This window comes from Sodalis sp. C49, assembly GCF_046352915.1.
Taxonomy (GTDB): Bacteria; Pseudomonadota; Gammaproteobacteria; order Enterobacterales; family Enterobacteriaceae; genus Acerihabitans.
In genome coordinates this window covers 2,651,697-2,767,039 of the sequence record NZ_CP163303.1, presented here as the reverse complement: position 1 = coordinate 2,767,039, position 115,343 = coordinate 2,651,697, and the positions used below count along the sequence as shown (strand labels likewise).

Here is a 115,343-nt window from a genome sequence, read left to right as displayed (position 1 = left end):
AGCCTCGCAGGAAGTGATCGATGAGCTGGAAACAAACTTCCGCTTCAACGACGCCGTTATTCGCAGCATGATCATGCGCGTTAAACATCCGGTTTCCGAAGCCTCCCCGATGGTCAAAGCAAAAGATGAACGCCGCGATCGCCGTGAAGATTTCGCCACCGAAGCCAACGATGACAATGATGCTGGGGATTCTGAAGAGTAATCGATGATGACGGCGAACCGTCTGATGCTGTCCGGCACCGTGTGCAAGGCACCCATTCGAAAGGTCAGTCCGTCGGGTATTCCTCACTGCCAGTTTGTGCTTGAGCACCGCTCGCAGCAACAGGAAGCCGGTTTTTCACGGCAAGCATGGTGCCGTATGCCCGTGGTGGTCAGTGGAAAACAATCGCAAGAGATTACTCGCAGTATAACGGTCGGTACGCAGCTCACCATCCACGGTTTCATTTGCAGCCATCAAGGCCGCAATGGGCTGAATAAAATGGTCCTGCATGCCGAGCAGATTGAATTGATAGATTCTGGAGACTAGCCAAATGGCACGTTATTTCCGTCGTCGCAAATTCTGCCGTTTCACCGCGGAAGGCGTTATTGAGATTGACTATAAAGACATCGCTACGCTGAAAAACTACATCACCGAAAGCGGTAAAATTGTCCCGAGCCGTATCACCGGTACTCGTGCCAAATACCAACGCCAGTTGGCCCGTGCGATCAAACGCGCGCGCTACCTGTCTCTGTTGCCGTACACTGATCGTCATCAGTAATCGGTCACTGTCCACTAAGACTTTGAGAGGATAAGGTAATGCAAGTTATTCTGCTTGATAAAGTTGCCAACCTGGGTAGCTTAGGCGAACAAGTTAACGTTAAAGCGGGTTATGCCCGTAACTACTTGGTACCGCAAGGTAAAGCCGTTCCGGCCACCAAGAAAAACGTTGAGTATTTTGAAGAGCGTCGTGCTGAGCTGGAAGCCAAGCTGTCTGAAGTTCAGGCCGCGGCCCAGGCTCGCGCCGATAAAATCACTGAACTGGGAAGTGTTACCGTTGCGTCTAAAGCAGGCGACGAAGGTAAACTGTTCGGTTCTATCGGTACGCGCGACATCGCCGACGCCATCACCGCTGCCGGCGTCAACGTCGCCAAAAGTGAAGTGCGCCTGCCTAACGGTGTGCTGCGCACCATCGGCGACCATGATGTCAGCATCCAGGTTCACAGCGAAGTTTTCGCTACCCTGAATGTTATCGTGGTGGCTGAAGCCTAATCGAAAGATTAAGCGATTGATAAAACGCCGGCTTATGCCGGCGTTTTGCTGTCTGGCGCCCGGAGAACGCGCCATGGGCGGTCAACTGCCGGGGGCGAATTTCTGCGCGTTCATGGGGAAGGGTAGCCTGGCCGGGGTTCAGGCCCGCGTTTAATGACGCAGGTAACTGCCGTCGGCCTGCCTGACAAAACGTATGCGGCTGTTGGCGCCGGTTTCAATCGTCAGCGTCTGCACGACACCCTGGGCATTCTGCTGGATTTCCACCTGCTGACCCGCCTGCAAGCTGCTAAGCGGTTTGTCGTCGCCTTCCGCCTGCGCCATCGCGAATACATCCCCTACCGGCAGGTTATGCTCGCGAAACAATTGCGCCAGCGTCTGGCCCTCGACGATGCGATAGCGATGCAACTGGCCGTCGCCGGCGGCGGGCGCCGGGGCCGGGGCGGCGGACCGGTTATTGTCCACCAGCTCCGCCTGGATAACCGTTCCCTGGCCATTGGCCGCGGTTTTCGCACCGGGGGCAGGCGTGGTATCCGTCGAGGGCGAATAGGGCCAAAGTATCGCCGCCGCGATAATCAACGCGGCAATCAGCACCAGACGGCGATGCAGCGGCGGTAACGGACCCATCCACTGGAAACCGTCGGGTAAGTGCCATACTCTTTTCAGCAGGGTCAGCATTGGCCGGCCTGATGCGTTGGAATCATCATCGGGCAGCAGACGCAGAGGCCACTTCCATTTGAATCCGCCGTAACCCAACGGGGAAAAACGTGGGGTTTTGTTTTTCCCGGGCGAAATTCTGCCCATGATAACCTCTCTTGCAATGGTTTACCTGTTGTAACCCTCGCGAGTATAAAGCGGCGCACAGGGAACCTCCATAGCTTAATTGACCGGTAAGCAAGAAGCCTGCCTGCCCGATGCAGGACTCATATTCATCATAGAGGATTTTACCCCAAACGCCTGCGCTGTTATGCTGCGCCTTTCGCTTTTTACCATTTCAAGGAAAAAACATGAGCGTACCTTCTTTAGACAGCGTGGAAGCCCAGGCCAGTTACGGCATTGGTTTACAAGTGGGCCAGCAGTTGCAGGAGTCGGGACTGGAAGGCTTGCTGCCCGAGGCCCTGCTGGCCGGGCTGAGCGATGCGCTGGCCGGCAATTCCCCGGCGGTGCCGGTTGACGCCATCCACCGCGCCCTGCGCATTATCCATGAACGCGCGGATGCGGTTCGTCTCGATCGCCAGCAGCATCTGGCGGTGGCGGGACAGCAATTCCTGGACGCCAATGCCAAGGAAGAGGGCGTGCGCCAGACGGAGTCCGGTTTGCAGTTTAAGGTCCTGGCGCAGGGCGACGGCGCCATACCGAGCCGCCAGGACCGCGTGAGCGTCCATTATACCGGGCGTTTGCTGGACGGCACGGTATTTGACAGTTCGGTACAGCGCGGCCAGCCGGCGGAGTTTCCGGTTAACGGGGTTATTCCCGGCTGGATAGAAGCCCTGACGCTGATGCCGGTCGGCTCGAAGTGGGAATTGTACATTCCGCACAACCTGGCCTACGGCGAGCGCGGCGCCGGCGCGTCCATACCGCCGTTCAGCGCGCTGATCTTCGAAGTCGAGCTGCTGGAAATCCTCTGATCCCCGCGGGGCGCGTTTGGCGCGCCCCGCTGCCGACACCCGCCGCTAGATTATTCCGATGGCTATTTTGTGAAAAAAAGCTAGTCTGGTGAATATGATGTAATGATCCAGAGGTGAGACATGATTGAACAGATTAGCCGGCTCTCGCGTGAGGCGGGCGCTGCGATTATGCGGGTCTACGATGGCGGTGCGCCCGTCGAGCTGACCCATAAAACCGACGATTCACCGCTCACCGCCGCCGATCTGGCGGCGCATCGGGTTATTGTCGCCGGACTGAAGGCGCTGGCGCCCGATATTCCCATTCTGTCCGAAGAGGACCCGCCGGCGTGGGACGTGCGCCGCGGCTGGACCCGCTTCTGGCTGGTGGACCCGTTGGACGGCACCAAGGAGTTTTTGCGGCGCAACGGCGAGTTCACGGTGAATATTGCCTTGATCGAAGACGGCCAGCCGGTAATGGGCGTGGTGTATGCCCCGGCCACCGATATCCTTTACGCCGCCGACGCCGGCAATGCCTGGAAGATAACGCCTGACGGCGAACGGCTGGCCATCCACTGCAAGGAGGCCCGGCCCCCGCTGGTGGTCATCAGCCGTTCGCACAGCGACGATAGCGAATTACAGGATTATCTGGCCCAACTGGGCGAGCATCAAACGGTGACCATCGGCTCCTCGCTGAAGTTTTGCCTGGTGGCGGAAGGCAGCGCGCAGCTTTATCCCCGCTTCGGACCGACCAGCGTCTGGGATACCGCCGCCGGCCATGCGGTGGCCGCCGCCGCCGGCGCGCTGGTCAACGACTGGACCGGACGCACGTTGGATTACCATCCCCGCGAATCCTTTCTGAATCCGGGTTTCAGGGTGTCGTTGTTCTGAACCGGCCTTAATGCGCGCCGCCTGGCAACAGGCGGCGCAGCAGCGTGGTGACCTGCTGTATCTCGGCAAACGACAGCGCGCCCTCCTTGGCATACCGTACCCGCCCCTGGGCATCCAATACCATGACCGCCGAGCTTTTCGGCTGCAGATGCCACGCCTGCAGTACATTGCCATGGGCATCCAGAATAAACTGGGAACCGGGATAAATGGTCTTGTGATTTTCCACCCAGTTGCGGGCGAACGAGGGCCCGCTGCCGAAGACGGCGTCGTTTTCGTTGATGATTGTCGTCGTTTGGTAATATTTAGCCGGTAAGTTGGTTTTCTTGAGCGCTTCAATCATCGCGGCGTTCATCTCGCTGGCGGAGGATTGGGCGGCAATATGTTGCACCAGTCTGATTTTTCCCGCGAGCTGCGAGCTATCCCAGAATTTATAGCTAAACTTCTCTTTCTGGAGCAGCAATTCGCCTTGTTCGGCGACCGCCACCTTAGGTAGGGTCTTGCCGATAACCAGGCTATGGGCAAGGGCGCCGCAGGATAGCGGCCATGCCAGGAGTAATACGATTAACGGGCAGCGCATGATGCGGCTCCTTTAAGCGAAGGGAGGCCCGGATCGGCGCCGGGCGAGGGGGTTACCACCCCGATCGCCGTATTGCGCCGGATGACCAAGCTAATGCGTTTTCAGCATATTAGTACTGCTGTAATAGATAGGGCTTTTATAGCATTCTGTCAAATTGTGTAAAAGCAGCTCAGTGTTCTGTTGTTGCGTGAACTTAAGCACATATGAAGACTCTTATAAAGTGCTAGTGTGAGTTCCCTTGCCGGGTTTAACAACGCAACGGCAGGACGAGAAAAATAACGGGAGTTGAGTAAAAAAATGAGAATCTTCCATCGCTATAACGCTATCAAGGTAGCAACCTACGTTAAGACTTTATTCCGCGGTCGTATTTATATCAAAGGCTTCGGCGCCTTCGAATTTGATAAAGGCAAGATTTTGCTGCCGAAGGTGCGCGACAAGCAGCATTTCCACGTCATGTCGGAAGTCAACCGGCAGGTCATGCGGCTCCAGTCCGACATGGGCTGACCGGCCCTTTTCCTGATTACCTTGTCCGCAATACGATAATGACCTGCCCCCCGGCGACTGCGCGCCCGGGGGCAGGATAAATCGCGCCTAACGGCGGGACGTGGACCGGACTTTCGCCTCAGGCAACGTGCGAGGTGTCCGTCGTCTTGGCCAGCACCAGCGTGGATTTTTCCTCAATACGGGTCACCAGCAGCTGATCGATTTTATAGCTGTCGATGTCCACCACTTCGAATTTATAGCCGCCATAGCGCACAAAATCAGTACGTTTAGGTATCTTGCGCAGCATGAACATCATAAACCCGCCGATGGTTTCATAATTTCCCGCCTGCGGGAACTCATCGATATGCAGCACCCGCATCACGTCGTCGATGGGCGTGCCGCCCTCGATAAGCCACGAATTCTCGTCACGGGTAACGATCTGCTCTTCCAGCCCCTGTCCCACCAGGTCGCCCATCAGGGTGGTCATCACGTCGTTAAGGGTAATGATGCCCACCACCAGCGCGTATTCGTTAAGGATCACCGCAAAGTCCTCGCCCGCGGTCTTGAAGCTTTCCAGCGCTTCCGACAGGGTCAGGGTATCCGGTACGATCAGCGCCGAGCGGATCTGGACGCCGCTGTTCAACGCCAGGCTTTGGTTGCCCAGCACGCGGTTAAGCAAATCTTTCGAATCCACATAACCGACAATATGGTCAATGTTGGCGTCGCAGACCAAAAACTTTGAGTGAGGATGCGTTGAGATTTTTTCTTTTATACTGTCCTCGGTCTCGCGCAAATCGAAATAGATAATGCTTTCGCGCGACGTCATGGACGAGGGCACCGTGCGGGACTCCAGCTCAAACACATTCTCGATGAGCTCATGCTCTTGCTTGCGCAGCACGCCCGCCAGTGCGCCGGCCTCCACCACCGCGTAGATATCATCGGAGGTAATATCGTCCTTGCGCACCATCGGCAGCTTCAGCATGCGGAAAATGACGTTGGCCAAACCGTTAAACAGCCAGACCAGCGGGCGGAAAACCAGCAGGCAGAAGCGCATCGGGTTGATAATCCGGATGGCGCAAGCCTCCGGTGAAATCATACCGATGCGTTTCGGGGTTAAATCGGCGAACAGGATAAACAGGCTGGTGACCAGCGTAAATGAACAGATAAAACTGATTTGATCGGCCATCTCCGGCGACATAAAACGAATAAGAATGGAGGCGAAGGAAGGTGAGAACGCCGCATCGCCCACGATACCGCCGAGGATAGCCACCGCGTTCAGGCCGATTTGGATAACGGTAAAGAAGATGCCGGGCGTCTCCTGGAGCTTAAGCACGCGTTTGGCGTTGATATTTCCTTCATCCGCCATCAGCTTGAGTTTAATTTTGCGCGAAGCGGCGAGGGAGATTTCCGATACGGAAAAAAATGCGCTCACCGCGATTAATAGCAGGATAAGCAGGATACTGTTTAGCATAATTCGACCACTTCGGGCTGACAGTTATGCCAGCGCGCCTTTGAAGGGCAACGTGTTGGTTAAAGATAACATATTTCAGTCTGTTACGGGGAGCCGAAACGTCATTTACGGCTGCGGGCAGCCTGCAGCGACAATGGTCAGCCCGTTGCGGATACGCGACGTCATCAACTGCCCGACCGACAGTGGGCACAGTATAACAGCAGCCCCCTGGGGGCTGCTAAGATTAATAACGTGATGGTTTCCGGCGTCTTGGCCAGAGCCGGTTTATCAACAGGCCCCGCTGGCGAGATTACGCCTGCGGCGGCATGCATACCCCGATGCCGCCGAGATTACAGTACCCCTGCGGATTTTTGTGCAGATATTGCTGGTGCTCGTCCTCGGCATAGTAGAACGGCGTGGCCGGTTCGATGGCGGTGGTGATGGCGCGCCGATCGCCGGCCTGCTCCATCGCCTGCTGGAAACGCTGTTTGCTGGCCTGCGCCTCGCGTTCCTGCTCCGGGGTCAGCACAAAAATCGCGGAGCGATATTGCGAACCGATATCGCCGCCCTGGCGCATACCCTGCGCCGGATCGTGATTTTCCCAGAAATACTGCAACAGCTCGCGATAGCTGATGATTGCCGGGTCAAACACCACCCGCACCGCTTCCGCATGGCCGGTCTGGCCGGTACAGACTTCGCGATAGGTTGGGTTCGGCGTATAGCCGCCGGCAAACCCCGCCGCCGTGCTGTAAACCCCCGGGATCTGCCAGAACAAACGCTCCACGCCCCAATAACATCCCATGGCGAACAGCGCCACCTCCATATGATCGGGAACGTGAGTCATGGAATGGCCGTTAACCACATGGGTGGTCGCCACCGGCATCGGCGTCAGGCGGCCCGGCAGGGCTTCGCTTTGTGATACAAGCTGGGTTTTATCAAAATTCTGCGCCACGATAGACTCCTGTTGAGACGATTATCGAAATAATGGGCTATTGCCTGTTGTCTTGTACACTTTCTTTACAGACAATAAACGCCAATATTACGTTAAGCTGTAAGCTTATGACTGTATTTTAGGGTAAAAGGACTAAAAACAACCCCAGGGTCGTTTAATAATAAATATGACGGCGATTGTGCGCGTAAGGAATCCACCCGCGGGAAAGTAAGAAAATTCAGGAGCCAGCGTGCCAAATAATCGCCTTCTTTGCCTGTTTTGCATTCTACTGGCTACGCCATGGTCCTACGCCGCCAACGTGCGATTGCAGGTGGAAGGACTGGAGGGAGAATTGCAGCGTAATGTCCGCGCGCGCCTGTCCACCATCGGCGCGGATGAAATCACGGCCGATGCGCGATTCCAGGCGCGCGTCGACGGCGTGGTGCGGGAAGGGCTGCGCGCCCTGGGCTACTACTCGCCGCAAATCGATTTTGAGTTCCGCCCGGCGGTCAACGGCGGACGGCCCGTGCTGCTGGCCAAGGTCGCGCCCGGCCAGCCGGTGAAAATCGCCGGCGTGAACATCAGCCTGCGCGGCGACGCGCGCACCGATAGGGATTACCTGGGCCTGGTGCGGCGCAGCCGGCCGGCCATCGGCAGCGTGCTCAATCATGGCGATTACACCAATTTTATCAGCGGCATGACCGGCCTGGCGGTACGCAACGGCTATTTTGACGCGGATTTCCCCAAGCGGCAGCTTGGCGTATCGCCGGAACGCCACGAAGCGTTCTGGGATGTGATCTTTGACAGCGGCCAGCGTTACCGCTTCGGCAAGGTGCGTTTTCACGGCGCGCAAATCCGCGAGGACTACCTGCAGAATATTCCCGCTATCCGCGAGGGCGACGAGTACAGCGCCGTCTCGCTGGCGGAGCTTAACCGCCAGCTTGCCGCCACCAACTGGTTTAACTCGGTGGTGGTCTCGCCCGATTTCAGCGCCGGGAAAACCAATAAGGTCCTGCCGCTGGACGCGGTGGTAACGCCGCGCAGCCGCAATATTATCGAAACCGGGGTCGGATTTGCCTCCGACGTCGGGCCCCGGGTCAGAACCACCTGGAACCGGCCCTGGCTCAACGACCGGGGCCATAGCCTGCAGACCACGCTGAGCGTATCCGCTCCCGAGCAGGCGCTGGATTTCAGTTATAAAATCCCGCTGCAAAAAAGCCCGCTGGAGCAATATTATGTGGTGCAAAGCGGGTTTAAGCGCGAAGACCTTAACGATACCAAATCCGATGCCACCACGGTCAACGTGGCGCGCTTCTGGGATTCTTCTTCCGGCTGGCAGCGCTCGGTCAACCTGCGCTGGAGCCTGGACCATTTTACCCAGGCCAATGTCACCGATACCACCATGCTGCTCTATCCCGGCTTCACGGTTAACCGTACCCGGCAGCGCGGCGGGCTGATGCCCACCTGGGGCGACTCCCAGCGTTATTCCATCGACGTGTCCGATACCACCTGGGGCTCGGATGTGGATTTTTTCATTCTGCAGGCGCAAAACGTCTGGGTACGCACCCTGGCGGATAAACACCGTTTCGTGGCGCGCTATAACCTGGGCTGGATCGAAACCAATAATTTTGATCGCGTGCCGCCGTCCCTGCGTTTTTTCGCCGGCGGCGATCGCAGCATCCGCGGCTACCGGTTCCGGGCCATATCTCCCCGCGACGAGGATGGCAAGCTAACCGGCGCCTCGAAGCTGGCCACCGGTTCCCTGGAGTATCAATACAATGTGACCGGCAGGTGGTGGGGAGCCACCTTTATCGATACCGGCCAGGCGGTGAATGATTTCCGGCAGACCAGCCTGAAAACCGGCGCCGGCGTCGGGGTAAGATGGCAGTCGCCGGTAGGCCCGATCAAACTGGACGTGGCCGCGCCCGTAGGCGATCCCGAGGAACATGGATTGCAGTTCTACATAGGATTAGGGACAGAACTATGAGTCTTGCAAAAAAAATCGGCCTCGGCATCCTGACCGTTATCGTACTGCTGCTCGGCGCGCTGGCGTATCTGATCGGCACCACCAGCGGCCTGCATCTGCTGCTGAACGGCGCCGCGCGCTGGGTGCCGGGACTGGACATCGTCAGCGTCAGCGGCGGCTGGCGCGATCTGACGCTGAAGGGGGTGCGCTATCAGCAGCCGGGCATGACGGTAAACGCGAACGAGCTGCATCTCGCGCTTGATTTCTCCTGCTTTCGGCACAGTGCGCTGTGCGTCAACGATCTTGCCTTGAGCGGGGTGGATGTGGCGATTGACACCGCCGCGCTGGCGCCGGGCCAGCCGGACGCCCCGGCCGCGGCGCAGGACACCACGGCGATAAGTACCCCCTATCCGCTGATCCTGCGTAATCTCAGCGTCAACGGGGTGCGGGTGCAAATCGACCATACGGTCATCGCCCTGGACAGGTTCCACAGCGGCATGGATTTTCGCGGCAATACGCTTATCGTCACGCCCACGGAGATTAATGGCCTGCTGGTGGCCCTGCCGAAAGCGGCGGCGGTGCTGGCCGACCAGGCAATCGACGCCGTGGCCCAGACCGATGAGCAACGACGCGCCGCCGCCCGCCTGGCGGCCGAAAAGGCGGCGGCACAGGCGCCGCCCTTGGCGGAAACCTTAAAGGCGCTATTCGCCGTCCCCGTGTTGCCCGGATTGCCGGATATCCAGGTGCCGCTCAATATCCAACTGCAGGAACTGCGCGGTACGGACCTGCGGCTTACCGGCGATACCGATATCCAGGTAACAAGCTTCCTGATGCAGGGGCGGACGCTGGATCGGGAGATCACCCTGGAACGCCTGCGCATCGACGCCGTGCAGGGTTTGCTGAGCGCCAGCGGCAAGGCGCGCCTGGAGGGACAATGGCCGCTGGAATTAACCGTTAACACCCAACTGAATATCGATCCGGTCAAGGGCGAGAGGATCAGGCTGACGGTCGGCGGCAGTTTACGCGATCGCCTGGATACCGCCCTGAATTTTTCGGGGCCGGTCAAGGCGCAAATCAATGCCGGCCTGCGCCTGGCCGACAGCGGCCTGCCGCTGGAGGTGACGTTCGCCAGTCCTGGCGCGCAGTGGCCGTTGACCGGCGAACCGCAATATCGCCTGCGCGATCTGGCGCTGAAGGTTGATGGCAAGGCGGTGGATTATACGCTTGCCATGCAGGGCGCCGTCAGCGGCGAGGGCCTGCCGCCGGCGGATCTGTCCCTTGAGGGGAAAGGCAATCCCACGCAGTTTACCTTGACGCGCCTGCGCGTGGCGGCTCTGGAGGGAACGACCGATCTGACGGCGGTGATTGACTGGAGCGACGCGGTGAGCTGGCGGAGCGAACTGACGCTCAGCGGCATCAATACCGCCCGGCAATGGCCCGATTGGCCGGCCCGGCTCGCGGGCAAGATTTCCACCCGGGGCAGCATCCACGGCGGCAGCTGGCAGCTGCGTATCCCCGAACTGACGCTTAACGGCAATATCAAACAAAACCCGGTGACCGCCCGCGGTTCCCTGAGCGGCAACGCCGCCGGGCAGTGGCATATTCCCGATCTCCGGCTGGCGCTGGGGCGCAACAGCCTGGATATCAAGGGTGATTTAAACCAGCAACTGGCTCTCGACGCCGTGCTCGATGCGCCGAACCTGAACGGCGTCCTGCCCGGCCTGGCCGGCACCGCCCGCGGCCGGTTCACGGTACGGGGCGAGCGGCAGACGCCGCAGGTCAACATGGATCTGAACGCCGTCGGGCTGCGCTGGCAGTCCCTGACCGTGCGTCGCATCGCCCTGGCCGGCAATCTCCGCGTTAGCGATATCGTGCGCGGCGACCTGAACCTGCGCCTGGATCAACTCCAGCAGGATAACCTGCTGGTGCGCCAGCTTACCCTGGCGGTAACCGGCGACGAGCGCCGCCACCAGCTGCGCCTGAATTTGCAGGGCGATCCGATTGCCGGCGAGTTATCGCTTAACGGCGGCTATGATCGGCAGCGGCAGCGCTGGCAAGGCGCCCTGACCCAGACGCGTATCGGCACGCCGGTGGGCGACTGGCGGTTAACCCGCGCCATGACGCTGGATTATCAGCATAGCTCGCAGCGCGTCGTTATCGGCCCCCACTGCTGGCAGAATCCCAACGCCCGGCTTTGTGTTCCCGCCGCCATCGACGCCGGCGCCGGCGGCCGGGCCGCGGTGGTGCTCGAGCGTTTCGATCTGGCGATGATCCGTCCCTTCCTGCCGGCGGACACCGCGCTGAGCGGCCTGTTTACCGGCCGGGCGGAGGTGAGCTGGCAACCGGGCGGCGGATTGCCCCAGGCGCGAATCGCCCTGGTGGGCAGGGGGGTAAAGGTGGTACAAAATGTCCAGGGCAATGCGTTGCCGGTAGCCTTCGAGACGTTAAATCTCAACGCCGGCCTGGATCACGACCGCGCGCGTCTGGACTGGCAGGTGGGCATTGCCGGCAATGGCCAGTTTACCGGCCAGGTGGCGGTGGCCGATCCCCAGGGGCGACGCACGCTTTCCGGCGACGTTACTATCAGCCGGCTGTCGCTGTCTGTCCTTAACCCCATTTTGTCGCGGGGAGAAAGCGCCGCCGGCATCCTGGACGCCCGTCTGCGCGTCGGCGGCAGCGTCGCCCGGCCGCAGCTGTATGGGCAATTGGGCCTGGACCGGCTGCTGATGCGCGGCAACTGGATGCCGTTTGCCATGAATGAGAGCCGTCTGGCGATGGTGTTCAACGGCACCAGTTCGACACTGCAAGGGGTTATCCATACCACCCATGGACAGCTTAACCTTGGCGGCAGCGCCGACTGGAGCAATATCAGCGCCTGGCGCGCGCGGATCGCCGCCCAGGGCTCCGGGATAAGAATTACCGTGCCGCCCATGGTGCGCATGGATGTCTCACCTGATATTGTGTTGGAGGCCGCGCCGCAGGTCTTTACCCTTAACGGCCGGGTCGATATACCCTGGGCGCGGATCGAGGTGAAGGAATTGCCGCCGAGCGCGGTGGGCGTGTCGCCCGACGAAGTGATCCTCGATAAGCAGCTGCGCCCGGTGGAACAGGCAAAGGTCAACACGGTTATCAACAGCAACCTGGTTATCCATGTCGGCCGCGATGTGCGGCTGGATGCCTTCGGACTGAAGGCGCGGCTGGAGGGCGATCTGAAAATGATCCAGGATAAGCAGGGCCTGGGCCTGAACGGCCAGATCAATATCCCGTACGGCCGTTTCCGGGCCTATGGGCAGGATTTGAGCGTCCGGCGCGGGCAATTGATGTTCGCCGGTCCGCCGGATCAGCCGCTGCTGAACGTTGAGGCCATTCGTAACCCGGATAACACGGCGGACGGTGTGATCGCCGGCGTCAGGGTGACCGGCATGGCGGATCAGCCACGGCTTGAGGTGTTCACCGAACCGGTGAAATCGCAGCAGGAGGCGCTGTCTTACCTGCTGCGGGGCCAGGGGCTTAATACGCCCGGCGCCGACAGCAGCGCGATGACGTCGATGTTAATCGGGATGGGGGTTGCGCAAAGTGGGCAACTTGTGGGTAAAATCGGCGCAGCGTTCGGGGTAAGTAATTTAACCCTGGATACGCAAGGTGTCGGCGACGAGTCCCAGGTCGTGGTCAGTGGTTATGTTGCACCCGGCTTGCAAGTTAAATATGGGGTCGGTATTTTTGATTCATTGGCAACGTTAACGTTACGTTACCGTTTAATGCCGAGACTTTATCTGGAAGCCGTGTCTGGTCTCGATCAGGCATTGGACTTGCTCTATCAGTTTGAGTTTTAACAATGCGAATAATTGTCTACGGTAGTCTGCGACGCAATCAAGGCAACAGTCATTGGATGACGAACGGCCAGTGGTTAGGCGATCACGTGATCTCCGGCTTTGAATTATACGATCTCGGTCATTATCCGGCGGTCGTCCCCGGCACGGGAACGGTATATTGTGAGGTATATCGCATTGATTCCTCGACGTTGGCCGAGTTGGATGCCCTGCGCACCAAAAGCGGCGAGTATAAACGGGCCCTGATCGCGACGCCTTACGGCGGCGCCTGGATGTATGTCTACCAGCGGCCGGTGGAGGGATTGCGGCGGTTGTTGAGTGGGGACTGGGTAAAACGCGCCGAAGAATCCTGAACCCTGAGTGATGGCAAGGAAATGCGCAAACCAGGCTTTGCGCATTTCCGGGACAGGGACAGGCGTAACTTATTTCTTAGCGCGTTCGAAGGAGGCGATAATTTCCGCTTTTGCGGCTTCGGCGTTTTCCCAGCCCGACACTTTCACCCATTTGCCTGCTTCCAGATCTTTATAATGTTCGAAGAAATGGGTGATTTGCGCCCGCAGCAGCGGAGACAAGTCTTCCACGTCTTTCACATTGTCGTACTCTTTGGTCATTTTGGTGTGCGGCACCGCCACCAGCTTGGCGTCTTCGCCGGCTTCGTCGGTCATCTTGAGCACGCCTACCGGGCGGCAGCGAATAACGGAACCGGGTTGCAGCGGGTACGGCGTCGGCACCAATACATCGACCGGATCCCCGTCGAGCGAGAGGGTATGGTTGATGTAACCGTAGTTGCAAGGGTAAAACATCGCGGTGGACATGAAACGATCGACAAACAGCGCACCGGTTGCTTTATCAACTTCGTATTTGATCGGGGAAGCGTTGGCCGGGATTTCAATCACGACGTAAATATCCTCGGGAAGATCTTTTCCTGCCGGTACCAGATTCAAGCTCATGTCAGTTTCCTTAACCTTTCCAATAATAATGGCCTAGCGCCTATTATAACCAAAAAATGCGGTAGTTCACCGCCGAATACTTGCCTGCGGCGAATTAACCGACCCAATCCGGCCTGTGAGGTGACTCACATAACGGATATATAACGGATTGATCCCCGCTGAATCGATAAAGTCTTCGCCGGTGCCACCGATAACCGATGCAGGGCGGAGTGTACAGCCTCTGCCGGGTGATTTGTATTCATCAACATCTGAAAATGCAGGGGCGGAGCTATGTTGAAAACCATGAGCGTCAAGGTTGGATTACTGACCTGGCTGATCGTGATGACCATTATTTTATTTATTGTCGGTGGTATCGGCATTCGTACCATTCAGCAAAGTTCACGTTCCCTGCAAGCCATTAACCAGGTTCAGGGCGAGGAACTGGGCCTGTTATCCCGCAGCTATAACGCTTCGCTCAGGGCGCGCACAGAGGCGTCACTGGCGGTAAGGCAGTATGAGACCGGCCTTATCAACGAAGCCCAGGCATCGACGGCCAATGTCAAGGCGTTGGCCAAGCTGGCCGACCAAGATATGGCGGCGTTTCTGGCGACCGGTTCGGTGACCGCCGAGGGCGCCAGGCGCGCCCAGCAGCTGAACCTGGTGTATCAGCGTTATAATGAACAGGGCGTTAAGCCCGTCATGGTCGCCCTGAATAATGCGAATCCGGACGGGTATTATCAGGTGCTGGAGACGCAGCTTACTCCGCTCAGCCTGGAGATGGATAAGGCGCTGGACACTTTTCAGCACTATGCGCTGCAGACCGGGCAGCAGATCCAGCGTGACGCCGCCGATGCCGCCCGTATCCAGTTGATGCTGACGATTGTCGCCTGTGTGCTGGCCCTGGTGTTGTCGGTGATAGCCTGGCTGGCGGTGCGCAGATTTATCCTGCGTCCGCTGGATGGCGCCATTGTCCATCTGGAACATATTGCCGCCGGCTCGCTGTATTATCCGGTGAGCGCCAGTAAAGCCACCGAGCTGGCGCGTCTGAACAATGCGCTGTCGTTGATGCAGGATGCGCTGGCCGGCACCGTGAGCGAGGTGCGTGTGGCGGGCGGCCAAATCGATACCGGCACGCGGGAATTGGCCCAGGGCAATACCCATCTTTCCCAGCGGACAGAAGCCTCCGCCGCGGCGCTTGAACAGACGGCGGCGAGTATGGAGCAGCTGACCCAGACGGTGAAACTGAATGCCGAGCATGCCCGTCAGGCCCATGAGCTGGCCAGGGCGGTGTCCGATACCGCCGACAAGGGGAGCGAGGTGGTCTGTTACGTGATTGAAAAGATGCAGGCGATTACCGCGAGTTCGCGTCGTATCGCCGATATCCTGGGCGTGATTGACGGTATTGCGTTCCAGACCAATATCCTGGCGCTGAACGCGGCGGTGGAAGCGGCGCGCGCCGGCGAGCAGGGCAGGGGATTTGCGGTGGTGGCCGGGGAGGTGCGTAACCTGGCCCATCGCAGCGCGGAGGCGGCGAAGGAGATCAAGGGGTTGATCCAAGAGTCGCAGGGGCGGGTTAACGAGGGGTCGGAGATGGCCCATACCGCCGGCGAGACCATGGATGAAATTTCCGAGGAAGTGATGCGGGTGACCAAGCTGATGCGTGAGATTTCCAATGCCACCGATGAGCAGAGCCGCGGCATTGAACAGATTAGCCTGGCGGTGTCGCAGATGGACGCGGTGGCGCAGCAGAACGCCTCGTTGGTGGAGGAATCAAGCGCGGCGACGCGTTCGCTGCAGGCGCAGTCGCAGCAGTTGGCGAAGAGTATGGCGGTGTTTCAGCTTGAGGAGGTGGCGGCAGTGGCGGAAGAAGTGAGTGACGTGGAGGCGGCGGCCTGAAGGTGTAGTACCGCTGATCTGGCGTTGGCGCGTGCTCCCTTGGACATATCTGTGTTGAGTTCGGCGTTGGCGGGCAGATATGGTCCGGCCATCATATTGGGCACCCGTGAATATGGATGTCGCCACGGCGGGGGGGTGTAGCTTGCGGCGAGGGTTATGTCGTTGCGGTAAGGTTTATGATGCCGCGGTGCAGGTTTCGCTTGCCGTGCGTTCGGTGGTTATATGCAGTGCCGGGTGCTGGCAAGCGACAAAGAGGCCGTACCGCGACGGCCTCCTTGACCTCCGCGCGGCCGGCAGATCGTGCGCCGCTGCGCGGTTCCCGGCAGCGCTGCATCCCGGCTTTTTGGACCGCCCGATATGCGCTCCCAGCGCAATCCGGGCTTTCGCCGCTCCCGGCGGCTCATCCAGCCGCGATGCGCGCCGCCGGCGCACTCTATGCCGGCATCACGTCAACACCATCGCCTGTGAGCAAATCGGCGTTTTGGGGTTCTTAGCGGTATGCGCTTACCGGGAAAACTACCAGTATTCATTTTTTTAGTGGCTGATGGCTGAAAGCGTATTTTTTACTGCTAAAACTTAACGCTGAATGATGAATGTTTTACTGTTCGACTGCATAACGATAACGGGTAAGGGCATGTCTGAATAACCGGTTTTTCGCTGCGCCAACTGTATTCCCTACTCGTTGCATCCCATATTAGTTAATCCTATGCCGACGCCTGACCTTATCCTAAGCAACAGCGCCGCTATCGCTTCATAACATGCAGTACGAACAGCGACATGTGGACCGGCATAAAGCGCGCTGACGGCGCCTGTGCCCCCGGCATGAGCCGCCGGGAGCGGCGAAAGGCCCGGTAGCGCCGGGAGCGCTAACCGGGCCGGTGCATAACGGGGGCATGGGCGGCGGAAGGCATCGCGCAGCGACGCGCGACCTGCCGGGCGCGCGGAGGTCAAGGAGGCCGTCGCGGTACGGCCTCTTTGTCGCTTGCCGGCACCGGGCACGCCATATAACCACCGAACGCACGGCAAGCGAAACCCGCACTGCGGCAACATAAGCCCCCCGCAAGCGCCAGCGAAATCCCAGCCAAAGCTGGCCGCTTTCCATTTAAATGCAGGCAAATGCAGGCGAAAAGGTTCGTCTATCTCTGTTACGGCGTGCTGTATACGTAGCAGCCCTAATGGGCGCGCTCTCCCTTGAACACGTCTGCTTTGAGATGAGTGTTGGCGGGCCTAGCGCGCCATGGGGCGCTCGGTCGGGCGGGAAAAGCACGCCCGATTCGACCCCATTGGCACGCTCTCCCTTGAACACGTCTGCTTTAAGTTCGGCGTTGGCGGGCCTAGCGCACCATGGGGCGCTCGGTCGGGAGGGAACACCACGCCCGATTCGACCCCATTGGCACGGACTCCCTTGAACACGTCTGCTTTGAGATGAGTGTTGGCGGGCCTACCGCGCCATGGGGCCTCGGTCGGGCGGGAACACCACGCCCGATTCGACCCCATCGGCACGGTCTCCCTTGAACACGTCTGCTTTGAGATGAGCGTTGGCGGGCCTACCGCGCCATGGGGCCTCGGTCGGGCGGGAACACCACGCCCGATTCGACCCCATCGGCACGCTCTCCCTTTAACACGTCTGCGTTGAGTTCAGCGTTAGCGGACCTGCCGTGCCGCGAGGCGTGGTTATTATTCGTCGGGGAAATCGCGCATAAAGCGCTCAGCGTCGTTGACCATGGATTCGGTGCCGACAAAGAACGGCGAACGCTGGTGGAGCTGTTGCGGCACGATATCCAGGATGCGGTTTTTGCCGTCGCTGGCCTTGCCGCCGGCCTGTTCGGCCAGGAACGCGACCGGGTTGCATTCATACAGCAGGCGCAGTTTGCCCTGCGGATGCGTGGCGGTGCTGGGATAAAGGTAGATGCCGCCCTTGAGCAAATTGCGGTGGAAGTCGGATACCAGCGAGCCGATGTAGCGGGAAGTGTAGGGGCGGTGAGTGGCCTCGTCCATCTCCTGGCAGTATTTGATGTATTTTTTAACGCCGTTGGGGAACTTGATGTAGTTGCCTTCGTTAATGGAATACATATTGCCGGTGGCCGGGAAGCGTACGCTTTCGTGGGAGAGGCAAAATACGCCGATGGAAGGATCGTAGGTAAAAGCGTGGACCCCGCAGCCGGTGGTATAAACCAGCATGGTGGACGAGCCGTATACTACGTAACCCGCTGCGACCTGCTTGCTGCCGGGCTGGAGGAAATCCTCGAGCGTCACCGGCGTGCCCACCGGCGTGACCCGGCGGTAGATGGAAAATATCGTGCCTACCGAGACGTTGACATCGATATTGGATGAGCCGTCCAGCGGGTCCATCAGCACGACATATTTGCCGCTGGTGGAGCGCTCGCCGTCAAAAATAACGATTTCGTCTTCTTCTTCGGAAGCAATGCCCGCTACCTGTCCGCGCGCCTTCAGCGCCGCTTTTAATTTTTCATTGGCAAACAGGTCGAGTTTCATCTGCACTTCGCCCTGGATATTGGATACGCCGCTGGTGCCGAGGATATCCACCAAACCCGCTGTATTAATATCGCGGTGAATGATCTTCGCCCCTAATTTTATCGCGGAGAGTAACGCGGTAAGTTCACCGGTGGCATGTGGAAATTCGTGCTGTTTCTCTACGATAAATTCGCCTAACGTTTTCATATCACTTTCCCTGGATCCAAAGAATGACCATGTTGCTAAGGATGAAAAGCGGTACAATCGATTTTCACTGACCAATTTCACTGACCGATTTCACTGACCGAGTAACAGTCCGGTTAACCTGACAGAGCTAACACTCATCGATTTGCCGCTTACGTATGTAATGCAGTTTAGCTTAAACGAATGCGAGTACATCATCAAATCCGTTTATATCAGTCGGCCGCAGCGGTAGAATGAGCCGCAGTTCGTGTTAAAAAATGGAAAAATTATGCGCATACACATTCTCGGGATCTGCGGCACATTTATGGGTGGGCTGGCGATGCTGGCGCGCGCGTTGGGGCATGAAGTGACCGGGTCCGATGATAACGTCTATCCCCCGATGAGCACGCTGCTGCAGGATCAGGGCATTGTGCTGATCAAGGGTTACGATCCGGCGCAGCTGACGCCCGAGCCGGAACTGGTCATTATCGGTAATGCGATGAGCCGCGGCAATCCCTGTGTGGAAGCGGTACTGGAGCGGGGTATTCCTTACATGTCCGGCCCGCAGTGGCTGCACGATCGCGTGCTGCAGCAGCGTTGGGTGATAGCGGTGGCCGGCACCCATGGCAAAACCACCACCGCCGGCATGGTAACCTGGATCCTGGAGGAGTGCGGCTATCAGCCGGGGTTCGTGATAGGCGGCGTGCCGGGGAATTTTACCGTTTCCGCACGTTTAGGAGACGGCGCGTTTTTTGTGGTGGAAGCGGATGAATACGATTGTGCGTTTTTTGATAAGCGTTCCAAATTTGTCCATTATTGCCCGCGCACCCTGATTCTTAATAACCTTGAGTTCGATCATGCGGATATTTTTGACGATCTGAAAGCCATCCAAAAACAGTTCCACCATCTGGTCAGGCTGGTGCCCGGCAAAGGGAAAATCATCCTGCCCGATAACGACCCGCATCTGAAGCAGGTGATGGCGATGGGCTGCTGGAGCGAGCAGGAATATGTCGGTGAGGAAGGCAGCTGGCGGGCGAAAAAAAGCGCGGCGGACGCCAGCCGGTTCCAGGTCTTCCTGCAAGGCGAGCTGATGGGCGACGTGCAGTGGGATCTGGTGGGCGAGCACAATATGCATAATGGCCTGATGGCGATTGCCGCCGCCCGTCACGTGGGGGTGCAGCCGGCCGATGCCTGCCGGGCGTTGGGATCCTTTATCAATGCCCGCCGTCGTCTTGAGCTTAAAGGGACTGCCAACGGCGTGAAACTCTATGATGATTTCGCTCACCATCCCACTGCAATCCTGGCGACCCTAGCCGCGTTGCGCAGTAAAGTTGGCGGTACCGCGCGTATTCTGGCGGTGCTGGAACCGCGCTCCAACACCATGAAAATGGGCTTGAATAAAAATGAGCTGGCGCCTTCGCTGGGCCGCGCCGACGAGGTATTTTTATTCCAGCCCCAGCATATTCCCTGGCAGGTGAGCGAGGTGGCGGAGGCGTGCGTACAGCCGGCGCATTGGAGCGCCGATGTCGATACGCTGGTGGAAATGATTGTCAAGACGTCGCAACCGGGCGATTACATTCTGGTGATGAGCAACGGCGGCTTCGGCGGCATTCATGAAAAACTGCTGGCGCAGTTAAACCTGAAAGCCGGCCTGGCGGTGTAGGCGCCGTGCGCAAGCCAAAAAAACCCCCGCAAGCGGGGGAAAAGGTTCGCCGGATAGGACGACGAGAGGGAATCGGCTGTCCGCGTCTTGGGTTATTACTGGACACAGGAATAACTGAGGGCGACGACGGCATAACCGCTTTGACTTCTGGAGTAAACTCTTTCTGCACTGCGTTATTGATTATTGTTTCAAGCCTTGACGAACCCGCCGGCTTTCAGCAATTCAGCCCAGGGCGCGGCGGCAAGTCGCTGCCGGTGCCCTCCATCCATGTGCTTATTTATACAACTCGGCCGTGGCGTGCCAGGTATCATTTTCACGGGCTTCCGTGATGTGGTATGCCGTTGCGCCTTTGGCTTCAGCAGCTTGATTCAGCGCCTGATGGATGTCGGAAGGCGCACCCGCGATCCCGCCTACGCTTACGGTGCCGAACGAATGCAAGCCGCTGGCCTGATCCTGCGAGATTGATTCTGCGGCGAAGGCGCCGAAAGATAAGGCTGACATTACGGTCATCAGTGATACTGCGGTTTTAATTTTCATGTTTTATACCTCTACTATTCTTTTGACTGACGTTCTTCATGCTGTTCTTTATTGCTGACAACAGGATGTAAAACGTGATGTTCATCACGAAACAAAGTATACACTAGTAACGGCAGGTATTAGTAGTTTGCTCATAATTTATTATGAAACTTTATTTCTGTACTTTCGCATGATATAAGAAAAAGCTATTAAAAGTGGTTGAATAATATACAATTCATGTTAAATAATTGTAATTTCAATCAGATAGCGAGTTTTAGCCAAACGTGCTGTCTGGCCGGCCACCGGCGGTGGAAACCGCCGCGGTGAAACCATAGAGAGAATATTAGCGGGGCTTAGGACCACAAAGGCAGCATCATTTGTGGCGTGATGACGCTTTTGCAGCGGCATAAAAGAGATGAAAAGCACGAATGTTAGGCGCTGGCGTTATAAAGCGCCCGATCGTCGGCTTAGAGTTCCTGTTCAAACAGAATAAGGATGGCTTCGTAAAGCTGCTTTACGCTAAAACCCTTGGCGGGGGTGGTAAAGATCGTATCGTCCCCGGCTATGGTGCCCAGGATGCCTTCGGATTTACCCAGGGAATCCAGCAGCCGCGCGATAAGCTGGGCGGCGCCGGGACTGGTATGGATAACGATAACCGCGTCGTTGTGATCGACATCCAGCACCAGGTTTTTCAGCGGACTGCTGGTGGTGGGCACGCCCAGTTCCGCCGGCAGGCAATAGACCATTTCCATCTTCGCGTTGCGGGTCCTTACCGCGCCGAATTTAGTCAGCATCCTTGATACCTTGGACTGGTTAATATTTTCAAATCCCTGTTCTTGCAATGCAAAAACGATTTCACCTTGGGAGCTGAATTTCTCTTCCTTAAGCAAGGCCTTAAAAGCTTTCACCAGTTCTTCTTGTTTAAAGTGGTTGCGCATATTTTCCCAAACCAGTAGCCAGTATTGTCCGACGAATTATGCATAAATTTGCATTTTTATGCAATAACAATGCGCAGCCACCGCCAGGATGGCCAAATTAAGTCGGCAAAACAATCAGCTTAGCAATATCTATTCAAACCGACCATGACCGGGCTCCCATATTTCATGGCCGTTAAAAGTAAAGAGAATGTTATTAATTTGATGTTGTTTTAACCATTGCTGTCGGTGTAGTGTGGACGCTAACCACGGGTATTGAACGGCGGCGACAGGCATTATCCGGTGAGGTCATCCGGCATGGGAATTCGGGCGGCTAATAGGGATAAAAAAGGGAAGTTAATGCGTCAATTCTCAAATTTGCGATCGCTGATTTGTTTTTACCCGTTTATGTCTCTATGATCATAACCAGATGATTTGACGGCATTTAATTTTTCCTATAATAATAAGGAGATTAGAATGAAAGTCGCAGTTCTCGGCGCAGCGGGTGGCATAGGCCAGGCCCTTGCCCTGTTGCTCAAAACCCAGCTCCCTCCAGGTTCAGAACTCTCTCTTTATGACATCGCCCCCGTAACGCCCGGCGTGGCGGTCGATCTCAGCCATATTCCCACCGCGGTCAAGATTAAGGGCTTTAGCGGCGAGGACGCAACCCCCGCCTTGGCAGGGGCGGACATCGTTCTTATTTCCGCCGGCGTGGCGCGTAAGCCCGGCATGGATCGCGCCGATCTGTTTAACGTCAATGCGGGCATTGTACGCAACCTGATCAACCAGGTGGCGAAAGCCTGTCCCACGGCGTTAATCGGCATTATCACCAATCCCGTCAATACCACCGTGGCGATTGCCGCTGAAGCGCTGAAGAAAGCCGGGGTGTATGACAAACGCAAGCTTTTCGGCGTCACTACCCTGGATATCATCCGTTCCAATACTTTTGTCGCCGAGCTGAAAGGCTTGCGGCCCGAGGACGTGGAAGTGCGTGTGATTGGCGGCCATTCCGGCGTCACTATCCTGCCTTTATTGTCACAGGTGAAAGGCGTGAGCTTCAGCGAGCAGGAAATCGCCGATCTCACCCGCCGTATCCAGAATGCCGGCACCGAGGTCGTGGAAGCGAAAGCCGGCGGCGGTTCGGCCACGTTATCAATGGGCCAGGCGGCGGCGCGGTTCGGCTTGTCGTTGGCGCGCGCCATGCAGGGTGAAGCCGGCGTGGTGGAATGCGCGTACGTTGAAGGGGACGGCGAATTTACCCGTTTCTTTGCCCAACCGCTGTTGTTGGGCAGACAAGGGCTGGAAGAACGTCAATCCATCGGTACCTTGAGCGCGTTCGAACAGCAGGCGCTGGAACAGATGAAGGATGTGCTGAAGAAAGATATCGAACTGGGCGAAAAATTCATCAATCAGTAGCCTGTACGCCGCGACCCGGAACCCTGGGCCGCGGCTGTTAGCGATCGCCATCGCACGTGCCGGCGGTGGGACGCGCCGGTCATCTGCCGGCCTCCGACCCTTTCCCCTTCATTTGGTCCCTTCCTCATCAGGTTAAACGTATTTTACCCCAGCTTATGTGGACATGTTTTTCATCATTTACCAGCATGTCTTATCGGCGATTTCTGCAATTAAAAACGCGTTTTACCTGCCGCTAGGTTAATTGCCTTACTTAATTATTCTATTGATAAATAGTGTTTATTTTCAGTTTATGGGATAAAAACCAACCACGATCTCATTTTTACATCCGTTGTAGCGCTTACTGCTTTTTTTGTGTTGTAATTGACGTAACGGCAAGCCGTAATGGCTAAACTGCAAAAGCGAACCTATAACGGAACCGTGCCTGGGTAAGACCGCTGCGTTAAAAGGGTTTTACAGGTATTGCGGAATGGAGATAACGAGAGTTATTACCAGACAAGGAGGGAAACGATGGCACTAAAAAAGGAATGGATAGCCACGCATGAACTGATAGGCGTCGGTGGGTTGCCTAAAACGCGCCAAGGGCTGAACCGGCGGGCGCGCGAAGAAGGCTGGCATAAAAGGCGACGCGAAGGGGCACGCGGCAAGGCTGTGGAATATGCATGGCAAAGCCTGCCCGACACGGTAAAAAAAACGCTGTCGCTCCGTTCCGGTACTGCTGAATATAAGGTCTCGCAGCAGGAACCTTCTTCCACCTGGCTGGAAATTCACCGACAGCTCTCCTGCGCGGAACGCGACTTCGTGGTGTCGTTTATTTTAAGGGAGGGCGTTTTAAACCTGTTAAAACGCCTGGATTATCCCGATGAATCCCTGGCGGGACTCGATCGGGAGTAGGAGGGTAAGACCGGCGCGCCCGGGGGCGTATTCCGGCCTGGTTTACTGTCAGCGGGAGCGTATCAGGCTTTTTCTGTCAACCAACTGATTCGTCTTTGGATCAATGTAACGGCTGGGCCAGATTTCCAGTGGGTGTATGCCCAAGGCATTCCCTATAAGCCATTCGCCTTTCGGCCATGGGCGGGTCATGGCGTTCGCCAGGGTTGACGAACTCAAGCCTGCATCCCGAGAGACGGCCGCAAGCGTGGTGCCGCGTTTACGTAACGCTGCAATGATATCGGCGGAGTGCCAATCTTTTATCCTTTCACACATATTCAATCCCTTGCTGCTCACTGAGGGTAGGTAAATGCACTAATTAGCATAAGTAAGTAACCCGTAGTTGATTTCACTATGCCACCGGAAAATTTATAGCACATTTTTTCCTAAAGTTTTTCCACCATTTTCTCAATGATGTCAAATTTTGCTATGGACGTCCCTTTTTGGAATGCAAAAGATATGAAAAAAGCCTGGTTTAAGACCTGTGAACTCATTGGTGTAGCCAAGCTTCCGGGTACCCGGCAAGGCATTACCGCGCGGGCACGGCGGGAAAACTGGATCCGCCGTCCGGTCGTGGGCGTGCAGGGAAAAGGCCTGGAATTCGCCATTGAGAGTTTACCAGCCGAAGTGCAACAAGAGCTCACCAGCCGGCAAATGCAGGAAACGCCCGTTGCCGAATACCTGATCAATCCCGCGCGCAAGGCGCCGGAAAAAGACCCTCTCGGGGCCTGGATGGCTATATATCAGCAATTTCAACCGGAGGAACGGGATGAGGTCATCAGCCTGGTGTTGCGCGAGGGGATTACGGGGTTTCTGACGCGCCTGGGCATGACGCCCAAGCGCTGATAATCACCGGGAACGGATTTGCCGGCGGGTTTCCCGCTATCGGCCGCCGGTTTCCTAAAATTGCCGTTGCACCGCCAGGTGCGCCAGGCTTTCCAGCGCCTGGCGAAAAGGGGTCGGCTCCAGGCAGGCGAGGCAGGTGATGGCGTTATCCGCTTCCGCTTCCGCACGCTGCCGGGTGTACTCGAGGGAACCGCACTGATGCATGGTTTCCAGCACCGCGTCGAGCAGGTGGCGGCCGTTGCCCTGGATAATGGCCTCGCGGATCATCGCCGCCTGCCGCGCGTCCCCGTGGCGCATGGCATGCAGCAGCGGCAGGGTGGGCTTGCCTTCATTCAGGTCGTCGCCGGTGTTTTTGCCCAGGGTCTTGCCGTCGGCGCCGTAATCCAGCAGATCATCGATTAGCTGGAAGGCGGTGCCCAGGTAACGGCCGTAATCCCGCAGGGCGTTTTCCTGCTCGGGGGTGGCGCCGGCCAAAATGGCGGAAGATTGCGCCGCCGCCTCGAACAGGCGGGCCGTCTTGCTGTAAATCACCCGCATGTAGCTCTCGATGCTAATATCGGGATCGTTGCAGTTCATTAACTGTAATACTTCGCCTTCGGCAATGACGTTAACCGCCTCCGACATCAGCGCCAGGACCCGCAGCGATTCCAGGCCGGTCATCATCTGGAAGGCGCGCGTGTAGATAAAATCCCCCACCAGGACGCTGGCGGCATTGCCGAACGCCGCGTTGGCCGTGGCCTTGCCCCGGCGCATATCGGATTCGTCAACCACGTCGTCATGCAATAAGGTGGCGGTATGGATAAATTCAATCAGCGCCGCCACGGTCACATGCTTTTTGCCGTCGTAATGCAAGGCCCTGGCCGCCAGCACGGCTATCATCGGGCGGATGCGCTTGCCCCCGCCGCTGATGATGTAGTGGCCAAGCTGATTGATAAGCGCGACTTCGGAGTTCAACTGCTCGAGGATAATCGCGTTGACGTCCGCCATATCATGTGCGGTAAGTTCTGTAATTTGATCAAGGTTCATTATTGTCTTTAGGCTTTATTTTAACCGTTAGATAGTAACGCTGCTCATGGGGCCAGATGGTAGAAACTGTGTTACTGATTGTACTTGAAAAATGCCAGAGATAAATGCCGGTGAAGAAACTGCGCTTTTTTCGTCTCCTGTATGTATTCTGCACTTGTCATAGGGCGCTTTTTTGCGTAGAATTCGCGCCCTATTGTGAATATTTATAGCGCACTGTGGACGAATCTAAGTTGAGTGCGCGGAAAGCGGAGTTTTTTATGTACGCGGTTTTCCAAAGTGGTGGTAAACAACACCGGGTCAGCGAAGGTCAGACTGTTCGCCTTGAAAAGCTGGACATCGCAACGGGTGAAACCGTTGAATTCGACCAGGTGATGATGATTGCCAACGGTGATGACATTCAGATCGGCGTTCCTTTCGTCAATGGCGGAAAGATTCAAGCTGAAGTAGTTGCCCATGGTCGTGGCGATAAAGTGACGATTGTTAAATTTCGTCGCCGTAAGCACTATCGTAAGCAACAAGGCCATCGTCAGTGGTTCACTGACGTGAAAATTACCGGTATCGGCGCCTAACAGGGGAGCACACTCATGGCACACAAAAAGGCTGGCGGCTCGACTCGTAACGGTCGCGACTCAGAAAGTAAACGCCTGGGCGTCAAACGCTTCGGCGGCGAAGCTGTTTTAGCAGGCAGCATCATCGTTCGCCAGCGTGGAACTAAATTCCACCCCGGCACCAACGTTGGTTGCGGTAAAGACCACACTCTGTTTGCTTTGGCTACTGGTAAAATCCAGTTCGAAGTTAAAGGACCGAAAAACCGCAAGTTTGTCAGCATCGTAGCAGCTGAATAAATTTTCCGTTTTTTGCTGGCCGCGGCTCCGATAGCCCGGCCCAGGCAACACGTCCCGATAACAGAGCAAAGCCCCGCAATTCTTGCGGGGCTTTTTACTTTTCTTTCCGGCCACGTTTCGCGTTAAACACTCATGAAGACAAATCAGCAGGCGGGACAGCAGGCAGGGGTGGGCATCATGCTGGCGCTCACCACCGCAATGTGCTGGGGGGCGTTGCCCATCGCCATGAAACAGGTGCTCACCGACATGGAGCCGTATACCGTGGTCTGGTACCGTTTCATCATGGCGGGTATCGGTCTGGCCGTCATCCTGGCGCCGCGTCGCCAACTGCCGTCATTAACGCTGTTTTTGCGCTGGCGCTGGCTGATGATGCTGGTTATCGCCACCGCGGGCTTGCTGGGCAACTTTATTTTCTTCAGTTCGTCGCTGCAATACCTTAGCCCGACCGCGTCGCAGGTCATCGGCCAGCTTTCGCCGGTGGGCATGATGTTCGCCAGCGTGCTGATCCTTAAGGAACGCATGCGCGGCACCCAGATTATCGGGGCGTTGATGCTGATAAGCGGCCTGGTGATGTTTTTTAATACCAGCCTGCTGGAGATCTTTACCCGGCTGACCGACTACACCCTGGGGGTGATCCTGGGGGTTTGCGCGGCGACGGTCTGGGTCTGTTACGGCGTGGCGCAAAAGGTTCTGCTGCGCCGGCTGGCCTCGCAACAGATCCTGTTTTTACTGTATGTTTTGTGTACAATAGCCTTATCCGTCGTGGCCAAGCCCGCGGCGGTGATGCACCTAAGCTTGTGGCAGGTTGCCTGCCTGGTATTTTGCGGTGCCAATACATTGGTTGGTTACGGCGCGCTGGCGGAAGCCATGGCGCGCTGGCAGGCGGCGCAGGTCAGCGCTATCGTCACGCTGACGCCCCTGTTCACCTTACTTTTTTCGGATTTGCTGTCACTGGCCTGGCCGGATTATTTCGCTGCTCCGGCGCTGAATATTGTCGGTTATCTGGGCGCGTTTGTCGTGGTGGCGGGTGCGATGTTTTCTGCGGCGGGCCATCGGCTCCTGCCCGTGCGGGCCAAAACAGGACCGGTGCTGCCCATTAAGCCGCCCGGCAAATGAATTACGGAGAGTTTCCATGAAGTTTGTAGATGAGGCCGCCATCGTGGTGGTCGCGGGCGACGGCGGCAACGGTTGCGTCAGTTTCCGGCGGGAAAAATATATTCCTAACGGCGGTCCTGACGGCGGCGACGGCGGGGACGGCGGCGATGTCTATCTGCTGGCGGACCGGAACCTGAACACCCTGATCGATTATCGCTTCGAAAAATCCTTCCGCGCTGAACGCGGTCAAAACGGCCAAAGCCGGGACTGCACCGGCAAACGCGGCAAGGACATTACCATCAAAGTCCCGGTGGGCACCCGTATCCTCGACCAGGGCACCGGTGAAACCATGGCCGACATGACCCGCCATGAGCAACGCGTCATGGTGGCGAAAGGCGGTTTCCACGGCTTGGGCAACGCGCGCTTTAAATCTTCCATTAACCGCGCCCCGCGCCAGAAAACCGACGGCACCAAGGGCGAAAACCGCGAACTGCAGCTCGAACTGCTGCTGCTGGCCGATGTCGGCATGCTCGGGCTGCCCAATGCCGGCAAATCAACATTTATCCGCGCGGTGTCCGCCGCCAAACCCAAGGTGGCCGACTATCCCTTCACCACCCTGGTGCCGAGCCTTGGCGTGGTGCGCATGGATAATGAGCAGAGCTTTGTGGTCGCCGATATCCCCGGCCTGATTGAAGGCGCGTCCGAAGGCGCCGGCCTGGGCATTCGTTTCCTGAAACACCTTGAGCGCTGCCGGGTGCTGCTGCACCTGATCGATCTCGCCCCCATCGATGAATCGGATCCCATCGAAAACGCCCGGATCATCGTCAAGGAGCTTGAGCGCTACAGTGAAAAGCTGGCCGCCAAGCCGCGCTGGCTGGTATTTAATAAGATCGACCTGCTCGACCCCGAAGAAGCGGATCGCCGGGCCAAGGCCATAGCCGCGGCGCTCGGCTGGCAGGAACAGTTTTATATTATTTCCGCCGCCAGCCAGCAGGGCGTTAAAGCGCTGTGCTGGGACGTGATGGCCTTCATTAACAGCCATCCCCACGATCTGCCGGCTGAAGAGGCCGCCGCCCCGGTCAAGGTTGAGTTTATGTGGGATGACTATCACCGCGAACAGCTGGAAAAAACCGAGATCGTCGCTGAAGAGGACGATCTGGACGATGACGATTGGGACGAAGATGATGAAGAAGGCGTGGAATTTATCTATCACCGCTGACGGTTCTGGATTTGCCGCGATCCTGCACGGGTTGCATTAATACGCGCCCGGGCGGCCTCACCGCCGCTACAACGCCCCTACCGCTGTTTGCGGGGGGGCGTTTTTTTATGGACGAGGGGGGCGCCAATCAGTTGTTTTGATAGATATCTTTATATAACCGGCTTTCGAAACGTACCAGGGGAATGCGCCTGGCCTTTTGATCCTCGGGCGGCACCGCGTATCCCGAGAGATACTGCACAAAAGCCATGCGCTGGCCGCTGACGGTGGTGATAAAGCCCGCCAGGTTATAAACCCCCTGCAACGAGCCGGTTTTGGCCGAGACTTTACCGTCCACGCCCGCCTCGTGCAGCCCGGCGCGATACATCAGCGTGCCGTCATATCCCGCCAGCGGCAGCATGGAGATGAAATCCAGGGTTTGGTCATGCTGGCCGATATATTGCAGCACCTGCATCATGGTGGCCGGTGAAATCAGATCGTGGCGCGATAAGCCGGAACCGTCGACGATAATGGTATTGCCCAGATCGATGCCGGCCTGCTGGCGCAGGATTTGCCGTACCGCGTCCGAACCGGCGCGCCAGGTGCCGGGCACCTTGAAACGCTCGCGGCCGATGGTGCGAAATACCGTATCGGCAATCATGTTATCGGATTTCTTCAGCATCACCCGTAGCAAATCATGCAGGGGCGCGGAATACGTCTGCGCCAGTATCTTGCCCGGCGCGCCGGGAACGGTTTGACGCAGCAGGGTGCCCCCCACCTCGATACCCGCCTCTTTCAGCTCGCTTTTCAGGATGGCTCCCGCATAGCTTGCGCCATCCTGGATGGCAAACGCCAGCGGCAGGGGTTCGGCACGCTGGGGCAGGCAGCCGGTCAGGGTAAAGCGGTTCAGCTCGCCCGGCACCACGTCCAGCTCGCAATATTGTGCCTCGGGGGACCCTTTCGCCAGGGTGCGTACCTGGCTGTACATCTGCACCGGGTAATACGAGGCCACGCGGATAAACGCATTATCGCCGGCCTTGGGCGCGCTGTAGAGCGAAACGGAGAAGCAGTTGCGATCGACGATGGCCGCGCCCGGCGGCGCGCTGAAGCATTGGGTCAAGTCATTCCACGGCCATCCCGGGGCTTTGTCGTGGCTGGCGAAGGCGGAGGTGTCGATGAGCAGATTGCCCGAAACCTGGCGGATGCCCTGCTTGCGCAGTTCGGCGACCATATTGCGCAACTGCTGGCGCCCCAGGGTCGGATCGCCGCTAAAACGGGCGATCAGGTTGCCGCGCAGCACGCCGTTGCCGACCGTGCCGTCGCTTTCCAGGGTGGTGCTGAAACGATAGGCCGGCCCCAGTTGCAACAATGCCGCCAGCGCGGTGATCACTTTCTGGGTACTGGCCGGCAGGGCCATCTGCTGGCTGTGATAATCAATGGCCGGCGTGGGGGCGCCGATTTTTTGTGCAATCAATGCCAAGTTGGCGCCGTCGGGTAACAGTTCCGTATAATTTTCCACCGGCGCGCCGTGCGCGGACAGCATAATAACGCCGGTCAATCCTGTGAGTATTCCTACAAAACGCATAATATTGTGCAACGGCAAAGTAACGTGGTGCCATACTACGGTGCAAACAGGGTTAAAGTAAACGATGACCCATCGGGAACTCTGGGTTAAAATACGTATCAAAATGCAAACCAAGACTGACCAGGCTCGTTGCGCCAGGTGCGGTTTTTTTTGCTTTTCGCTTAGGTGGTAGCGCAAACGGCTACGCCGTGACAACATTCAGTACCGTCAGGACGGCGACTATTTTAGCAGGATGTATTCATTTAGAGGTATTGCCATGACACCAATTCCGATGACTTTGCGTGGTGCCGATAAGCTGCGGGAAGAGCTCGAGTTTTTGAAAAGCGTCCGCCGCCCGGAAATTATCAAGGCCATCGCCGAGGCTCGCGCGCACGGCGATCTGAAGGAAAACGCGGAATACCATGCCGCGCGCGATCAGCAAGGGTTCTGCGAAGGCCGTATCCAGGAAATCGAAGCGAAGCTGTCCAACGCGCAGATTATCGATGTCACCAAGATGTCGGCCGGCGGCCGGGTGATTTTTGGCGCTACGGTCACTATCCAGAACCTGGAAAACGAAGACGAGCAGACCTATCGCATCGTTGGCGACGACGAGGCCGATTTTAAACAAAATCTTATTTCCATCAATTCCCCCATGGCGCGGGGTCTGGTCGGCAAGGAAGTCGGCGATATCGCCCTGATCCGGACACCCGGCGGCGATGTGGAATATGAGATTTTGCAGATAGAATATCTTTAATACGCTGAAAAAGCGGAATGAGATGATTTGTAAAGAAAGGAAAAAGGCCGTAAGCGGCCTTTTCCTCTATCGGGGAACATGGCACCTTTTCAGCAGAAAAGGTGTATTCAGCGCGGTAAAGTGATTTTATGGTCTTTACCCGGCCGGTACAGAACCAGGACGCCGCCGATGGCCTGCACGTTAACGGCGCCGGTTTCACGCACGATGGCATCCGCGATAAGCGTTTTGGTCTCGCGTTCTTCCGCGGCAATTTTCACTTTGATGAGCTCATGATGTTCAAGAGCCTGTTCAATTTCTGCCAGCACGCCTTCGGTCAGGCCGTTATTGCCCAGCATGACGACCGGTTTTAGCGGATGAGCCAGGCTTTTCAGGTGCTGTTTTTGCTTATTATTAAGATTCATTTGTCTTTTTTGCTTACGTTGGGATTGAAAACGGTACATTCTACCGCCATCTCATGGTTATCACCAAATCGGTCGTGATTGTATCTGGCGCACGAGTGCCCGCATCCCATCACAAATGCACTCTTTCAGGATAGTTGGAAAACACGATGACCACCAAAAAGCGTTCTGGAAGCTCCAGTCGATGGCTACAGGAACACTTTAGCGATAAATATGTTCTCGAGGCACAAAAAAAAGGACTGCGTTCGCGTGCCTGGTTTAAACTTGAAGAAATACAGCAGGGCGACAAACTGTTCAAACCGGATATGGCTGTCGTGGATCTCGGCGCCGCGCCCGGCGGCTGGTCGCAGTATGTCGCCACGCAAATTGGCAAGAAAGGGCGTATCATCGCCTGTGATATTCTCCCCATGGATCCCATCGTGGGCGTCGATTTCCTGCAAGGCGACTTTCGCGACCCGCTGGTGCTGCAGGCCTTGCTTGAAAGGGTAGGCGAAAGCAAAGTACAGGTGGTCATGAGCGATATGGCCCCTAATATGAGTGGCACGCCGGCCGTTGATATTCCCAAGGCCATGTATTTAGTCGAATTGGCCTTGGAGATGTGCCGGGATGTACTGGCACCTGGCGGCAGTTTTCTGGTTAAAGTCTTTCAGGGAGAAGGTTTTGATGAATACCTGCGGGAAATTCGCTCCCTATTTACGAAGGTAAAGATTCGTAAGCCAGACGCTTCGCGCGCACGATCGCGGGAAGTGTACATTGTGGCGACAGGGCGCAAATTATAGTACCCTACGCTAATTGTTAACACCGTTGTAATATGAGGTTAATCCCTTGAGTGACATGGCGAAAAACCTGATTCTCTGGTTGGTCATCGCAGTAGTGCTGATGTCTGTATTTCAGAGCTTCGGGCCCAGCGAGTCCAATAGCCGTAAGGTGGATTACTCTACCTTTATGTCTGAATTAAATCAGGATCAGATTCGGGAAGCGCGTATTAACGGACGTGAAATTAACGTTACCAAGAAAGACAGTAACCGCTATACCACGTTTATCCCGGTCAATGATCCCAAGTTGTTGGATATCCTGCTGACCCGGAACGTTAAAGTCGTCGGTGAGCCGCCGGAAGAACCAAGCCTGCTGGCCTCGATCTTTATTTCCTGGTTCCCGATGCTGTTGCTGATAGGCGTCTGGATCTTTTTTATGCGTCAAATGCAGGGCGGCGGCGGCAAGGGGGCGATGTCCTTCGGCAAGAGCAAGGCCCGGATGCTGACTGAAGATCAGATCAAAACCACCTTTGCCGACGTTGCGGGCTGCGACGAAGCAAAAGAAGAAGTCAGCGAACTGGTCGATTACCTGCGTGAACCGAGCCGCTTTCAGAAGCTGGGCGGGAAAATCCCTAAAGGCGTGCTGATGGTCGGGCCGCCCGGGACCGGTAAAACCCTGCTGGCCAAGGCCATTGCCGGTGAAGCCAAAGTCCCGTTCTTCACCATTTCCGGCTCGGATTTCGTGGAAATGTTTGTCGGCGTCGGCGCGTCGCGTGTGCGCGACATGTTTGAACAGGCAAAGAAAGCCGCGCCATGCATCATCTTTATCGATGAAATCGATGCGGTGGGGCGCCAGCGCGGCGCGGGCCTGGGCGGCGGTCATGACGAACGCGAACAGACCCTGAACCAAATGCTGGTGGAAATGGATGGCTTCGAAGGCAATGAAGGCATCATCGTTATCGCGGCGACCAACCGTCCCGACGTGCTGGACCCGGCGTTGCTGCGTCCCGGCCGTTTTGACCGCCAGGTGGTCGTCGGCCTGCCGGATGTGCGCGGCCGTGAGCAGATCCTGAAAGTCCATATGCGCCGGGTACCGTTGTCCACTGATATGGACCCGTCGGTTATTGCCCGCGGCACCCCCGGTTTCTCGGGCGCCGATTTGGCCAACCTGGTCAATGAGGCCGCGTTGTTTGCCGCCCGCGGCAGCAAACGCGTGGTCTCGATGGTGGAATTTGAAAAGGCCAAGGATAAAATCATGATGGGCGCCGAACGCCGCTCCATGGTGATGACCGAAGCGCAAAAGGAATCCACCGCCTACCACGAGGCGGGCCACGCCATTATCGGTCGCCTGGTGCCCGAGCATGATCCGGTGCATAAGGTGACGATTATTCCGCGCGGCCGCGCGCTGGGCGTGACGTTCTTCCTGCCGGAAGGCGACGCCATCAGCGCCAGCCGCCAGAAGCTGGAAAGCCAGATCTCCACGCTGTACGGCGGCCGTCTTGCCGAGGAAATCATTTACGGCGTGCAGAAGGTTTCCACCGGCGCGTCCAACGATATCAAGGTGGCAACGTCCATTGCGCGCAATATGGTGACCCAGTGGGGCTTTTCCGAAAAGCTGGGGCCGCTGCTTTACGCCGAGGAAGAAGGCGAAGTGTTCCTGGGCCGCTCGGTGGCTAAGGCCAAGCATATGTCCGATGAGACGGCGCGTATTATCGACCAGGAGGTGAAATCCCTCATTGAACGCAACTATGCCCGGGCGCGCACTCTGCTGATGGAAAATATGGATATCCTGCATTCGATGAAGGATGCCCTGATGAAATATGAAACCATCGACGCCCCGCAAATCGACGATTTAATGGGCCGTAAAGCAGTGCGTCCGCCCGCGGGCTGGGATGATTCGCCGAGCAATCACTCCTCCGACAACGGCGGCACGCCTAAAGCGCCGACGCCGGTGGATGAACCCAACACCCCGACCGGCAACACCATGTCGGAGCAGTTCGGCAACAACTAAGCGCCTAAACAAAGCGTGGTGCCCGTACTCTCCTCCAACAGCCCCGGCTCAGCAGCCGGGGCTTTTTTATGCCTGGCCGGCCGGCGCGCGTCCCTGGTCGCGTTGTGCTCCTGCCGGTGTCCTATTGCGCATCGCAATGCTAAGATATGCCCGCGGCCGTATTCCGGCCTCTTCCCATTACGTTTTTAACGACGATGACGCCAGGACGCCGATTCGCACCACGTATTGCTCAAAGGAGAAAATCGTATGCAACTTCAGCTTGGCCAGCGCGTACTCGATCTGGGTTCCCCGCAGGTGATGGGGATCCTGAACGTCACGCCGGACTCCTTTTCCGACGGCGGCAAGTATCGCCGGCTTGACGCGGCGCTGTCCCATGCGCAGGCCATGGTTGCGGCCGGCGCGACGCTGATTGATATCGGCGGGGAATCCACCCGGCCCGGCGCTGCCCCGGTAAGCGACCAGGAAGAGGCTGACCGCGTGCTGCCGGTCGTCAGCGCGCTGGCGCAGCGGCTGGATGTGGCAATCTCGGTGGATACCTCGCGCGCGCTGGTGATGCGCGAGAGCGCGGCGGCGGGCGCCCATTTGATAAACGATATCCGCGCCCTGCGCGATCCCGGCGCCCTGGAGGCGGCCCGCGACAGCGGACTGCCGGTTTGCCTGATGCACATGCAGGGTGAACCGCGATCCATGCAGCAGGCGCCGCATTATGACGATGTCCTGGCGGAGGTAGATCGCTTTTTCGCCGGGCGTATCGCCGACTGCGTGGCGGCGGGAATCCCGAAAAACAAGCTATTGCTCGATCCGGGTTTCGGTTTCGGCAAGGATTTGGCGCATAATTACCGCCTTCTGGCCCGGGTGGGGGATTACCATCATTTCGGCCTGCCGCTCCTGGTGGGGATGTCGCGCAAATCCATGATAGGCCAACTTACCCAGGCGCCCGCGGAACAACGCGTTATCGGCAGCGTGGCCTGCGCGGTGATTGCCGCCATGCAGGGCGCGCAGATAATTCGCGTCCACGATGTCAAGGCAACCGTCGAGGCGATGCAAATCGTCACCGCGACTCTTTTAGCGAAGGAATCACTATTTGTATGAGTAACCATAAATACTTTGGCACCGACGGTATTCGCGGCAAGGTCGGCGAAAGCCCCATTACCCCTGATTTTGTGCTGAAGCTGGGATGGGCGGCGGGCAAGGTACTGGCGCGACATGGTTCGCGTAAAATCATTATCGGCAAGGACACGCGCATTTCGGGATATATGCTGGAGTCGGCGCTGGAGGCGGGACTGGCCGCGGCGGGATTGTCCGCCGCCTTTACCGGGCCGATGCCCACCCCGGCCATTGCCTACCTGACCCGTACCTTCCGGGCGGAAGCGGGCATTGTCATTTCCGCCTCCCATAATCCCTATTACGACAACGGCATCAAATTTTTCTCCATCGACGGCACCAAGCTGCCGGATGCGGTGGAAGAGGCCATCGAAGCCGAGCTGGAAAAAAACCTGACCTGTGTGGAAAGCGCCGAGCTGGGCAAGGCAAGCCGCATTGTCGACGCGGCGGGCCGCTATATCGAGTTCTGCAAAGGCACGTTTCCCAGCAACAGCAGCCTGAAGGGATTAAAAATCGTGGTGGATTGCGCCAACGGCGCCACTTACCACATCGCCCCCAGCGTGCTGCGCGAACTGGGGGCGCAGGTGGTGGCCATAGGCTGCCAGCCGGACGGCATGAATATCAACCAGGAGTGCGGCGCCACCGACGTGCGCCTGTTGCAGCGGCGCGTGCTGGAAGACAAGGCCGATCTTGGCATTGCTTATGACGGCGACGGCGATCGGGTGATTATGATCGACCACCTGGGCAACAAGGTGGACGGGGATCAGATCCTCTATATCATCGCCCGGGAAAAACTGCGCCAGGGCCAGCTCAGCGGCGGCGTGGTGGGTACGCTGATGAGCAATATGGGGCTGGAACTGGCGCTTAGGCAGTTGGGTATCCCGTTTGTGCGCGCCAAGGTAGGCGACCGTTACGTGCTGGAGAAAATGCAGGAGAAGGGCTGGCGCATCGGCGCGGAAAATTCCGGCCACGTGATCCTGCTGGATAAGACCACCACCGGCGACGGCATTATCGCCGGATTGCAGGTTCTCTCCGCCATGGTGGGCAATCATATGACCCTGCACGATCTGTGCAGCGGCATGCGTCTGCTGCCGCAAATCCTGGTGAATGTGCGCTTTGCCGGCATCGGCGATCCGCTGGAATCGGCGGCGGTAAAACAGGCGCAGGCGGACGTCGAGATAGCCCTGGCGGGGCGCGGCCGGGTGCTGCTGCGTAAATCCGGTACCGAACCCCTGATCCGGGTTATGGTGGAGGGGGAGGATGCGGAACAGGTTAACCGCCTGGCGCATCTTATTGCCGATGCGGTAAAAGCGGCGGATTAAGCGGCATGGCGCGCGGGCAAGCGCGCTTCCCGCTGCGCGGATGACGTTTTTTTCCGCAATCAGCGCGTTAGCCGCAATTTGCCCTTGCACGACTTAACGGCTTTAGTTAGTATTCACACCCGCTCCAGTCGGAGATTGTGACAACCGGATTGGGGCCATAGCCTAACGCGCGGTTTAACCCGCAAGGATACTGAAAAGATTATGTACGAAGCTCTGTTAGTCATATTCCTGTTGATAGCTGTCGGGCTGGTTGCGCTGATTATGCTGCAACAAGGTAAAGGTGCTGATATGGGGGCCTCTTTCGGCGCAGGCGCTTCCGCGACCCTGTTCGGTTCGAGCGGTTCCGGTAACTTCATGACCCGTGTGACGGCCGTGCTGGCAACGCTGTTTTTTATCCTCAGTCTGGTGTTGGGCAACCTTAGCGGCAGCCACAGCCAGAAAGGCAGCGAGTGGGATAATTTGAACCAGGCTCCGCAAGCGCAAAAGGCACCGTCCGAAGCGCCGGCGAAACCGAATAACGATATCCCGCAGTAATAGGTACCGTTTTATCTGAAGCGACGGGCGAAAAGAAACACGCCGGAGTGAGCAAATGCTGGTATGCCCAAGTGCGGGTGTCCAGGGATGTCGGTGTGCAGAAATGCCGGTATCTCACAATAGCGTCACGGCGTTAAGTAATACCTGAAAATAACCGGTAACCAGCCGGATAAAAAGATAACTGGTTGCGCAATGCAGCGGATGTGAAAAAATCAGTGCCGAGGTGGTGGAATTGGTAGACACGCTACCTTGAGGTGGTAGTGCCCGATTGGGCTTACGGGTTCAAGTCCCGTCCTCGGTACCAAGTTTAAATAGAAGACGTCGCTGGACGTCTTTTTGCTTTTTAAGCACCGTCAAACCGGCGGGCAAACAGGCTTACCCTTCTTCAATTCGATGTTACCCTAATCTTCCCCCTTGAATGACACCCCTCTTTCCCGTGCCGGCATTCCTTTGACCATAAGCGATTTATACAATTATACGCCCATGCGATATGAGAAATTAGCAGCGAAATAATTTTACATGGCCGGCTTTGGGCCGGGATGGCGGATCGCGCCAAGAGTATTGTCGCCAAAATGCATCCGAGCATTTAATGAAAAAGTGGGGGAGTAAAATGACAACAGTATCCTTTACGCCAGGGCAACAGCCCCCGGAATACAGGGGTTGGCAAGAGCGGTTAACGCGCACTGAGCAAGATAAAATCGACGCCGCCGCCGCCGGGCGGGCGCTAAAAAACATGGGTTCCGCGTTTGTCGGTAAACTCTCCGGGGCAAAGAATTCACTGCTGACGCTGCGCTCCGGTATTAAACAAACATCCTGGGCGGTTGGACATGGCATGGCGCGTCTGTTGGATAAACTCGCCATCGCCGGCAAGAGGATAGCCGCCGCCGCGCGCCGCTCTTCCCATGCAAGCGTTAGGGATATGCTCACCAAGCCGGTCTATAGGACCGTGCGGCCTGACCATGTTATCGGCCCCTTGCTGAATGACGGCGATTCACTGGCAGTCAATGGTAAAGAAATCAGGGACTATTTAATCAATAACCCCGGCAGTCCCCTTTTTGCCTCCGGCAATATCAAGATTACCGGACACACCATTAGCTTCATGCAGCCGGAGACTATCCCGGGTACCGCGATGACCATTACCGGGCTGACCCTGGATAGCCGGGATAGCCACAGCGGCGAGGTACTCGGCGCGCTAAGGGAGGTTTTGCAGGATCCCAAAGCAATCTTCGGCAGCCTGGCTGAGTTATGCGCAATAATGACCGTGAACGACAAGCTCAACGTCGTGAAGATGCGCACCGCGCAGCTTATCGCTGACCAGTTGAACCAACCGTCGGTGAGGAAGGCATTGGTAACGCCGAAGTACGAATCGGCGATCAATAGCCTGGTGGCATATGACCCCAGAACGGATACCTATAAGCCCTGGTTTACCCCTACGGCGCTTCACCGGAACGTCACGCCGCCCGGCGAACCGGCTTTTGCGGCGCGCGCGCCTGAAAAGCCGGTGGTCCCGCCGCGTCCGCCATGGCTTAGCAACGCCAGGTCAGTGGCGGTTCCAGACCGGACGGCGGGTACTGAGTCCACCATTGCCGGGGGCGTTAATAACGGCGCCGTTAATGCGCCGGTTGGGCGCGCGGGACCAACGGTCCACGATGCCGGCAAGAGCGTGGCAGAGCTGCGCAAGCTATTTGATAAGCCATGACTCTCGCGGTATTGCCTGTGATGGTTGGCCGGGAAAAGCATAGCCGCGCGCGCTGTGCTTTTCGCCCGCGGGTCGACGCTCTCTTCCCATCACCGGATGTCGGCGCGCGCTGAAAGAAGGCTTGCCCGACCGCCGGTGTTATGAAATACTCTGCCTCCCCAATCGCTAACGTCAGCCGCGTGCGGTTTCTACCAGGCGTTGCAGTATCGGTGGTTTGCCGGCGTCATTTTCCGCTAGGAAAAAAACGCTATGGCCCTTAAAAGGCCGTAAATACATGAGATTGGCGGGATCTTTTGCTCAACGTTACCGTTTGTTATGTAATGATAACTTGCTTTTTTATGGTTATCGGCGTAATATTTGCAACGTTTTCAGACGCGGGGTGGAGCAGCCTGGTAGCTCGTCGGGCTCATAACCCGAAGGTCGTCGGTTCAAATCCGGCCCCCGCAACCACTTTCCCTTAGAGTTCTTTTTCAAATATACTGCCCAGTACGTTATACTGTTTGATATCGCAGCGGCGTTTGAAAAAAGATTCTATGGAATGTTGTAAAGCCGCTTTGCGGCTTACAGGGTCCCAGTCGCAAAAAGCCCCGAATTTTCGGGGTTTTTTGTTATTAAACTACAGAAATACTGGGCTTTTTAGCCCTTTTTTTATGTCTTGGGGGTGGGCTTGTCCACATTAGAACAAAAATTGACTGAGATGATCGCCGCACCGGTGGAAGCCTTGGGCTATGAGCTGGTAGGCATAGAATTCATCCGGGGCCGGCAGTCAACGTTACGCATCTATATTGATAGTGACAAGGGTATCACCGTCGATGATTGTGCTGATGTCAGCCGCCAGGTCAGCGCGGTGCTCGACGTCGAGGATCCGATCCAAGTGGCCTACAGCCTCGAGGTGTCTTCTCCGGGCCTCGATCGTCCGTTATTCGCCGCCGCGCATTATACGCAGTTCATCGGTGAAGAAGTCAGCGTGGTTTTGCGCATTGCGGTGCAAAACCGTCGCAAATGGCAGGGAATCATTAAAACGGTTGACGGCGAAATGATCACGGTGACGGTGGAAGGAAAAGATGAAGTGTTCGCTTTAAGCAACATCCAGAAAGCGAACCTGGTACCCCACTTTTAACGTTTTAATGAGGCAACTAGGATGAATAAAGAAATTCTGGCTGTTGTTGAAGCAGTTTCCAATGAGAAAGCGGTTCCGCGCGAAAAAATTTTTGAAGCGCTGGAAACTGCACTGGCTACGGCAACAAAGAAAAAATACGAGCAAGAGATTGAGGTTCGTGTCAATATCGATCGGAAAACCGGCGATTTCGAAACCTTTCGCCGTTGGGTCATCGTGAATGAAGTCACGCAGCCGACGCGCGAAATCACCTTTGACGCGGCGCAGTTTGAAGATCCGGCGGCCGTATTAGGCGGTTACGTCGAGGACGAAATTGAATCCGTGGTATTTGACCGCATCACGACCCAAACCGCTAAACAGGTTATCGTCCAGAAAGTGCGTGAAGCCGAACGCGCCATGGTCGTGGATCAGTTCCGCCAGCATGAAGGCGAAATCGTCACCGGCGTAGTGAAAAAAGTCAATCGCGACAATATCAGCCTCGATTTGGGCAGCAACGCCGAAGCGGTGATTGGCCGTGAAGACATGCTGCCGCGCGAGAACTTCCGCCCCGGCGATCGTATCCGCGGTGTTCTTTATTCAGTACGTCCGGAAGCACGCGGCGCCCAGCTGTTTGTGAGCCGTTCCCGCCCAGAAATGCTGATAGAATTATTCCGTATCGAAGTACCGGAAATCGGCGAAGAGGTCATTGAGATCAAGGCCGCCGCCCGCGATCCGGGTTCACGGGCTAAAATCGCCGTGAAAACCAACGACAAGCGTATCGATCCGGTCGGCGCCTGTGTCGGTATGCGCGGCGCGCGCGTACAGGCGGTGTCCAGCGAATTGGGCGGCGAACGTATCGATATCATCCTCTGGGATGATAATCCGGCGCAGTTTGTCATCAACGCCATGGCCCCGGCCGACGTGGCCTCCATCGTGGTCGATGAAGACAAGCACCAGATGGATATCGCGGTGGAATCCGGCAACCTGGCCCAGGCCATCGGCCGTAACGGGCAGAACGTCCGCCTGGCCTCGCAGCTAAGCGGCTGGGAGCTGAACGTGATGACCGTCGAGGATCTGCAGGAGAAACATCAGGCCGAAGCCCATGCCGCCATCGATATCTTCACCAAGTATCTGGACATTGATGAAGAATTCGCCACGGTACTGGTTGAAGAAGGCTTTTCCTCATTGGAAGAACTCGCGTATGTCCCAATGAAGGAACTGCTGGAAATCGAAGGGCTTGATGAAGAAATGGTAGAAGCGTTGCGTGAGCGGGCGAAAAACGCCCTGACCACGCTCGCCCTGGCGCAGGAAGAGAATCGCGGCGGGGGCAAGCCGGCTGAAGACCTGTTAAGTCTACCGGAGCTTGAGCGCGAAATGGCGTTCAAGCTGGCGGAGCGCGGTGTTTGTACGCTGGAAGATCTTGCCGAACAGGGTGTCGATGACCTGTCAGATATTGAAGGGCTGAGTAGTGAAAAAGCCGGTGAGCTGATTATGGCCGCGCGCAATATCTGTTGGTTTGGCGACAACGCGTAATAAACTGTAGCAGGAAAGGAACAGCATGACAGATGTAACCGTAAAATCGCTCGCCGCAGAAATTCAGACTCCGGTCGATCGCCTGGTACAGCAGTTTGCTGATGCTGGTATCGACAAGACCGAAGCCGATTCTGTGACCCAGCATGAAAAACAAACGTTATTAGCGCACCTGAACCGTGAGCGGGGCAGCGCGCCGAATAAACTCACTTTACAGCGTAAAACCCGCAGTACCTTGAATATTCCGAGTACAGGCGGTAAAAGTAAATCGGTGCAAATAGAAGTCCGCAAGAAACGCACGTACGTGCAACGCGATCCCCAGTCCGCCGAACAGGCGGAAGCGGAAGAGCTGGCTAAACGTGAAGCGGAAGAACTGGCCCTTCGTGAGGCTGAAGAGCGTGCTGCGCATGAAGCCGCTGAAAAAGCCAAGCATGAAGCCGAAGAAAAAGCAAAACGTGCGGCCGACGATAAAGCCAAACGTGAGGCCGCTGATACAGCGAAGCGTGTGGCAGCGGAAAGTGAAAAATTGACCAACCAGCAGACCAATAATATGACTAAGTCACCACAGGCGGTCGAAAAAGCCCGCCGTGAAGCCGAGGCCGCTGAGCTTAGACGTAAAGCGGAAGAGGAAACGCGTCGCAAGGTTGAAGAAAGTGCACGCCTCGCCGTCGAAGAAGCCAAGCGGATGGCGGAAGAAAACGGCGGCACCTGGGTTGCCACGCCGGAACCGACGGAAGAAGATGCCAGTGACTATCACGTCACCACCTCTCATCACGCCCGCGAGGCGGAAGATGAAAACGACCGTAAGGTCGAAGGTGAGCGTCGCGCCCGCACGCGCGGCGGCAAGGCGACCAAACAGAAAAAGACCAGCCGTCTGTCCGAATCCAAGGCCGACCGTGAAGAAGCGCGCGCCGTGGGCCGTAAAGGCAAGCGCAAGCCAAGCACGCTGCAGCAGAGCTTTAATAAGCCCGCCCAGATCGTTAACCGCGATGTGGTGATTGGCGAAACCGTCACCGTTGCCGAACTGGCCAATAAAATGGCGGTGAAAGGTTCCCAGGTTATCAAGGCGATGATGAAACTCGGCGCCATGGCGACCATCAACCAGGTTATCGATCAGGAAACCGCGCAGCTGGTGGCCGAGGAAATGGGCCATAAAGTTATCCTGCGCCGCGAGAATGAACTCGAAGAAATGGTGATGAGCGACCGCGATATCGACGCGGCGGCCGAACCCCGCGCGCCGGTGGTGACCATTATGGGTCACGTCGACCATGGTAAGACCTCGTTGCTCGACTATATCCGCTCCACGAAAGTGGCGGCAGGCGAAGCCGGCGGCATCACCCAGCATATCGGCGCCTACCATGTGGAAACCGAGAATGGCATGATCACTTTCCTGGATACCCCCGGACATGCGGCGTTTACCGCCATGCGTGCGCGCGGCGCCCAGGCGACGGATATCGTGGTGCTGGTCGTGGCCGCTGACGACGGCGTGATGCCGCAGACCATCGAGGCCATTCAGCACGCCAAGGCGGCGAAGGTGCCGGTGGTGGTGGCGGTGAATAAAATCGACAAACCCGAAGCCGATCCGGATCGGGTGAAGAACGAGTTAACCCAGTACGGCGTGATCCCGGAAGAATGGGGCGGCGAAAGCCAGTTCGTCAACGTGTCGGCGAAATCCGGCGTCGGTATCGACGAACTGCTTGACGCTATCCTGCTGCAGGCCGAAGTGCTGGAGCTTAAAGCCATCCGCAACGGCATGGCCAGCGGCGCGGTGATTGAATCCTTCCTGGATAAGGGCCGCGGCCCGGTTGCGACCGTACTGGTGCGCGAAGGCACGCTCAATAAAGGCGATATCGTCCTGTGCGGCTTTGAGTACGGCCGTGTGCGCGCGATGCGCGACGAGTTGGGACGTGAAGTCTCCTCGGCCGGCCCCTCCATCCCGGTAGAGATCCTCGGCCTGTCCGGCGTGCCCGCCGCGGGTGATGAAGCCACGGTGGTGCGTGACGAGAAGAAAGCGCGGGAAGTGGCCTTATACCGTCAGGGCAAATTCCGCGAAGTCAAACTGGCGCGCCAGCAGAAGTCCAAGCTGGAGAATATGTTCGCCAATATGACTGAAGGCGAAGTCTCCGAGCTGAATATCGTGCTGAAAGCCGACGTTCAGGGCTCCACCGAAGCGATTTGCGATGCTCTCGAAGCCTTGTCCACCGCTGAGGTTAAGGTCAAGATTGTCGGCTCCGGCGTCGGCGGCATCACCGAAACCGATGCCACCCTGGCCGCGGCGTCCAACGCCATCATCCTGGGCTTCAACGTTCGTGCCGATGCCTCCGCCCGCCGGGTGGTTGAAGCGGAAAGCCTGGACCTGCGCTACTACTCGGTTATCTATGACCTGATTGATGAAGTCAAACAGGCCATGAGCGGTATGCTGGCCCCGGAATATCGCCAGGAAATCATCGGCCTGGCCGAAGTGCGCGATGTGTTCCGCTCGCCGAAGTTCGGCGCCATCGCCGGTTGTATGGTGACGGAAGGCGTGGTGAAGCGTCACAACCGTATCCGCGTGCTGCGCGACAATGTCGTGATCTACGAAGGCGAGCTGGAATCCCTGCGCCGCTTTAAGGATGACGTCAACGAAGTGCGCAACGGCATGGAATGTGGTATCGGCGTGAAGAACTACAACGATGTCCGTCCGGGTGATGTGATTGAAGTCTTCGAAACCATCGAGATTCAACGCACCATCGAGTAAACCGCCGCGAACATTTATTGATGCAAGGGGGCTTATGCCCCCTGTTTTGTCTGGAGAAATTATAATGGCAAAAGAATATAGCCGAACCCAGCGCGTCGCCCAGGAAATGCAAAAAGAAATTGCCATCATCCTGCAGCGCGAAATCAAGGACCCCCGCGTCGGCATGGCCACCGTCTCCGGCGTGGAAGTGTCGCGCGACCTGGCCTACGCCAAGGTGTTCGTGACCTTCCTTAATGATAACGAACCACAGCAGATAAAAATCGGCATCACCGCGCTGCAGGACGCCTCAGGGTTTATCCGCAGCCTGCTGGGCAAGGCCATGCGCCTGCGCGTCGTGCCGGAACTGACATTCTCCTACGATAACTCGCTGGTGGAAGGCATGCGCATGTCCAACCTGGTCAGCCAGGTGGTGCAAAAAGATCGCGCCCGCCGCAGCGAAGCCGAACCCGACGAGGGCGGCGAGGGCAAGGAAGACTGATGGGCCGCCCAAGTCGTCGCGGCCGCGATATTGACGGCATCGTATTGCTGGACAAGGGGATGGGCCTCTCCTCCAACGATTTGCTGCAAAAAGTTAAGCGGCTGTTCCACGCCAATAAAGCCGGGCACACCGGCGCGCTGGATCCGCTCGCCACCGGTATGCTGCCCATTTGCCTGGGGGAAGCGACTAAATTCTCCCAGCATCTGCTTGATGCGGACAAGCGCTACCGGGTGGTGGCCCGGCTGGGCCAGCGCACCGATACCTCCGATGCCGAGGGCACTATCATCAGCGAGCGCCCGGTGGCACTCGATCAGGCCCGGCTGGAGCAGGCCCTGGCGCGCTTTCGCGGCGAAACGCCGCAAACGCCCTCGATGTATTCGGCGCTGAAATACCAGGGCAAGCCGCTGTATGAATATGCGCGCCAGGGAATAGATGTACCCCGTCCCACGCGTTTGATTACCCTGTATGCGCTGGAGTTGATCCGCTGGGATCAGGATAGCGTCGAGCTGGAAATCCATTGCTCGAAAGGCACCTATATCCGCACGATCGTCGACGATCTGGGCGAAATGCTGGGCTGCGGCGCCCATGTGATTGTCCTGCGCCGCCTGGCGGTGGCGCGTTATCCCGCGGAGCGCATGGTCACGCTGGAACAGTTGCAGGCGCTGGCCGCCGCCGATCCGCTGGCGCCGGCCACCCTCGCCGCGCTTGACAGCCTGCTGCTGCCGATGGACAGCGCGGTGGATGATATGCCCGAGCTCAATTTGCCGCCGGCCGCCGCCGGCCTGGTCAGAATGGGCCAAACGGTCGCCACGGCTGATGCGGCGCGGACGGGTATGGTCCGGTTGACCGAAGGGGTGGAACGGCGCTTTTTCGGGGTGGGGGAAATCACCGAAACCGGCCTGGTCGCCCCCCGGCGGCTGGTGGCCGAACCGCGCGTTTGATTGAGTGCGCGCCTTGCGATCGGGGTGCGCTAAGAGTAGAATAGCGCGGCTTATGAATGGGGTTGCTGAATTAGAGATCGGCGCCTGTGTATTTCACAATAAATCTGGAGTGTTATAATGTCTCTAAGTGTTGAAGCGAAAGCTAAAATTGTTACTGATTTCGGCCGTGATGCCAACGATAGCGGTTCCACCGAAGTACAGGTTGCTCTTTTGACCGCTCAAATCAGCCATTTGCAAGGCCATTTTGCGGAACATAAAAAAGATCACCACAGCCGTCGTGGCCTGCTGCGTATGGTTTCACAGCGTCGTAAGCTGCTTGACTACCTGAAAGGTAAAGATGTCGCACGTTACACCGGCCTGATCGAGCGCCTGGGCCTGCGTCGCTAAGCCAGACAGTTTCGGTAGAAAGGGGCCTTATGTGGCCCCTTTCTTCTAGGGAGCAATAACCTTTCCCGGTAATGCGTTGTTGCTTAAGTAGATTCTTCAATTGCTGACATACGCGCGGCTAATGAGAGACTTTATCCGCAGGGTAAGGATTGTCATTAGTCGCGAGGATGCGATAAGAAGATGGGTTAGTCATCGGTGAGTTTTTCTGATTATGCTCACCCTGAAAAAGGATATCATTTTGCTAAATCCGATCGTGCGCAAGTTTCAATACGGCCAACATACCGTCACCCTCGAAACCGGTATGATGGCTCGCCAGGCGACCGCCGCCGTGATGGTCAGCATGGACGACACCGCGGTATTCGTTACCGTGGTCGGGGCCAAGCAGGCCAAGCCGGGACAGAGTTTTTTCCCGCTGACCGTGAACTACCAGGAAAGAACGTATGCCGCCGGGCGTTTCCCGGGTGGCTTCTTCCGTCGCGAAGGCCGTCCCAGCGAAGGCGAAACCCTGATTTCCCGTCTGATTGACCGTCCGATTCGCCCGCTGTTCCCGGAAGGCTTCCTCAATGAAATCCAGGTGATTGCCACCGTGGTATCGGTCAATCCCCAGGTAAGCCCGGATATCGTGGCGATGATTGGCGCTTCCGCCGCCCTCAGTCTGTCCGGCATTCCGTTCAGCGGCCCGATCGGCGCGGCGCGTGTCGGTTATATCGATAGCCAGTACGTCCTGAACCCGACCATGGCCGAACTGGCCGTAAGCCGTCTGGACCTGGTGGTCGCCGGCACCGCGAACGCTGTGCTGATGGTTGAGTCCGAAGCGCAGCTGCTAAGCGAAGACGAAATGCTGGGCGCGGTGGTGTTCGGCCACGAACAACAGCAGATTGTCATCGACAATATCAATGCCCTGGTTGCCGAAGCCGGCAAACCGAAATGGGAATGGCATGCCCCGGAAGTCAACGCCGCGCTGCAAAGCCGCGTTGCCGCACTGGCTGAAGGCCGCCTGGGCGATGCTTACCATATTACGGAAAAACTTGAGCGCTACGCCCAGGTCAACGCCATCAAGGCCGATGTGGTTGCCGCGCTGCAGGCCGAGGACGACACCCTCGACGAAGGCGACATCAAGGAACTGCTGGGCAGCCTGGAAAAAACCGTGGTCCGTAGCCGCGTATTGCGTGGCGAACCGCGTATCGACGGTCGCGAAAAAGACATGATCCGCGGCCTGGATATCCGTACCGGCGTACTGCCGCGCACCCATGGCTCCGCCCTGTTTACCCGCGGCGAAACCCAGGCGCTGGTGACCGCCACCCTCGGCACCGAACGCGACGCCCAGAACATTGATGAGCTGACCGGCGAGCGTACCGACCGTTTCCTGCTACACTATAACTTTCCTCCGTACTGCGTTGGCGAAACCGGTATGGTCGGCTCGCCGAAACGTCGCGAAATCGGCCATGGCCGCCTGGCGAAACGCGGTGTGCTGGCGGTAATGCCTAAAGCGAGTGAATTCCCGTATACCGTGCGTGTGGTATCGGAAATTACGGAATCCAACGGTTCTTCGTCCATGGCCTCCGTTTGCGGCGCGTCATTGGCCTTGATGGACGCAGGGGTGCCTATCAAGGCGGCCGTTGCCGGCATCGCGATGGGCCTGGTGAAGGAAGGCGACAATTTTGTGGTCCTGTCCGATATCCTGGGCGACGAAGATCATCTTGGCGACATGGATTTCAAGGTGGCCGGCAGCCGTGAAGGCGTGACCGCGCTGCAAATGGATATTAAGATTGAAGGCATCACCCGCGAAATCATGCAGGTGGCGTTAAACCAGGCCAAAGGCGCCCGGTTGCATATCCTGGGCGTGATGGAACAGGCTATCAGCCTTCCGCGCGGCGATATCTCCCAGTTCGCGCCGCGTATCCATACCATTAAAATCAGTCCCGACAAGATCAAGGACGTGATTGGTAAAGGCGGCTCGGTTATCCGCGCGCTGACCGAAGAAACCGGCACCACCATCGAAATCGAAGATGACGGTACGGTGAAGGTGGCGGCGACCGATGGTGAAAAAGCCCGTCATGCCATTCGTCGTATCGAAGAGATTACCGCTGAAATCGAAGTGGGCCGCATCTATAATGGTAAAGTGACCCGTATCGTTGATTTTGGCGCGTTTGTGGCCATCGGCGGCGGCAAGGAAGGTCTGGTGCATATCTCGCAAATCGCCGACAAGCGCGTGGAGAAAGTGTCCGACTTCCTGCAGATGGGTCAGGAAGTCCCGGTTAAGGTCCTGGAAGTCGATCGCCAGGGGCGTGTGCGCCTGAGCATCAAGGAAGCGACCGCGCCCGGGCAGGATCAGGTTGTGCCGGAAGTAGAATAATCAGCACGGAATTAGAGTAGAATAACTGTTAGCGCATTTTACAGCTCCTTACCGGGTAGGGAGCTGTTCGTATCACAAGGGCGGGACGCCTTGTGTTAAGCCGATGGGGGACAGGACGTTCATCCAATGTTTTTCTTCGGGAGTGGGAAATGAGGCCTTACTTGCGCTGGTGGTTCGTTGCGATGGCGTTTATGCTGGCAGGATGCAGCAACATTGATTGGCGTAAAGATGACGTTTTAGCTGTGCCATTACAGCCGACGTTACAACAGGAAGTCATCCTGGCACGCATGGAACAAATCCTGGCGAGCCGGGCACTAACCGATGATGAACGAGCACAGCTATTATATGAGCGCGGAGTGCTGTATGATAGTCTCGGGTTGAGAGCGCTGGCGCGAAATGATTTTTCACAAGCGTTGGCTATCCGGCCTGATATGCCTGAGGTTTTTAACTATCTCGGCATTTATTTGACGCAGGCAGGCAATTTTGATGCTGCCTATGAAGCGTTTGATTCTGTACTAGAGCTTGATCCAACTTACAACTACGCGTATTTAAACCGTGGCATTGCCTTGTATTATGGAGGCCGCTACCGTTTGGCGCAGGATGATCTGCAGGCGTTTTATCGCGACGACCCAAATGATCCTTTCCGTTCGCTGTGGCTTTATCTGGTTGAGAAACAAATCGATACCAACAAAGCCAAAGACGCGCTGACTCAGCGCTATAAAAAAGCGAACAGGGGGCAATGGGGATGGAATATTGTCGAGTTCTACCTGGGGGACATCAGTGAAACTACGCTGATGGAGCGCCTTAAGGCGGACGCAACGGATAACACTTCGCTCGCCGAGCATCTCAGTGAAACTGACTTCTATTTAGGTAAGCATTACCTAAGTCTGGGGGACAAGAACTCCGCTTCGGCGCTGTTCAAACTGACGGTCGCTAACAACGTACATAACTTTGTTGAGCACCGCTATGCATTGTTGGAATTGGCGCTCTTAGGCCAAGGGCAAGACGACCTATCAGAATCGGACCAGCAATAGCTGACGAACTAAACTATTCAGCCCATTACCTTTTTTATCATCTGCAAGGGTGAGGGCTTGTTTGTTCGTTTTAAATCCAATTTGAGCCGGTTCACACTTTTGATGAAAATGAATGAATGTTTTCACGACGAGGTATGTAGACTGGCCGCCATGATGAAATGAGGCACGTGTACATGTCTGAAGTTGAAACCAAAGCAGAAATTAATTTTGCCGATCTGGGGCTTTCCACCCCCATCCTGAACGCCCTGACCGACCTGGGTTATGAAAAACCATCGCCGATCCAGTTAGAATGTATTCCGCAGCTGCTCGCGGGACGCGACGTCTTGGGTATGGCGCAAACCGGGAGCGGCAAGACCGCCGCGTTTGCCCTGCCTTTATTACACAATATCAATGCCGAACTGGCTGTACCGCAGGTGCTGGTGCTGGCGCCGACCCGTGAGCTGGCTGTGCAGGTCGCGGAAGCGATTTCCGATTTTGCCAAGCACATGAAAGGCATTAACGTGGTGGCGCTGTACGGCGGCCAGCGTTATGACGTGCAGCTGCGCGCCCTGCGCCAGGGTCCGCAGGTGGTGGTGGGCACGCCCGGTCGTTTGCTCGACCATTTGAAACGCGGCACCCTCGACCTGTCCAAATTAAGCGGACTGGTGCTGGACGAAGCCGATGAAATGCTGCGCATGGGCTTTATCGAAGACGTCGAAACCATTATGGCGCAGATCCCGGCCAAGCATCAGACCGCCTTGTTCTCGGCCACCATGCCGGAAGCGATTCGCCGCATTACCCGTCGTTTTATGAACGACCCGCAGGAAGTGCGCATTCAATCAAGCGTCACCACCCGTCCGGACATCAGCCAGAGCTACTGGACGGTGCAGGGCATGCGTAAGAATGAAGCGCTGGTCCGTTTCCTGGAAGCGGAAGACTTTGACGCCGCCATCATCTTCGTGCGCACCAAAAATGCCACGCTGGAAGTGGCGGAAGCGCTGGAGCACAGCGGCTACAACAGCGCGGCGCTGAACGGCGATATGAACCAGGCGTTGCGTGAGCAAACGCTGGACCGCCTGAAGGACGGCCGCCTCGATATCCTGATTGCCACCGATGTAGCTGCGCGCGGCCTGGATGTTGATCGCATCAGCCTGGTCGTGAACTACGATATCCCGATGGATTCTGAGTCCTACGTTCACCGTATCGGCCGTACCGGCCGTGCGGGCCGCGCCGGCCGTGCGCTGCTGTTTGTTGAAAACCGCGAACGCCGCCTGCTGCGTAATATCGAACGCATCATGAAGCTGACCATTCCGGAAGTGGAAATCCCGACCGGTGACGTCCTGAGCCAGCGTCGCCTGGCTAAATTCGCCGCCAAGGTCCAGGCCCAGTTGGAAAGCAGCGATTTGGATATGTACCGCGCGCTGCTGGCTAAATTACAGCCGGCGGAAGAGCTGGATATGGAAACGCTGGCCGCCGCGTTGCTGAAAATGGCCCAGGGCGAACGCCCGCTGATCCTGCCGCCTGATCCGGTCATTAATCGTCGTCCGCGCAGCGAGTTCCGCGATCGTGACGAACGTCGCCCTGAAGGCGCCGATCGCGGTGGCGAACGTCCGGCCCGCCGTGAACGTCGCGACGTTGGCGAAATGGATCTGTACCGCATTGAAGTGGGCCGTGATGACGGCGTTGAAGTACGTCATATCGTGGGCGCCATTGCCAACGAAGGCGATATCAGCAGCCGCTATATCGGCAATATCAAGCTGTTTGCTTCCCACTCCACCATTGAGCTGCCGAAAGGCATGCCGGGCGATATGCTGTCGCATTTCACCCGTACGCGCATCCTGAATAAACCGATGAACATGCAGTTTGTCGGCGAAGCAGTGGCCGCGCCGCGCGGTGAACGCCGTGGCGGCGGTGCCGGTGCGCCGCGTGGCGCCTTTGGCGGCGAACGTCGTGAAGGCGGCAACGGTGCTCCCGCCGGTCGTCGCAGCTTCAGCGGCAGCCGTGAAGGCGGCGCGCCGGCGGAACGTCGTTTCAGCGGCAGCCGTGACGGCCAGCGCGGGCCGCGTCGCGAAGGCGATGCCGCCGCCGCGCCGACCACGCGTCGCCGTGATGCATAATCGCTGAATGATAAAAAAACCCGCTGCGGCGGGTTTTTTTATGGCGGAAGGCAACCCGGCTCGGGGGACAGGGTCAGGTGGGATTTAACAAGCGATTACGCCGTCAGTGCCGACCGCGCCGCCATCGCCAGCTCAAACGAACGCAGCCGGGCCTGGTGATCAAAAATCTGGCCGTTGATCATCAGCTCATCCGCGCCGGTTTTATCGATAATCGCCTGCAGCCCGGCGCGCACCTGATCGCGATCGCCCACCACCGACATGCGCAGCGCCTGTTCCACGCCATATTGCTCGCCTTGCGACCATAACGCGTCGAGGTCCTGCACCGGCGCCGGCAGCGGGCCGGGCCGGCCGCGGCGCAGGTTAATGAACTGCTGCTGCATGGAGGTAAACAGGAAACGCGCGTCGCGTTCGCTGTCGGCGGCCACCACATTGATGCACACCATGGCGTAAGGCTGTTCGAGGGAGGCGGACGGTTTGAAATTCCGGCGGTAGAGATCCAATGCCTGCCACAACAGGTCCGGCGCGAAATGCGAGGCGAAGGCAAACGGCAGCCCCAATGCCGCCGCCAGCTGGGCGCTGTACAGACTGGAGCCCAGCAGCCAGATTGGCACATGCAATCCCTGTCCCGGCACGGCCTGCACCGGCTGGCCCGGCTTCGCGTCGTCGAAATAGCCCAACAGCTCCTGCACGTCGCGCGGGAAATTATCCACCTCGCCGGCCAAATGGCGGCGCAGGGCAATCATGGTACGCTGATCGGTGCCCGGGGCGCGTCCCAGGCCCAGATCGATACGTTTGGGGTAAAGGGTTGCCAGCGTGCCGAACTGTTCGGCAATCACCAACGGCGAATGGTTCGGCAGCATTACGCCGCCGGAGCCTATCCGCAGCGTGGTGGTGCCGCCGGCGATATAGCCCAGCAGCACCGCGGTGGCGGCACTGGCGATACCGGTCATATTGTGGTGCTCGGCCGCCCAGTAACGATGATAGCCCCATGCCTCGGCGTGGCGGGCGAGATCAAGCGAGCATTCAAACGCCTGCCGGGGCGTGGAGCCCTGGGGTACCGGCGCCAGGTCGAGCAGCGAAAAAGCGATAGGTTGTTGTTTAATCATAAGTAAACTCACAGTCAGTCGTCGCCCATAGCTTTGCGGGCTAATGATAACTATGAGTATTACCCAATTTTCCGCTTTCCGATACTACTAATATTTGTAGGGTTATCGACCGCCGAATCCGCGGCGCACGCCTTGGGGACGCCCGCTACTCCACCAGTTCCAGCCCGGCGATACGCCGCCAGTAGCCGTTGCAGTCCCTGTCGCGCGCCAGCGCCAGGGGCTGCTGTCCCTGCTGGTTGGCCCTAAAACGCTCCAGCATGGCGAGGGTATCCATTCCCTGCGGCGACAGCCGTACCACATCCACCATACCTTGCATGGAGGTCTGTTCGTTAATCAGGTTATAGCAATAGCCGCTTTGGGTCTGGATGCCGTTGAGGACGAATACCCGCTGCTGTTCCTGCGACAAGACCTCGCGCCCCTGCGGATACTTAATGCAGCAGGTTTCACATTCGTCTTTCGGCCGGTTTTCCGAACGCGCGGTAAAACAGCGGGCGGAATAGGCCAGGGGAAGGTGGCCGTAGCTGAACAGTTCCACTTCAAACCCGCCGCGAAAACCGAGCTCGTCGCATTGCGCCAGAATATTGCCCAGCCATTCCCTGGACAGCTCCACCGGCATACACCAGCGCACCATGCCCTGGCGGTGCAGGATGCGCAGGGTATAGGCGTTATAGCAATTCAAGGCGGGACCGGCGACAAACGGCAGCCGGTGTTCCGCCGCGAGGTGCGCCAGGCCGATATCGTTCGCCTCCAGCAGAAACTCGCCGTTGTCCAGATAACGTTTCAGCTCGCTTAATTCCGATGGCGCCTGAATCAGCGCCAGCGTGGAAATCACCACCTGCTTGCCGGCGGACGCCACCGCTTTGGCAAGCGACAGCCAATCGCCGGTTTTCATGGCGCGGCGTTTACTGCAAATGGTCTCGCCCAGATAAATGATATCGGCGCTGCTGTCGCACGCCGCCTGGTAAAAGGCTTCGATATCCGGTTTCGGCCAGTAATAGAGTACCGGCCCCAATGCATATTTCATGTCGGGTCTCCTGTTACTGCCAGCGGCGATGATAGGCGCCAAGCGTGGTTTGCGTTCCTTCGGACACCGCGCCCAGCGCCTCGGTCCATGCGGGCAGCGGCGCAAAATCCTGGGGATTGGCGATACAGCTGTCGATAGCCTGGCGCCAGACCTTGGTCACCTGGCTGACGTAAGCGGGGCTGCGCTGCCGTCCTTCGATTTTCACCGAGGCGATATTGGCCGCCAGCAGTTCGGGAAGCAAAGACAGCGTATTGAGGCTGGTCGGCTCCTCCAGCGTATGATACTTCTGTCCGTCCACGTAATAGCGGCCCTTGCACAACGTCGGGTAGCCGGCGTTTTCGTCCGGGCCGTAGCTGTCGATAAGGACGTTGTTCAGACGCGATTCCATGGCGGAGCCGGTTTGCGTCCAGCGCACGAAACGCGCCGGTGAACAGGCGCCGACGGTATTGGGCGATTCGCCCGTCAGGTAGGAGGAGAGATAGCAGCGCCCCTCCGCCATGATGCACAGGCTGCCGAAGGCGAACACTTCCAGCGGTACCGGGCTGATAAGCGCCAGCTGTTTCACCTGATGCATCGACAGCACGCGCGGCAGCACCACCCGCGCCACGTCAAAATGCTGTTGGTAGAAGCGGATGGCCGCCTCGTTGGTGGCGGACGCCTGCACCGAGACATGGCGTTCAATCTGCGGATAACGCGCGGCGGCGTATTCCAGCATGGCGGGATCCGCCAGGATCAGCGCGTCCGCCCCCGCCTGGGCCGCCATATCCACGGCGCGTTGCCAGCGCGCGTAACCGTCAGGGTGGGCAAATGTATTAATGGCGATATGCAGTTTTCGTCCGTGGCGATGCACGTACTCCTGCGCTTCCTGCAGACGTTTGTCGGTAAAATTCAGGCCGGCGAAATGGCGGGCGTTGGTATCGTCCTTCAGGCCGATATACACCGCGTCGGCGCCGTTATCGACGGCAGCCTTGAGGGCCGGAAGGTTCCCGGCGGGACAGAGCAGCTCCATAAAGCTCCCGAATAGTGTGTTGGCATGGGCGCAGAGCGTGTCATGCCGTAAAGGATCATTAGCCAACGGGTTGTTTTAGCAGCAAATGATGCATAGTCGTTATGGCAATTCTAAATAAGGTTGGCGCGGGAAAGATTGATTTGAGGCAGCTTATGGCGTAATGACAGCATTTAAAGCTGCGACGGCTATGCTTAAATAAGCAATCTTTCTTTATGAATAATTGATGTAGACCCCGACTGGTTTTAACCACTGTGGCAAAATAGGCGCAGATTCGTTTAGAGGAGTAGAAACAGTGTTGGAAAAACTACGAGCACACTTGGTGCGCCGGGGGCCGTCGCTGTTGCGCTTGCCGATCACACTGACACCGTTCGCGTTGCAGCGTCAGGTGTTGGAACAGGCGCTGCGCTGGCAGTTTCGCGCAGCGCTGGCCGAGGGTGAACTGGCTTTTCTGGAGGGGCGCTGGCTTAGGATCGAGGTCGAGGATATCGCGCTGGTATGGTATATGACCGTCGAAAATGAGCAACTGAAGGTCAGCCGCCAGGCGCGGGCCGATGTCAGCTTCAGCGGCAATGCCAACGATCTGATCCTTATCGCCGCCCGTAAGGAGGACCCCGACACGTTGTTTTTCCAGCGCCGGCTGCGCATCGAAGGCGATACCGAGCTTGGCCTGTACGTGAAAAATCTCATGGATTCGATTGATCTGGCCACCATGCCGCCCTTGCTGCGCGCGGCGCTGATGCAGATTGCCGCCTTTATTCAGGCCGGCTTGCAGGAGGGCGTGGATGCCGAGGGCATCCACGTATCCCAGCCGTGCTGATACGCGTGGAAATACCGGTGGATGCGCCGGGAATCGACAGCCTGCTGCGGCGGGCCTTCGGGCGCGACGCCGAGGCGGAGCTGGTCCATCGCCTGCGTGAGGATGGGCTGCTGACCCTGGGTATCGTGGCCACGGACGACGAAGGCGGGGTTATCGGCTACGCGGCGTTCAGCCCGGTGTGGATTGGCGGCGAGGATTGTCAGTGGGTCGGCCTGGCGCCGCTGGCGGTGGAGGCCGCTTTCCGCCGCCAGGGCATCGCCCGGCAGCTGATCTATGAGGGGCTGGACACCCTTAACGAGTTCGGTTATCGCGCCGTGGTGGTCCTGGGCGCGCCCGACTATTATTCGCGCTTCGGTTTCATTCCCGCCGCGCGTTCACAGCTGCATTGCCGCTGGCCCGGCGCGGAAGCCGCCTTCCAGCTGTTTACCCTGGCGGAGGATGCGCTGGAGGGCGTCAGCGGCCGGGTGGAATACGCCGAGCCGTTTAATCAGCTGGCGCTTTGACGGCCGGCTGCCCGCTATTTCCCGGATAGTCGCCGGTACGCCGTTGCGGCTGCAGGCTCGGCCAGATCGCCTCAAGCGTTGAAGCCTGGCTCGCGACCAGCCGCTCCTTTTGCGCCCGCGTCAGCTGCTTGATGCGATACTCCCATCGCAATGCCCCCCCCCGATCGCCGGCCGGGCAGTGGTAGACCAGAAGCAACGGACCTTTGCCGCGCAGGGCCTTGGCGCCGCTGCCGCGTTGGTGCTGCGCCAGCCGCCGGGCCACATCGGTGGTCACGCCGGTATAGAGGGCGCCGCCGGCGGTGCGAATCAGGTAAATATGCCAGCAAGGGGTCATGGAATTGCGCCTTAAGCAGCCAAACGAAATCTAGTGGGAAATGGCCTCTTGGGCAAAGAGTCCATGGGTAATATTTCCAGAAACAGCTATGATGGTACCTACTTTAACCGTCAGGCGTAAAGGACGATATTAAGCCCTTAATACGCTGTGCAAGGTTTGCAAAAGTTGCGCATAATTAATTGGACATGCAAGAACACGTGGCGATATGCTGGTTATAACCTTATAAAGGATAAGAGATTATCGTGCGAACGGACGACCCCCTGAAAGCCATCGTAGCTTACCTGAAAAAGCAGCATGTTTTAACGCTTTGCACCGGCGACGCGCAGACCTTATGGTGCGCCAATTGCTTCTATGTGCTGAACGAACCCGATCTGTCGTTATATATGTTAACGGATCATACCACCCGCCACGGCATCCTGCTGGCGGAGAATCAACATGTCGCCGGCACCATCAGCGATCAGACCGTTACCATCAGTCTTATCAAGGGCATACAGTATAGCGGCGAGGTTAATCAGATCACCGGCGACGCGGCCCAGACGGCGCGCAAGCAGTATACCGCGCGCTTCCCGCTGGCCAAGCTCGCGACCTCGCCCATATGGCGTTTGCGTCTGGATGAAATTAAGCTGACCAACAATAAGCTGGGGTTCGGCACCAAGCTGAGCTGGAAGCGCGAAGACGATGAAGCTGATACAGGCCTGGCCAGTCGCCAGGCCTGAGACCCCGGGCGGATGCCCTGGGTTATTTCTTATTGAGAATACGCAGCGATTCCCGGTTAAACGCCGGTAAATCATCCGGTGTGCGGCTGGTTACCAGGGTATCGTTATCAATGACCACTTCTTTATCAAAAAAGTCGGCGCCGGCATTTTTTAAATCCACCGCCACCGCTTTTACCGTGGTCATTTTTTTACCGCGTACCGCATCGGCGCTTATCAGCAACTGCGGGCCATGGCAAATGGCGAAAATCGGTTTGCCGCTTTGCGCGAAGGCCCGCGTGAAATCAACAAAACGGTCGTCGCCGCGCAAGGAATCAGGCGAGTGGCCGCCGGGCAACAACAGGGCGTCGAATTGGTCCACATTGACCTCGTCGATGGACTTATCAATGGTCACCTTGGCCTCGCCGCGCTTGCCGGTGACGGTTTGGCCCGCTTTTTTATCGATGGTGATGACCTGGTGTCCGGCCTGCTGATAGGTCTGGGCCGGCGAGGTAAACTCCGCATCTTCGAATTCATCAGTAATTAAGACTGCGATTTTTTTGCTCATCCTGTCCTCCGTCAGATGAATAATGAACTGTCCTAAGCCTAGTGCCGGATTGGCCCGTCAGCAAGTTTGTTTATTAACTGTATATAATATAATCGGTTAGCGTTAATTGACGGCGGGATATTGGGGTAGGCGCGGGTGCGGGTTATTAAGATAATACTGAGGGATATTTTGCTGAAATATAAATGTCTCTCCCGGCGGCCTTATAAATAATGGCGGGCCGCGGCATTAAACGCGGCCCGGGCATTCATATCAGGATTCAGCCGTTTGGGTATTTTGCCTAAAAGAATTTAACGGGGCGATTTCGACCGAATTCCTGCCGCGTTTTTTTGCCAAATATAGGGCGCCATCGGCAGCGGTAAGCGAAGCTTCTATATCGCTGTCGGCCATAATGGCAATTCCGGCGCTAAGGGTCACGGTGGTGGAAACCTGATCGTTAAATAAATGCGGGATTTTTAAATCCAGCACGGCCTGCCTGACATTTTCAGCACAGGTCAGGGCATATCCGTCATCGACGTCTATCAGCAGTATCAGGAACTCCTCGCCGCCGTAGCGCACCACGATGTCCCGGGAGCGCACCGCATCGCGAATAGCCACAGCTACGGCGACCAAGGCCTTGTCGCCCATGGTGTGGCCGTAATTGTCGTTGTAGGCTTTGAAATGGTCGATATCCAGCAGCAGAATATAATGGCTGGTGGGGCCGTTGCCCGTCAGGTTGCTGAGCTTGTTTTGCAGGCCCCGGCGGTTAAACAGGCCGGTAAGGGGATCTATCATGCTGAGATCGCTGAATTTTTCCCGTTCTTCGCTGAGCCGGTTGACCAGTTCCGCCGTAAAGGCTTCGCTGCGTTTTTGCATCAGGCTGTGCAGCGTAAAGCTTATCAGCGGCAGCGCAATGGTGAACAGCAAGACCAGGATATGGTTGAACTGATCCAGCACGATAACCATCAGCGCCGGCGGCAGGCTGTGCAGGCAAAACGCCACGAAATAATCGGCCAGCGAAATAGCGCTGATGAAAAATACCATCATCAGGCTGAAGAGCAGGAAATTATTCTCAGCGGGCTGAAGCTGGTTATAGCGCACGGCGATATGCCAGGCCCAGAGTAAGCCAATAATAATTGCAAAAACATTCAGTTGATGAGCATAATTTCTCATTTTGTAATTACTCATCATTAAAGTAATTACACAAACGATCGCCACCAGTATGGATGGCGGCGTGGGAGAATGGGTATTATTCAGGGCGGTGGCGACATAAAAAACCGAAAAAGCGATATTAAGCAGCAAAAACAATAGCAACGACAGGCGAAGCTTACTCCTGCGGAGTTCTTCATAGCTGTAGGTATTTATCATGTCTTAACTTTTTAGCCCCGGCTGTCCACTATGGCAATAACAGACGACAAGAATTCTGAATAAACTATGATTATTAATAATTTGGTATCGTTATTATGAAAGTTTGGCTTAGAAAATTAATAGAATAATTTAACAGCTTTACACGTGGCTGTCACTCGCCGATGGAGCGTGATGCGAAAACAGGGGAAAAGAAGCCGTAGAGGCTGGAGGGGCGCAGCGTAGCTGCATGCCTGACCGACGCGACGGACTGACGAAGGGTCAGCGGCGCTGCGGTATCTACCGTGAAAAAACGAGCATGAATATGGTGCGAAGGGAGGGACTTGAACCCTCACGTCCGTAAGGACACTAACACCTGAAGCTAGCGCGTCTACCAATTCCGCCACCATCGCAGGCTATTCATCTCATACTTACACGTAAAACTTTTTATTCAGAACAGGCCGCCTGTACCGGGGTACGGCGTGCTTTCGTTCTGGTTACCGATTGGTGCGAAGGGAGGGACTTGAACCCTCACGTCCGTAAGGACACTAACACCTGAAGCTAGCGCGTCTACCAATTCCGCCACCATCGCGTGCAATCCGGCAACATCTTTTTATGCTAATAACATCGTGGTTGTATTTGGTGCGAAGGGAGGGACTTGAACCCTCACGTCCGAAAGGACACTAACACCTGAAGCTAGCGCGTCTACCAATTCCGCCACCATCGCCCGGCACCGGCAAGGCATAAGCCCTGCCACCACGGAGGCGAATTCTAGAGGTTTTAGCGTCAACGTCAATAATTATTTAAACCAAAGCGGGTATTTAGCGCAAAAAAATAGCCGCCGCCGCATCGGCGCGCGCGGCGGCGGCGGGAGGGTTGCCCGTTAGCCGCGTTTGCCGGCTTTATCTTTATCCTTGCCGCGCGAGACGGTATGGACCGCCTGGAAAACCTTGAAGCGGCCATTTTGCGCCAGCACGGCATGGCTGCCGAAAATGGAATCCAGCAAGGCCGGATAGGGCAAAAACGCATTGGCGACGATGCGCAACTGCCCGCCGATGCGCAAATGGGTTAACGCGCCGCGGATCAGGTTTTCGGCCGCCTGCAGATTGGTATGCATGCCGTCGTGGAACGGCGGGTTGGAAATAATCAGGTCAAAACGTCCCGGCATCGCTGAATACACATCGCTGACGACCACGTTGCCGGTCAGGCCGTTCGCCTCGAGCGTGGCCTGGCTTGCGGCCAGCGCCGGCGCGTGTACATCCCCGAGGGTCAGCTTAATGCCCGGCGAGCGTTTCGCCAGGACGGCGGCCAGGACGCCGGTTCCGCAGCCGATATCGGCCACCTCGCCGCTGAGCGGCTGATCAAAGGTGGACAACAGCAGTTGGCTGCCGCTGTCGAGCCCGTCGCGGCTGAATACGCCCGGCAGCGTTTTCACCGTCAACCCGTTGAGCTGATATTCGTTCCAGTAAGACTCGAGGTCGAAGCGCGGCGCTGTTTCCAGCCGGCCGTGATACAGGCCGCAGCGGCGGGCGCTGTCGATTTTCACCAGGGGACAGTAGGGCGCCAGGAACGGCTCGGCGCTGCGTACGCCGCTGCGGTTTTCCCCCACCACGAAGACATCGCTGCCCACCGGCAGCAGCGCGAGGAGGTTGGTGAGCTGGAACTGTGCTTCCGGCTTATTTTTCGGCCAGAAATAGAGTAAAGTATCGCATTCGCGGACAAATTCCGCGTCGGCGACCAGGCCGTACTGCACGGACCCATCGTCCATTTTATCGCGCAGTGCCAGACAGTGGTGATACCAGGCGGTGTGGACACATACGTTTTGGGCGTCCAGTTCCGCCGGCAGGAGATCCTGCACATCGCCGGCGAACAGTACGCGTTTATCTGAAAAAATGTCCTCGTGACGGAGTATGACTTCACTGGCTGGTGTTAATACTGACATGCGACAAAGGCTCCTCATTAATCTGAGCGGGGAGTATAGTGCTTTATTGTCCGATGTTCGATGGACTTTATCGCCTGATGTGCGATGGATTGATATGCAACGACCGCGAATAGGATCAGTATGGCGTCGAGACGAGACTGGCAGTTACAGCAATTGGGCATCACGCAATGGGCGTTGCGACGCCCCGCGTCCCTGCAGGGAGAAGTGGCGGTCGTCCTGCCCGCCGATGTCCGCCTGCTGCTGATAGCCAGCCCCTTGCCGCCCATCGACCATCCCCTGGTGGGCGATGTGGCGCGCAGCCTGGATCTTGCGCCCGGTCAGCTGTATCCGCTCACGCCGGAACAGGTGGCGATGCTGCCGGAAGACACCCGCTGCCATAGCTGGTGGCTCGGGCGCGAGGCGACGCGTCCCCTGTCCGGTGTTTCCCTTTTCACCCCGCCGCTGGCTGAACTGCTGGGCAACGCAGCAGCCAAGCGCGATCTTTGGCGGCAGATTTGTCATCATGAACCAGATTTCCGCGCTGACGGTCTCTGACCTGGCCGCCGCCTGGCATATAGAGCAGGCCAGCCACGCGTTCCCCTGGACGGCGAAAACCTTTGCCAGCAACCAGGGCGAGCGTTACCTGAATCTCAAGCTGACCGTGGCGGATACCCTGGCGGCGTTCGCCATCACCCAGACCGTGCTGGACGAGGCGACGCTGTTCAACATTGCCGTGCATCCGGATTTCCAGCGCCGCGGCCTGGGCCGATCGTTGCTGGAACATCTCATCGCCCAATTGGAACAGCGAGATATCCTGACGCTGTGGCTGGAGGTGCGGCAATCCAACCGGCCCGCCATCGCGCTGTACCGGTCCCTTGGCTTTAACGATGTCACGGTGCGCCGTGATTACTACCCGTCCGCCGTCGGGCGCGAGGATGCCATCATCATGGCGCTGCCGCTGGGGTGAACCGCACCGCCGCGCGCCAGTGCGCACACTATCAATGCGCACTTTCTCCATGTAGAATCTAGCACCAGCGATCCAGCCCATAATTTGTATGTACCCATCGAGAAACAGAAGATGAAGAATGCCACTTACGCCGCGGAAGTTGCGGCTCGGCGCACTTTTGCGATTATTTCGCACCCCGACGCCGGTAAAACCACCATCACCGAAAAAGTGCTGTTATTCGGGCACGCCATTCTTACCGCCGGTACGGTAAAGGGCCGCGGCTCAAGCCATCATGCCAAATCCGACTGGATGGAAATGGAAAAGCAGCGCGGCATTTCCATTACCACCTCGGTGATGCAATTCCCTTACCGGGACGCCCTGGTCAACCTGCTCGATACGCCGGGGCATGAAGATTTCTCCGAAGATACGTACCGCACGCTGACGGCGGTGGACTGCTGCCTGATGGTCATCGACTCCGCGAAAGGCGTCGAAGATCGTACCCGTAAACTGATGGAGGTGACGCGCCTGCGCGATACGCCGATCCTGACCTTTATGAACAAGGTCGATCGCGATATCCGCGATCCGACGGAACTGCTCGACGAGGTCGAACACGAGCTGCGCATCGCCTGCGCGCCCATCACCTGGCCCATTGGCTGCGGCAAGCTGTTTAAAGGGGTTTATCATCTCTACAAGGATGAGACCTATCTTTACCAGACCGGTAAAGGCCATACCATCCAGGAAGTGCGCACGGTCAAGGGGTTGCATAATCCGGATCTTGACGCGGCCATCGGCGAGGATCTGGCGGCGCAGCTGCGCGAGGAGCTGGAGCTGGTGCAGGGCGCCTCGCACGAGTTCGAAGAGCAGGCTTTCCTGCGCGGCGAGCTGACCCCGGTGTTTTTCGGCACCGCCTTGGGCAACTTTGGCGTCGATCATATGCTGGACGGCCTGGTTGAATGGGCGCCGCCGCCGATGCCGCGCAAGACCAATACCCGCGTCGTCACCGCCGATGAAGAAAAATTTACCGGCTTTGTGTTTAAGATCCAGGCGAATATGGACCCGAAACACCGTGACCGCGTGGCGTTTATGCGCGTGGTGTCGGGACGTTATGAAACCGGCATGAAGCTGCGCCAGGTCCGCACGGGCAAGGATGTGGTGATTGCCGATGCGCTGACGTTCATGGCCGGCGACCGCTCGCATATCGAAGAGGCGTATCCCGGCGATATCATCGGCCTGCACAACCACGGCACCATCCAGATTGGCGATACCTTCACCCAGGGCGAGGACATGAAGTTTACCGGCATCCCCAACTTCGCGCCGGAAATGTTCCGCCGTATCCGCCTGCGCGACCCGCTCAAGCAAAAGCAATTGCTGAAAGGGCTGGTCCAGCTGTCGGAAGAGGGCGCGGTTCAGGTATTCCGCCCGCTGACCAACAATGACCTGATTGTCGGCGCGGTCGGGGTGTTGCAGTTTGAAGTGGTGGTGGCCCGCCTGAAAAGCGAATACAACGTCGAGGCGCTGTATGAGTCGGTCAATGTGTCCACCGCCCGCTGGGTCGAATGCGCCGATGTGAAAAAACTCGAGGAGTTCAAGCGCAAGAACGAACTGAACCTGGCCCTGGACGGCGGCGATAACCTTTCTTATATTGCTCCGAGCATGGTTAACCTCAACCTGACCCAGGAACGCTATCCCGACATCCATTTCCACAAAACCCGCGAGCATTGATCCTCCCGGCGCGAGTTTTTCGCCCGTCCCCGCGCGCCCGCCTTTTTTAGCCGCGGCGTGGGGACGGAATCCACCGCCTTTCCTGTCGCGCCGCGCCTTGCGGCCGGAATGGTTATGTCCGCGCCGGGGTGCGGAATGTTCCTAAATCCTTGCTTAATCATTGGATTTAAGCTTTTTTTCCCGGATAACAATGCAATTTGTTATTTCTAGTCTATAGTTAAATTGTCTCTGACGGAGCGGTTAAATAAGCTAATAAAACCGTGCAAATCAGTATGATACGCTGCTCTTTATCACGAGAGCGGTATTTCTGCATTTTTGGATGCTTCCCCAGCCGAACGCGGGAGGCAGTTAGACCGGCCGCTATTTGTGGCGAAAACACCCTGATTCGGGTGGCAAGTTAAAAAGGAAACATCAATGAATAAGATCACGATGACAAAAACGCTCACGGCTATGGTTTTAGGTTCCATCCTGGCGGCTTCCACCGCGATGGCTAACGATACCATCAAGACAGAGGCGAACAGCACCGGCGCCAAAATCGATAATACGATGAAGACCGCCTCAAACTATATGGGCGACAGCGCGGTAACCGCCAAGGTGAAAAGCGCGTTGGTCGGCGATAAAGGTATCAACAGCACCGACATTTCCGTGGTGACCAATAACGGCGTAGTGACCCTGAGCGGCTTTGTGACCAACCAGGCCCAGGCTGAACGCGCCGTTACCGCCGCCAAATCCGTTGAAGGCGTGACCTCGGTCAGCGACAAGCTGCACGTGAAGGAAACGACCAACGCTTCGGTGAAAACCTATGCCGGCGACACGGCGATTACCAGCGAAGTGAAAGCCAAGCTGCTTGCCGATAGCATCGTCCCGTCCCGCAACGTGAAAGTGGAAACGTCCGACGGCATCGTGCAACTGAGCGGCCACGTTAAAAATGCCCGTGAAGCCTCGCGCGCCGAAAGCGTCGCCAAAGCAGTTGACGGCGTGAAAAGTGTCAAAAACGATCTTAAGTACTAATCTCTAAAGAACCAACGGTCAATGTCGCTTTGCGTTGCCGGTGCGCAGCGCAGGGCGATACCGTGTACGGCAAAACCAATAGTATTAAGCCGGTCCGGGGCGTTTAACGTCCGTGTTTCCCGGTAACACGAGAATTGTATTTCCATCATTTGGGTAAGGAGAAGCTTATGTTTCGTTGGGGCATTATTTTTCTGGTCATTGCCTTGATTGCGGCAGCATTAGGGTTCGGTGGTTTGGCAGGCACGGCGGCATGGGCGGCTAAAATCGTCTTCGTCGTGGGTATTATCCTGTTCCTGATAAGCCTGTTTACCGGCCGTCGCCGTATGTAGCCTTATCAGCGGGCCCCCGGTCCGTTAAGCAGTAACCGATAGATAGGGTTATTATCCGGAGAGGGAGTCAATACGCATCATGTTGACGACCTCTCCGGAGCGTTTTTCAGGTCCCCGCGCACCACCCCTCCCAGCCGTTAATGCGTGGTTCCCTTTCCTCTCCGCGCACGTGCTAAAGATGCTACTATTTACTTTTCCTCCTCCCTTTTGGGTGCGCCAGGCACGCGCAGGTAATACGCGATGATAAATCCGGTCTTTATCGATACCCATTGCCATTTTGATTTTGCCCCCTTCAGCGGTCACGAAACCGACAGCCTCGCCCTGGCCGCCGCGGCCGGCGTGCAGCGCATTATCGTGCCGGCGGTGGAGGCGGAGCGCTTTGCCGCCGTGCTGGCATTGGCCGACGCCCATGAGGCGCTGTATGCCGCCTTGGGCCTGCACCCCATCGCCATCACCCGCCATGATGACGCCGGGCTGTCGGCCCTGGCGCATCATTTGCGCCGGCCTCATCCACGACTGGTGGCGGTGGGGGAAATCGGCCTGGACAATTATATGGCGGAGCCCATGATGCCGCGCCAGGAAGCGTTATTGGCGGCCCAACTCCAGTTAGCCGGCCGCCATGATCTGCCGGTGATCCTGCATTCCCGGCGCACCCACGATCGCCTGGCGCAGATTTTGCGGCGCCATGATTTACCGCGCACCGGGGTGGTGCACGGGTTCGCCGGCAGCTACGAGCAGGCGGTGGCGTTTACCAAATTGGGTTATTATATCGGCGTCGGCGGCACCATTACCTATGAGCGCGCCAATAAAACACGCCAGGTAATGGCCAGGCTGCCCCTGGACCGCTTGCTGCTGGAAACCGACGCGCCCGATATGCCGGTGTCCGGCTTTCAGGGGCAGGCCAATCGTCCCGAACGCCTGCGCGTGACCTTTGCGTCGTTATGCGCGCTCAGGCCGGAGCCGCCGGAGCAGATTGCCGAAATAATATACCGCAATACCCTGGATTTATTCGGTTTGCCCTGTCAATAGCAAAATTTTCCGGCTGATAATCGGGATCGCACGCATAAATCTCAATCCTTAAGCAGCTTATTATCGTCGATTGTGGAAAAATAGAGCCAGCGCGTAAGGCAGGATGCGTTTACCCTGCGTCTTTGATTCAGGCTTATGCGGTGAGAGGGATCTTTAACGCCCGGAAATCAGCATGGTTCCGGGTCTTTCTTCATGGAACCAAGTCCGCTCGCCAACGTTACGGCGCGTTATCGCGATAGCCATGACGCCCCTTTTACAGATTCGGTTGCTACGTCGCCACACCGAAAAGTTGGAGAGTATTATGATTGATTTAACCGTTGCGGCCCGCCGTGCGTTGGGTCTGATGGATCTTACCACCCTGAATGATGACGATACCGCCGACAGCGTCGTCAGCCTGTGCCGACAGGCGAAAAGCCCGGCCGGCAATACCGCCGCCGTTTGCATCTACCCCCGCTTTATTCCCGTCGCCAGGCGCGCCTTGCAGCGCCAGGGCACGCCGGATATTCGGATTGCCACGGTCGCCAATTTCCCCCATGGCGATGACGATGCCGCCATTGCGCTGGCGGAAACACGCGCTTCGGTAGCCTACGGCGCGGATGAAGTCGATGTGGTGTTTCCCTATCGGGCGCTGATGGCCGGCAATGAACAACTGGGATTTGATCTGGTCGCCGGCTGCAAGGCGCTGTGCGCCGACAGCGGCGTGCTGCTGAAGGTGATCCTGGAAACCGGCGAGCTGCGCCGTCCGGAGCTTATCCGGCGCGCCGCCGAAATCGCCATCGACGCCGGCGCTGATTTTATTAAAACCTCCACCGGCAAGGTGCCGGTCAATGCCACGCTTTCAAGCGTTGAAATCATGCTGTCGGTTATCCATGACAAAGGCGTCGGCGCGCACGTGGGCGTAAAACCGGCGGGCGGCGTGCGCACCGCGGCGGAAGCGGCGGCCTACCTGGCGCTGGCGGACCGGATCATGGGGCCGCTGTGGGCTGACGCCCGGCATTTCCGCTTCGGCGCATCAAGCCTGCTGGCCAGCCTGCTCACCGTATTGGGCCAGGATATGCAGGTCACGGATAACGGTTATTGATCCCCTGATTGAGCATTGGAGAAGGCAATGACAAACCCGCCCGTTTCCGGGCGATAGCCATTTTTGTTTTGCAGGGGGTAACCGTGTTCCTGGCACAAGAAATTATTCGTAAAAAACGCGACGGCGAGCCGCTGAGTGAAGAAGAGATTCGGTTTTTCATCAATGGGGTCCGCGATAATACGGTTTCGGAAGGGCAGATCGCCGCCCTGGCGATGACCGTTTTTTTCCGCGACATGGATATTCGGGAACGGGTGGCGCTGACGCTGGCGATGCGCGACTCGGGCCATGTGCTTAACTGGCAGAACAGCGCCCTGGGCGGGCCGGTGCTGGATAAGCATTCGACCGGCGGCGTGGGTGATGTCACCTCGCTGATGCTGGGGCCGATGATTGCCGCCTGCGGCGGCTACGTGCCGATGGTTTCCGGCCGCGGACTGGGCCATACCGGCGGCACGCTCGATAAGCTCGAATCGATCCCGGGGCTGAATATTTTCCCTGACGATCAGGCGTTCCGCGCGATGATAAAACAGGTCGGCGTGGCGATCATCGGCCAGACCAACTCCCTGGCGCCGGCGGATAAACGGTTTTACGCCGTCCGCGACATCACGGCCACGGTGGATTCCATTGCGCTGATTACCGCCTCGATATTGGCCAAAAAACTGGCCGAGGGCCTGGATGCGCTGGTGATGGATGTGAAAGTCGGATCCGGGGCGTTGATGCCCGATTACCCGCAGTCCGAAGCGCTGGCGCGCGCTATCGTCGGCGTCGCCAACGGCGCCGGGTGCAAGACCACGGCGCTGTTGACCGATATGAACCAGGTCCTGGCGTCCAGCGCCGGCAATGCCCTGGAAGTGCGCGAGGCGGTGCGCTTCCTTACCGGCGAACAGCGTAATCCCAGACTGTATGAGGTCACCATGGCCTTGTGCAGCGAAATGATGGTGTCGTCGGGATTGGCGGCCACCGAACCGCTGGCGATGGCGCGGCTGCAGCAGGTACTGGACAATGGGGAAGCGGCGGAGCGTTTTGGCCGCATGATCGCGGCACAGGGCGGTCCGCATGATTTTATCAGCCGTTATGAGCACTATTTGCCCAAAGCCACGCTGAGCAAGCCGGTGCTCGCCGAACAAGCGGGTTTTATCGGCGCCATGGACACCCGCGCCCTGGGCCTGGCCGTGGTGGCTATGGGCGGCGGGCGCCGGCGCGCCGGCGATGCCATCGACTATAGCGTCGGTTTAACCGACATGGCGCGCCTGGGCGATGCGGTGCAGCCCGGACAGCCGCTGGCGAATATCCACGCCGCCAGCGAAGCCGGCTGGATGCAGGCGGCGGAGACGGTGCGCGCGGCCATTACCCTCACGCCGCAGCCGCCTGAAGCCCTGCCGGTGATTTACCGGCGTATCGCGGCGGATGACTGACTGCGCGGGGACGCTTCCGGCGACGATATCGTTCGCCGGGATACATGCGATTTTTTCTGATCCGCCGGGCCGGGGCCCTTATCCGGCGGGCGGATCAATCAGTTGGAGAAGACAATGAAACGTACCTATATCATGGTGCTCGACTCGTTCGGCATCGGCGCCGCCGCGGATGCGGAAAAATTCGGCGACAGCGGCTCGGATACCCTGGGCCATATTGCCGAACGATGCCAGCGCGGCGAGGCCAACCAGGGCCGCAGCGGACCGCTGCGGCTGCCCAACCTGTCGCGCCTGGGACTGGGAAAGGCCGCCGAGGAATCCACCGGGCATTTTCCCCCGGGGCTTGACCGCGACGCGGACATTATCGGCGCCTATGCCTACGCCAGCGAAATCTCCTCGGGCAAGGATACCCCGTCCGGACATTGGGAAATCGCCGGGGTACCGGTGATGTTTGACTGGGGCTATTTCCCCGATCCCCAGAACAGCTTCCCGCAGGAACTGCTGGACCGGCTGGTCGCCGATGCCGGGCTGCCGGGATATCTGGGCAACTGTCACTCTTCCGGCACGGTGATCCTGGATCAACTGGGCGAGGAGCATATGCGTACCGGCAAGCCGATTTTCTATACCTCCGCCGATTCGGTTTTCCAGATAGCCTGTCATGAAGAACGGTTCGGCCTGCAACGTTTGTACGACCTCTGCGAGCTGGCCCGGGAGATGCTGACCGCCGGCGGCTACAATATCGGCCGGGTGATCGCCCGGCCGTTTACCGGCGATAAAAGCGGTCATTTCCAGCGCACCGGCAACCGCCATGATCTGGCGGTGGAGCCGCCCTCCGCCACGGTATTGCAAAAGCTGGTGGAAGAAAAGGGCGGGCAGGTGGTGTCGGTGGGCAAGATCGCCGATATCTACGCCCAGGTGGGCATCACTAAAAAAATCAAGGCCACCGGCCTGGATGCGCTGTTCGACGCGACGTTGCGTGAAATGGAACTCGCGGGCGATAACACCATCGTCTTTACCAACTTTGTCGATTTTGATTCATCCTATGGCCACCGCCGCGACGTGGCCGGCTATGCGGCGGCGCTGGAGCTGTTCGACCGCCGCCTGCCGGAACTGCTCGCGCGGGTGACCGGCGAGGATATGATCATTCTGACCGCCGATCACGGCTGCGATCCCACCTGGCGCGGCACCGATCATACCCGCGAGCACGTGCCGGTGTTACTCTACGGCCCCGCCATCCGGCCGGGGTCCTATGGGCACCGCCGGACCTTCGCCGATATCGGCCAGACGGTGGCGGATTATTTTGGCCTGACACCCATGGATTATGGTAAATCCATCCTCCAGGCATGAAGGTAGTCAGGATTTTGCCTGTCCCGGCGCGGGCCGGGACAACGTTATTTTTTATTATTGAGTATAAGGAAAACCAACATGGCGACGCCGCATATTAACGCTGAACGAGGTGATTTTGCCGATGTGGTCCTGATGCCCGGCGATCCACTGCGGGCGCAGCACATCGCCAATCACTTCCTCACGCAACCGCGCGAAGTCAATAACGTCCGCGGCATGCTGGGCTATACCGGCAGCTACAAAGGCCGGGCCATTTCAGTTATGGGCCACGGCATGGGCATCCCGTCCTGCTCCATTTACACCAAGGAGCTGATTACCGAGTTCGGGGTTGAACAGATCATCCGGGTCGGGTCCTGCGGCGCGCTGCGCGGCGATGTCAATGTGCGCGACGTGGTGATCGGCATGGGCGCCTGCACCGATTCCAAGGTTAACCGCATGCGTTTCAAGGATCATGACTTTGCGGCCATTGCCGATTATGACCTGCTGCGCCACGCGGTGGACGCGGCCAAGGCGGCGGGGGTCAATGTGCGCGTCGGCAATCTGTTCTCGGCGGATCTGTTTTATACCCCCGATCCGCAGATGTTCGACGTCATGGAAAAATACGGCGTCCTGGGCGTGGAAATGGAAGCCGCCGGTATCTACGGCGTGGCCGCGGAATTCGGCGCCAGGGCGCTGGCCATCTGCACCGTGTCCGACCATATCCGTACCGGCGAGGCCTTAAGCGCGGCGGATCGCCAGACCACGTTTAACGAGATGATCGAAATCGCGCTGGAGTCGGTGCTGCGCGGCGACGCGGCATAAAGACCACGCGGCCGGCGGCAAGGCGTCAACGCGCTGTTCCGCCGGTCAAGACGCGCAGGTTGGCAACGGCGCAAGGCGTGCCTGATGCGCGCGCTTAGTCGGTTTTGGTCCGCGCAGGATCATCGGGCGTGGCCGCAGCCGGGGCCGGCGCGTCGTTTTCGTCCCCTTTGCGTTCCGCCAACGGCGTGCTGGCGGTCAGCAGGTACGGGGACTGCTGCCAGCGGCTGCGGCGGTTTTGCAGCAGGGTGCGGGCCAGGATAATACCGATGGCCAGCGCCAGCAGAATCATCAGGCGCAGCAGGTTGGTGGTGTTATCCACCTGTTTGGCTTCGGTTTCCAGCACATGGGTATCAAGGGTCAGGCGGATAAAACCGCTGGGTCCGTCCTTATCGATAATGGTACGCACCAGTTGATGGTTAAAATAGCTGCCGGCGCGCTGGTGTTCGATAGCCAGCCGGTCGCGCACGCTGATGGTCTCCCCGGCGCGGGCTATAAGGCTGCCGTCCATGCTGTATACGCTGGCATCCAGGATACGGCTGCCCTGGGTAAGGGTGTCCAGTATCGACTGGATGGGGGCATTGTTTTCCTCGCTGTCGGCCATCAGCGGCGCCAGTTGCCCCGCCAGCTGTCCTATCAGGGTGCCGGCCAGCTCATCCACCTGCGCCGAGCGGGCCATTTGATGGCTCAGGCTGAACCAGGACGCGCCCTGCATCAGGAAGACCAGCAGCGTCACGCAGATAAGCACGATGGCGGTGCGGTGTAAACGAAACGAGTGTCTGGCCCGGAGCATGGGATTCCTTTACTATTCTGAACGCTTTATGTTGCCAGAAGCGTCGACGATAGGATAGCTTGATGCGCGATGTTTTATCATGACGGTTATCCATGACTACAGGAGTGATTGATGCCTATTAGTTTGACGTACTGCGATCTCCCCGCCGGGATTTCACAGTGGCCGGGTCTCCCGTTATCATTAAGCGGCGACGAGGTCATGCCGCTGGATTACCGGGCCGGTCATACCGGCTGGCTGCTGTACGGCAAGGCGTTGGATAAATTTTCCCTTACCCGTTTCCAGCGTCGCCTGGGCGCGGCGATGGTTATCGTCTCCGCCTGGCATGTTGAAGACTACCAGGTGGTCAGGCTGGCCGGTCCGCTGACCGGGCTGGCCGCGCAGCTGGCCGCGGAGATGGAGCTGGATGTCGCGCCGTTTGGCAAAACGCCGCATCTGCATGCCCCGGGACTGCTGGTCATGGACATGGATTCCACCGCCATCCAGATAGAATGCATTGATGAAATCGCCAAACTGGCGGGCACGGGCGAGGAAGTCGCCGCCGTTACCGAACGCGCCATGCGCGGCGAGCTGGATTTCGCCGCCAGCCTGCGCCAGCGCGTGGCGACCCTGAAGGGCGCCGACGCCGATATCCTGCGCCAGGTGCGGGACGGTTTACCGTTGACGCCGGGCCTGGGCTCCCTGGTGACCAAATTGCAAAGCCTGGGCTGGCAGATAGCCATCGCTTCCGGCGGATTTACCTATTTCGCCGACTACCTGCGCGACCGATTTCACCTGGTCGCTGTGGCGGCCAATGAACTGGGCATCCGCGACGGTAAGTTCACCGGCGAGGTGGTGGGGCCCATCGTCGATGCCGCCTATAAAGCCCGCATGCTGACCACCCTGGCGGAGCGGCTGGAAATCCCGCTGCACCAGACGGTGGCCATCGGCGACGGCGCCAATGACCTGTTGATGCTACAATCTGCGGGCCTGGGTATCGCATATCATGCCAAGCCCAAGGTGAATAAGCAGAGTAAGGTCATTATCCGCCATGCGGATCTGCTGGGCGTGCTGTGTATCCTGACCGGCAATCTTAAGAATGAAGAGCGCTAGGCGGCCGCCATGTGTTCCCTAGGCGGGTCTTCATTGTTTTCTCATTTCCGAGGTCATTGTGGCTAAAGCGGCGAAACGGGCATTTGTCTGTAATGAATGCGGGGCGGAATATCCGCGCTGGCAGGGCCAGTGCAGCGCCTGTGAAGCCTGGAATACCATCACCGAGGTCCGGGTGGCGTCTACCCCCGCCGCCGTGCGTAACGACCGCTTCAGCGGCTATTCCGGCGAAGCCGGCGTCAGCCGGGTGCGCAGGCTGGCGGATATCAGTCCCGAGGAACTGCCCCGTTTTTCCACGGGGTTCAAGGAGTTCGACCGGGTGCTGGGCGGCGGCGTGGTGCCGGGCAGCGCCATTTTGATCGGCGGCAGCCCCGGCGCCGGTAAAAGCACCCTGCTGCTGCAAACCCTGTGTAAATTGTCCGAACAGATGAAAACGCTGTATGTCACCGGCGAGGAGTCGTTGCAGCAGGTCGCCATGCGCGCGCACCGGCTGGCGCTGCCCACGGGCGGCCTGAACATGCTCTCGGAAACCAGCATCGAGCAAATCTGTCTGATTGCGGCCGAGGAAAAGCCGCGCCTGATGGTGATCGATTCCATCCAGGTGATGCATATGGCGGACATCCAGTCGTCGCCGGGCAGCGTTTCGCAGGTGCGGGAAACCGCCGCCTACCTGACCCGGTTCGCCAAAACCCAGGGCGTGGCGATCCTGATGGTCGGCCACGTGACCAAGGATGGCTCCCTGGCCGGCCCCAAGGTACTGGAACACTGTATCGACTGTTCCATCATGCTCGACGGTGATTCGGACTCCCGTTTCCGCACCCTGCGCAGTCATAAAAACCGCTTTGGGGCGGTGAACGAGCTGGGGGTGTTCGCCATGACCGAACAGGGATTGCGGGAAGTCAGCAATCCGTCGGCCATTTTTCTCAGCCGCGGCGAGGAGATGACGCCCGGCAGCAGCGTGATGGTGGTTTGGGAAGGCACCCGTCCCCTGCTGGTGGAAATCCAGGCGCTGGTGGATCACTCCATGCTGGCCAATCCACGCCGGGTGGCGGTGGGCCTGGAGCAAAACCGTCTGGCGATCCTGCTGGCGGTGCTGCATCGCCACGGCGGCTTGCAAATGGCCGATCAGGATGTCTTTGTCAATGTGGTCGGCGGCGTCAAGGTGACGGAAACCAGCGCCGACCTGGCGCTGATGCTGGCGATGGTGTCCAGCCTGCGCGATCGTCCGTTGCCGCGGGATTTGGTGGTATTTGGCGAAGTGGGGCTGGCCGGCGAGATCCGCCCGGTGCCCAGCGGCCAGGAGCGCATTGCGGAGGCGGCCAAGCACGGTTTTCGCCGCGCCATCGTGCCCTTTGCCAATGTGCCGAAAAAAGCGCAGGACAATATGCAGATTTTTGGCGTGAAAAAGCTGGCCGACGCGCTGGACATCCTTGCCGAGCTTGAATGACCGGCGCGTTTACCGGCTGACGCCATGCGGATTTTTGCTTAAGCCATCAGAGGGAGGCGTATGTCGTCATTCGATTACCTGAAGAGTGCGATTAAACAACAGGGATGTACCCTACAGCAGGTCGCCGAGGCCAGCGGCATGACCAAAGGCTACCTCAGCCAGTTGCTGAACGCCAAAATCAAAAGCCCCAGCGCGCAGAAGCTGGAGGCCATCCACCGTTTCCTCGGGCTGGAGTTTCCGCGGCGGGAAAGGAAAATCGGCGTTATTTTCGGCAAGTTCTATCCCCTGCATACCGGCCATATCTACCTGATCCAGCGGGCGTGCAGCCAGGTGGACGAGCTGCACGTGATCCTCGGCTACGACGAGCCGCGCGATCGCAAATTATTTGAAGACAGCGCCATGTCGCAGCAGCCCACCGTCAGCGACAGGCTGCGCTGGCTGCTGCAAACCTTTAAATACCAGAAGAACATCCATATCCACGCCTTTAACGAGCAGGGCATGGAGCCTTATCCGCACGGCTGGGATGTCTGGAGCCGCGGCATTACCTCCTTTATGAAAGAGAAGGGCATCGCGCCGGGGTTTATCTATTCAAGCGAAGCGCGGGATGTTTCGCGCTACCGCGAGCATTTGGGCATCGAGACCATACTGGTCGACCCCAACCGGTCGTTTATGTCGATCAGCGGCGAGCAAATCCGCCAGGATCCGTTCCGTTATTGGGAATATATCCCGACTGAGGTCAAGCCGTTCTTTGTACGCACCGTGGCGTTAATCGGCGGCGAGTCCAGCGGTAAATCCACCATGGTCAATAAACTGGCCAATATCTTTAATACCAGCAGCGCCTGGGAGTACGGCCGTGAATACATTTTCTCCCATCTGGGCGGCGATGAAATGGCGCTGCAGTATTCCGACTACGACAAGATCGCCCTGGGCCAGGCGCAATATATCGACTTCGCGGTGAAATACGCCAATAAAGTGGCGTTTATCGACACGGATTTCGTTACCAGCCAGGCGTTCTGCAAACGCTATCATGGCCGCGAGCATCCCTTTGTCCAGGCGATGATTGACGAGTACCGTTTTGATTTGGTTATTTTATTAAAGAATAATACGCCCTGGGTGGCCGACGGGTTGCGCAGCCTGGGCAATCCGGTGGATCGCGACGGTTTCCAGCGGCTGCTGGAGGACCTGCTTAACGCGAATAATATTCCCTTTGTGCGCATCGACGCGCCGGACTATGACCAGCGCTTTTTGCAATGCATCGATCTGGTGCGGGACCTGCTGGGGCAACGGTAAGCCTGGCGCCAGCCGCAAGCGAAACCCCCGCCAAGGTTGCCTGCGTCAATGAAGAAAAAATTCGCCGGTCCAGGGCGCCTCATTGGCATGAGGCGCCCATCGCTGGCGCTATCAGGACATTTTTTTATATTTAATCCGGTGCGGCTGTAGCGCTTCCGCGCCCAGCGTGCGTTTTTTCCACTCTTCGTATTCGGTAAAGTTGCCTTCAAAGAATTCGATCTTGCCTTCATCCTGATAGTCAATGATATGGGTGGCGATGCGGTCGAGGAACCAGCGGTCATGGGAGATCACCATGGCGCAGCCGGGGAACTCCAGCAGGGCGTTTTCCAGCGCGCGCAGGGTTTCCACATCCAGGTCATTGGTCGGTTCATCGAGCAGCAGCATATTGCCGCCCACCTGCAGCAGTTTGGCCAGATGCAGCCGCCCGCGCTCGCCGCCGGACAGTTCGCCGACGCGTTTGCCCTGATCGACGCCCTTGAAGTTAAAACGGCCGACATAAGCGCGGCTCGGCATTTCAAAGTTGCCGATGCGCATAATATCCTGGCCGCCGGACACTTCTTCCCAGACGGTTTTACTGTTATCCATGCTATCGCGGAACTGGTCAACCGAGGCCAGCTGCACCGTATCGCCCAGCGTTACCGTACCGCTGTCCGCCTGTTCCTTGCCGGACAGGATACGGAACAGGGTCGACTTGCCGGCGCCGTTCGGGCCGATAATGCCGACGATCGCCCCTTTGGGGATCGAGAACGACAGGTTGTCTATCAGCAGCCGGTCGCCATAGGATTTCCTGAGGTTTTCCACCTCCAGCACTTTGTCGCCCAGGCGCGGTCCGGGTGGAATAAACAGCTCGCTGGTCTCGTTGCGCTTTTGGTATTCCACATTGTTAAGCTCTTCAAAGCGCGCCAGACGGGCCTTGCCTTTGGACTGGCGTCCCTTGGGATTCTGGCGCACCCATTCCAGTTCCTTCTCGATGGATTTGCGCCGAGCCGTTTCCGATGAGGCTTCCAGCGCCAGGCGCTGATCTTTTTGCTCCAGCCAGGAAGAATAGTTGCCTTCCCAGGGAATGCCCTCGCCGCGGTCCAGTTCCAGGATCCAGCCGGCCACGTTATCCAGGAAATAGCGGTCATGGGTAATGGCCACCACGGTGCCTTCGTAATCCAGCAGGAACCGCTCCAGCCAGGCGACCGACTCCGCATCCAGATGGTTGGTCGGCTCATCGAGCAGCAGCATGTCCGGTTTTTCCAGCAGCAGGCGGCAAATCGCCACGCGGCGGCGTTCCCCGCCCGACAGGGTGGCTATCTTCGCATCCCAGGGCGGCAGGCGCAGCGCATCGGCGGCGCGTTCCAGCTGGTTCTCCAGGTTATGGCCGTCATGGGCCTGGATAATGGCTTCCAGTTCGCCCTGTTCCCTGGCGAGCTTATCGAAGTCCGCATCCGGTTCGGCATAGGCGGCATAGACCGCGTCCAGGCGCGTCAGCGCCTGTTTGACTTCCCCAACCGCCTCTTCAATCGCCTCGCGCACGGTTTGCTCTAAATTCAGCTGCGGCTCCTGGGACAGATAACCGATTTTGATACCCGCCTGCGGCCGCGCCTCGCCCTCAATTTCCGTGTCGATGCCGGCCATGATGCGCAGCAGGGTGGACTTACCGGCGCCGTTGAGCCCCAGCACGCCGATCTTGGCGCCGGGAAAAAAGCTGAGCGAGATATCTTTCAGGATATGACGTTTCGGCGGCACGATTTTGCCGACGCGATGCATGGTATAGACGTATTGAGCCACGTTGTTAAGAGCCTCTTTCTATCTGGTTTTAGCTATGCCCCGCGGCCTGCGCGGAGCATGTACGGGCAGTGCGCCAAGTGTCGCAATGGATAAGCGCCCAGTTTAGCCCGTTTTCGCATGCGATCCCAGCCATCACCGGACGATGTTGGTATCGTGCGCCGGCAGCGCGGAGGCCCGTATGCGCCGGCGGGTAAAATACAGCACCGTCACCAGCAAAGACAGCAGGCTGGTGACCGCGGGGATAATCACAATAGAGCGATGATAGGCTAACGTGACGCTGTGCTCGCCGTCGGTCAGGGCAACGCCGACCAGCCCGCTGTCCAGCCGGACGGTGTCCCGCCGTTTGCCGTCCACCAGCAGGTAATAGCCGGCATACATAATATAGGGCAGGGTAACGGTTTGCGTCCCCTGCGCCCGTATGATCATCGCCGGATAGCCCTGGCGATAGGTAGTGCCGATAATGGCGGCTGCGGGGTTGGCGAAGAAAGCGAAGTCGTTGATTTTCAGATGATCGAAGTTCTCGGGGCGCACGTTGTGGTTATTGAGGTAATCATCATAAAGAGAGGACGTATCCACATTCAGATAACGTACGCTTAAGGCCTTATGGATAAGAGGATACATCCCCGCGATGCACAGGCAGGCCAGTAGCATGACCAGCGCTTTTTTCCGCGCCATCATCGCCGCCAGCATGCCCGACGCATGCAAAGCGATGATGGCGGTGGCGCAGGACAGCAGCCGCCACGGGAACTGGATTAATTTTAACACCGGCACGCTATCGGGAATTTTATTCCAGGGTATCAAGTGGGTAGTGGCAATGATAAACAATAAAGCTATTAGGATCATTTTCTTCGACGCGCCGGATTTACCCCATTTCAGATAGGCCACGGCGAGCAGCAGCTGGATAACGCCCACCGATAAAAACATGCCCGGTTCGGATACGCCGTAGGTAGAAGACAGCGACAGCAGGGTTTCCGTCAGGCCGCTGCTGAACTTTAACAGGTCGTCGTACTTAAGCAGCTTGCCGCTGGTGGCGAAAATATCTGAATTATGGATATGATAAAACAAAGGCGCCCAATAAAATGCGCTAATCGAGACGACAATGAGAAACGACATCAGAAAAAAAGTTATATTGGCTTTAATAAAAACTGCCCGGGCGTTGAGCAGGCAAAATAAAACAAAAAACACTAAAAGCACCACCATGCTCGGGATATTGGCTAAAAATACGCCTAAGGCGCTAAACGGCAGCAGCCAGATATCCCTGCGATCGCGGATAAGGGAACTGCATCCCCTGATAAACAGCGGCATCAGCGACATGGCCAAACTTTCGCCCAGGGCAAAGCGAACATAGATATTGGTCAGGAAATATCCGGAAGTGATAAATAATATGGCGCAGAGCAACCCGGCCTGGGAAGACGAATGCTCTCGTTTAGCGGCATAATAGGTCGAAAAAAAGGCAATGATGAAGAGGAGGAAATACACCATTTTCATCTGGCTAATGATATCAGCGGTATTAAATGTCAGCGCTTTCGCCGCCAAAAACAGCAAGGATGTCAACGGCGGATAAAACAGCTGCCATGAGTAGCCGAATTGCCCGGGCGACCAATAATTAAACAAGGGAGGGAACTGATTGTGCGCCAATTCGTTATTCAACGAAATCATTCTCTGGAAATGAGCGATCCAATCATGCCCGTTCCAAATGCCAATTTCTTTTAACGTTACCAGGAGTATGCATAAAACCAAGAAACTCAGAAAGATAAGCATCAGGTTGTTTTTCAATTTCACTTTCCATCACCTTAAAGCATGTTTGTTGCAAACATCATTCGGTAGTTGCAATTCTTTTAGACCGGGGCAAACAGGCACGGGCCACAGCCCACGGTTGACATGCCCGTGGTAAATAGACGGTTACGCGTTGCGTGCTCAGTTGCGCAGCGTAACCCAACCCCAGAACCGGGTATAGGGGCAACCCGCGTTCGCTACCGTTAAAAATCAGTAATGTGATCCAGCGCGCTGCCGTCGCCGGCCCGCTTTGCGCTTATTATCGCCGCTAAAAAAAATAACCGCGAAAATAATGACGATTGTCGCCGCTGCCGCTGGCATACGCCCGGTTGCTTAGCTAGCATGGTGACAGCAACCGGATTTATGGCAAACTGAATGAATGCGCCGGCGTCCGGAAAAGGACGCGGCAAAAAGACATTACGCTGAGGATAGAGTGGATATGGTCAAGGTGGACGGATGGCGGTATGTGGGCGCGGGTTTTATCTGCGCGCTGGCAAGCCTGGTGGCCGCAACCGGCAGCGCGCACGCGGACTCAATCGATGCGCAGCGCCAGCGCTATCAGCAGGTTAAGCAGGCGTGGGATAGCAACCAAATGGATGTGGTGTCGCAGCTGATGCCCACCCTGCGTGATTATCCCCTGTATCCCTATCTGGAGTACCGCGCCTTGTCGCAGGATCTTTCCCAGGCGAGCACGGCGCAGGTTAAGGCCTTTATGGATGCCAACCCGACGCTTATGCCTGCGCGCTCGCTGTCGGCCCGCTTTGTCAATGAGCTGGCCCAGCGCCAGGACTGGCAGGGGCTGCTGGCCTTCAGTCCGCAGCCGCCGAAACCGGTCTCCGCGCGCTGCAACTTTTATTACGCCAAATGGGCCACCGGGGCGCAGCAGGCGGCCTGGGACGGCGCCAAGGAGATCTGGCTCAACGGCCATTCCCTGCCGGAAAGCTGCAACAAATTATTCAGCGTCTGGGATCAGGCCGGGCAGCGCGGGCCATTGGCGATCCTCGAGCGGATGCGCCTGGCGATGAAAGAGGACAATACCAACCTGGTGAACGCGCTGTCGAAACAATTGCCGATTGAATACCAGACCATGGGCAGCGCGCTGGCGGCATTACAGGATAATCCCGCGACCCTGGAAGGCTTTGCCAGAAGCGTGGGACCGACGGATTTAACCCGCCAGGCCACGATTATCTCCTTTGCGCGCCTGGCCCGCGACGATGTGGAAAATGCCCGCGCCATGCTGCCGACCCTGGTGCGGCTGCAGAAAATGGACGACGGCGATCGCCTCGATCTCGAGGAAAGCGTCGCCTGGCGCCTGATGGGCACCGACGCCACGCCGGAACAGGCCGCCTGGCGCGACAACGTTATTTTACGCGGCCACTCCACCGCATTGCTGGAGCGGCGTATCCGCATGTCGCTGGGACAAGGCGATATGCGCGCGGTGGCCGCCTGGCTGGACCGCCTGCCTGAGGACGCCCGCCAGAAAGAGGAGTGGCGCTACTGGCGCGCGGTATTGCTTATCAACCAGGGGCGCAAAAGCGACGGCGAGCCGATACTGCGTGATTTGATGCAGGGACGGGGTTTTTACCCGATGGTCGCGGCGCAGGAACTGGGCGTCAATTATGCCGTCAATGTGGCGCGCGCGGTCGCGCCGGCCCCCGAGCTTATCAAACGGCCGGAAATCGCCCGCGTGCGCGAGCTGATGTACTGGAATATGGATAACCTGGCCAGGAACGAATGGAGCTCCCTCGTGGCCAGCCTGAGCCGGACGGAACAGGAAGGTCTGGCGCGTTACGCCTTTGAACAGCAATGGCCCGACCTGAGCGTGCAGGCGACGATTACCGGCAAGCTGTGGGATCATCTGGAAGAGCGTTTTCCCCTGGCCTGGCATAATGAATTTCGCCGCGCCACCGACGATAAAGGGATAAGCCAGAGTTACGCCATGGCGATAGCCCGCCAGGAAAGCGCCTGGAATCCTAAAGCACTGTCGCCGGTCGGCGCGGCCGGCCTGATGCAGCTGATGCCCGCCACGGCCAAGCATACCGCCGAAATGTTTAATATCAGCAGTTATATGAACACCAGCCAGCTGTTGGATCCGCAAACCAACATCGAGTTGGGCACCACTTACCTGGAATATGTGTACCAGATGTTCGGCCGCAACCGGATCTTATCAAGCGTGGCCTATAACGCCGGCCCTGGGCGGGTGAACACCTGGCTTGGCAACAGCGCGGGGCGTATCGACGCGGTGGCTTTTATTGAGAGCATTCCGTTTTCGGAAACCCGCGGTTACGTGAAAAATGTCCTGGCCTATGACGTCTTTTACCGTTATTTCCTGCGTCAGCCCGCAAAAGTGCTGACGGACGCAGAGTGGCAACGGCGTTACTGAACCGGCGGGGAAAATAGGGTAGACTGCTGTACTCGTTAACAGGTATGGCGGGCGCTTATGAATGACATTACCACCTCCGTTGCCGGCGATGTGCCGCGGCATGAGCAGGAGTGGCGGCATTTTGCCGTGCTGTTGGGGCAGGCTTTTGCCGACGGTATGCATGTGCCGTTGCTGCAACTGATGTTGACCGCCGATGAGCGCGAAGCCATCGGCACGCGCATCCGCATTATCCGGGCGCTGCTGGACGGCGAGATGAGCCAGCGCGAATTAAAGAATTCGCTTGGCACCGGCATTGCCACCATCACCCGTGGTTCCAATAGCCTCAAGGCCGCATCGCCTGAATTAAAACAGTGGCTGGAGCATCATCTGCGGCATTTGCCGGATTAACCGCCGTGGCCGCGGCTGGTCTGGTAGATGGCGTTATTAAACGGCACCAGCGCCAATAGCAGGGCCTGATAATAGACGCTGCTGCGGGTCAGCCTGCCGGCGGTAAACACGCCGATGGCGCCGCCCTGGCGTTTAATATCCGTAATTCCGGTCAATCTGGCCATTTCCTGGCCTAATTCCCGCCCTTCAATGATTCCCTGTAATATACTTTCTGGTAATATTAAGCTGGCGGAGCGAGATTCACCGCGCAGGTGCGTATTTTCAATAACCATCCAGGCAAAGGTCATATTATCTGCAATACCCGCCTCGACACCGACCCAGAAATCCGCCTCGGGACAAACCTGACGCGCGGCCATGACCCGATTCCGCGCCCCGCTGCGGGTTTCGACATCGCCCATGGGCTGCGACGGCACGCCGCTGTCGACATCTATGCCTTCAACGCGGCAGCTGTCGGGCCCGTAGGTGTCGTTAAAGGCCTGGAGAATGGCATTGATTTTAGCCGGGTTAGTCGTTGCAGCCACCACATAATACATAATGTTTTTATCACTCCAGTCATTTTCACGCAGTATAACGGAAAAAAACCATGTTACAGGTCTATCTTGTTCGCCATGGCGAAACAGAATGGAATGCCTTGCGCCGTATCCAGGGACAATCCGACAGCGCGTTAACCGCCAAAGGCCAGCGCCAGGCGCAACAGGTCGCTGAACGCGTGCAGCGTATGGGTATTACCCATATCATCAGCAGCGACCTCGGACGCACGCGCCATACCGCCGATATCATCGCCCGGGCCTGCGGCTGCGATGTTCGCCCGGACCCCCGGCTGCGCGAGCTGGACATGGGCGTGCTGGAAATGCGCGATATCGATACCCTGACGCCGGAAGAAGAAAGCTGGCGCAAGCAATTGGTTAACGGAACGCCCGACGGGCGCATTCCCAAGGGGGAATCGATGACCGAACTGGCGCAGCGCATGCACGCGGCGCTGGACAGCTGCCGTGAACTGCCCGCCGGCAGCAGGCCCCTGCTGGTGAGCCATGGCATGGCGCTGGGGTGCCTCATCAGTACCGTCCTGGGCTTGCCGCCCTATGCCGAGCGCCGGCTACGGTTACGCAACTGCTCTATTTCCCGCATGGACTTCCAGCAAAGCCCTTGGCTGGCGCCCGGCTGGGTGGTGGAGACCGCGGGCGACACCTCGCATCTGGATATGCCGGCGTTGGATGAAATCCAGCGTTAGCGCCGCACCGGTATCAGATATTCACAGCGGATGGTATGCGGCACGGGCGCATCGGGCGCTCTTTCCTGCGGATAGAAACGCTCGATATCATGTCCCCGGCGGCGGGTCATTTTCATCATCGGCAGGCAGGTGCCATACAACGTTAAAATAAAGCTCTGCAAACCGTCGGACGCGCCGTTATAGATAAACTGCGCGTAGTCGCCGCCGTCCAGCGCGATCGGCTGGCCGTTTTGTACATTATCGGGCACGTCCTGGGGTTCGATGGCGGTGGTATACAGGATCTCCTGTTCGTCATCCTTTTCCTGGCTGGGCCGCGAGTGGTTCAGGCCGTACAGTACCGGCGGAATGGTTTTTGCCTCGCCCAGGTATTGGCGCCAGAACTGAATGCGCAACTCACTACGGAACGTGGTGATCTGCTCCAGGGTGCAGGAATAGCTTTGCGTCAGGCCCACCAGCTGCATCGGCGGCAGGACGATAAATTGCGGCTGCGGCATTTCCCATTTTTCCAGCCGGATCGGCGGCCGGATGCCGCTGGAGTCCCATTCTTCCGCCCGGCGGTATAACGCGGGCGTCTGGGTGAACTGTTTTTTGAACGCGCGCGTAAAGGTTTGTTGCGAGTCGAACCGGTATTGCAGGGCAATATCCAGGATCGGCCGACTGGTCAGACGCAATGCCACGGCCGCTTTGGATAACCTGCGGGCCCTGATATACGCACCGATGGCATGACCTGTTACCTCTTTGAACATCCGCTGCAAATGCCATTTGGAATAACCGGCTTTTGCGGCGACATTGTCCAGGGACAGCGGCTGGTCAAGATGTCCTTCCAGCCAGCTTAACAGATCACGAATTATACCGGCTTGATCCATAGATCATCCTCAAAAAAGCATTTAGGGCACAATGAAAAAAGTTGACGCATGATAGCAATTTTTTTGCAGTTCGACCGTCAAAGATTTATTAGCTAATTAATACCTGCCATGATAGCAGCAATTCACCACCGGTAGTGAAGCCCGTACGCGGTCTTCGCCCCGCCGCCGATCCGTCCATTGAAAAGAAGTCTATCTCTATGAATAAACTGTTTTTTTCCGTATTGTTGCTCGGCTTGACAGCCACCGGCGTCGCCCGGTCCGAGGAAGTCGGCTCCGTTGACACTGTTTTCAAACTCTTTGGCCCCGATCACAAGATTGTCGTGGAGGCATTTGACGACCCTGATGTGCAGAATGTCACCTGCTACCTCAGCCGGGCCAAGACCGGCGGCATCAAGGGAGGATTGGGCCTGGCCGAGGATACCTCGGACGCGGCCATCTCCTGCCAGCAGGTCGGTCCCATTACCCTGACGGATAAAATCAAGAACGGTAAACAGACCGGCAGCGTTGTATTCCAAAAACGCACATCGCTGGTTTTTAAGCGGCTACAGGTGGTTCGTTTTTATGACGCGAAGCGTAATGCGCTGGTATACCTGTCCTACTCGGACCGGGTGGTGGAAGGATCGCCGAAAAATGCCCTGAGCGCGGTGCCGATTATTCCCTGGACCACACAGCATGAATAAAGTCGGTCAATAATAACATCGGGCGCCCATGCGGACGCCCGATGTGGTGATGCCATGGGGCGATTATTCTTCCAGATCGCCGCAGAAACGATAGCCTTCGCCATGGATGGTAGCGATGATTTCCGGCGTGTCGGGGGTGGATTCAAAATGCTTGCGGATGCGGCGGATGGTGACATCCACGGTACGATCGTGTGCTTTGAGTTCGCGACCGGTCATTTTTTTCAGCAGTTCGGCGCGGGATTGAATTTTGCCCGGATTTTCGCAAAAGTGCAGCATGGCGCGAAATTCGCTGCGCGGTAGCTTGTAATGATCGCCGGTGGGACTTAACAATGAGCGGCTGTTGATATCCAGTTCCCAACCGTTGAATTTATAGCTTTCCACCAGTTTGCGCTCTTCGCCGCCACCGCCGAGATTCATGGTGCGCGACAACAGGTTGCGCGCGCGGATGGTAAGCTCGCGGGGATTGAACGGCTTGGTAATATAATCGTCGGCGCCGATTTCCAGGCCGAGGATTTTATCGACTTCATTATCGCGGCCAGTCAAAAACATCAGCGCAACGCTTGCATGCTCACGTAATTCACGCGCCAGCAGTAAACCATTTTTACCCGGCAGGTTAATATCCATAATTACCAGGTTGATGTCGTTTTCCGACAAAATCTGATGCATTTCAGCGCCATCGGTGGCTTCATGAACCATGTAGCCCTCGGCCTCGAAAATGCTTTTGAGGGTATTGCGGGTAACTGACTCGTCTTCAACGATAAGTATGTGCGGGGTCTGCATGTTTGCTACCTAAAATTACTAACAAAATTGGAAGAGGAAGTACAAAAGCCGCGGTTATCTACAACATTGCCCGGGGCATAATGCCGCATCCCCAACGCCATGAGGCTAAAGTACATAAACGTGCTCCAGATGACGAACGACGGATAACCTTGGCACCGCTAACCTGATTTTGGTCCGCTTTTTCTCAAGCTCAAATGCCGTATAGCTTACCCTTATTAACAACACTATAACAGCGCGAAACGAAATTGCCACGCAAGAAAATTTCATTTTGCTGACATATATCAAATTACCGTCCACGACAGCGCGCATTTCCGGAAAATCCCTTAAATACCAGCATATTTAAGCATTTTTGCCAAGAGCGCCAATTCGATTCAGCTTTAACGACGCGGTCTGAAATAGCGGTGGAATGATGATAATATCGGCGTCATTCGCCGCGATTTAAGAGACTCACCATGCAATTGCATATTATCCTGGTATCCCCGGCGCGTCCGGAGAATGTCGGCGCCGCGGCCCGGGCCATGAAAACCATGGGGTTCGGCTCGCTGCGTATCGTCGACAGCCGCGCGCACCTTCAGCCCGCCGCCGCCCGGGTCGCCCACGGCGCGACCGAGGTGTTGGAACGGGCCGTTCATTTCGACACGCTGGCGGCCGCCCTGGCGGATGTGGATTTTACGGTGGCCACCACCGCGCGTCACCGGGCCCGGTTCCACTATTACTGCACCGCCGCGCAATTGCTGCCGCAAATGCAGGAAAAACAACAGTGGATAACGCAGGCGGCGCTGGTATTCGGACGGGAAGATACCGGCCTGACCAACGAGGAACTGGCGCTGGCCGATATCCTGACCGGCGTGCCGATGCAGGCCGGCTATCCGTCCCTGAATCTCGGGCAGGCGGTGATGGTTTACTGTTATCAGCTGGCGGCGCTGAACCGGATTGCGCCTCAGGAGCACCCGCCGGCCATACCCGGGCAACTGGCTGCGCTGCATCAGCGCTTCGATCGGCTGTTCACGCAATTAAGCGTCGGCGATGATCATAAATTAACCGATTGGCTGCATCAGCGGCTTGGACTGGCGACCCAGCGGGACATCGCGATGTTGCACCAACTGCTGCAGGATATAGAAAAAGTATTGCCAGTAAATAATACCACGGCGTAGCGATAACCTGGCGTTTAAAACTATATGAATACGTTTCAGCCACATTATTATATGATTATTGGGCATTGCGAACAGTAAAATTCCGACCGCTGCGCTGAGTGATAAATAGCCAAACGCAAATTAACATTGACTTTTTACGGCAATTGCTTTACCAGTAAGCTATTAAAAAATAATATAGATTGCTTAAGACATGCGTTTTATCAGCCTGAACACCATTATTATTACCACCACCGATACCACAAGTAGCGGTGCGGGCTGACGCATACAGGATAAACAGAAAAAAGCCCGCACCTAACCAGTGCGGGCTTTTTTTTAAGCTTCAATCCAGGAGAGAGAAAAGAAATGCGCGTACTGAAATTCGGGGGTACCTCGGTCGCCAATGCGGAACGTTTTATTCGCGTTGCCGATATCATTGAAAGTAATACAGGTCAGGGACAGGTCGCCGCCGTGCTCTCCGCACCCGCAAAGATCACTAATCACCTGGTGTCGATGATCGACAAGACGCTCGGCGGGCTGGATATCCAGCCCGCCATGAACGACGCCGAGCGTATTTTCTCCGAGCTGCTGCAGGGCTTGTCCCAGGCCCAGCCCGGTTTTGACTTCGCCGCCCTGCGCAAGCTGGTGGATCAGGAGTTCGGCCAGCTTAAGCAGTTGCTGCACGGCATTACCTTGCTCAGGCAATGTCCGGACAGTATCAACGCCGCCATTATCTGCCGTGGGGAAAAGCTCTCCATCGCCATTATGGAAGCGGTGTTCGTCGCCCGCGGTTATGCCGTGACGGTAATAAATCCGGTGGAAAAACTGCTGGCGCAGGGCAGCTATCTGGAGTCCACCGTGGATATCGTGGAATCCACGCGGCGCATTAACGACGCCGCCATTCCCGCCGACCATATTATCCTGATGGCGGGGTTCACCGCCGGTAATGAGAAAGGCGAGCTGGTGGTGCTGGGCCGTAACGGCTCCGATTATTCGGCGGCGGTATTGGCCGCCTGCCTGCGCGCCGACTGCTGTGAAATCTGGACCGACGTGGATGGGGTATACACCTGCGATCCCCGCCAGGTGCCGGACGCGCGGTTATTGAAATCCATGTCCTACCAGGAGGCCATGGAATTATCGTACTTCGGCGCCAAAGTGCTGCATCCGCGCACCATCGCGCCGATTGCCCAGTTCCAGATACCCTGCCTGATAAAAAATACCGAAAACCCGCAGGCGCCCGGCACGCTTATCGGCCAGAGCGATCCCGACAGCGATAATCCGGTTAAGGGCATCACCCATTTAAACAATATGGCGATGATCAATGTTTCCGGCCCCGGCATGAAGGGGATGATCGGCATGGCGGCGCGGGTTTTCGCCGCCATGTCCCGGGCCGGCAGTTCGGTGGTATTGATTACCCAATCCTCATCGGAATACAGCATCAGCTTTTGCGTGCCGCATCATGAGCTGAACGGCGCGCGCAAGGCGCTGGAAGACGAATTTTACCTGGAACTGAAGGACGGCCTGCTGGAACCGCTCGACGTCATGACCCAACTGGCGATTATTTCGGTCATCGGCGACGGTATGCGCACCCAGCGCGGCCTGTCCGCCAAGCTGTTCGCGGCCCTGGCGCGCGCCAATATCAATATTGTCGCCATCGCCCAGGGATCGTCCGAGCGGTCGATTTCGGTGGTGGTGGATAACGACGCCACCACCACCGGGGTGCGTGTCGCGCACCAGATGCTGTTTAACACCGACCAGGTGATCGAGGTGTTTGTCATCGGCGCCGGCGGCGTGGGCGGCGCGCTTATCGAGCAGATCCATCGCCAGCATCGGTGGCTGAAAGCGAAGCATATCGATTTGCGCGTCTGCGGCATCGCCAACTCGCGGGCGTTGCTGACCAGCGTGCACGGTATCTCGCTGGAAACCTGGCGCGAGGAGCTGGCGCAGGCCAAGGAGCCGTTTAACCTGGGACGCTTGATCCGCCTGGTAAAGGAGTATCATCTGCTTAATCCGGTGATCGTCGATTGCACCAGCAGCGCGGCGGTGGCCGACCAGTATGCGGACTTCCTGGCCGACGGCTTCCACGTGGTGACGCCTAATAAGAAAGCCAATACCGCCTCGATGCATTATTACCGGCAGATGCGCACCGCCGCCGCCAGGTCGCGGCGTAAATTCCTTTACGACACCAACGTGGGCGCGGGCCTGCCGGTTATCGAAAATTTGCAGAACCTGCTTAACGCCGGTGATGAACTGGTACGTTTTTCCGGTATTCTTTCCGGGTCGCTGTCGTTTATCTTCGGCAAGCTGGACGAGGGCATGTCGCTGTCGGCGGCGACGCTGGCGGCAAGGGCGCTCGGTTATACCGAACCGGACCCGCGCGATGACTTGTCAGGGATGGACGTCGCGCGTAAGTTATTGATTCTGGCGCGCGAGGCGGGTTATCAGCTTGAATTGGAGTCCATCGACGTCGAGCCGGTGCTGCCCGCGGATTTTGACAGCGCCGGCGATACCGACAGTTTCCTGGCGCGGCTGCCGGGTCTTGACGACGCCTTTGCCTCTAAAGTCGCCATGGCGCGGGAACAGGGCCAGGTGCTGCGTTATGTCGGCAGCATCCGGGATGGCCGCTGCCAGGTTAAGATAGCGGCGGTGGATGGCAACGATCCGTTGTACAAAGTGAAGGATGGCGAAAACGCGCTGGCGTTCTATACCCGTTATTACCAGCCGTTGCCGTTGGTGTTGCGCGGCTACGGCGCCGGCAATGATGTGACGGCCGCGGGCGTATTCGCGGATCTTCTGCGTACGTTGTCATGGAAGCTGGGAGTCTAAAATGGTTAAGGTGTATGCGCCGGCCTCGATCGGCAATGTCAGTGTCGGCTTTGATGTGCTGGGCGCCGCGGTATCGCCCGTGGACGGTACGTTGCTCGGGGACTGCGTGACGGTGGAGGACGCGGCGGCGTTCAGCCTGTGCAACGAAGGGCGTTTCGCCGGCAAGCTGCCGGCCGAAACCGAGCAGAATATTGTTTATCAATGCTGGGAACGTTTTTGCCAGGCGGTGGGTAAAACCGTCCCGGCTGGCCATGCGGCTGGAAAAAAACATGCCCATCGGATCGGGGCTGGGATCCAGCGCCTGTTCGGTGGTGGCGGCGCTGGTGGCGATGAACGCCCATTGCGGTTATCCGCTGGATGAAAACCAGATGCTGACGCTGATGGGCGAAATGGAAGGCCGTATTTCCGGCAGCGTTCATTATGATAACGTGGCGCCCTGTTTCCTGGGCGGCATCCAGCTGATGCTGGAGGAAAACAGTATCATCAGCCAGCAGGTGCCCGGTTTCAGCGAATGGCTGTGGGTCATGGCCTATCCGGGCATCAAGGTCTCCACCGCCGAGGCGCGGGCAATCCTGCCCGCCCAATATCGCCGGCAGGATTGCATCAGCCACGGGCGTTTCCTGGCGGGTTTTATCCACGCCAGCCATACCCAGCAGCCGGCTCTGGCGGCAAAACTGATGAAGGATGTGATTGCCGAGCCTTACCGCACTAAACTGCTGCCGGGATTTACCGAAGCGCGCCAGGCCTGCGCCAGTATCGGCGCCCTGGCTTGCGGCATCTCCGGCTCGGGACCGACGCTGTTTGCGGTCTGCGATCGGGAAGATACCGCGCAGCGCCTGGCCGGCTGGCTGGAGCAGCACTACCTGCAAAATGATGAGGGTTTTGTTCATATATGCCGCCTGGATACCACCGGCGCGCGAGTGATGGGATAACGTATGAAACTGTATAATATTAAAGATCATAACGAGCAGGTCAGCTTCGCGCAGGCGATAAAGCAGGGGCTGGGACGCCAGCAGGGGCTGTTTTTCCCCGTCGATCTCCCGGAGTTCGCCTCGACGGAAATCGACGCCCTGCTGGATCTCGATCTGGTGACCCGCAGCGCGCGCATCCTGTCGGCCTATATCGGCGACGAGCTGCCGTTGGACGTTATCCATAAACGGGTGCAGGCCGCCTTCGAGTTCCCGGCCCCCGTGGTCAAGGTGAGCGAGGATATATCGGTCCTGGAGCTATTCCACGGCCCGACCCTGGCGTTCAAGGATTTCGGCGGCCGCTTTATGGCGCAGATGCTGACCGAAGTCGCCCGGGGCCAGCCGGTCACCATCCTCACCGCCACCTCCGGCGATACCGGCGCCGCGGTGGCGCACGCCTTCTACGGGCTGGAAAATGTCCGGGTGGTGATCCTGTACCCCCACGGCAAGATAAGCCCGCTGCAGGAAAAACTGTTCTGCACCCTGGGCGGCAATATCCATACCGTGGCGATTGACGGCGACTTTGACGCCTGCCAGGCGCTGGTCAAACATGCGTTCGACGACGAGCAACTCAAGCACAAACTGGGGCTGAACTCCGCCAACTCGATTAATATCAGCCGCCTGCTGGCGCAGATTTGCTATTACTTCGAAGCGGCGGCGCAGCTCTCGCAGGAGCAACGCAATCAATTGGTGGTTTCGGTGCCCAGCGGCAATTTTGGCGATTTGACCGCCGGCCTATTGGCAAAATCCCTCGGCCTGCCGATTAAACGCTTTATTGCCGCCACCAACGCCAACGATACCGTGCCGCGCTTTCTCGCCGACGGGAAATGGTTGCCCAACGCCACCGTGGCGACGCTATCCAATGCCATGGATGTCAGCCAGCCGAACAACTGGCCGCGCGTGGAGGAATTGTTCCGGCGTAAGAACTGGCGCCTTGATACCCTGGCCTACGGCTGCGTGAATGACGATGTTACCCGCGACACGATGCGCGAACTGGCGGGACAGGGGTATATATCGGAACCTCATGCGGCTATTGCCTACCGGTTACTGCGCGACCAGCTCCAGCCAGGGGAGTCCGGCCTGTTCCTGGGCACCGCGCATCCGGCGAAGTTTAAGGAAACCGTGGACGCGGTGCTGGGCCAATCGCTGCCGCTGCCCAAGGCGCTGGCGCTGCGGGCGACCCTGCCGCTGCTGTCAAGCCGGCTGCCGGCGGACTTTGGTCAGCTGCGCGCCCTGCTGATGGCCTTGCCGCAGTAATCCGCCACGACCGCCGCCGGTTCAGCCGCCGGCCGGCGCGGTGGTACAGCCGCCATGACCGTACCACCGCGCCGGTTTCACCGCGGGGCATTCGGGCCCGCGCCGCCGTGCGATAGGACGGACGCGTTATCGCGCATCACGCCCGCCGTCCTAGCGTGCCGGTCGTTTAAAGACCATCTCCGACTCGCTGGATTCCTCCGGCGCATAGGCATAACCGCCGTCATTGAACGCGGCCAGCTGTTCCGGCTGCGTCAGCCGCCGGGTGATGATAAACCGGCTCATCATGCCGCGCGCTTTTTTGGCGTGGAAACTGATCACTTTATACTTGCCGTTTTTTTCATCCAGGAACACCGGCTTGATCACCCGCGCGGCCAACTGGTCCTTTATCACCGCCTTAAAATACTCCCCGGACGCCAAGTTAATCAGCACGTTATCGCCTTGCGCCGTCAGCGCCTCGTTGAGCTTTTGAGTCAGGGTTTTTCCCCAGAAATGGTATAAGTCCGGCCCGGCCGGGTTCGCCAGCCTGATACCCATTTCCAGGCGATAGGGCTGCATCAGGTCCAGGGGGCGCAGTATGCCGTACAGGCCGGACAGCATGCGCAAATGGGTTTGGGCGAAGTCGAAATCCGCCTCGCTGAAACTTTCCGCCGCCAGGCCGGCATAGACATCGCCTTTAAACGCCAGGATCGCCTGCCGGGCGTTGTCGGGTGAAAAATCCGCCCGCCAAGACTGAAAGCGCCCCGCGTTAAGCTGGGCCAGCTTATCACTGATGCCCATCAGGCCGGATAACTGCGCCGGGGTCAGTTTGCGGCACACGCGCATCAGTTTTTCGGCGCGGGCCAGCAGCTCGGGCTGGGTATAACGCCGGGTCGCCAGCGGGCTGGTGTAATCCAGCGTTTTGGCCGGGGAGATAACGATTAGCATGTCGTACGGTTCCTGTCTCTTAAGGGCTGGAGGTCAGCGGGATGATAAGCGGCGGTCATGTTGATTTGCGCGCCGCCGGGCGGTCCCAACTGCCGGGCGCCAGCTGCGCCGCGATAGCGGGGAAATTCGCGGCGTAGAACGTCGGCAGTTTGCCGACCGCGCGCTGGCTATTGTAATCGCGCGCCAGCATCAGGGCGATGCGCGACAGCAGCAGCAGCGCAATCAGGTTGGTCAGGGTCATCAGGCCCATCGCCAGGTCCGCCAGCCGCCATAATACCGGTACTTCCGCCAGACAGCCCAACATCACCGTCGCCAATGCCACGACGCGCAATATCTGCACCGGCCGTTTGGAGCGATGGCGGAAAAAACGCAGACTGCTTTCCGCGTAGGCGTAATTAGCGATAATCGAGGTAAAGGAAAAAATAAATACCACCATCACCATAAACGGCGTGCCCCACTGTCCCGTCGCCGCCAGCAATGACCGCTGGATCAGGGCGATGCCGCCGAGATCGGGCGCGGCCTGTTCCAGCGCGCCCGACGTCAGGATAATGGCCGCGGTGGCGCTGCAGATGACGATGGTATCGATAAACACCGCCAGCATCTGGATATATCCCTGCGACGCGGGGTGGGGCGGCCAGGGCGTGGCGGCGCCGGCGATATTGGGCGCCGAGCCCATGCCGGCCTCGTTGGAAAACAGCCCGCGCTGCACGCCCTGGAAAATGGCCTGGGAAAAACCATAGCCCAGGATTCCCGACGCGGCCTGCGGCAGGCCGAACGCGCTGTTGAACACCAGCTCCGCCACCGCCCCCAGGCGTCCGGCATGCTGCGCCATCACCCAGGCCGCCAGCAGCACATAGCACAAGGCCATCAGCGGGACCAGCCATTGGGAAAGCCGGGCGATAAGACGCAGGCCGCCGCACATGGCCAGTCCGCTTAACGCCGCCAGGCCCAGCCCCGTCTGGTAAGGCGCGAATCCGCAGGCGTCATGCAGCGACTGCGTAATGGCGCTGGCCTGCACCGCGCTGAATATACCGCCGTAGCCTATGAGTAGAAAGCAGGTAAAGAGTACGCCCATCCAGCGCAGGCCCAGGCCCTTTTCCATATACCAGGCGGGGCCGCCCCGGTAATGGCCCCGGCTGTCGCGCACCTTATATAATTGCGCCAGGGTGCTTTCGAAGAAGGCGGTTGCCATGCCGATAAACGCGGCCAGCCACATCCAGAATATCGCTCCCGGCCCGCCGATGACCAGGGACAACGCCACGCCGGTCAGGTTGCCGCAGCCGATGCGCGCCGCAAGCGTCGTGCATAATGCCTGAAACGGTGAAATGCCCGCGCCGTCGGCGCGGCCCGATCCCTTCAAGATGGAAAACACGTGGCCGAAGTAATGGAACTGAATAAAACCGGAGCGGAAAGTAAACCAAAGACCGGTGCCAATCAGCAGGTAAATTAACACTGAATTCCATAACAAATCGTCGATAAAGTTGAAGAGTTCAGCCATTTATTCCTCGTCTTCCCTGATAAGCGGCGCTTATGCCGATCCGCGGCCGGCAGCGGCCGATTTTATCCTGCCATGGCCGCATAATGCGCTGCCGCCGGGGCGGTGCCATTACGCTGGCGCCTCGCTTGCACCCATGCTTGCGCGTGGTATTATCAAAAAAGGCAGTGCAACGCCATAAGATATGCACACCCTTCACAATGAGATATTCCACCATGACAGATAAACTTAGTGCCCTACGCAAGATGACCTCCGTTGTCGCTGATACCGGTGATATCACCGCCATTAAACTGTATCAGCCCCAGGATGCAACCACCAACCCTTCATTGATCCTGAACGCGGCGCAGATTCCCGAATACCGCGGCTATATCGACCAGGCGGTTGCCTGGGCGCGTGATCAAAGCCGGGACGCGGCGGAACAGGTCAAATACGCCACCGATAAACTGGCGGTCAACATCGGGCTGGAAATTCTTAAGCTGGTGCCGGGGCGCGTTTCCACGGAAGTCGACGCCCGACTGTCCTATGACACCGAGGCAAGCGTCGCCAAAGCCAAAAGCCTGATTAAACTCTACAACGACGCCGGCATCGGCAACGATCGCATCCTGATTAAGCTGGCCTCGACCTGGCAGGGTATCCGCGCTGCCGAGCAACTGGAAAAGGCCGGCATCAACTGTAACCTGACGCTGCTGTTTTCCTTCGCCCAGGCCCGCGCCTGCGCCGAGGCCGGGGCCTACCTGATTTCGCCTTTCGTCGGCCGCATCCTTGACTGGCACAAAGCCAACGGCGAACGCAAGGAGTTTTCCCCGGAGCAGGATCCGGGCGTGATTTCCGTGACGGAAATCTACCGTTACTACAAAGAACACGGTTATGACACCGTGGTAATGGGCGCCAGCTTCCGCAACGTGGGCGAGATTATTGAACTCGCCGGTTGCGATCGCCTGACCATCGCGCCGCCGCTGCTGAAAGAGCTGGCCGCCACCGAAGGCACCCTTGAGCGTAAACTTTCCTATACGGGCGAGATCAAGCCGCGTCCGGCCAAACTGACCGAGGCTGAATTCCTCTGGCAGCACAACTTGGATCCTATGGCGGTGGACAAACTGGCGGACGGGATCCGCAAGTTCGCCGTCGACCAGGAAAAGCTGGAAGCGATGATCAAAGACCTGCTGTAATCACCATGGCCCTGGCCGGGCAGGCAAGCCGGCGCGGGACCCGTTTATCAGCGCCATGGCGGCCCGTAGGTAACGGGCCGTTTTTATTTGTGCGCACGGCGCTTCGCCGTTAAATTGCTATTATGGAAAAATCATGTCGACCGGAGGACGTTCTATGCAAATTTGCCGTATTGGCCTGGTATCCATATCCGATCGCGCGGCCAACGGCGTCTACCAGGATCAGGGCATCCCCGCGCTGGAATCCTGGTTACGGCAGGCGCTGATTTCACCTTTTACGCTGGAAACACGGCTGGTGCCCGACGAGCAGCCGCTGATTGAGCAAACTCTGCGCGAGCTGGTGGATGAAATGGGTTGCCATCTGGTGCTGACCACCGGCGGCACCGGCCCGGCGCGGCGTGATGTCACGCCGGATGCCACGCGGGCGATAGCGGATCGCGAAATGCCCGGGTTTGGCGAGCAAATGCGCCAGATCAGCCTGCATTTTGTGCCCACGGCTATCCTGTCCCGGCAAATGGGGGTGATCCGCAAACAGGCGCTGATCCTGAATCTGCCGGGCCAGCCCAGGGCTATCCAGGAAACGCTGGCGGGCGTCAGGGACGCGCAGGGGAACGTGGTGGTGCACGGCATCTTTGCCAGCATCCCTTATTGCATTCAACTGCTGGAAGGGCCTTATATCGAGACCGATCCCGCGATCGTGGCGGCGTTTCGTCCCAAAAACGCCCGGCGCCCCGACCCGGAGTAACCGCGGCGCGCGGCGGCGGCGGTAAACGCCGCCCCAGGGTGTGAAATTATATTTCCGCGCAGTAAGATTACCTTTACGTTGTATGCTATATTTTTTTCTTTTTTCTCTCTGGCCCGACGCGAATGACTATGCCTGCCGACCCGCAACGCCGATTGAACCGACAGGATTACAAAACCCTGTCGCTTGCCGCCCTGGGCGGCGCGCTGGAATTTTACGACTTTATTATCTTCGTGTTCTTTGCCGGGGTGATGGGAAAACTGTTCTTCCCGCCGGATTTGCCGGAGTGGCTGCGGCAACTGCAGACCTTCGGTATTTTTGCCGCCGGTTACCTGGCCCGGCCGCTGGGCGGCATTATCATGGCGCATTTCGGCGATAAAGCCGGCCGGAAAAAAATGTTCAGCCTGTCCATTCTGCTGATGGCGCTGCCGACGTTGATGATGGGCCTGCTGCCCACTTATGAAACCCTCGGCATCACCGCGCCGCTGCTGTTACTGGCGCTGCGCATCCTGCAGGGCGCGGCCATCGGCGGCGAAGTGCCGGGCGCCTGGGTCTTCGTCGCCGAACATGTGCCCCACAAGCGCATCGGGTTCGCCTGCGGCACGTTAACCGCCGGCCTGACCATCGGCATTTTATTAGGATCCTTTGTCGCCACCTTATTAAACACCTTCATGACGCCGCAGGGCGTGCTCCAGGGGGGCTGGCGCATTCCTTTTTTCCTCGGCGGCTTCTTCGGACTGGTCGCCATGTACCTGCGGCGCTGGCTGCGTGAGACCCCGGTGTTTATCGAGATGCAGATCCGCAAAGCGCTGGCGCAGGAACTGCCGCTGAAATCCGTGGTGATGAACCATAAAAAAGCGGTGCTGATTTCCATGCTACTGACCTGGCTGCTCTCCGCCGGCATCGTGGTGGTGATCCTGATGGCGCCCCTGTGGCTGCAGCAGCAAATGGGCGCTACCCCGTCCCTGGCGCTCAAGGCCAACTGCGCGGCGATTATCGCGCTGGCCGTGGGCTGCGTGATAACCGGCGCCGTCATCGACCGCGTGGGCGCGGGCAAAACCTTTATCACCGGCTGCGTGATGCTGGGCGTCTTCAGCTGGCTGTTTTACCACACCGGCGCGGATCGGCCGTTGCCGCTGTACATCACCTATACGCTGGCCGGCCTGAGCGTCGGCGTGGTGGGCGGCGTGCCTTATGTTATGGTCCATGCGTTTCCCTCGCCGGTGCGGTTCAGCGGTATTTCGTTTTCCTATAATGTGGCGTACGCCATTTTTGGCGGACTGACCCCGGTGATGGTCACCATGCTGATGCGCATCTCGCCGATGGCGCCTTCCTGGTATGTGCTCGGGCTATCGGTAATGGGGGTGTTGCTCGGCATTTGCCTGCCGTCCGGACTGCGGCATAAGCCGCCGCTGGCCGGTGGATTGAATTCCATCGCCTGATTTTACGTGCGGCGTGAAATAAATAGGTTCCTGCTTTGTCATGGCACTTTTGGGAACGATTTAGTCATTTTTATAAAAATGCCCTGTATATCAAAGGACTGCGCGCCAGCCGCTCAGCGATGCGCGGCGCCCGGGGCCGCCGGGAGCGCGCAGAACGCTTTTTTTTTCCTGCTCCCCCTTGATGCGCGGCGCGGTGACCCCATCTTATTTGCAACCAACGTTGTTTAACCTGCTAACAAAAACGTGTCGCTGGCTTGAAAAAAAGTTAACCGGCCACATATCAGGTTTACGACCACAACGAATATGACTTTTTAGTGGAGATGTTTAGATGGGTAAAATTATTGGTATCGACTTGGGTACGACCAACTCTTGTATCGCAATTATTGAAGGCTCCAAACCTCGGGTGCTTGAAAACAGCGAAGGTGATCGTACTACCCCTTCCATTATTGCTTACACGCAGGACGGTGAAATTCTGGTTGGCCAGCCAGCTAAACGTCAGTCCGTTACGAACCCGCAGAACACGTTGTTCGCCATCAAGCGTTTGATCGGACGTCGTTTTGAGGATGAAGAAGTACAGCGTGATAAAAATATCATGCCGTATAAAATTATCGCTTCCGACAACGGCGACGCCTGGCTGGACGTGAAAGGCCAGAAAATGGCCCCGCCGCAGGTGTCCGCTGAAATCCTGAAAAAGATGAAGAAGACCGCGGAAGATTATCTGGGTGAGCCGGTTACCGAAGCGGTTATTACCGTGCCGGCCTACTTTAACGACGCCCAGCGCCAGGCGACCAAAGACGCCGGCCGTATCGCGGGCCTTGAAGTTAAACGTATTATTAACGAACCTACCGCCGCGGCGCTGGCTTACGGCCTGGATAAAGAAACGGGCAACCGCACCATCGCGGTCTATGACCTGGGCGGCGGTACCTTCGATATTTCCATCATCGAAATCGATGACGTGGACGGTGAAAAAACCTTTGAAGTGCTGGCGACCAACGGCGACACCCATTTGGGTGGCGAAGACTTCGACAGCCGCCTGATCAATTACCTGGTGGATGAGTTCAAGAAAGACCAGGGCATCGATCTGCGCAACGATCCGCTGGCCATGCAGCGTCTGAAGGAATCCGCTGAAAAGGCCAAGATCGAGCTGTCCTCCGCGCAGCAGACCGACGTGAACCTGCCGTACATCACGGCGGACGCCACCGGTCCGAAACATATGAACATCAAGGTGACCCGCGCCAAACTGGAATCGCTGGTTGAAGACCTGGTAAAACGCACCATGGACCCGCTGAAGATGGCGCTGAAAGACGCCGGACTGTCGGTCGGCGATATCAAGGACGTTATCCTGGTGGGCGGCCAGACCCGTATGCCGCTGGTGCAGAAGACCGTTACCGATTTCTTCGGTAAGGAACCGCGTAAAGACGTTAACCCGGATGAAGCCGTGGCTATCGGCGCCGCGGTGCAGGGCGGGGTGCTGGCCGGCGACGTGAAGGACGTGCTGTTGCTGGACGTCAGCCCGCTGTCGCTGGGCATTGAAACCATGGGTGGGGTCATGACGCCGCTGATCGCCAAGAACACCACCGTACCGACCAAGCATAGCCAGGTGTTCTCTACGGCGGAAGACAACCAGTCCGCGGTGACCATCCACGTGCTGCAGGGTGAACGTAAACGCGCCGCGGATAATAAATCCCTGGGCCAGTTCAACCTGGACGGGATTGCCCCCGCCATGCGCGGTACGCCGCAAATCGAAGTCACCTTCGATATCGACGCCGACGGCATCCTGCATGTGTCCGCCAAGGATAAGAACAGCGGCCGTGAACAGAAAATCACCATTAAGGCGTCGTCCGGTTTGACCGAGGATGAAATCCAGAAAATGGTGCGTGAAGCGGAAGCCAACGCGGAATCCGACCGCAAGTTCGAGGAACTGGTGCAGACCCGTAACCAGGCCGACCATCAGCTGCACAGCACCCGCAAGCAGTTGGAAGAAGCCGGCGACAAACTGCCCGCCGATGACAAAACGGCCATCGAATCCGCGCTGAGCGCATTGGAAACCGCGCTGAAAGGCGAGGATAAGGCTGAGATCGAAGCCAAGATGCAGGCGCTGATCCAGGTTTCCGGCAAGCTGCTGGAAGTGGCGCAGCAGCAGGCGGCTCAGGCCGGCGCGGCGGAAGCTGGCGCTGAAGCCAATGCGGGCAAAAAGGATGACGACGTTGTCGACGCCGAATTTGAAGAAGTTAAAGATAAAAAATAATCGCCCTTGAGCGGGCACAGCCACGGTGAGTAATGCCGTGGCTGGCAACAGGCACGGGCGTCGGGGAAACCTTACGCCCGTGCAAGCATGTTGAGGGCAGGAAGAGACAATGGCGAAAAAAGACTATTACGAGATTTTAGGCCTTTCCAAAGATGCGGAAGAGCGTGAAATCAAAAAGGCCTACAAACGCCTGGCAATGAAATTCCACCCGGATCGTAACCCAGGGAATGCTGACGCCGAAGCAAAGTTCAAAGAAGCGAAAGAAGCCTATGAAATCCTGACCGACGCGCAAAAGCGCGCCGCGTATGATCAATACGGCCACGCCGCCTTCGAACAGGGCGGCATGGGCGGTGGTTATGGCGGCGCCGCCGCCGGCGGCGCGGACTTTACCGATATCTTCGGCGACGTCTTCGGCGATATCTTTGGCGGCGGGCGCCGCCAGCGCGCCAGCCGTGGGTCGGATCTTCGCTACAATATGGAGCTTACCCTTGAGGAAGCGGTCCGTGGCGTAACCAAGGAAATCCGCATCCCGACGCTTGAGGAATGCGACGTCTGCCATGGCAGCGGCGCCAAGCCCGGCACTTCCCCCGTTACCTGTCCTACCTGCCATGGCGCAGGCCAGGTGCAGATGCGCCAGGGTTTTTTTGCGGTGCAGCAGGCCTGTCCCACCTGTCAGGGACACGGCAAGATTATCAAGGAACCGTGCCACAAATGCCACGGCCACGGTCGTATTGAAAAGGCCAAGACGCTGTCGGTGAAAATTCCGGCGGGCGTCGATACCGGCGATCGCATCCGTCTGTCGGGCGAAGGCGAAGCGGGCGAGCAGGGCGCGCCGGCGGGGGATCTGTACGTACAGGTTCAGGTGCGTCAGCACCCCATCTTTGAACGTGAAGACAATAACCTGTTTTGCGAAGTGCCGATTAACTTCGCCATGGCGGCGCTGGGCGGCGAGATCGAAGTTCCCACGCTTGACGGCCGGGTGAAGCTGAAGGTGCCTGCGGAAACGCAAACCGGCAAGCTGTTCCGTATGCGCGGCAAAGGGGTGAAATCGGTACGCGGCGGCAACCAGGGCGATTTGCTGTGCCGCGTGGTGGTCGAAACGCCGGTGAAGCTTAACGAAAAACAAAAACAGCTGCTGCGTGAACTGGAAGAGAGTTTTGGCGGCCCGAGCGGCGATCAGAACAGCCCGCGTTCCAAAAGCTTTCTGGACGGCGTGAAGAAGTTTTTTGACGACCTGACGCGCTGAATTTTTGCGCCATCGGCGGTGTCTTTCGATCCCCGGCCCAGCGGCCGGGGATTTTTTTTGGCCTTTGCCTGTCCACCCGAGGCTTTCTCCTGCTTAAGCGCTGTTGCCGGTACGATATCGATAATGGCCGCTATAATTTAGGGGAAATAATTCTCTGGAGATAGACGCCATGGCCCGTGCCGCACTCCGCCCGGCAGTCCCCTTCACGCCGTCCGTAGAGACGTACCGACCCGACGAAGAGCAGACCCATCGGCAAATCGCCGACGTATTTAAGCACATCATCGGCAAGACACACCGTGATTTGGGCCATGCCCAGCGCGGCGTCCATGCCAAAAGCCACGCCCTGCTGCAAGGCCGGCTGGTTGTGCACAGCTCCCTGGCGCCTGAGCTGGCCCAGGGTATTTTTGCCAGGCCGCGTAGCTATGACGTGCTGCTGCGTATTTCGACCATCCCCGGCGACGTGTTGCGCGACGGGGTTTCCCTGCCGCGTGGCCTGGCGATCAAGGTGCTGGATGTGGCAGGGGAACGGTTGCCCGGGTCGGAAAACGACCTGACCCAGGATTTTTTACTGGCCACGGGACCCGCCTTTACCGCAGCGGACAGCCGGGCGTTCCTGAAAAACCTGAAGCTGCTGGCCGCGACCACCGGTCGGGCGGAGTGGGCCAAAGCAGCCTTATCCGCCGTCCTGCGTCCGCTGGTGCGCGCCCTGAAGACGCTGGACGTCAACACCGGATTGCTGCAAGCCCTGGGCGGCTATCCGCTCACCAATCCGCTGGGGGATCGCTACTTTACCCAGGTAGCCAGCCGCTTCGGTGATTATATCGCCAAACTGGACGTGGTGCCGGAATCGGCCAATTTCCTGGCGCTGGCGGGCAAGGCGTTCACGCTGGCCGGACGGCGGGACGCGCTGCGGGAGGAGGTGGCGCGCATTCTGGCGCGGGAGGGCGGCGCCTGGACCCTCAGGGCGCAGCTGTGCCGGGATTTGGCGGAAAATCCCGTTGAAGATGCCTCGGTGGCCTGGCCCGAGCAGGATAATCCCTACCTGCCGTTGGCGTCGATTATTGTCGAGCCGCAGCAAAGCTGGTCGCCCGGGCGCTCCCGTGCCATGGACGACGGTCTTTCCTTCCAGCCCTGGCATGGCGTCACCGCCCATCGGCCGCTGGGCGACATTATGCGGGCGCGCCGGCTGGCGTACCCGGTGTCGGTGGCGCAGCGCAGCGACCTGAATCAATGTCCGGTGCACGAGCCGCGCCAGCCCCCGGCGTGCTAAACATCCGCATTACCGGCGCGCCGCGGCGGCGGGTAAACCGGCGGTCAATCCTCCAGCCCGGCCGCCGGGGTATTTTTGCGAGCCGCGCTAAATAACGCGCCGGCGATGTTGGGTTTTTATTTACCTGGCTCCCGCCATCCCGCACAATAAATCAATTATGCGCACTTCAAGGATATATTGTGTCTTCTCTTATTCACCGCTGGTTAAATCACGAAGCCTCGGGCGGCGTATTGTTGATTTTAGCCGCGTTAATTGCGCTGATCATGGCCAACACGCCGGCGCAGGCGGCCTATGAAGCGCTGATTTATTTTCCCCAGGGCGCCTCCGCCGGCCACGCCTCGCCATTGACGCTGCTTTTTTTGATCAACGACGGCTTGATGGCGATTTTCTTTTTGATGATCGGGCTGGAGGTGAAGCGCGAACTGATGGAAGGCGCGCTCGCCAGCCGCAGCCAGGCGGCGTTCCCCGCCATTGCCGCGCTGGGCGGCATGATAGCCCCGGCGATTATCTATACGCTGATTAACTGGAACACGCCGGCCAATCATGCCGGCTGGGCTATTCCCACCGCCACGGATATCGCGTTTGCGGTAGGCGTGATGGCGCTGTTGGGAAAACGGGTGCCCGCCAGTTTAAAGGCTTTTTTACTGGCGCTGGCCATTATTGACGATTTAGGCGCCATCGTAATTATCGCGGTATTCTACAATCACGATTTGTCGTTAATCGCCCTGGCGGGCGTGGCGGCGACGATTGCGGTGCTGGTGATGATGAACCGCAGCAATGTCCGTCATATCGGACTTTATCTGCTGGCCGGCGCGGTGCTGTGGGGCTGCGTGCTATTATCGGGCATTCATGCCACTCTCGCCGGGGTGATACTCGGCGCCCTGATCCCCCTGCGTTTGCCGTCACGGCCTGGGGCCTCGGCCTCAGCGCCGCACACCCAGGCGTATTCTCCCGCCCTGGTGCTTGAGCACTATATTCAGCCCTGGGTGGTTTATCTTATCCTGCCGCTGTTTGCCTTCGCCAACGCCGGCGTTGGTCTGCATGGGCTAACCCCCGCCAGCCTGTTGTCGGTGCTGCCGGCCGGCATTGCCGTGGGGCTGGTGCTGGGTAAGCCGCTGGGCATCCTGCTGTTTTGTTTTGCATCCATCAGGCTGGGATTGGCCCGGCTGCCCGACGGCGTGGTCTTTAACCAGATTGCCGCCGCCGCGGTGCTGTGCGGTATCGGCTTTACCATGTCTATCTTTATCGCCGGGCTGGCGTTCGGCGCGCCGGGGGTGAGTCCGGACAGTATAACCTATGCCAAGCTTGGCATTCTGTCCGGTTCGGTGGTGGCGGCGATCTTGGGCTATATATCGCTGCGCCTGGCGCTGCCGATGCATAAGCCCGCCCCGGCCCGCTTCTGACCAAACAGGTTAGCGCCGCGCAACGCTACGCCATCAACGCCAAGCGCGGCGCTGAAGAACCGGAGGCAAACGCCAGATGCAAAAAAACCGGCCGAAGCCGGTTTTTTTAACAAAACACCAACGCAAGAACAGATCTTACTGCATTGCGTTGATACGCGCGGTCAGATTAGATTTATGACGCGCTGCTTTGTTTTTGTGGATCAAACCTTTACTGGCCTGACGGTCCACAATGGGTTGCATGGCAGAAAAAGCATTCTGCGCTGCATCTTTATCACCTGCATCGATAGCCGCGTATACTTTTTTGATAAAAGTACGCATCATAGAGCGACGGCTGGCATTGTGCTGACGACGCTTCTCAGACTGTACGGCGCGTTTCTTAGCTGATTTGATATTAGCCAAGGTCCAACTCCCAAACATGTTCTATGAGACAATTCAAAGGCCGAGGAATATGCCCTTTCGGCCTTCTTTTGTCAATGGATTTGTGCAAATAAGCGCCGCTTGACTACGCAACGCCTGTTACAATGTGATGGCGCAGGATTCTACCAGTTTCAGCGCGCGGAATACAGCCTTAGACGATAAAAAAGCGATTATCTGTAATAAACAAACCAATTCGCGGCGCGGCGCCCGTCGGCCGGGCGGGGAAATGTCCTGTCCGGCAGAATAACCTGCGAAAAAACCCTGGTCGGGCAAAATAAGCATGACTTTCACCGTCGTTACTGTCAAAGATTGGATTCGCGGGTTAACCTTAGCGGCTGTACAAGGTATAATCCGCCGATTTCCTCAGTCTTGAGCCTGCTATGAAGCTTATTCGCGGTTTACATAACCTGCAGGCGCGTCCCCAAGGGTGCGTGCTCACTATTGGCAATTTTGATGGTTTCCATCGTGGGCATCAGGCGTTGATTGCACAATTGCAGACCGAAGGCCGCAAACGCGGCTTGCCGGTAATGGTAATGATATTCGAGCCCCAGCCGCAGGAACATTTTGCCGGCCGGGACGCACCGGCGCGGTTGACCCGCCTGCGGGATAAAGTGAAGTACCTGGCCCAGGCCGGGGTAGACGTAGTATTGTGCGTAACCTTCGATACGCGGTTCGCGGCCATCGGCGCCGAGTCGTTTGTCGCGGAGCTGCTGGTGAAAAAGCTCGGCGTCAGGTTTCTTTGCGTCGGCGACGATTTTCGCTTCGGCGCCGGGCGGCGGGGCGATTTCGCCTTTTTGCAGCAGGCGGGTATCGCGGCGGGCTTTGATGTCATGAGCACCGCCACGTATACGGAGGGCGGTAAGCGTATCAGCAGCACGGCGGTACGGGAGGCGCTTTGCAACGACCAGCTGGTTGTCGCCGAGATGCTCCTTGGCCATCCTTACCGTATTTCCGGGCGCGTGGAGCACGGCGACGAGCTGGGCCGCACCCTTGGCTTCCCCACGGCCAACGTCTCCTTAAAGGGCCGTCCAGCGCCCATTAACGGGGTCTATGCGGTGGAGGTCGGCGGACTGGCGGCGCAGCCGTTGCCCGGTGTGGCCAATATCGGCACCCGCCCGACGGTGGCGGGGCTTCGTCCGCGGCTTGAAGTGCATTTAATGGATATGGCGCAGGATCTTTATGGCCGCCATATAGAAGTGGTGATACGCGCAAAACTGCGCAATGAACAACGGTTTGCCTCCCTTGATGAGCTAAAGCGGCAAATCGCGAATGATGTGGTGAACGGCCGGGAATTCTTCGGACTGACGGCACCCCTCTAAACGCTCTAACCGAAAACGGAACCGAGAATCGAATGAGTGATTACAAAAACACCCTGAATTTGCCGGACACAGGGTTCCCGATGCGCGGCGATCTGGCCAAGCGCGAGCCTGGCATGCTGCAACGCTGGTATGAACAGGACCTGTACGGGATTATCCGTAACGCTAAAAAAGGCAAGAAAACCTTTATCCTGCATGACGGCCCTCCGTATGCCAACGGCAGTATCCATATCGGTCACTCGGTTAACAAGATTCTCAAAGACATTATTATCAAGTCCAAAGGCTTGATGGGCTATGACTCCCCCTATGTGCCGGGCTGGGATTGCCACGGCCTGCCGATTGAGCTGAAAGTTGAACAGATGATCGGCAAGCCGGGCGAAAAGGTCAGCGCCGCGGAATTCCGCGCCGCCTGCCGCAAATATGCCGCCGAGCAAGTGGAAGGCCAGAAAAAAGATTTTATCCGCCTGGGCGTGCTGGGCGAATGGGATCATCCTTACCTGACGATGGATTTCGGCACCGAAGCCAATATTATCCGTTCGCTCGGCAAAATCATCGCCAACGGCCATCTGCATAAAGGCGCCAAGCCGGTGCATTGGTGTATCGACTGCCGTTCCGCGCTGGCTGAGGCGGAAGTCGAGTATTACGATCGCACCTCGCCCTCCATCGACGTGGCTTTCCAGGCGGTCGACGCCGACGCCGTGGCGGCAAAATTCGGCGTGAGCGGGGTTGCCGGGCCGGTGTCGCTGGTGATCTGGACCACCACGCCCTGGACCCTGCCGGCCAACCGGGCGATTTCGGTCCATCCGGACTTCGAGTATCAGCTGGTCGCGGTGGACGGGCAAAACTGGATACTGGCCGCCGACCTGGTGGCAAGCGTAATGCAGCGTGCGGGTATCGCCCAATGGACCGTGCTGGGCAGTTGTAAAGGCGGCGCGCTGGAACTGCTGCGCTTTCGCCACCCGTTTATGGGCTTCGACGTGCCGGCGATCCTGGGTCAGCATGTGACGCTGGAAGCCGGTACCGGCGCGGTGCATACCGCGCCCGGCCATGGCCCGGACGATTATGTCATCGGCCAGCAATACGGCCTGGAGGTCGCCAATCCGGTGGGGCCGGACGGGTGCTACCTGCCGGGGACCTATCCGGATCTCGACGGGCTGCAGGTGTTCAAGGCCAACGATGTGGTGGTCGAATTATTGCGCGCGCACGGCGCGCTGGTGCATGTGGAAAAGCTGGTGCACAGCTATCCGCACTGCTGGCGTCATAAGACCCCCATCATTTTCCGCGCCACGCCGCAGTGGTTTATCAGCATGGATCAGAAAGGGCTGCGCAAACGTTCCCTGGAAGAAATCAGGGAAGTGCAGTGGATCCCGGGCTGGGGACAGGCGCGCATCGAAAATATGGTGGCCAATCGTCCCGACTGGTGTATCTCGCGCCAGCGCACCTGGGGCGTGCCGATGTCGCTGTTTGTCCATAAGGATACCGAGGAGCTCCATCCGCGCACGCTGGAGTTGATGGAAGAAGTGGCCAAACGGGTCGAGAAAGACGGCATCCAGGCCTGGTGGGATCTGGATCCCGCCGCTATCCTCGGGGCTGAGGCGGCCGAGTATACCAAAGTGCCGGATACCCTGGACGTGTGGTTCGACTCCGGTTCGACGCACTCGTCCGTGGTAGCGGTCCGCCCGGAATTCGGCGGCCACGAGCCGGATATGTACCTGGAAGGTTCCGACCAGCATCGCGGCTGGTTTATGTCGTCGCTGATGATTTCCACCGCCATCAAAGGCCAGGCGCCCTATCGCCAGGTGCTGACCCACGGTTTTACCGTCGACGGGCAGGGGCGTAAAATGTCCAAATCCATTGGCAACGTGGTCAGTCCGCAGCAGGTGATGGATAAACTTGGCGGGGACATCCTGCGTCTGTGGGTGGCTTCCACCGATTATACCGGTGAAATGGCGGTCTCCGACGAGATCCTTAAACGCTCCGCCGACGCGTACCGACGTATTCGCAATACCGCGCGGTTCCTGCTGGCCAACCTGAATGGGTTCGACCCGGCGCTGCACAGCGTCAAGCCGGAGGAGATGGTGGTGTTGGATCGCTGGGCCGTGGGGCGGGCGCAGGCGGCGCAGGCGGAAATCATCGCCGCCTACGACAGCTATGACTTCCATAACGTCGTGCAGCGCATGATGCAGTTCTGCTCGGTGGAAATGGGGTCGTTTTACCTGGATATCATCAAAGATCGCCAGTACACCACCCAGGCCGACAGTATCGCCCGCCGCAGTTGCCAGACCGCGCTGTATCATATCGCCGAAGCGCTGGTGCGCTGGATGGCGCCGATCCTGTCTTTTACCGCCGATGAGATCTGGGGCTTCATGCCGGGTGAACGCGCCCAGTATGTCTTCACCGAAGAGTGGTATGAAGGGTTGTTCGGACTGGACGCCGGTGAAACCATGAACGACGCTTACTGGGAACAGGTGTTGAAGGTGCGCGGCGAAGTGAACAAAGTGCTTGAGCAGGCCCGCGCCGACAAAATCATCGGCGGGTCGCTGGAGGCCCGGGTCACCCTGTATGCCGAACCGGCCCTGGCGAAAACGCTGGGGGCGCTGGGTGAAGAGTTGTATTTTGCCCTGCTGACGTCGCGCGCCGATGTGGCTGATTACAGCGCGGCGGGAGAGGATGCCCAGCAGTGCGAAGGATTGAAGGGCCTTAAAATCGCCCTGGCTAAGGCCGATGGTGAAAAATGCCCGCGTTGCTGGCATTTTGAAACCGATATCGGCGCTGACGCCGGGCATCCCGAAATTTGCGGGCGTTGCGTCACTAACGTGGCCGGCCCGGGCGAAGAGCGTAAATTTGTCTGATGAGTAAATCCTTAGCATCCACCGGTCTGCGCTGGCTTTGGCTGGCGCTGGTCGTACTGATTATCGACCTGGGCAGCAAGCAGTTGATCATGCAGCATTTTATGCTGCATGAGACGTTGCCGCTGATCCCGTTTTTTAACATTTTTTATGCCCACAACTATGGCGCGGCATTCAGTTTTCTGGCCGATAAAGGGGGATGGCAGCGTTGGATGTTTGCCATTATCGCCCTGGTCATCGCCGTGGCGTTGATGATATTAATGTACCGTTCAGACAGCCGCCAAAGAATGACCAATTGCGCCTACGCCTTGATTATCGGCGGCGCGCTGGGCAATCTCTTTGACCGCCTGGTACATGGCGTGGTCATCGATTTCATTGATTTTTATGTCGGTGACTGGCACTTCCCCACCTTCAACGTGGCGGATTCGGCCATTTGTATCGGCGCACTCCTGATCGTGCTGGAAGGGTTTATGCATCCGGCCGATAAAACGGCTAAGCAGAAAGGTTAAGCGGCATGTCCGAACAGGTGCAGTCCGACAGCGCGGTGCTGGTGCATTTCGACCTTAAACTCGAGGATGGCACCATTGCCGAATCCACCCGGCGCGAAAATAAACCGGCGCTGTTCCGTCTTGGCGATGATAGCCTTTCACCGGCCCTTGAACAGTCGTTGCTCGGGCTGCGCGTGGGGGATAAAAAATCGTTTTCCCTGGCGCCGGAGTCGGCGTTCGGGCCGGTTAATCCGGATTTGATCCAGTTTTTTTCCCGCCGGGATTTTATCGAAACCGGCGTGCCCGACGTGGGCACCATTATGCTGTTTACCGCCATCAGCGGTAATGAAATGCCCGGATTGATTCGTGACGTGGCCGAGGAGTCGATCACCGTGGATTTTAACCATCCGCTGGCGGGCCGCACGGTCTATTTCGATATCGACGTATTGGCAATTGATCCGCAGCAGGAGGATAAACATGCGCATCTTACTGGCTAACCCGCGGGGTTTTTGCGCCGGTGTCGACCGGGCCATCAGTATTGTCGAACGCGCGCTGGAGATTTACGGCGCGCCGATCTACGTGCGTCACGAAGTGGTGCACAATCGCTATGTGGTGGAGTCGCTGCGCGCCAGCGGCGCCATTTTTATCGAGCAAATTGACGAAGTGCCCGACGGCTCTATCCTGATTTTCTCGGCCCACGGCGTATCGCAGGCGGTGCGCGCCGAGGCGAAAAACCGCGATTTGACGGTATTCGACGCGACCTGCCCGCTGGTGACCAAGGTGCATATGGAAGTGGCGCGCGCCAGCCGTAAAGGAACGGAAGCCATTTTGATTGGTCACGCCGGGCATCCGGAGGTCGAGGGCACCATGGGGCAATACAATAACCCCAACGGCGGCATGTACCTGGTGGAGTCGCCCAAGGATGTCTGGAAACTGCGGGTGAAGGACGATGCCAACCTGTGCTTTATGACCCAGACCACGCTGTCGGTGGACGATACCTCGGATGTTATCGACGCGCTGCGCGAACGGTTTCCGTTGATTATCGGGCCGCGTAAAGACGATATCTGTTATGCCACCACCAACCGCCAGGAAGCGGTGCGCGAGCTGGCCGCCGATGCTGACGTGGTGCTGGTGGTCGGCTCGAAAAACTCGTCTAACTCCAACCGGCTGGCCGAGCTGGCCCAGCGGGTGGGCAAACCGGCCTATCTTATCGATACCGCGGCGGATATCCAGGAAAGCTGGCTGCAGGGTATCGATACCATCGGGGTAACCGCCGGCGCTTCCGCGCCGGATATTCTGGTGCGGGAGGTGATTGCGCGTCTGCAGGGGCTCGGTGGCGAGGGGGCGGAGGAACTGATCGGGCGCGAGGAGAATATTGTGTTCGAGGTGCCGAAGGAGCTGCGGGTGAATGTGAGGGTGGTGGAGTAAGACCGGCTTTTGCTTGCGCCGCATGCCCTGTAAATGACATTTCCAGTCGCCCGCGGCGGTTTGATGCGGCGACGCGGTAAACCTGTTCTTATCGTGCCCCGGTACGTGCAAGAGAGGGGCTTCAAATCCCTTTTGGCGATCGATCAATTTGGCGGCAGTCAAATTGATCGTATTCAATGGGATGTGCCGGTTTTTTATCCCTGTTCTACAGTCTGAACCGGTATTCCGGGGCGCCGACGGCGCTGGTATAAACATGCAGCAACGCGCCGTCGAGCGCGCCGGGAGGATCGAGATTTTTGCCGGCGCTGGTGATAAATAATTCATTACGCCCGGGGCCGCCGAAAGCACAGCAGCTCGGTTGGCGTACCGGTAACGGCAGATCCTCGATTAGCGTCAGTTCGCCATCGCCGATGGCGTAGCGGCTCAGGCAGCCATGGCCGAAGCGCGCGTTGATCAGTTCTCCGGCCGCGGTCAGCGCCGAACCGTCGGGGGTCTTGTCTCCGGCATCGAATACCCGCAGGCGGGCGGTATTGATGGCGGCGGCGTCGCTGGCGTAAAACCGCTTTTCGGCGCTGTCGGCAAACCACACCCGGTCGCCATGCCACGCCAGGGTATTGGGGATGGTGACATGGCCCATCATGCTCCGCGGTCGCGCTTCGCCGGCGGCAAAGCGGTACCAGCCGCCGATAGGACGCTCTTCCGCCAGGTCCATGGTGCTGAACCATAATGAGCCGTCGGGGGCGATGGCCGCCTCGTTTGGCCGGGTGCCGGCGGCGTCGGCCGGGTAGGGGCACAGGAGCTCAAGGCGTGGGGTATCCCGGCCGGCGCTGCTCTTTTCATAGTGATAAAGCAGTATGCCCTGCTGCGCCACGATCAGGAACTGCTCTTCCCGCTCGGTCGGCAGCGCCGCGCTGAACAGACAATCCAACCGGCGCTGTTCGACGTATCCCCGGGAGGGCCAATAGCGCAACAGGCGCTGTTGCAAAATATCTACCCACAGCAGCGATTGGCTACGGCTGCACCAGACCGGCGTTTCGCCCAGGGCGGCGCGATAATCCCCAATGGCCTGGATTGTTGAGGTAAAAAAAGGACTCATCCTGTCTCTCCGTGGCGAGTGTTCGGCTGTAGATATCCAGTATAGCCGCTTCGCGCCGGATCATCCGCGCCCGGCACCGGCCCGGAGATGAATAAACATTCATTTCTCCCGCGCTGCGGCCGCACCCGGCCCGGTCCATTGCCGTGACTGATGAAAGCCGGCTTCTGACATATAATGCTAATTCCAGGGGAAATCCGCTGGCGGCAATCCGGGACGGCGGTTACCCTAAACTGATTTTATCATGCCAACCAACAGAGAGTGTCTATGAGCGTAACACCAGTTCGCATCGCCATCGCCGGTGCGGGCGGCCGTATGGGCCGCCAACTGATCCAGGCGGTACTGCAATCGGAACAGGCGTGCCTGGGGGCGGCGCTCGAGCGCGCCGGCTCAAGCCTGATTGGCGCGGACGCGGGGGAGTTGGCCGGGCAAGGCGCGTTGGGGATAAGGGTCAGCGACAGCCTGGAAGCCATTAAAGATGACTTTGATATCTTTATCGATTTTACCCGGCCGGAAGGCACCCTGACGCATATGGAATTCTGTCGGCTGCATGGCAAAGGCATGATTATCGGCACTACCGGTTTTGACGAGGGGCAGAAGGCGCGAATCGGGCATGCCGCCGGGCAGATCGGCATTGTCTTTGCCGCTAATTTCAGCGTGGGGGTCAACGTTATGCTGAAATTACTGGATAAGGCCGCCAGGGTTATGGGCGACTATTGCGACATCGAGATCATCGAGGCGCACCACCGTCACAAGGTGGACGCGCCTTCTGGCACCGCGCTTGCCATGGGGGAAACCATCGCCGGGGCGCTGGGCCGCAACCTCAAGGACTGCGCCGTATACAGTCGCGAGGGCCATACCGGCGAGCGTGTGCCCCATTCCATCGGCTTCGCCGCCATACGCGCCGGGGACATTGTCGGCGAACATACTGCGATGTTTGCCGATAACGGCGAACGTATTGAGATTACCCATAAGGCTTCCAGCCGCATGACCTTTGCCAATGGCGCGGTCAGGGCGGCAATATGGCTGAAAGCGCAGAAAGCGGGCCTTTATACCATGGCGGATGTGCTGGATCTGGCAAGTTTATAACTCTATTTTTTACCGCCACCTGAAGTCTGCCATTTTATCACTCTGATTAAATAGAGATAATTTTATTTTATTGGAATTATCTCTTAAAAAATCGTTTTCAATGGAAATGGAAGGCCAAATGGCTTTAAGTTTGGCTTTCAGCGGTTATTTTTCTTGGTGATTGCCATTCTGGGCTGATTATTGCGCTTTCGCGCCTGCGCCGGTTCCTTTTAACAAATTTCTGGCCACGCAACCGGTTACTCATGCCCTAAATGAGTGCTTTTTAGCGGTTTCAAGGTGTGTAACCGGCTTAATTGCCATTATTTAGTAAAAAACATCAGCCCGGGGTGGACAAATGACCAGCTCATCATTAAAATGCGCCCAATTTGCCGAAAATCTACCTTGAAGGTGTTTTTTGCATTGATTAAGATCGTTAAATCTGAATTAATATGCAAATACAATGACTGAATATTCCTTGGAGGGTGTTTTGATAAAGTCAGCGCTGTTGGTTCTGGAAGACGGAACCCAATTCCACGGTCGGGCCATTGGGGCAGCGGGAACGGCAGTGGGGGAAGTGGTCTTCAATACATCGATGACCGGCTATCAAGAAATCCTCACCGATCCTTCCTATTCCCGCCAAATCGTTACTCTCACTTATCCCCATATCGGCAATGTCGGCACCAACGAAGCAGATGAAGAATCGTCCCGCATCCAGGCCCAAGGGTTGGTCATACGCGATTTGCCGCTTATCGCCAGTAATTTTCGCAGTACCGGTTCCCTGTCGGACTACCTCAAGCAAAATAATATCGTCGGTATCGCCGATATCGATACCCGCAAACTTACCCGCCTATTGCGCGAAAAAGGCGCCCAGAACGGCTGCATTATCGCCGGCGACGCGCCTGACGCGGCGCTGGCCTTGCAAAAAGCGCGCGAATTCCCGGGACTGAAGGGCATGGATCTGGCCAGGGAAGTCAGCACCGCCGAGCAATACAGCTGGACCCAGGGCAGTTGGGCATTGCATGCCGGCCTGCCTGCGCCGGCCGCGCCGGACGCGCTGCCCTACCATGTGGTGGCGTACGATTTCGGCATCAAACGCAATATCATGCGTATGCTGGTGGATCGCGGCTGCCGCCTGACGGTGGTGCCGGCGCAGACGCCGGCCGACGTCGTCCTGGCGATGGATCCCGACGGCATCTTCCTCGCCAACGGCCCGGGCGATCCCGAACCCTGCGATTACGCCATCGCCGCCATCAAAACCTTTCTCGAGACCGAGACGCCGATCTTCGGCATCTGTCTCGGCCACCAACTGCTGGCCCTGGCCAGCGGCGCCAAGACCGTCAAAATGAAGTTCGGCCACCACGGCGGCAACCACCCGGTAAAGGATATTGACGCCAACCGGGTCATGATTACCGCCCAGAACCACGGTTTTGCGGTGGATGAAACCACGCTGCCGGCGAATCTGCGCGTCACGCATACCTCGCTGTTCGACGGTTCGTTACAGGGATTGCACCGCACGGATAAGCCGGCGTTCTGTTTCCAGGGGCATCCGGAAGCCAGCCCCGGCCCGCATGACGCCGCGCCGCTGTTCGACCATTTTATCGAGTTGATCAAGACTTACCGTTCCCAGGCAAAATAATCAGGAGCAAGACCATGCCAAAACGTACAGATATATCCAGTATCCTGATTCTGGGCGCCGGCCCGATTGTCATCGGCCAGGCGTGCGAGTTCGATTACTCCGGCGCGCAGGCGTGCAAGGCCCTGCGTGAGGAAGGCTACCGCGTGGTGCTGGTGAACTCCAACCCGGCCACCATCATGACCGATCCCGATATGGCGGATGCCACTTATATCGAGCCTATCCATTGGGAAGTGGTGCGTAAAATCATCGAAAAAGAACGCCCCGACGCCATCCTGCCGACCATGGGCGGGCAAACCGCGCTGAACTGCGCGCTGGACCTGGAGCGCGAAGGCGTTCTGGCGGAGTTTGGCGTCACCATGATTGGCGCCACCGCCGATGCCATCGACAAAGCGGAAGACCGGCAGCGTTTTGATAAGGCGATGAAAAAAATCGGTCTTGAGACCGCGCGCTCCGGTTTTGCCCACAATATGGAAGAGGCGCTGGCAGTGGCGGCGGACGTAGGTTTCCCCTGCATTATCCGTCCGTCGTTTACCATGGGCGGGTCGGGCGGCGGCATTGCCTACAACCGCGAGGAGTTCGAGGAAATCTGCGAACGCGGCCTCGATCTGTCACCCACCACCGAGCTGCTGATCGATGAGTCGCTGATTGGCTGGAAAGAGTACGAGATGGAGGTGGTGCGCGATAAAAACGATAACTGCATTATCGTGTGCTCGATTGAAAATATTGACGCCATGGGCATCCATACCGGCGATTCCATTACCGTTGCGCCGGCGCAAACCCTGACCGATAAAGAATACCAAATCATGCGTAACGCCTCGATGGCGGTATTGCGTGAAATCGGCGTGGAAACCGGCGGCTCGAACGTGCAGTTTTCGGTAAACCCTAAAAACGGCCGGCTGATTATCATCGAAATGAACCCGCGGGTTTCCCGCTCCTCGGCCCTGGCCTCCAAGGCCACCGGTTTCCCGATTGCCAAGGTGGCCGCCAAGCTGGCGGTGGGGTATACCCTCGATGAACTGATGAACGATATCACCGGCGGACGCACGCCCGCCTCGTTCGAGCCGTCCATTGACTATGTCGTCACGAAAATTCCGCGCTTTAACTTCGAGAAGTTCGCCGGCGCCAATGACCGCCTGACCACGCAGATGAAGTCGGTGGGCGAGGTGATGGCCATCGGCCGCACGCAACAGGAATCGCTGCAAAAAGCCCTGCGCGGTCTGGAGGTGGGCGTCACCGGTTTTGACCCCAAGGTCAGCCTGGACGACCCGGAAGCGCTGACCAAGATCCGCCGCGAACTCAAAGACGCCGGCTGCGATCGCATCTGGTATATCGCCGATGCTTTCCGCGCCGGGCTGTCGGTGGACGGCGTCTTTAACCTGACCAATATCGACCGCTGGTTCCTGGTGCAGATAGAAGAGCTGGTCACGCTTGAAAACGTGGTGGCGGAGAAGGGCGTCGGCGCGCTGGACGCCGAATTCCTGCGCCAGCTGAAGCGCAAGGGCTTTGCCGATGCCCGCCTGGCGACGCTTGCCGGCGTGTCGGAGGGGGAGATTCGCAAACTGCGCGAAGAGTATAACCTGCACCCGGTCTATAAACGGGTCGATACCTGCGCCGCGGAGTTCGCCACCGATACCGCCTACATGTACTCCACCTATGACGAGGAGTGCGAATCCAATCCCAGCCGCGACCGGGAAAAAATCATGGTGCTGGGCGGCGGGCCAAACCGTATCGGCCAGGGCATAGAGTTCGACTACTGCTGCGTCCACGCCTCGC

The 115,343-nt window shown here is 58.0% G+C and carries 104 protein-coding genes, 5 tRNA genes, 1 pseudogene and 1 other annotated feature (2 of these 111 cut by a window edge); of the genes and pseudogenes, 77 read left to right on the top strand and 33 right to left on the bottom strand.

Annotation, left to right across the window (positions count from 1 at the left end; genetic code table 11):
• The 4 genes in view from rpsF to rplI are tightly spaced (at most 38 nt apart) and all read left to right on the top strand, a layout consistent with a single transcriptional unit that may run on beyond the window.
• Positions 1-202: the 3' portion of a 30S ribosomal protein S6 gene (gene rpsF, locus ABUK12_RS12515; protein ID WP_162364108.1), read on the top strand. It extends 194 nt beyond the left edge of the window; the window shows 202 of its 396 coding nt (coding positions 195-396); its start codon lies off the left edge, out of view; the stop codon is at positions 200-202.
• A 6-nt stretch (positions 203-208) separates the two neighbouring features.
• The gene (priB, locus tag ABUK12_RS12510) at positions 209-526 is read left to right on the top strand and encodes a primosomal replication protein N (protein WP_331120002.1); all 318 of its coding nucleotides are present in this window, start codon (positions 209-211) and stop codon (positions 524-526) included.
• A gap of 4 nt (positions 527-530) precedes the next feature.
• Positions 531-758 (top strand): 30S ribosomal protein S18, encoded by a 228-nt coding sequence (gene rpsR / locus ABUK12_RS12505; RefSeq protein WP_048637617.1) that lies wholly within the window; start codon positions 531-533, stop codon positions 756-758.
• A gap of 38 nt (positions 759-796) precedes the next feature.
• Positions 797-1,249 (top strand): 50S ribosomal protein L9, encoded by a 453-nt coding sequence (rplI, locus tag ABUK12_RS12500; protein WP_410016543.1) that lies wholly within the window; start codon positions 797-799, stop codon positions 1,247-1,249.
• Between the two features lie 150 nt (positions 1,250-1,399).
• Here the strand turns inward: rplI and ABUK12_RS12495 are convergent, their stop codons facing one another.
• A complete protein-coding gene (locus ABUK12_RS12495) occupies positions 1,400-2,050 on the bottom strand; it encodes a LysM-like peptidoglycan-binding domain-containing protein (protein WP_410016542.1) in 651 nt (216 codons plus the stop codon).
• A gap of 203 nt (positions 2,051-2,253) precedes the next feature.
• On the opposite strand from ABUK12_RS12495, the gene ABUK12_RS12490 reads away from it, so the two are divergent.
• Positions 2,254-2,874, top strand: coding sequence for a peptidylprolyl isomerase (locus ABUK12_RS12490; protein ID WP_410016541.1), 621 nt, complete (start codon positions 2,254-2,256; stop codon positions 2,872-2,874).
• A 120-nt stretch (positions 2,875-2,994) separates the two neighbouring features.
• Positions 2,995-3,741 (top strand): 3'(2'),5'-bisphosphate nucleotidase CysQ, encoded by a 747-nt coding sequence (cysQ, locus tag ABUK12_RS12485; protein ID WP_410016540.1) that lies wholly within the window; start codon positions 2,995-2,997, stop codon positions 3,739-3,741.
• A gap of 7 nt (positions 3,742-3,748) precedes the next feature.
• Here cysQ and ABUK12_RS12480 read toward each other — a convergent pair whose 3' ends face one another.
• Positions 3,749-4,318 (bottom strand): YtfJ family protein, encoded by a 570-nt coding sequence (locus ABUK12_RS12480; protein WP_410016539.1) that lies wholly within the window; start codon positions 4,316-4,318, stop codon positions 3,749-3,751.
• A gap of 297 nt (positions 4,319-4,615) precedes the next feature.
• On the opposite strand from ABUK12_RS12480, the gene ABUK12_RS12475 reads away from it, so the two are divergent.
• Positions 4,616-4,822 carry a DUF1107 domain-containing protein gene (locus ABUK12_RS12475; protein ID WP_162364102.1) on the top strand — a complete coding sequence of 69 codons (207 nt, stop codon included), beginning with the start codon at positions 4,616-4,618 and terminating at the stop codon, positions 4,820-4,822.
• A 118-nt stretch (positions 4,823-4,940) separates the two neighbouring features.
• On the opposite strand, the gene ABUK12_RS12470 is transcribed toward ABUK12_RS12475, so the two are convergent.
• Positions 4,941-6,272, bottom strand: coding sequence for a hemolysin family protein (locus ABUK12_RS12470; RefSeq protein ID WP_410016538.1), 1,332 nt, complete (start codon positions 6,270-6,272; stop codon positions 4,941-4,943).
• Positions 6,273-6,561: 289 nt separating this feature from the next.
• Positions 6,562-7,203, bottom strand: coding sequence for a peptide-methionine (S)-S-oxide reductase MsrA (gene msrA, locus ABUK12_RS12465; RefSeq protein ID WP_410016537.1), 642 nt, complete (start codon positions 7,201-7,203; stop codon positions 6,562-6,564).
• A gap of 229 nt (positions 7,204-7,432) precedes the next feature.
• Here msrA and ABUK12_RS12460 point away from each other — a divergent pair, with 229 nt between their 5' ends.
• From ABUK12_RS12460 to ABUK12_RS12450, 3 genes are read left to right on the top strand one after another with little or no spacing between them, the layout of a single operon-like run.
• On the top strand, positions 7,433-9,169 hold the full coding sequence (locus tag ABUK12_RS12460; protein WP_410016536.1) for an autotransporter assembly complex protein TamA: 1,737 nt from the start codon (positions 7,433-7,435) through the stop codon (positions 9,167-9,169).
• A complete protein-coding gene (locus tag ABUK12_RS12455) occupies positions 9,166-12,981 on the top strand; it encodes an autotransporter assembly complex protein TamB (RefSeq protein WP_410016535.1) in 3,816 nt (1,271 codons plus the stop codon). Before ABUK12_RS12460 ends, ABUK12_RS12455 begins: the two co-directional genes overlap by 4 nt.
• Before the next feature lie 2 nt (positions 12,982-12,983).
• Complete coding sequence (locus tag ABUK12_RS12450; RefSeq protein WP_410016534.1) at positions 12,984-13,331, top strand: gamma-glutamylcyclotransferase; 348 nt, start codon at positions 12,984-12,986, stop codon at positions 13,329-13,331.
• Between the two features lie 69 nt (positions 13,332-13,400).
• On the opposite strand, the gene ppa is transcribed toward ABUK12_RS12450, so the two are convergent.
• The gene (gene ppa / locus ABUK12_RS12445) at positions 13,401-13,928 is read right to left on the bottom strand and encodes an inorganic diphosphatase (RefSeq protein WP_410016533.1); all 528 of its coding nucleotides are present in this window, start codon (positions 13,926-13,928) and stop codon (positions 13,401-13,403) included.
• A 270-nt stretch (positions 13,929-14,198) separates the two neighbouring features.
• Between ppa and ABUK12_RS12440 the strand changes: the two genes are divergently transcribed.
• The gene (locus ABUK12_RS12440) at positions 14,199-15,803 is read left to right on the top strand and encodes a methyl-accepting chemotaxis protein (RefSeq protein WP_410016532.1); all 1,605 of its coding nucleotides are present in this window, start codon (positions 14,199-14,201) and stop codon (positions 15,801-15,803) included.
• A gap of 1,677 nt (positions 15,804-17,480) precedes the next feature.
• On the opposite strand, the gene fbp is transcribed toward ABUK12_RS12440, so the two are convergent.
• Positions 17,481-18,485 carry a class 1 fructose-bisphosphatase gene (gene fbp, locus ABUK12_RS12435; protein WP_410016531.1) on the bottom strand — a complete coding sequence of 335 codons (1,005 nt, stop codon included), beginning with the start codon at positions 18,483-18,485 and terminating at the stop codon, positions 17,481-17,483.
• Between the two features lie 265 nt (positions 18,486-18,750).
• On the opposite strand from fbp, the gene mpl reads away from it, so the two are divergent.
• Positions 18,751-20,124: a UDP-N-acetylmuramate:L-alanyl-gamma-D-glutamyl-meso-diaminopimelate ligase gene (mpl, locus tag ABUK12_RS12430; protein ID WP_410016530.1), complete on the top strand. Its 1,374-nt coding sequence runs from the start codon at positions 18,751-18,753 to the stop codon at positions 20,122-20,124.
• A gap of 273 nt (positions 20,125-20,397) precedes the next feature.
• Here the strand turns inward: mpl and yhcN are convergent, their stop codons facing one another.
• Together yhcN and argR are read right to left on the bottom strand one after the other, a co-directional pair.
• Positions 20,398-20,661, bottom strand: coding sequence for a peroxide/acid stress response protein YhcN (yhcN, locus tag ABUK12_RS12425; RefSeq protein ID WP_410016529.1), 264 nt, complete (start codon positions 20,659-20,661; stop codon positions 20,398-20,400).
• A 446-nt stretch (positions 20,662-21,107) separates the two neighbouring features.
• A complete protein-coding gene (gene argR / locus ABUK12_RS12420) occupies positions 21,108-21,578 on the bottom strand; it encodes a transcriptional regulator ArgR (RefSeq protein WP_410016528.1) in 471 nt (156 codons plus the stop codon).
• Between the two features lie 453 nt (positions 21,579-22,031).
• Between argR and mdh the strand changes: the two genes are divergently transcribed.
• Positions 22,032-22,970 (top strand): malate dehydrogenase, encoded by a 939-nt coding sequence (gene mdh, locus ABUK12_RS12415; RefSeq protein ID WP_410016527.1) that lies wholly within the window; start codon positions 22,032-22,034, stop codon positions 22,968-22,970.
• 507 nt (positions 22,971-23,477) lie between these two features.
• Positions 23,478-23,861 (top strand): DNA-binding protein, encoded by a 384-nt coding sequence (locus ABUK12_RS12410; RefSeq protein WP_410016526.1) that lies wholly within the window; start codon positions 23,478-23,480, stop codon positions 23,859-23,861.
• A gap of 48 nt (positions 23,862-23,909) precedes the next feature.
• Here ABUK12_RS12410 and ABUK12_RS12405 read toward each other — a convergent pair whose 3' ends face one another.
• Positions 23,910-24,173 carry a helix-turn-helix domain-containing protein gene (locus tag ABUK12_RS12405; protein ID WP_410016525.1) on the bottom strand — a complete coding sequence of 88 codons (264 nt, stop codon included), beginning with the start codon at positions 24,171-24,173 and terminating at the stop codon, positions 23,910-23,912.
• Positions 24,174-24,356: 183 nt separating this feature from the next.
• On the opposite strand from ABUK12_RS12405, the gene ABUK12_RS12400 reads away from it, so the two are divergent.
• Positions 24,357-24,743, top strand: a complete 387-nt coding sequence (locus ABUK12_RS12400; RefSeq protein WP_410016524.1) for a DNA-binding protein — start codon at positions 24,357-24,359, stop codon at positions 24,741-24,743.
• A gap of 54 nt (positions 24,744-24,797) precedes the next feature.
• Here the strand turns inward: ABUK12_RS12400 and ispB are convergent, their stop codons facing one another.
• A complete protein-coding gene (gene ispB, locus ABUK12_RS12395; RefSeq protein ID WP_410016523.1) occupies positions 24,798-25,769 on the bottom strand; it encodes an octaprenyl diphosphate synthase in 972 nt (323 codons plus the stop codon).
• A 257-nt stretch (positions 25,770-26,026) separates the two neighbouring features.
• On the opposite strand from ispB, the gene rplU reads away from it, so the two are divergent.
• The 4 genes from rplU to cgtA all read left to right on the top strand — a co-directional run bounded on the left by rplU (position 26,027) and on the right by cgtA (position 28,928).
• Complete coding sequence (gene rplU, locus ABUK12_RS12390) at positions 26,027-26,338, top strand: 50S ribosomal protein L21 (RefSeq protein WP_162364085.1); 312 nt, start codon at positions 26,027-26,029, stop codon at positions 26,336-26,338.
• 15 nt (positions 26,339-26,353) lie between these two features.
• On the top strand, positions 26,354-26,614 hold the full coding sequence (gene rpmA / locus ABUK12_RS12385) for a 50S ribosomal protein L27 (protein WP_162364084.1): 261 nt from the start codon (positions 26,354-26,356) through the stop codon (positions 26,612-26,614).
• A 132-nt stretch (positions 26,615-26,746) separates the two neighbouring features.
• Positions 26,747-27,730, top strand: coding sequence for a DMT family transporter (locus tag ABUK12_RS12380; protein ID WP_410016522.1), 984 nt, complete (start codon positions 26,747-26,749; stop codon positions 27,728-27,730).
• Positions 27,731-27,746: 16 nt separating this feature from the next.
• Entirely contained in the window at positions 27,747-28,928 is a 1,182-nt protein-coding gene (gene cgtA, locus ABUK12_RS12375) for an Obg family GTPase CgtA (RefSeq protein ID WP_410016521.1), read from the top strand.
• Between the two features lie 127 nt (positions 28,929-29,055).
• Here the strand turns inward: cgtA and dacB are convergent, their stop codons facing one another.
• On the bottom strand, positions 29,056-30,489 hold the full coding sequence (dacB, locus tag ABUK12_RS12370; RefSeq protein WP_410016520.1) for a serine-type D-Ala-D-Ala carboxypeptidase: 1,434 nt from the start codon (positions 30,487-30,489) through the stop codon (positions 29,056-29,058).
• 256 nt (positions 30,490-30,745) lie between these two features.
• Between dacB and greA the strand changes: the two genes are divergently transcribed.
• Positions 30,746-31,222 carry a transcription elongation factor GreA gene (gene greA / locus ABUK12_RS12365; RefSeq protein WP_410016519.1) on the top strand — a complete coding sequence of 159 codons (477 nt, stop codon included), beginning with the start codon at positions 30,746-30,748 and terminating at the stop codon, positions 31,220-31,222.
• A gap of 107 nt (positions 31,223-31,329) precedes the next feature.
• On the opposite strand, the gene yhbY is transcribed toward greA, so the two are convergent.
• Positions 31,330-31,623, bottom strand: coding sequence for a ribosome assembly RNA-binding protein YhbY (gene yhbY / locus ABUK12_RS12360; protein WP_162364080.1), 294 nt, complete (start codon positions 31,621-31,623; stop codon positions 31,330-31,332).
• Between the two features lie 146 nt (positions 31,624-31,769).
• Here yhbY and rlmE point away from each other — a divergent pair, with 146 nt between their 5' ends.
• The 5 genes from rlmE (at position 31,770) to secG (ending at position 37,346) form a co-directional block, all read left to right on the top strand.
• Complete coding sequence (rlmE, locus tag ABUK12_RS12355; protein ID WP_162364079.1) at positions 31,770-32,399, top strand: 23S rRNA (uridine(2552)-2'-O)-methyltransferase RlmE; 630 nt, start codon at positions 31,770-31,772, stop codon at positions 32,397-32,399.
• 55 nt (positions 32,400-32,454) lie between these two features.
• A complete protein-coding gene (gene ftsH, locus ABUK12_RS12350; protein ID WP_410016518.1) occupies positions 32,455-34,386 on the top strand; it encodes an ATP-dependent zinc metalloprotease FtsH in 1,932 nt (643 codons plus the stop codon).
• Positions 34,387-34,632: 246 nt separating this feature from the next.
• A complete protein-coding gene (gene folP, locus ABUK12_RS12345; RefSeq protein WP_410016517.1) occupies positions 34,633-35,478 on the top strand; it encodes a dihydropteroate synthase in 846 nt (281 codons plus the stop codon).
• On the top strand, positions 35,475-36,812 hold the full coding sequence (gene glmM / locus ABUK12_RS12340; protein WP_410016516.1) for a phosphoglucosamine mutase: 1,338 nt from the start codon (positions 35,475-35,477) through the stop codon (positions 36,810-36,812). The genes folP and glmM overlap by 4 nt, the downstream gene beginning before the upstream one ends.
• Before the next feature lie 201 nt (positions 36,813-37,013).
• The gene (secG, locus tag ABUK12_RS12335) at positions 37,014-37,346 is read left to right on the top strand and encodes a preprotein translocase subunit SecG (RefSeq protein WP_410016515.1); all 333 of its coding nucleotides are present in this window, start codon (positions 37,014-37,016) and stop codon (positions 37,344-37,346) included.
• A 114-nt stretch (positions 37,347-37,460) separates the two neighbouring features.
• Here secG and ABUK12_RS12330 read toward each other — a convergent pair whose 3' ends face one another.
• Positions 37,461-37,589: a hypothetical protein gene (locus tag ABUK12_RS12330; RefSeq protein WP_410016514.1), complete on the bottom strand. Its 129-nt coding sequence runs from the start codon at positions 37,587-37,589 to the stop codon at positions 37,461-37,463.
• On the opposite strand from ABUK12_RS12330, the gene ABUK12_RS12325 reads away from it, so the two are divergent.
• The 12 genes from ABUK12_RS12325 to ABUK12_RS12270 all read left to right on the top strand — a co-directional run bounded on the left by ABUK12_RS12325 (position 37,564) and on the right by ABUK12_RS12270 (position 51,700).
• Positions 37,564-37,650: transfer RNA gene (locus ABUK12_RS12325), tRNA-Leu, on the top strand. The genes ABUK12_RS12330 and ABUK12_RS12325 overlap by 26 nt on opposite strands.
• A gap of 225 nt (positions 37,651-37,875) precedes the next feature.
• Positions 37,876-39,045, top strand: a complete 1,170-nt coding sequence (locus ABUK12_RS12320; RefSeq protein WP_410016513.1) for a hypothetical protein — start codon at positions 37,876-37,878, stop codon at positions 39,043-39,045.
• 373 nt (positions 39,046-39,418) lie between these two features.
• Positions 39,419-39,495, top strand: a tRNA-Met gene (locus ABUK12_RS12315).
• A 217-nt stretch (positions 39,496-39,712) separates the two neighbouring features.
• Positions 39,713-40,165: a ribosome maturation factor RimP gene (rimP, locus tag ABUK12_RS12310; RefSeq protein ID WP_410016512.1), complete on the top strand. Its 453-nt coding sequence runs from the start codon at positions 39,713-39,715 to the stop codon at positions 40,163-40,165.
• A 21-nt stretch (positions 40,166-40,186) separates the two neighbouring features.
• Positions 40,187-41,674, top strand: coding sequence for a transcription termination factor NusA (gene nusA, locus ABUK12_RS12305; RefSeq protein WP_410016511.1), 1,488 nt, complete (start codon positions 40,187-40,189; stop codon positions 41,672-41,674).
• A 25-nt stretch (positions 41,675-41,699) separates the two neighbouring features.
• Positions 41,700-44,408, top strand: coding sequence for a translation initiation factor IF-2 (infB, locus tag ABUK12_RS12300; protein ID WP_410016510.1), 2,709 nt, complete (start codon positions 41,700-41,702; stop codon positions 44,406-44,408).
• Positions 44,409-44,472: 64 nt separating this feature from the next.
• Positions 44,473-44,886: a 30S ribosome-binding factor RbfA gene (gene rbfA, locus ABUK12_RS12295; protein WP_410016509.1), complete on the top strand. Its 414-nt coding sequence runs from the start codon at positions 44,473-44,475 to the stop codon at positions 44,884-44,886.
• Positions 44,886-45,827, top strand: a complete 942-nt coding sequence (gene truB, locus ABUK12_RS12290) for a tRNA pseudouridine(55) synthase TruB (protein ID WP_410016508.1) — start codon at positions 44,886-44,888, stop codon at positions 45,825-45,827. Before rbfA ends, truB begins: the two co-directional genes overlap by 1 nt.
• Positions 45,828-45,944: 117 nt before the next feature.
• Positions 45,945-46,214, top strand: coding sequence for a 30S ribosomal protein S15 (gene rpsO, locus ABUK12_RS12285; protein WP_331123068.1), 270 nt, complete (start codon positions 45,945-45,947; stop codon positions 46,212-46,214).
• Positions 46,215-46,452: 238 nt separating this feature from the next.
• Positions 46,453-48,570 (top strand): polyribonucleotide nucleotidyltransferase, encoded by a 2,118-nt coding sequence (gene pnp / locus ABUK12_RS12280; RefSeq protein WP_410016507.1) that lies wholly within the window; start codon positions 46,453-46,455, stop codon positions 48,568-48,570.
• A gap of 149 nt (positions 48,571-48,719) precedes the next feature.
• Positions 48,720-49,604 (top strand): lipoprotein NlpI, encoded by an 885-nt coding sequence (nlpI, locus tag ABUK12_RS12275; protein WP_410016506.1) that lies wholly within the window; start codon positions 48,720-48,722, stop codon positions 49,602-49,604.
• Positions 49,605-49,777: 173 nt separating this feature from the next.
• A complete protein-coding gene (locus tag ABUK12_RS12270; protein ID WP_410016505.1) occupies positions 49,778-51,700 on the top strand; it encodes a DEAD/DEAH family ATP-dependent RNA helicase in 1,923 nt (640 codons plus the stop codon).
• Between the two features lie 95 nt (positions 51,701-51,795).
• Here the strand turns inward: ABUK12_RS12270 and ABUK12_RS12265 are convergent, their stop codons facing one another.
• From ABUK12_RS12265 to ABUK12_RS12255, 3 genes are all read right to left on the bottom strand, one after another.
• The gene (locus ABUK12_RS12265) at positions 51,796-52,806 is read right to left on the bottom strand and encodes a luciferase-like monooxygenase (RefSeq protein WP_410016504.1); all 1,011 of its coding nucleotides are present in this window, start codon (positions 52,804-52,806) and stop codon (positions 51,796-51,798) included.
• Positions 52,807-52,951: 145 nt separating this feature from the next.
• Positions 52,952-53,830 (bottom strand): U32 family peptidase, encoded by an 879-nt coding sequence (locus tag ABUK12_RS12260; RefSeq protein ID WP_410016503.1) that lies wholly within the window; start codon positions 53,828-53,830, stop codon positions 52,952-52,954.
• Positions 53,831-53,843: 13 nt separating this feature from the next.
• The gene (locus ABUK12_RS12255; RefSeq protein ID WP_410016502.1) at positions 53,844-54,839 is read right to left on the bottom strand and encodes a ubiquinone anaerobic biosynthesis protein UbiU; all 996 of its coding nucleotides are present in this window, start codon (positions 54,837-54,839) and stop codon (positions 53,844-53,846) included.
• Between the two features lie 292 nt (positions 54,840-55,131).
• Between ABUK12_RS12255 and ABUK12_RS12250 the strand changes: the two genes are divergently transcribed.
• Both ABUK12_RS12250 and ABUK12_RS12245 read left to right on the top strand, forming a co-directional pair.
• Positions 55,132-55,656, top strand: coding sequence for a ubiquinone anaerobic biosynthesis accessory factor UbiT (locus tag ABUK12_RS12250; RefSeq protein WP_410016501.1), 525 nt, complete (start codon positions 55,132-55,134; stop codon positions 55,654-55,656).
• A complete protein-coding gene (locus ABUK12_RS12245; RefSeq protein ID WP_410016500.1) occupies positions 55,650-56,159 on the top strand; it encodes a GNAT family N-acetyltransferase in 510 nt (169 codons plus the stop codon). Before ABUK12_RS12250 ends, ABUK12_RS12245 begins: the two co-directional genes overlap by 7 nt.
• Here ABUK12_RS12245 and ABUK12_RS12240 read toward each other — a convergent pair.
• Positions 56,140-56,493, bottom strand: coding sequence for a GIY-YIG nuclease family protein (locus ABUK12_RS12240; RefSeq protein WP_410016499.1), 354 nt, complete (start codon positions 56,491-56,493; stop codon positions 56,140-56,142). The two genes, ABUK12_RS12245 and ABUK12_RS12240, sit on opposite strands and share 20 nt — an antisense overlap.
• A gap of 242 nt (positions 56,494-56,735) precedes the next feature.
• Between ABUK12_RS12240 and ABUK12_RS12235 the strand changes: the two genes are divergently transcribed.
• A complete protein-coding gene (locus tag ABUK12_RS12235; RefSeq protein WP_410016498.1) occupies positions 56,736-57,209 on the top strand; it encodes a YhbP family protein in 474 nt (157 codons plus the stop codon).
• 22 nt (positions 57,210-57,231) lie between these two features.
• Here the strand turns inward: ABUK12_RS12235 and ABUK12_RS12230 are convergent, their stop codons facing one another.
• The 6 genes from ABUK12_RS12230 to rsmC all read right to left on the bottom strand — a co-directional run bounded on the left by ABUK12_RS12230 (position 57,232) and on the right by rsmC (position 61,015).
• Entirely contained in the window at positions 57,232-57,753 is a 522-nt protein-coding gene (locus ABUK12_RS12230; RefSeq protein WP_410016497.1) for a type 1 glutamine amidotransferase domain-containing protein, read from the bottom strand.
• Positions 57,754-58,002: 249 nt separating this feature from the next.
• Positions 58,003-59,097, bottom strand: coding sequence for a GGDEF domain-containing protein (locus tag ABUK12_RS12225; RefSeq protein ID WP_410016496.1), 1,095 nt, complete (start codon positions 59,095-59,097; stop codon positions 58,003-58,005).
• Between the two features lie 302 nt (positions 59,098-59,399).
• Positions 59,400-59,486 (bottom strand) — tRNA-Leu (locus ABUK12_RS12220).
• 92 nt (positions 59,487-59,578) lie between these two features.
• Positions 59,579-59,665 (bottom strand) — tRNA-Leu (locus tag ABUK12_RS12215).
• Between the two features lie 48 nt (positions 59,666-59,713).
• Positions 59,714-59,800, bottom strand: a tRNA-Leu gene (locus ABUK12_RS12210).
• 156 nt (positions 59,801-59,956) lie between these two features.
• Positions 59,957-61,015 carry a 16S rRNA (guanine(1207)-N(2))-methyltransferase RsmC gene (gene rsmC, locus ABUK12_RS12205; protein WP_410016495.1) on the bottom strand — a complete coding sequence of 353 codons (1,059 nt, stop codon included), beginning with the start codon at positions 61,013-61,015 and terminating at the stop codon, positions 59,957-59,959.
• A 120-nt stretch (positions 61,016-61,135) separates the two neighbouring features.
• On the opposite strand from rsmC, the gene ABUK12_RS12200 reads away from it, so the two are divergent.
• The 10 genes from ABUK12_RS12200 to deoD all read left to right on the top strand — a co-directional run bounded on the left by ABUK12_RS12200 (position 61,136) and on the right by deoD (position 70,666).
• Positions 61,136-61,549, top strand: a complete 414-nt coding sequence (locus ABUK12_RS12200; protein WP_410016494.1) for a DNA polymerase III subunit psi — start codon at positions 61,136-61,138, stop codon at positions 61,547-61,549.
• A complete protein-coding gene (gene rimI / locus ABUK12_RS12195) occupies positions 61,518-61,961 on the top strand; it encodes a ribosomal protein S18-alanine N-acetyltransferase (protein ID WP_410016493.1) in 444 nt (147 codons plus the stop codon). Before ABUK12_RS12200 ends, rimI begins: the two co-directional genes overlap by 32 nt.
• A 111-nt stretch (positions 61,962-62,072) precedes the next feature.
• On the top strand, positions 62,073-63,662 hold the full coding sequence (gene prfC / locus ABUK12_RS12190; RefSeq protein WP_410016492.1) for a peptide chain release factor 3: 1,590 nt from the start codon (positions 62,073-62,075) through the stop codon (positions 63,660-63,662).
• A gap of 414 nt (positions 63,663-64,076) precedes the next feature.
• Complete coding sequence (osmY, locus tag ABUK12_RS12185; protein ID WP_410016491.1) at positions 64,077-64,673, top strand: molecular chaperone OsmY; 597 nt, start codon at positions 64,077-64,079, stop codon at positions 64,671-64,673.
• A 167-nt stretch (positions 64,674-64,840) separates the two neighbouring features.
• Positions 64,841-65,002 carry a DUF1328 domain-containing protein gene (locus ABUK12_RS12180; RefSeq protein WP_162364050.1) on the top strand — a complete coding sequence of 54 codons (162 nt, stop codon included), beginning with the start codon at positions 64,841-64,843 and terminating at the stop codon, positions 65,000-65,002.
• 240 nt (positions 65,003-65,242) lie between these two features.
• The gene (locus ABUK12_RS12175) at positions 65,243-66,031 is read left to right on the top strand and encodes a TatD family hydrolase (RefSeq protein WP_410016490.1); all 789 of its coding nucleotides are present in this window, start codon (positions 65,243-65,245) and stop codon (positions 66,029-66,031) included.
• A 301-nt stretch (positions 66,032-66,332) separates the two neighbouring features.
• Positions 66,333-67,112, top strand: coding sequence for a deoxyribose-phosphate aldolase (gene deoC, locus ABUK12_RS12170; protein ID WP_410016489.1), 780 nt, complete (start codon positions 66,333-66,335; stop codon positions 67,110-67,112).
• Positions 67,113-67,195: 83 nt separating this feature from the next.
• Positions 67,196-68,524 carry a thymidine phosphorylase gene (deoA, locus tag ABUK12_RS12165; RefSeq protein WP_410016630.1) on the top strand — a complete coding sequence of 443 codons (1,329 nt, stop codon included), beginning with the start codon at positions 67,196-67,198 and terminating at the stop codon, positions 68,522-68,524.
• Between the two features lie 114 nt (positions 68,525-68,638).
• A complete protein-coding gene (gene deoB, locus ABUK12_RS12160; protein ID WP_410016488.1) occupies positions 68,639-69,868 on the top strand; it encodes a phosphopentomutase in 1,230 nt (409 codons plus the stop codon).
• A gap of 78 nt (positions 69,869-69,946) precedes the next feature.
• Positions 69,947-70,666, top strand: a complete 720-nt coding sequence (gene deoD, locus ABUK12_RS12155; RefSeq protein ID WP_410016487.1) for a purine-nucleoside phosphorylase — start codon at positions 69,947-69,949, stop codon at positions 70,664-70,666.
• A 94-nt stretch (positions 70,667-70,760) separates the two neighbouring features.
• Here the strand turns inward: deoD and ABUK12_RS12150 are convergent, their stop codons facing one another.
• Positions 70,761-71,456, bottom strand: a complete 696-nt coding sequence (locus tag ABUK12_RS12150) for a YtjB family periplasmic protein (protein WP_410016486.1) — start codon at positions 71,454-71,456, stop codon at positions 70,761-70,763.
• A gap of 111 nt (positions 71,457-71,567) precedes the next feature.
• Here ABUK12_RS12150 and serB point away from each other — a divergent pair, with 111 nt between their 5' ends.
• The 3 genes from serB to nadR are packed head-to-tail and all read left to right on the top strand — an operon-like array spanning position 71,568 to position 75,279.
• Positions 71,568-72,545 (top strand): phosphoserine phosphatase, encoded by a 978-nt coding sequence (gene serB, locus ABUK12_RS12145; protein WP_410016485.1) that lies wholly within the window; start codon positions 71,568-71,570, stop codon positions 72,543-72,545.
• Positions 72,546-72,603: 58 nt separating this feature from the next.
• The gene (gene radA / locus ABUK12_RS12140; protein WP_410016484.1) at positions 72,604-73,989 is read left to right on the top strand and encodes a DNA repair protein RadA; all 1,386 of its coding nucleotides are present in this window, start codon (positions 72,604-72,606) and stop codon (positions 73,987-73,989) included.
• A gap of 60 nt (positions 73,990-74,049) precedes the next feature.
• The gene (nadR, locus tag ABUK12_RS12135; protein ID WP_410016483.1) at positions 74,050-75,279 is read left to right on the top strand and encodes a multifunctional transcriptional regulator/nicotinamide-nucleotide adenylyltransferase/ribosylnicotinamide kinase NadR; all 1,230 of its coding nucleotides are present in this window, start codon (positions 74,050-74,052) and stop codon (positions 75,277-75,279) included.
• A gap of 111 nt (positions 75,280-75,390) precedes the next feature.
• Here the strand turns inward: nadR and ettA are convergent, their stop codons facing one another.
• Both ettA and ABUK12_RS12125 read right to left on the bottom strand, forming a co-directional pair.
• Entirely contained in the window at positions 75,391-77,055 is a 1,665-nt protein-coding gene (ettA, locus tag ABUK12_RS12130; protein ID WP_410016482.1) for an energy-dependent translational throttle protein EttA, read from the bottom strand.
• A 132-nt stretch (positions 77,056-77,187) separates the two neighbouring features.
• On the bottom strand, positions 77,188-78,705 hold the full coding sequence (locus ABUK12_RS12125; RefSeq protein WP_410016481.1) for a hypothetical protein: 1,518 nt from the start codon (positions 78,703-78,705) through the stop codon (positions 77,188-77,190).
• Between the two features lie 574 nt (positions 78,706-79,279).
• Here ABUK12_RS12125 and sltY point away from each other — a divergent pair.
• Both sltY and trpR read left to right on the top strand, forming a co-directional pair.
• Entirely contained in the window at positions 79,280-81,214 is a 1,935-nt protein-coding gene (gene sltY, locus ABUK12_RS12120) for a murein transglycosylase (RefSeq protein WP_410016629.1), read from the top strand.
• Between the two features lie 57 nt (positions 81,215-81,271).
• Complete coding sequence (trpR, locus tag ABUK12_RS12115; protein WP_410016480.1) at positions 81,272-81,601, top strand: trp operon repressor; 330 nt, start codon at positions 81,272-81,274, stop codon at positions 81,599-81,601.
• On the opposite strand, the gene yjjX is transcribed toward trpR, so the two are convergent.
• Positions 81,598-82,134, bottom strand: coding sequence for an inosine/xanthosine triphosphatase (gene yjjX, locus ABUK12_RS12110; RefSeq protein WP_410016479.1), 537 nt, complete (start codon positions 82,132-82,134; stop codon positions 81,598-81,600). The genes trpR and yjjX overlap by 4 nt on opposite strands.
• A gap of 50 nt (positions 82,135-82,184) precedes the next feature.
• Here yjjX and gpmB point away from each other — a divergent pair, with 50 nt between their 5' ends.
• The gene (gene gpmB, locus ABUK12_RS12105) at positions 82,185-82,832 is read left to right on the top strand and encodes a 2,3-diphosphoglycerate-dependent phosphoglycerate mutase GpmB (RefSeq protein ID WP_410016478.1); all 648 of its coding nucleotides are present in this window, start codon (positions 82,185-82,187) and stop codon (positions 82,830-82,832) included.
• Here gpmB and robA read toward each other — a convergent pair.
• Positions 82,829-83,698, bottom strand: a complete 870-nt coding sequence (gene robA / locus ABUK12_RS12100; protein ID WP_410016477.1) for an MDR efflux pump AcrAB transcriptional activator RobA — start codon at positions 83,696-83,698, stop codon at positions 82,829-82,831. The two genes, gpmB and robA, sit on opposite strands and share 4 nt — an antisense overlap.
• A gap of 197 nt (positions 83,699-83,895) precedes the next feature.
• Here robA and creA point away from each other — a divergent pair, with 197 nt between their 5' ends.
• Positions 83,896-84,378, top strand: coding sequence for a protein CreA (gene creA / locus ABUK12_RS12095; protein WP_410016476.1), 483 nt, complete (start codon positions 83,896-83,898; stop codon positions 84,376-84,378).
• 63 nt (positions 84,379-84,441) lie between these two features.
• Here the strand turns inward: creA and arcA are convergent, their stop codons facing one another.
• On the bottom strand, positions 84,442-85,158 hold the full coding sequence (arcA, locus tag ABUK12_RS12090) for a two-component system response regulator ArcA (protein ID WP_162364033.1): 717 nt from the start codon (positions 85,156-85,158) through the stop codon (positions 84,442-84,444).
• 452 nt (positions 85,159-85,610) lie between these two features.
• Here arcA and ABUK12_RS12085 point away from each other — a divergent pair, with 452 nt between their 5' ends.
• From ABUK12_RS12085 to thrC, 5 genes and pseudogenes are all read left to right on the top strand, one after another.
• On the top strand, positions 85,611-86,312 hold the full coding sequence (locus ABUK12_RS12085) for a tRNA/rRNA methyltransferase (protein ID WP_410016475.1): 702 nt from the start codon (positions 85,611-85,613) through the stop codon (positions 86,310-86,312).
• Positions 86,313-86,502: 190 nt separating this feature from the next.
• Entirely contained in the window at positions 86,503-86,571 is a 69-nt protein-coding gene (thrL, locus tag ABUK12_RS12080; protein ID WP_410016628.1) for a thr operon leader peptide, read from the top strand.
• Positions 86,510-86,627 (top strand) — a sequence feature (Thr leader region). (Overlaps the previous gene by 62 nt.)
• Before the next feature lie 27 nt (positions 86,628-86,654).
• The gene (gene thrA / locus ABUK12_RS12075) at positions 86,655-89,114 is read left to right on the top strand and encodes a bifunctional aspartate kinase/homoserine dehydrogenase I (protein ID WP_410016474.1); all 2,460 of its coding nucleotides are present in this window, start codon (positions 86,655-86,657) and stop codon (positions 89,112-89,114) included.
• A gap of 1 nt (position 89,115) precedes the next feature.
• Positions 89,116-90,046, top strand: a pseudogene (thrB, locus tag ABUK12_RS12070) (homoserine kinase).
• A gap of 3 nt (positions 90,047-90,049) precedes the next feature.
• Positions 90,050-91,339, top strand: a complete 1,290-nt coding sequence (gene thrC, locus ABUK12_RS12065) for a threonine synthase (protein ID WP_410016473.1) — start codon at positions 90,050-90,052, stop codon at positions 91,337-91,339.
• Positions 91,340-91,489: 150 nt separating this feature from the next.
• Here thrC and yaaA read toward each other — a convergent pair whose 3' ends face one another.
• Both yaaA and ABUK12_RS12055 read right to left on the bottom strand, forming a co-directional pair.
• Positions 91,490-92,263, bottom strand: coding sequence for a peroxide stress protein YaaA (gene yaaA, locus ABUK12_RS12060; RefSeq protein WP_410016472.1), 774 nt, complete (start codon positions 92,261-92,263; stop codon positions 91,490-91,492).
• A gap of 55 nt (positions 92,264-92,318) precedes the next feature.
• Positions 92,319-93,761, bottom strand: coding sequence for an alanine/glycine:cation symporter family protein (locus ABUK12_RS12055; protein ID WP_410016471.1), 1,443 nt, complete (start codon positions 93,759-93,761; stop codon positions 92,319-92,321).
• 212 nt (positions 93,762-93,973) lie between these two features.
• Between ABUK12_RS12055 and tal the strand changes: the two genes are divergently transcribed.
• The 7 genes from tal (at position 93,974) to nhaA (ending at position 103,275) form a co-directional block, all read left to right on the top strand.
• A complete protein-coding gene (tal, locus tag ABUK12_RS12050) occupies positions 93,974-94,927 on the top strand; it encodes a transaldolase (RefSeq protein ID WP_410016470.1) in 954 nt (317 codons plus the stop codon).
• A 154-nt stretch (positions 94,928-95,081) separates the two neighbouring features.
• Positions 95,082-95,669, top strand: a complete 588-nt coding sequence (gene mog / locus ABUK12_RS12045) for a molybdopterin adenylyltransferase (RefSeq protein WP_410016469.1) — start codon at positions 95,082-95,084, stop codon at positions 95,667-95,669.
• A gap of 128 nt (positions 95,670-95,797) precedes the next feature.
• A complete protein-coding gene (locus tag ABUK12_RS12040) occupies positions 95,798-97,108 on the top strand; it encodes an MFS transporter (protein WP_410016627.1) in 1,311 nt (436 codons plus the stop codon).
• 328 nt (positions 97,109-97,436) lie between these two features.
• Positions 97,437-99,356, top strand: coding sequence for a molecular chaperone DnaK (dnaK, locus tag ABUK12_RS12035; protein WP_410016468.1), 1,920 nt, complete (start codon positions 97,437-97,439; stop codon positions 99,354-99,356).
• Positions 99,357-99,465: 109 nt separating this feature from the next.
• Complete coding sequence (dnaJ, locus tag ABUK12_RS12030) at positions 99,466-100,602, top strand: molecular chaperone DnaJ (RefSeq protein ID WP_410016467.1); 1,137 nt, start codon at positions 99,466-99,468, stop codon at positions 100,600-100,602.
• Between the two features lie 169 nt (positions 100,603-100,771).
• Positions 100,772-101,872, top strand: a complete 1,101-nt coding sequence (locus ABUK12_RS12025; RefSeq protein ID WP_410016466.1) for a catalase family protein — start codon at positions 100,772-100,774, stop codon at positions 101,870-101,872.
• A 179-nt stretch (positions 101,873-102,051) separates the two neighbouring features.
• On the top strand, positions 102,052-103,275 hold the full coding sequence (nhaA, locus tag ABUK12_RS12020) for a Na+/H+ antiporter NhaA (protein WP_410016465.1): 1,224 nt from the start codon (positions 102,052-102,054) through the stop codon (positions 103,273-103,275).
• Positions 103,276-103,410: 135 nt separating this feature from the next.
• On the opposite strand, the gene rpsT is transcribed toward nhaA, so the two are convergent.
• On the bottom strand, positions 103,411-103,674 hold the full coding sequence (rpsT, locus tag ABUK12_RS12015; RefSeq protein ID WP_162364018.1) for a 30S ribosomal protein S20: 264 nt from the start codon (positions 103,672-103,674) through the stop codon (positions 103,411-103,413).
• A 398-nt stretch (positions 103,675-104,072) separates the two neighbouring features.
• On the opposite strand from rpsT, the gene ribF reads away from it, so the two are divergent.
• The 5 genes from ribF to ispH are packed head-to-tail and all read left to right on the top strand — an operon-like array spanning position 104,073 to position 109,773.
• Positions 104,073-105,011: a bifunctional riboflavin kinase/FAD synthetase gene (ribF, locus tag ABUK12_RS12010; protein WP_410016464.1), complete on the top strand. Its 939-nt coding sequence runs from the start codon at positions 104,073-104,075 to the stop codon at positions 105,009-105,011.
• Between the two features lie 32 nt (positions 105,012-105,043).
• Positions 105,044-107,860 carry an isoleucine--tRNA ligase gene (gene ileS / locus ABUK12_RS12005; protein WP_410016463.1) on the top strand — a complete coding sequence of 939 codons (2,817 nt, stop codon included), beginning with the start codon at positions 105,044-105,046 and terminating at the stop codon, positions 107,858-107,860.
• On the top strand, positions 107,860-108,366 hold the full coding sequence (gene lspA, locus ABUK12_RS12000; protein ID WP_410016462.1) for a signal peptidase II: 507 nt from the start codon (positions 107,860-107,862) through the stop codon (positions 108,364-108,366). Before ileS ends, lspA begins: the two co-directional genes overlap by 1 nt.
• 5 nt (positions 108,367-108,371) lie before the next feature.
• Positions 108,372-108,842, top strand: a complete 471-nt coding sequence (gene fkpB, locus ABUK12_RS11995; RefSeq protein WP_410016461.1) for an FKBP-type peptidyl-prolyl cis-trans isomerase — start codon at positions 108,372-108,374, stop codon at positions 108,840-108,842.
• Complete coding sequence (gene ispH / locus ABUK12_RS11990) at positions 108,823-109,773, top strand: 4-hydroxy-3-methylbut-2-enyl diphosphate reductase (RefSeq protein ID WP_410016460.1); 951 nt, start codon at positions 108,823-108,825, stop codon at positions 109,771-109,773. The genes fkpB and ispH overlap by 20 nt, the downstream gene beginning before the upstream one ends.
• A gap of 205 nt (positions 109,774-109,978) precedes the next feature.
• Here ispH and ABUK12_RS11985 read toward each other — a convergent pair whose 3' ends face one another.
• Complete coding sequence (locus ABUK12_RS11985) at positions 109,979-110,869, bottom strand: SMP-30/gluconolactonase/LRE family protein (RefSeq protein ID WP_410016459.1); 891 nt, start codon at positions 110,867-110,869, stop codon at positions 109,979-109,981.
• A 264-nt stretch (positions 110,870-111,133) separates the two neighbouring features.
• On the opposite strand from ABUK12_RS11985, the gene dapB reads away from it, so the two are divergent.
• The 3 genes from dapB to carB form a co-directional block, all read left to right on the top strand.
• Positions 111,134-111,955, top strand: coding sequence for a 4-hydroxy-tetrahydrodipicolinate reductase (gene dapB / locus ABUK12_RS11980; RefSeq protein WP_410016458.1), 822 nt, complete (start codon positions 111,134-111,136; stop codon positions 111,953-111,955).
• Positions 111,956-112,421: 466 nt separating this feature from the next.
• Entirely contained in the window at positions 112,422-113,570 is a 1,149-nt protein-coding gene (gene carA, locus ABUK12_RS11975; protein ID WP_410016457.1) for a glutamine-hydrolyzing carbamoyl-phosphate synthase small subunit, read from the top strand.
• 14 nt (positions 113,571-113,584) lie between these two features.
• Positions 113,585-115,343: the 5' portion of a carbamoyl-phosphate synthase large subunit gene (gene carB / locus ABUK12_RS11970; RefSeq protein ID WP_410016456.1), read on the top strand. Its footprint extends 1,466 nt past the window's final position; 1,759 of the gene's 3,225 nt are visible here — the first part of the coding sequence; its start codon is at positions 113,585-113,587; its stop codon lies off the right edge, out of view.

Excerpts from the sequence above, each read along its gene's own strand:
- priB (WP_331120002.1), top strand. The coding sequence starts at position 209 with ATGACGGCGAACCGTCTGATGCTGTCCGGCACCGTGTGCAAGGCACCC.
- rpsR (WP_048637617.1), top strand. The coding sequence starts at position 531 with ATGGCACGTTATTTCCGTCGTCGCAAATTCTGCCGTTTCACCGCGGAA.
- rplI (WP_410016543.1), top strand. The coding sequence starts at position 797 with ATGCAAGTTATTCTGCTTGATAAAGTTGCCAACCTGGGTAGCTTAGGC.
- ABUK12_RS12495 (WP_410016542.1), bottom strand. The coding sequence starts at position 2,050 with ATGGGCAGAATTTCGCCCGGGAAAAACAAAACCCCACGTTTTTCCCCG.
- ABUK12_RS12490 (WP_410016541.1), top strand. The coding sequence starts at position 2,254 with ATGAGCGTACCTTCTTTAGACAGCGTGGAAGCCCAGGCCAGTTACGGC.
- cysQ (WP_410016540.1), top strand. The coding sequence starts at position 2,995 with ATGATTGAACAGATTAGCCGGCTCTCGCGTGAGGCGGGCGCTGCGATT.
- ABUK12_RS12480 (WP_410016539.1), bottom strand. The coding sequence starts at position 4,318 with ATGCGCTGCCCGTTAATCGTATTACTCCTGGCATGGCCGCTATCCTGC.
- ABUK12_RS12475 (WP_162364102.1), top strand. The coding sequence starts at position 4,616 with ATGAGAATCTTCCATCGCTATAACGCTATCAAGGTAGCAACCTACGTT.
- ABUK12_RS12470 (WP_410016538.1), bottom strand. The coding sequence starts at position 6,272 with ATGCTAAACAGTATCCTGCTTATCCTGCTATTAATCGCGGTGAGCGCA.
- ABUK12_RS12455 (WP_410016535.1), top strand. The coding sequence starts at position 9,166 with ATGAGTCTTGCAAAAAAAATCGGCCTCGGCATCCTGACCGTTATCGTA.
- ABUK12_RS12450 (WP_410016534.1), top strand. The coding sequence starts at position 12,984 with ATGCGAATAATTGTCTACGGTAGTCTGCGACGCAATCAAGGCAACAGT.
- ppa (WP_410016533.1), bottom strand. The coding sequence starts at position 13,928 with ATGAGCTTGAATCTGGTACCGGCAGGAAAAGATCTTCCCGAGGATATT.
- ABUK12_RS12440 (WP_410016532.1), top strand. The coding sequence starts at position 14,199 with ATGTTGAAAACCATGAGCGTCAAGGTTGGATTACTGACCTGGCTGATC.
- fbp (WP_410016531.1), bottom strand. The coding sequence starts at position 18,485 with ATGAAAACGTTAGGCGAATTTATCGTAGAGAAACAGCACGAATTTCCA.
- mpl (WP_410016530.1), top strand. The coding sequence starts at position 18,751 with ATGCGCATACACATTCTCGGGATCTGCGGCACATTTATGGGTGGGCTG.
- yhcN (WP_410016529.1), bottom strand. The coding sequence starts at position 20,661 with ATGAAAATTAAAACCGCAGTATCACTGATGACCGTAATGTCAGCCTTA.
- argR (WP_410016528.1), bottom strand. The coding sequence starts at position 21,578 with ATGCGCAACCACTTTAAACAAGAAGAACTGGTGAAAGCTTTTAAGGCC.
- mdh (WP_410016527.1), top strand. The coding sequence starts at position 22,032 with ATGAAAGTCGCAGTTCTCGGCGCAGCGGGTGGCATAGGCCAGGCCCTT.
- ABUK12_RS12410 (WP_410016526.1), top strand. The coding sequence starts at position 23,478 with ATGGCACTAAAAAAGGAATGGATAGCCACGCATGAACTGATAGGCGTC.
- ABUK12_RS12405 (WP_410016525.1), bottom strand. The coding sequence starts at position 24,173 with ATGTGTGAAAGGATAAAAGATTGGCACTCCGCCGATATCATTGCAGCG.
- ABUK12_RS12400 (WP_410016524.1), top strand. The coding sequence starts at position 24,357 with ATGAAAAAAGCCTGGTTTAAGACCTGTGAACTCATTGGTGTAGCCAAG.
- ispB (WP_410016523.1), bottom strand. The coding sequence starts at position 25,769 with ATGAACCTTGATCAAATTACAGAACTTACCGCACATGATATGGCGGAC.
- rplU (WP_162364085.1), top strand. The coding sequence starts at position 26,027 with ATGTACGCGGTTTTCCAAAGTGGTGGTAAACAACACCGGGTCAGCGAA.
- rpmA (WP_162364084.1), top strand. The coding sequence starts at position 26,354 with ATGGCACACAAAAAGGCTGGCGGCTCGACTCGTAACGGTCGCGACTCA.
- ABUK12_RS12380 (WP_410016522.1), top strand. The coding sequence starts at position 26,747 with ATGAAGACAAATCAGCAGGCGGGACAGCAGGCAGGGGTGGGCATCATG.
- cgtA (WP_410016521.1), top strand. The coding sequence starts at position 27,747 with ATGAAGTTTGTAGATGAGGCCGCCATCGTGGTGGTCGCGGGCGACGGC.
- dacB (WP_410016520.1), bottom strand. The coding sequence starts at position 30,489 with ATGCGTTTTGTAGGAATACTCACAGGATTGACCGGCGTTATTATGCTG.
- greA (WP_410016519.1), top strand. The coding sequence starts at position 30,746 with ATGACACCAATTCCGATGACTTTGCGTGGTGCCGATAAGCTGCGGGAA.
- yhbY (WP_162364080.1), bottom strand. The coding sequence starts at position 31,623 with ATGAATCTTAATAATAAGCAAAAACAGCACCTGAAAAGCCTGGCTCAT.
- rlmE (WP_162364079.1), top strand. The coding sequence starts at position 31,770 with ATGACCACCAAAAAGCGTTCTGGAAGCTCCAGTCGATGGCTACAGGAA.
- ftsH (WP_410016518.1), top strand. The coding sequence starts at position 32,455 with ATGGCGAAAAACCTGATTCTCTGGTTGGTCATCGCAGTAGTGCTGATG.
- folP (WP_410016517.1), top strand. The coding sequence starts at position 34,633 with ATGCAACTTCAGCTTGGCCAGCGCGTACTCGATCTGGGTTCCCCGCAG.
- glmM (WP_410016516.1), top strand. The coding sequence starts at position 35,475 with ATGAGTAACCATAAATACTTTGGCACCGACGGTATTCGCGGCAAGGTC.
- secG (WP_410016515.1), top strand. The coding sequence starts at position 37,014 with ATGTACGAAGCTCTGTTAGTCATATTCCTGTTGATAGCTGTCGGGCTG.
- nusA (WP_410016511.1), top strand. The coding sequence starts at position 40,187 with ATGAATAAAGAAATTCTGGCTGTTGTTGAAGCAGTTTCCAATGAGAAA.
- infB (WP_410016510.1), top strand. The coding sequence starts at position 41,700 with ATGACAGATGTAACCGTAAAATCGCTCGCCGCAGAAATTCAGACTCCG.
- rbfA (WP_410016509.1), top strand. The coding sequence starts at position 44,473 with ATGGCAAAAGAATATAGCCGAACCCAGCGCGTCGCCCAGGAAATGCAA.
- truB (WP_410016508.1), top strand. The coding sequence starts at position 44,886 with ATGGGCCGCCCAAGTCGTCGCGGCCGCGATATTGACGGCATCGTATTG.
- rpsO (WP_331123068.1), top strand. The coding sequence starts at position 45,945 with ATGTCTCTAAGTGTTGAAGCGAAAGCTAAAATTGTTACTGATTTCGGC.
- nlpI (WP_410016506.1), top strand. The coding sequence starts at position 48,720 with ATGAGGCCTTACTTGCGCTGGTGGTTCGTTGCGATGGCGTTTATGCTG.
- ABUK12_RS12270 (WP_410016505.1), top strand. The coding sequence starts at position 49,778 with ATGTCTGAAGTTGAAACCAAAGCAGAAATTAATTTTGCCGATCTGGGG.
- ABUK12_RS12265 (WP_410016504.1), bottom strand. The coding sequence starts at position 52,806 with ATGATTAAACAACAACCTATCGCTTTTTCGCTGCTCGACCTGGCGCCG.
- ABUK12_RS12260 (WP_410016503.1), bottom strand. The coding sequence starts at position 53,830 with ATGAAATATGCATTGGGGCCGGTACTCTATTACTGGCCGAAACCGGAT.
- ABUK12_RS12255 (WP_410016502.1), bottom strand. The coding sequence starts at position 54,839 with ATGGAGCTGCTCTGTCCCGCCGGGAACCTTCCGGCCCTCAAGGCTGCC.
- ABUK12_RS12240 (WP_410016499.1), bottom strand. The coding sequence starts at position 56,493 with ATGACCCCTTGCTGGCATATTTACCTGATTCGCACCGCCGGCGGCGCC.
- ABUK12_RS12230 (WP_410016497.1), bottom strand. The coding sequence starts at position 57,753 with ATGAGCAAAAAAATCGCAGTCTTAATTACTGATGAATTCGAAGATGCG.
- ABUK12_RS12225 (WP_410016496.1), bottom strand. The coding sequence starts at position 59,097 with ATGATAAATACCTACAGCTATGAAGAACTCCGCAGGAGTAAGCTTCGC.
- rsmC (WP_410016495.1), bottom strand. The coding sequence starts at position 61,015 with ATGTCAGTATTAACACCAGCCAGTGAAGTCATACTCCGTCACGAGGAC.
- ABUK12_RS12200 (WP_410016494.1), top strand. The coding sequence starts at position 61,136 with ATGGCGTCGAGACGAGACTGGCAGTTACAGCAATTGGGCATCACGCAA.
- rimI (WP_410016493.1), top strand. The coding sequence starts at position 61,518 with ATGAACCAGATTTCCGCGCTGACGGTCTCTGACCTGGCCGCCGCCTGG.
- prfC (WP_410016492.1), top strand. The coding sequence starts at position 62,073 with ATGAAGAATGCCACTTACGCCGCGGAAGTTGCGGCTCGGCGCACTTTT.
- osmY (WP_410016491.1), top strand. The coding sequence starts at position 64,077 with ATGAATAAGATCACGATGACAAAAACGCTCACGGCTATGGTTTTAGGT.
- ABUK12_RS12180 (WP_162364050.1), top strand. The coding sequence starts at position 64,841 with ATGTTTCGTTGGGGCATTATTTTTCTGGTCATTGCCTTGATTGCGGCA.
- ABUK12_RS12175 (WP_410016490.1), top strand. The coding sequence starts at position 65,243 with ATGATAAATCCGGTCTTTATCGATACCCATTGCCATTTTGATTTTGCC.
- deoC (WP_410016489.1), top strand. The coding sequence starts at position 66,333 with ATGATTGATTTAACCGTTGCGGCCCGCCGTGCGTTGGGTCTGATGGAT.
- deoB (WP_410016488.1), top strand. The coding sequence starts at position 68,639 with ATGAAACGTACCTATATCATGGTGCTCGACTCGTTCGGCATCGGCGCC.
- deoD (WP_410016487.1), top strand. The coding sequence starts at position 69,947 with ATGGCGACGCCGCATATTAACGCTGAACGAGGTGATTTTGCCGATGTG.
- ABUK12_RS12150 (WP_410016486.1), bottom strand. The coding sequence starts at position 71,456 with ATGCTCCGGGCCAGACACTCGTTTCGTTTACACCGCACCGCCATCGTG.
- serB (WP_410016485.1), top strand. The coding sequence starts at position 71,568 with ATGCCTATTAGTTTGACGTACTGCGATCTCCCCGCCGGGATTTCACAG.
- nadR (WP_410016483.1), top strand. The coding sequence starts at position 74,050 with ATGTCGTCATTCGATTACCTGAAGAGTGCGATTAAACAACAGGGATGT.
- trpR (WP_410016480.1), top strand. The coding sequence starts at position 81,272 with ATGAATGACATTACCACCTCCGTTGCCGGCGATGTGCCGCGGCATGAG.
- yjjX (WP_410016479.1), bottom strand. The coding sequence starts at position 82,134 with ATGTATTATGTGGTGGCTGCAACGACTAACCCGGCTAAAATCAATGCC.
- gpmB (WP_410016478.1), top strand. The coding sequence starts at position 82,185 with ATGTTACAGGTCTATCTTGTTCGCCATGGCGAAACAGAATGGAATGCC.
- robA (WP_410016477.1), bottom strand. The coding sequence starts at position 83,698 with ATGGATCAAGCCGGTATAATTCGTGATCTGTTAAGCTGGCTGGAAGGA.
- creA (WP_410016476.1), top strand. The coding sequence starts at position 83,896 with ATGAATAAACTGTTTTTTTCCGTATTGTTGCTCGGCTTGACAGCCACC.
- arcA (WP_162364033.1), bottom strand. The coding sequence starts at position 85,158 with ATGCAGACCCCGCACATACTTATCGTTGAAGACGAGTCAGTTACCCGC.
- ABUK12_RS12085 (WP_410016475.1), top strand. The coding sequence starts at position 85,611 with ATGCAATTGCATATTATCCTGGTATCCCCGGCGCGTCCGGAGAATGTC.
- thrA (WP_410016474.1), top strand. The coding sequence starts at position 86,655 with ATGCGCGTACTGAAATTCGGGGGTACCTCGGTCGCCAATGCGGAACGT.
- thrC (WP_410016473.1), top strand. The coding sequence starts at position 90,050 with ATGAAACTGTATAATATTAAAGATCATAACGAGCAGGTCAGCTTCGCG.
- yaaA (WP_410016472.1), bottom strand. The coding sequence starts at position 92,263 with ATGCTAATCGTTATCTCCCCGGCCAAAACGCTGGATTACACCAGCCCG.
- ABUK12_RS12055 (WP_410016471.1), bottom strand. The coding sequence starts at position 93,761 with ATGGCTGAACTCTTCAACTTTATCGACGATTTGTTATGGAATTCAGTG.
- tal (WP_410016470.1), top strand. The coding sequence starts at position 93,974 with ATGACAGATAAACTTAGTGCCCTACGCAAGATGACCTCCGTTGTCGCT.
- mog (WP_410016469.1), top strand. The coding sequence starts at position 95,082 with ATGCAAATTTGCCGTATTGGCCTGGTATCCATATCCGATCGCGCGGCC.
- ABUK12_RS12040 (WP_410016627.1), top strand. The coding sequence starts at position 95,798 with ATGCCTGCCGACCCGCAACGCCGATTGAACCGACAGGATTACAAAACC.
- dnaK (WP_410016468.1), top strand. The coding sequence starts at position 97,437 with ATGGGTAAAATTATTGGTATCGACTTGGGTACGACCAACTCTTGTATC.
- dnaJ (WP_410016467.1), top strand. The coding sequence starts at position 99,466 with ATGGCGAAAAAAGACTATTACGAGATTTTAGGCCTTTCCAAAGATGCG.
- ABUK12_RS12025 (WP_410016466.1), top strand. The coding sequence starts at position 100,772 with ATGGCCCGTGCCGCACTCCGCCCGGCAGTCCCCTTCACGCCGTCCGTA.
- ribF (WP_410016464.1), top strand. The coding sequence starts at position 104,073 with ATGAAGCTTATTCGCGGTTTACATAACCTGCAGGCGCGTCCCCAAGGG.
- ileS (WP_410016463.1), top strand. The coding sequence starts at position 105,044 with ATGAGTGATTACAAAAACACCCTGAATTTGCCGGACACAGGGTTCCCG.
- lspA (WP_410016462.1), top strand. The coding sequence starts at position 107,860 with ATGAGTAAATCCTTAGCATCCACCGGTCTGCGCTGGCTTTGGCTGGCG.
- fkpB (WP_410016461.1), top strand. The coding sequence starts at position 108,372 with ATGTCCGAACAGGTGCAGTCCGACAGCGCGGTGCTGGTGCATTTCGAC.
- ispH (WP_410016460.1), top strand. The coding sequence starts at position 108,823 with ATGCGCATCTTACTGGCTAACCCGCGGGGTTTTTGCGCCGGTGTCGAC.
- ABUK12_RS11985 (WP_410016459.1), bottom strand. The coding sequence starts at position 110,869 with ATGAGTCCTTTTTTTACCTCAACAATCCAGGCCATTGGGGATTATCGC.
- dapB (WP_410016458.1), top strand. The coding sequence starts at position 111,134 with ATGAGCGTAACACCAGTTCGCATCGCCATCGCCGGTGCGGGCGGCCGT.